A 115,343-nucleotide genomic window follows, 5' to 3' on the forward strand; every position below is an offset into this window, starting at 1 on the left:
GGCGCCGAGGTCGGCGAGTTCGACAAGGGCGGCGAGCCGGGCGTCGAGGGCTTCGGCGTATTCGCGGGCGCGCTGGACGGCTTCGTGTACGGCCTGCCGGCGCGCGGAGGCGTGGGCGGGCGAGTTGGGGCGCAGGGACCACCAGGGGCCTTCGACGGCGGTGAGTTCGAGGTCGGCGAGGCGGGTGGTGAGTTCGCCGAGGATGGTGAAGTCCGTGAGTTCGACGGTGAGATGGACCCGGCCGTGGTACGCGCGGACGCGTTCGCCCCGGCCGTGCCGGGTGAGTTCGGGGGTGATGGAGAAGGCGCCCGTTTCGAGTTTTTCGATGGTGTCACCGTAGGTCTTGATGAGGGTGATGACATGGGTGTTGCGGCGGGTGAGGTCGTCGAGGGCGGCGCGGCGGTCGGTGCCGCGGGCGCCGACGGTCACGGAGATACGGGCGAGTTCGGGGTCGACTTCGAGTTCCGCCTCGCCCCGGACGGCGACGCGCGGGGTTTCGGGTGTGCCGTAGGGGGCGGCGGGGGCCGGGGTGGTGTCGGTGAGGGGGTCGGTGGTCATGAGCGGCGACTCCTGGGTGTGGACGCTGTGTAGGGACACTGTCGCACTTGGGTACGACAACGGGTCGTGATGGTTGGCGGTCATCTGATCGAAACCCTGTGGGGGTGTTGCCATGGGGGCGGTCTGGGCCAGAATCTACGCGCGTTGTGCGATGGATCGGTCGCGCGATGGTCTTGCGATGGATCACTAGGGAGAAGAAATGCCGCTGAATCGAAGGACGTTCCTGGGGACCTCGGCCGCCGCCGGGGCCGGGGTGGCGCTGGTGGGAGGTGTGACGCCCGCCCAGGCGGCCGGCGGCGGCAAGGGTGGCGCGGGAGCCGGTCATGGGGGTCCGGGGAAGCGGTACTCGTTCACGGTGATGGGGACGACCGATCTGCACGGCAACGTCTTCAACTGGGACTACTTCACGGACAAGGAGTTCGACGACGCGGCCCACAACGACATCGGTCTGGCGAAGATCTCCACGCTGGTCAATCAGGTCCGTAAGGAGAAGGGCCGGCAGAACACGCTGCTGATCGACGCGGGCGACACGATCCAGGGTACGCAGCTGTCGTACTACTACGCCAAGGTGGACCCGATCACGGCGAAGCGTGGTCCGGTGCATCCGATGGCGCAGGCGATGAACGCGATCGGTTATGACGCGGCGGCGCTGGGAAATCATGAGTTCAATTACGGTATTCCGGTGCTGCGGAAGTTCGAGGAGCAGTGCCGTTTTCCGCTGCTCGGCGCGAACGCGCTGGACGCGAAGACGCTGAAGCCGGCTTTCGCGCCGTATGTGATCAAGAAGGTGCGGGCGCCGTTCGGCCGCGAGGTGAAGGTGGCGATCCTGGGTCTGACCAATCCGGGGATCGCGATCTGGGACAAGGCGCATGTCCAGGGGAAGATGACATTCCCGGGGCTGGAGGAGCAGGCGGCGAAGTGGGTGCCGAAGCTGCGTTCCATGGGCGCCGATGTGGTGATCATTTCGGCGCACTCGGGGTCGGACGGTTCCTCGTCGTACGGTGACCAGCTGCCGTACGTGGAGAACGCGGCGGGGCTGGTGGCGGAGCAGGTGCCGGGGATCGACGCGATCCTGGTGGGCCATGCGCATGTGGAGATTCCCGAGCGCCGGGTGGTCAACAAGAAGACCGGCAAGGACGTGGTGCTGTCCGAGCCGCTGAAGTGGGGTCAGCGGCTGACGCTGTTCGACTTCGAGCTGGTGTGGGAGCGGGGTGGCTGGACGGTTGAGCGGGTCACGTCGAAGGTTCTGAACTCGAACACGGTCGCCGAGGACAAGAAGATCACGGGGCTGCTCGGTGATGAGCACCGCAAGGTCGTGGCGTACGTCAATCAGGTGATCGGTACGTCGACGGCGGTGATGTCCACGGTGGACGCGCCGTGGAAGGACGAGCCGATCATCGATCTCATCAATCATGTGCAGGCGGAGACGGTACGGGCGGCGCTGGCGGGCGGCGAGTGGGCGGCGCTGCCGGTGCTGTCGCAGGCGTCGTGCTTCTCGCGTACGGCGCGGATCCCGGCCGGCGAGGTGACGATCAAGGACGCGGCGGGGCTGTATCCGTTCGAGAACACCCTTGAGGCGCGGTTGATGACGGGGGCGCAGCTCAAGGCGTATCTGGAGTATTCGGCGAAGTATTACGTGCGGACGGCCGCGGGTGCGGCGGTGGACACGGCGAAGCTGACGAACGCGGACGGGACGCCGGACTACAACTATGACGTGGTGTCGGGGCTGACGTATGAGATCGATATCGCGCAGCCGGTGGGGTCGCGGATCGTGAATCTGCGGTTCGAGGGGAAGAATCTGGATCCGGCGGCGCAGTTTGTGCTGGCGGTGAACAACTACCGGGCGAGTGGCGGCGGGAATTTCCCGGGGATCGCGGCGGCGCGGCAGTTGTGGGCGAATTCGGATGAGATCCGGAACACGATCATCGGTTGGGTGAAGGCCGCGGGGACGGTGGATCCGTCGGTGTTCGCGTCGGTGGACTGGAAGCTGACGCGGGACGGTACGCCGGTCTTCTGAGACCGGTGCGGTCGTCGGCCTGAGGGCCGGTGGCCGTTCAGCGGACTTCGGTGAGTGGGACCAGGCCCCTCGGTGCGGGTACCGGGCGGGCCTGGTGCTGTGTGGTGAGGCCGAAGGTGGTGAAGGCGGTGCGCCGGGGCAGGGGGTAGGGCTCGGTGCCGGTGAGGTGGTTGAGGATGGTGGCGCTGCGCCAGGCGGCGAGACCGAGATCGGGGGCGCCGACGCCGTGGGTGTGGCGCTCGGCGTTCTGTACGTAGACGGAGCCGGTGACGCTGGGGTCGAGCAGAAGCCGGTGGTGGGCGTCGATGCGGGGACGGGTGGAGCTGTCGCGGCGCATATAGGGGTCGAGTCCGGCGAGGATGCGGTCGAGCGGGCGTTCGCGGTAGCCGGTGGCGAGGATGACGGCGTCGGTGGTGAGGCGGCTGCGGGTGGCTTGTCTGCGGTGTTCCAGATGGAGTTCGATCTTGGTGGTGGCGATACGGCCGGCGGTGCGGACGGAGACGCCGGGGGTGAGGACGGCGTCGGGCCAGCCGCCGTGGAGGGTGCGTCGGTACAGCTCGTCGTGGATGGCGGCGATGGTTTCGGGGCCGATGCCTTTGTGGAGCTGCCATTGGCGGGGGACGAGGTCGTCGCGTTCGGGTTCGGACAGGGCGTGGAAGTAGCGGGTGTAGTCGGGGGTGAACTGTTCCAGGCCGAGCTTGGAGTACTCCATGGGGGCGAAGGCTTCGGTGCGGGCGAGCCAGTGGAGCTTCTCGGCGCCGGCGGGGCGGGCGCGGAGCAGGTCGAGGAAGATCTCGGCGCCGGACTGTCCTGAGCCGATGACGGTGATGTGGCCGGCGGTGAGCAGCCGTTCGCGGTGGTGGAGGTAGTCGGCGGAGTGGATGACGGGGACGGTGGGGGCTTCCGTGAGGGGTTTGAGGGGGTCGGGTACATAGGGTTCGGTGCCGATACCGAGGGCGATGTTGCGGGTGTGGGTACGGCCGAGGGCTTCGGCTTCGCCGTCCGGGTCAAGCTGGGTGAAGTCGACCTCGAACAGGTCGCGTTCGGGGTTCCAGCGGACGGCGTCGACCTGGTGGCCGAAGTGGAGGGTGGGGAGTTGCCGGCTGACCCAGCGGCAGTAGGCGTCGTACTCGGCGCGCTGGATGTGGAAGCGCTCGGCGAAGTAGAAGGGGAAGAGCCGGTCGCGGGTCTTGAGGTAGCTGAGGAAGGTCCAGGGGCTGGCGGGGTCGGCGAGGGTGACCAGGTCGGCGAGGAAGGGTACTTGGAGGGTGGCGCCGTCGAGGAGGAGTCCGGGGTGCCAGTGGAAGGCGGGGTTCTGGTCGTAGAAGGTGGCGGCGAGCGGTTGGCCGCCGGTGCGGGTGATGCCGTCGGCGAGGGCGGCGAGGGAGAGGTTGAACGGGCCGATGCCGATGCCGACCAGGTCGTGCGGGCGGTCGAGGTGGCGGGGCTGGGCGGTCATCGGCGGTTGCTGCCTTCCACGAGTCGGGCGCCCGGGGTGCCCGGGGTCGGTGGTGGTGCCGATGAGCACAACGAGCCACACCCGAACGGGGTAATGGGGTGGCGGGGCGGGCGGTGAGGTCGGCCGGATTGCGCCGGTACCGGGCGCTGGACGTGGGTGTGGATGTGGGTGTCGGGGGGGCGTGGCGGTGTGTGGCGGTGGTGCGCGCGGCGGTGGTGCCGCCGCGCGCACGTTTCTCCCGTTCGTGGGCCGGGGTGTCGGGCCGGCTCACGAACGGGCTGTCGTCGGTGTGCTGTCCGGCCGGTTCAGCCCCGTACGCGCGACACCCGGCGCAGATCGTCCAGCTGGTCGACGAGCTTGCGGCGGAGCGCCGGGATCATCTCCGCGGTGTCGAGGCACTCCTGGCCGAGGCGCAGTGCTTCCTCGTCGACGGCGTGCCGGGGGAAGGCGTAGCGTCCGGCTGCGTCGGCGATGGCGGGGCCGCGGCGGGCGGCGAGGGCGACGGCTTCGGGGTAGTAGCGGGGGACGTAGGCGCTGACGAGGTCGGTCTGTTCTGGCTGCCAGAAGCCTTGGGCGGTGGCGGCGAAGAGGTAGTTGGAGAGGTCGTCGGTGTGGAAGAGCCGTGCCCATGCCTGCGCCTTGGCGTCGGCGTCGGGCAGGGCGGCGCGGCAGCGGGCGGCGCCTTCCTGGCCGGTGGCGCTGGGGTCGCGGTCGAGTTCGGCGTCGATGGCGGCGGTGTCGGTGGCGCCGAGGACGGCGAGCCGGGTGAGGACGCGCCAGCGCAGCTCGGGGTCGAGTTCGGGGCCGCCGGGGACGCTGCCGGAGTCGAGCCAGTCGTGGAGGGGGCCGGGGCGGGTGGCCGCGTCGATGGTGTGGCGTACGGCGGTGAGGCGGAGTCCGGGGTTGTCGCCGTCCTCGGTGCGGCGCAGGAGGTCACGGGTGAGGTCGCTGAGGGTGGTGAGCGCGGCGGGCCGGTCCTCGGGGGTGAGATAGCGGTCCGCGATCTGGGTCGCGGCGAAGGCGAGGACGCCTTGGACGACGGCGAGGTCGGTTTCGTACGGCAGATGGGCGCGGGCGGCGTCGAGGTAGGCGGTGGGGGCGAGTTCGGCGTCGCGCACCATGTCGCGGGCGGAGTTCCAGATGACGGCGCGGGTGAGCGGTTCGGGGATGCCGGAGAGGCTGTGGAGTGCGGTGTCCCAGGACTGGGTGTCGAGCCGGACCTTGGCGTACGTGAGGTCGCCGTCGTTGACGACGACGAGCGCGGGGCGGCTGCCGGGGTGGGTACGGGGCCCGTCGGAGGCCGGCAGATCGAGGGCGAGCTGGTCGCGGGCGACGAGCCGGCCGGGGTCGGCGGGGTCGGTGTCGTAGGTACCGACGGTGAGGTGGTGCGGGCGGCTGCCGTCCCGGACGACGTCGAGGGTCCAGGCGGGTCCGGTGTCGGTGTCGGCCGGGGTTTCGGTGATACGGGGGGTGAGGGTGTCGACGCCGGTGGTACGGAGCCACTGGGCGGCCCAGGCGTGTACGTCGCGGTCGGTGGCGCGGGCGAGGGAGTCGATGAAGTCGGCGAGGGTGGCGTTGGCGAACTTGTGCCGGGCGAAGTGGTTGTTGATACCGGCGAGGAAGTCCTTCTCGCCGAGCCAGGCGACGAGCTGGCGCAGTGCGGAGGCGCCCTTGGCGTAGGAGATGCCGTCGAAGTTGAGCAGCGCGGAGGCGGTGTCGGGCACGGCGTCGGGGTCGGGGGCGACGGGGTGGGTGGAGGGGCGCTGGTCGGCGTCGTACCCCCAGGATTTACGTCCGATGGCGAAGTCGACCCAGGTGTCGGTGAAGCGGGTGGCTTCGGTGAGGGTCTGGTAGCCCATGTACTCGGCGAAGGACTCGTTGAGCCAGATGTCGTCCCACCAGGTGAGGGTGACGAGGTCGCCGAACCACATATGGGCCATCTCGTGGGCGATGACCATGGCGCGGGTCTGGCGTTCGGTGTCGGTGACGGCGGAGCGGTAGACGAATTCGTCGCGGAAGGTGACGAGTCCGGGGTTCTCCATGGCACCGGCGTTGAACTCGGGGACGAACGCCTGGTCGTAGGAGTCGAAGGGGTAGGGCTCCTCGAACTTCTCGTGGTAGCGGTCGTAACAGGAGCGGGTGATGTCGAGGATCTCGTCGGCGTCGGCGTCGAGGTGGGGGGCGAGGGAGCGGCGGCAGTGGATACCGAAGGGGAGCCCGGCGTGTTCGGTGCGGAGGGAGTGCCAGGGGCCGGCGGCGACGGCGACGAGGTAGGTGGAGATGAGCGGGGTGGGGGCGATGGTCCAGCGCGTGCCGGCCATACCGCTCCCGGCCGCCCCGCTGTCGACTGTCGCGCCCTCGGCTGTCGCGCTGTCGGCCGTCGCGCCGGTGGTCCGTTCCGCGATTCCGTTGCCGAGGACGGTCCACTCCTCGGGGGCGGTGACGGTCAGCTCGAAGACGGATTTGAGGTCGGGCTGGTCGAATGCGGCGAAGACGCGCTGGACGTCGTCCATGAAGAGCTGGGTGTAGACGTATGTCTCGCCGTCGGCGGGGTCGGTGAAGCGGTGCATGCCCTCGCCGGTACGGGAGTAGGCCATGCTCGCGTCGACGCGCAGTTCGTGTTCGCCCGCGGCGAGTCCGGTCAGCGCGATACGGTTCTCGACGAGTCCCGCGGGGTCCAGAGGCTGTCCGTCGAGGGTGACGGAGCGCAGCGCGGCGGGCTTCAGCTCGACGAAGGTGTCCCCGGCCGCGCGCGCGGTGAAGCGGATGGCGGTGCGGGAGTCGAAGGTGTCCTCGCCGGTGGTGAGGTCGAGGCTGATCGTGTAGCGGTGGACATCGAGGAACTTGGCTCGGGCCTGCGCTTCGTCGCGCGTCAGTACGGACATGTGCCCCATGCTGCCCGATCGGCGACGGGGGCCGCATCGGGGATCTCTTCGCTCTGAGCGGAGCGAAGTCAGGGGCGCGCAGGCGCTTGGACGGAAACGGCCGGTGTACGTTGCGCCGATCACGGAGCGTGCCGCCCGAGCCCCGTCCCGCGTACCGCCCAAACACCACCTGTGCCCGGCCGGGCGGCCTACCCGTACGGTCAGCCCTCTTCGGCCCGTGCTCCGTCCGCGATCGTCTCGTGGTGGCGGATGACCTCGGCGATGATGAAGTTGAGGAGCTTCTCGGCGAAGGCGGGGTCCAGGCGGGCGTTCTCGGCCAGTTCGCGCAGGCGGGTGATCTGGCGGGCCTCGCGGGACGGGTCGGCCGGGGGGAGCTGGTGCTCGGCCTTGAGGATGCCGACCTGCTGAGTGCATTTGAAGCGCTCGGCGAGCATGTGGACGACGGCCGCGTCGATGTTGTCGATGGATCCGCGCAGACGGTTCAGCTCGGCCTGTACGGAGTCGTCGATGCCGGGGCGGTCGTCACTGGCTGCGGGGCTGGGGCCGGGGCCGGGGTCACTCGTGGTCATGGTCCGGCAGCTTAGACGGAGCGTGGACGGGCCGTGGGTGGGTGATCAGGATGCGGGATCCCGCCGTGGTGGTGCCGGGGCCGAGCGGCTCTCCTGTTCCCGGAAGCGTACGGGCGCGAGGCCGACGCGCCGGGTGAACAGCCGGGAGAAGTAGGCGGGGTCGTCGTAGCCGACGCGGCGGGCGACGGCGGCGACGGGGAGTTCGGTGGCGGCGAGGAGTTCTTTGGCGCGGCCGAGGCGGATGCCGAGGAGGTAGTCCTTCGGCGTGCATCCGGCGGCGCTCCGTACGGCCGTGCGCAGGGCGGCGGGTGTCATGCCCTGGCGGGCCGCGTGGTCGGCGACGGTGAGCGGCGCGCAGGCGTCGCGGGCCAGCGCCTGGAGTACGGGGTCGGTCGCGGCGCCCGTACCGGTGCGGGCCCGGCGCAGGGCGACGAGCAGTTCGTGTACGGCGGCGCCCGTCTCGACCTCCAGCAGCGGGTTGCCCCGGCGGGCCGCGCGGGCGATGCGGGCGACGACGGCCCGGGCGTCGGCCGGGTCGTCGAGGGGGACGACGGGCCGGTCGGGTTCGATGTAGCCGAGTTCGGTGTAGGTGGCGGTGGCCGGTCCGGTGAACGCGACGAAGCTCTCGTCCCAGCCGTGGTGCCGGTCGGGGCCGTAGTGGTGGGTGACGCCGGGGGTGAGCCAGAGCAGCGCGGGCGCGGTGACGGCGACGCGCCGCCCGTCGGCGGCGCGGAACCATCCGTTGCCGCTGCTGATGACGACGGCCACATGGTGGTCGAGGGTGCGGGGTTCGACCGTCGGCAGGGCACCGTGCTGGAGGCCCACGCCGAGGCAGACGAGGCCCAGCCGGTGGTGGACCGGGCTCGGTGTGAAGTACCGCATCCAGATGTGCCGCATCCGCCCCACCCCGCCCGCCCGCCCGTCGTCCGTCCGCCCGGCCGTCTGGCCGTCTGGCCGTCTGGCCGTCTGTTGCGTCCAATCAGAGGCGATCTTTGTCCATGGACCCGGCGTTCGCCAACGGGAAAGGTGGCCATTAAGGCGAAGCCGAGTACGGCGAGAACGACGAGCGCGACAGGCGAAGCAAGCGCGGCAAGCACGACAAGCGCGGCGACGAAGAGGTCGCCGAGGAGAGGGAGTGGGCGATCATGCCCGAGTTCAGCGTTGGTGAAGAGGAGTTCCTGGTGGACGGCCGGCCCGTACGGCTGCTGTCGGGGGCTCTGCACTACTTCCGGGTCCATGAGGAGCAGTGGGGTCACCGGCTCGCGATGCTGCGCGCCCTGGGCCTGAACTGTGTGGAGACCTATGTCCCGTGGAATCTGCACGAACCCGCGCCCGGCCGCCTCCACGAAGTGGAGGCACTGGGCCGCTTCCTGGACGCCGCGCACGCGGCCGGGCTGTGGGCGATCGTACGGCCGGGCCCGTACATCTGCGCGGAGTGGGAGAACGGCGGGCTGCCGCACTGGCTGACCGGGCCGCTCGGCGCACGGGTGCGGACCCGGGATCCGGAGTTCCTGGGGGCGTTGGAGCGCTGGTACCACCGGCTGCTGCCCCAGGTCGCGGAGCGCCAGATCGACCGCGGCGGACCGGTCGTCATGGTGCAGGTCGAGAACGAGTACGGAAGTTACGGCTCCGACGAGGTTTATCTCGCGCGGCTGACAGAGCTGACTCGGGAGTGCGGCATCACGGTGCCGTTGTTCACCTCGGACGGTCCCGAGGACCAGATGCTCAGCGGTGGCCTGATTCCGGGGCTGCTCGCGACGGTCAACTTCGGCTCGGACGCGCGCACCGCCTTCGAAACGCTGCGCCGGCACCGCTCCGGCGGGCCGCTGATGTGCATGGAGTTCTGGTGCGGCTGGTTCGACCGCTGGGGCGGGAAGCATGTCGTACGGGATCCGGCGGACGCGGCGGCGGCGCTGCGCGAGGTCCTGGAGTCGGCGCCCGGCGCCTCGGTCAATGTGTACATGGCGCACGGCGGGACGAACTTCGCGGGCTGGGCGGGCGCCAATCGGAGCGGCGAGCTGAACGGGGGCGAGCTGGAGCCGGACGTCACCTCGTACGACTACGACGCGCCGATCGACGAGGCGGGCCGGCCGACGGAGAAGTTCTGGCGGATGCGCGAGGTGTTCGCGGAGTTCCAGGAGGGTCCGCTGCCGGCCGTACCGGCGCCGTGGCCCGTCCTGGCGGCTCCCGTACGGGCGGAGTGCGCCGGGTGGGTGCCGCTGGACGAGGTCGTGACGGCCCTCGGCGGGCCCGAGTCGGTGACGGCCCTCCCGCCGACCTTCGAGGAGCTGGACGTCGATCGCGGGCTCGTCCGCCACCGCGTGGACATCCCGGGCCCGCGGCGCCCCCTGCGGCTGTCGCTGTCCGGGGTGCGGGATCTGGCCGCGGTGTACGTGGACGGTGCGCGGGCCGCGATCCGCGGCGGCGCCTCGGGCATCGAGAGCGCCCACGCGGATCTCGTCCTGGCGGAACCGGTGGCCGGTCCGGCGAGCGTCGAGGTGTGGGTCGAGTCGCTCGGCCGCGTCAACTACGGGCCGCGGCTGGGTGAGTCGAAGGGGATCACGGGCGGGATCCTGCACGAACTCCAGTTTGTGCACGGCGTACGGTCCCAGGGGCTGCGCCTCGACGCGTTCGACGACGCGGGGGCGGTGGCCGCGCTCCCGTACCGCGCCCTCACCGAAGCCACCGCGCCCGAGACCACCGACGAAGCGGAGGGCTCACCGTCCCCCGCCGACACCCGCGGCCTCTACCGCGCGGCCTTCGAGGTGCGCGGCCCGGGCGACGCCCAGCTCTCGCTGCCCTCCTGGGCCCGGGGCTTCGTCTGGGTGAACGGTTTCTGCCTCGGCCGCTACTGGCCGGCCGAAGGCCCGCAGGAGTCGCTGTACGTCCCAGGTCCCGTGCTCCGCGAGGGCGCCAACGAGGTGTGGGTCCTGGAGCTGGAGGGCCGGGGCGCGACCGCTCACGTAGAACTCGCCGGACAGACGGAGGACAGCCCGTCCGGCGAGTAGCCCGCTCGGCGAGCAGGCGGGCAGCCCGCTCGGCTTAGCCGATGGCCGTGATCGCGGACGCGGTCACGGCCATCGGCCCCGGCAAACAGCCCCGGTCGAGCAGCCGCCGCGCCGCTACAACGTGGCCGCGGCCGCCGCGATCGCCGACGCGAAGGTCGAGACCTTGGTGTAGACGCCCGGCGAGCGCGGCTGGGCGCAGCCGTCGCCCCAGCTCACGATGCCGACCTGGATGAAGTTGCCCGAGTTGTCCGTACGGAACATCGGGCCGCCCGAGTCGCCCTGGCAGGTGTCCGTGCCGCCCGCCGCGTAGCCCGCGCATATCTCGTCGGTGGTGATCACCGCGCCGTTGTACCAGGACGCCGAGTTGCAGGTGGCGTCCGAGACGTACGGGACGGACGCCTTGAGGAGGTAGCGCTGCTGGGCGCCGCCCTCGACGGCCGCGCCCCAGCCGGCGACGGTGAAGGTGCCGGTGTTGTACGCGGTGGTGGTGGCGATGTTCAGGGTGGGCAGGTTGATCGGCGTGGCGAGCTTGATCAGCGCCCAGTCCTTGCCGTACCCGTTGTAGCCGGGTGCCCGGTAGATCTTGGTGGACCGGGAAGTGACGGCGCTGCTGCTCTGGAGGTCCACGACGCCGGCGGTGGCGGTGATGCTGGTGTTGTTGCCGGTCGCGCCCACACAGTGCGCGGCCGTCAGGACGACCGTGGAGGAGTACAGCGAGCCGCCACAGCCCATCGACAGCCGGACCATGAAGGGGAATTCACCCTGCGCGGCGCGGGTGCCGCCGACAACGGGGGCGGGGGCCGCGGAGGCGGTGGTGGTGGGCTGGAGGCTGACGGCGGCGAGGACGACGGCGCCGACGGCCGCCAGTCTCTTGATGGCACCCAGGATGCTCAAAGGACTGCCTTTCAGGGATGTGGGGGTATGGGGGGTTGAGGGGGGTTCACGCCAAAAGAGGGGCTCACGCCATAAGCCCGGTCAACGCGCGTTGCGTCACCGCCGGATCTGACATGGGCCCGACAAGAAAGCGTGATCCGGATTATGCGGATCGGATCAGCCGTGCCACAAGAGCCGTCATCCAGCCACACAGCGGGGTCACAGAAAAGCCACCGTCCGCTCATCGGACGCCCATCGAAAGACGCCCGGGACGGCGCCCGAGACGGCCATCAGACGGGCCTTCGCCCCGTACCCCGCCGTACAGTGAGCGCGGGGACCGGAGCGGTCGCCCGCCCGGAGGGGTACGGACGTGACAGGGGTACGGACGTGACAGGGGTACGGACGTGACAGGGGTACGGACGTGACAGGGGTACGGACGTGACGAACGGCGCCGACGGCATCGCGCACGGCTATCCGCATCTGGAAACCGCGCGCGCCGCGATCACCGCGCTCTACCGCCGCCTCTCGGCCGACGGGATCCGCTCGTACGCCCCCGCCGTGGCCCCCGCCGAGGTCGCCTTCTCCGATCTGGACGATCTCCATCTCGGCACCCAGCGCGTGGCCCGCGCCCTCGTCCAGCAGCTCCGGCTGCCGGACGCGCGCGTGATCGTGAGTTTCCGGGAGATGACACACGCAGCGAACGTCGAACTGACCGCGGGCCCCGAGTACTTCATCGAACTCAACAACCGCTTCCGCACCCACCGCAGGGACATCGGCGCCGCACTCGCCCATGAGATCACCCATGTTCTGCTGCACCGGCTCGGGCTCACCTTCCCCGGCACCCGCGACAACGAGATCCTGACCGACACGGCCACCACCTACCTGGGCGCGGGCTGGCTGCTGCTCGACGCGTACCGCGAGGACCGCGACTCCAGCCAGAAGCTCGGCTATCTGACACCGGAGGAGTTCGGCTACGTCCTGGCCAAGCGCGCGCTCGTGTTCGACGAGGATCCGAGGATCTGGTTCACCAGCCCGCAGGGCTACACGTCGTATACGAAGGGACGGGAGCTGGCGCTCCAGGACGAGCGGCGGCCACCGCTGACCACCGCCGGCTGGTCGGGCCGCCGCCGGTACGCCAAGGACCGCGGCCTCGCGCTCGCAACCCCGCCCGAGCCCCCCTCCGCAGCCCCCTCCCCCTCCTCCCCCTATACCTTCGAGCGGCTGTCCGACGGACCGCGTGTCTCCTTCCCCTGTCCCACCTGCTTCCAGCGGATCCGGATCCCGGTCCGCGGCCGGATCCGCGCGCGGTGCGGGCTCTGCGGCACGGTTCTGGACTGCGATACGTGAGCGACGCCGCCCGTGACCGAACGTAAGGTCGAAGCATGACGAAAGACCCGACAGCGGGCGCCCGGGACGGCACACGGAAACTGTTCGAAGCGGTCTACGAGGGCGCGGACGATGCCGTCGTACGGCTGCTCCGGGCCGGTGTGCCCGCCGAGGCGACCGACGCGGACGGCCAGACCGCTCTCTATCTGGCCTCGGTCAGTGATGAACCGGGGCTGGTACGGCTGCTGCTCACCGCCGGCGCCGACCCGGACCGGCCGAGCGGCCCCGCCGACGGCCCGGCGGGCGGCGATCTGCCGCTCTGCGCGGCGGCCTGCGGCGGCCACACCGAGGTCGTCCGGGCGCTGCTCGCCGCCGGAGCCCGGCCCGACCGCCGGGAGTCCTTCGAGCTGACGGCGATGGTCTGGGCGGTCCGCCAGGGCTTCGCCGACACGGCGGAGGCGCTGCTGGAGTACGGCGCCGACCCCGACCTGCCGGGCCCGGGCGGCGAACCCCCGCTGCTGCTGGCGTCCCGGCGCGGCTCGACCGCGACCGTACGGGTGCTGCTGCGGTACGGCGCCACCGGCCGGCACGCGGCGCTCGCGGAGGCGCGGCGCTGGATGGGGCTCGATGTGGCGGCGGAGCTGCGGAGTTCACTGCTGGCCGGGTTCGGCGACGGGTACGAGACGATGGTGCGCCGCATCGACAGGACCGGCGCAGACGGGAACGGGGACGAGTACGGCGACAGGTACGGATACGGAGCCGAAGCCGGGGCCCGGGCCCGGGCCGGAGACCGGTACGAGGACGGTTCGGTGACCGTCGTCGTCGAGCTGCTGCGCGACGGTGAACCGGTCGCCGGGCAGGAGCAGCAGACCGGGCACGCGGCCGTAGCGACGCTGCTCGAAGCCGAGTTGGGCCTGCGCACCCCGTACGAGGAGCTGGCGGCACGGGCCCTGCGCTGCGGGAATCCCCGCCGGGACGACTGGATCGAGGCGGTCGGGGCGCTGGCCCGCCGCGGCGACGAGGAGACGTTCCGGAAGGCCGCGGAGTGGTGCGCGGGCGACGAGCCCGAGCGGCAGACGTTCGGCGCGGAGGTGCTGGCCCGGCTGGGTACAGAGGGGGGAACGGAAGGAACAGCCGGCGACGGTTCGGCGGCGGGTTCGGGCTTCACCGCCCGCGCGGTGCCCCTGCTGCGGGCGCTGTCCCGGGAGGCCGCGGAGCCGGAGCTGGTCCGCGCGGTGCTGGACGGTCTGGGCCGGCACGGCGATCCGGCCGCGCTGCCGGAGGTGCTGCGCCACACCGGCCATCCGGACGCGCGGGTACGCCGCCGGGTCGCGCTCGCGCTGCCCGCGCTCGTACCGCCGGCCGGCCCGCACCGCTCCACGCCCGCGGGCCACCTCGAATCCCGGAACCTCCCGGAGTACGTGGGCCGCGCGGTCCGCGCCGGTGTGCTGCTCAGCCGGGACGCGGACGGCCCGGTCCGGGACCGGGCGGTGATCGCGCTGGCCGGGATGGCGGTGGACACGTACGAGATCCGCGAGGCGCTGGCGGCCCGGCTCAACGACCCGGACCCGGACACGGCGGCGACGGCCGCGCACGGTCTGGCGGTACGGCACGATCCGCGCGCCCTGGACGCGCTGGCCCGGCTGCTGACGGACGAGGACCCGGAGGGCTCGGCGCGCCGGACGGCGGTCGACGCCGTCCGTCACGTACCGGAGGGCCCGGAGCGCCGGCGGCTGGAACGTACGCTGCCGAGACCCCGCTGACCCCGGCCGACTGCAAGCCCAAGACCCAGCCGTGACGGAGCCTCAGTCGAGCCGGAGCACCCCGGGCGCCGACTCCTCGATGACCTGCACCAGTTCGTCGAAGACGGTGGGCCCGCGCCCCGCCCGCGCCGCGGCGAGCCGCTCCCGCAGAGCCGGCCGGTTGCTGAGGTGCGCACGCTCCAGCCGCCGCTGGAGCGTGCGCACGGTCTCCTCGTGTCCGAGCGCCCGGCGCGACAGCTCGTGCCGGCGCCACTCGATGACGAAGTCACCGTCGTCCGGCGTGCCGTAACCGCCGCTCAGACAGTCCGCGAGCGCGTCGAGATTGCTCCCGAAGTACCCGCCGGGCCCGTTCACGGCCGCGCCGATCACCGGCCAGAAGCGGTCGAGCCCGGTGACCTCCGCCCCGTCGATCACATACGTCACCGTCATGGGACGGAGGCTACCTTCCCGGTGAGCCGGTGGGTGGGGCTCAGCAGTTGTGGTTGACGAGCGAGAACGACGCGTAGTGATCGGCGGTGTAGTAGTCCTCCTTGGACTTCTGACCGGTCACGATGCGGCGCGCGCCACGGGTCGAGGAGCCGGGGGTGACCACGGTGTACTCGTGGTAGTAGCTGCTCGACTGGCTCGGCAGGATGCCCTCCCGGTTCTGGAAGACACCACCGTCCTGCGCGTACGGGAACGGTCCGCCGGCCGCGATGAGCCGGAGGGTCGTGTACGCCTGGGCCGGCAGCTTCGAGTAGCAGATGCTGCCGACGGCGGTGACCGCGGTGGGGGCGGCGGTCGCGGAAGCGGTGACTCCACCGACGAGGAGAGTCGAGACGAGTGCGGCGAGGCCGCCGAGGGCGGCAATTCGTGGGGGAATTCGCATGGGTCCATGATGACGCGCGTAGACGTGGACACGTCAATCCCAACGCCCCCGAATTTCCCCGAAGTTAACCACCGGTCCCGAGCCGGTCGCGTGCCGTCCGCATACCCGTCGCATCCCGTCCGCGCCCCGGTCACGCACGTCCTTGTCCCGGACACACACGTCCGCGCCCCGGACAGCACGAAGCCCCGCGGCAACCGCCGCGGGGCTTCGACACGTTCGTACGACAGGGTTACGCGGCCGTACGACGACCGCCCTGGCCACCGCCCTGACCGCCGCCCTGCGAGCCGCGGCCCGCGCCGCCGCGCCGCCCCCGGCTGCCACGGCCGGCGCCACCGCCGCCGCCCGTACCGGCGCCACCCGAACCCGAGCCCGAGCCCGCACCGGAGCCGGTGCCCCGGCGGCCGGAGGGACGCGACGCACGGGGCTTCTGCTGCTTCTGCTGGACGGGCGGCTGCGGCACCTCGATGGTGACGGCGACCCCGGAGGGCTCCCGCGCGCCGGTGATCTGCGTCAGTTCCTCGTCCGTCGACTTGACGCGCGCCGACCGGGGGTCGATCCCCGCGTCGGCCATCAGCCGCGTCATCTCCCGCCGCTGCTCGGGCAGGACCAGCGTCACGACACTGCCGGACTCCCCCGCGCGGGCGGTGCGCCCGCCGCGGTGCAGATAGTCCTTGTGGTCGACGGGCGGGTCGACGTTGACGACCAGGTCGAGATCGTCGACGTGAATGCCGCGGGCCGCGACGTTCGTGGCGACGAGGCAGGTGACCAGACCGGTCTTGAACTGCTCAAGCGTCCGGTTGCGCTGCGGCTGCGAGCGTCCGCCGTGCAGCCCGGAGGCCCGTACACCGCTCGCCAGCAGCCGCTTGACCAGCCGGTCGACCGAGCGCTTGGTGTCCAGGAAGAGCAGCACCCGGCCGTCGCGCGCGGCGATCCGCGTCGTGACTTCCTTCTTGTCCGTCTCGTCGAGGACGTACAGCACATGGTGTTCCATCGTGGTGACCGCGCCCTGCGAGGGGTCCACGGAGTGCACGACGGGGTCCGTCAGGTACTGGCGTACGAGCCGGTCGATGTTCTTGTCCAGCGTCGCCGAGAAGAGCATCCGCTGCCCGTCCGGCTCGACCTGCTCCAGCAACGCCGTGACCTGCGGCATAAAGCCCATGTCGGCCATCTGGTCGGCCTCGTCGAGCACGGTGATGGACACCTCGTCGAGCCGGCAGTCGCCCCGCTCGATGAGGTCCTTCAGCCGGCCGGGGGTCGCGACGAGCACCTCGGCGCCGCGCCGGAGCGCGTTCGCCTGCTTGGTGATCGAGAGCCCGCCGACCACCGTGGTCAGCTTGAGGTTGACGGCGGTCGCGTACGGCGTGAGCGCGTCGGTGACCTGCTGCGCCAGCTCACGCGTGGGAACGAGCACCAGCGCGAGCGGGGCGCGCGGCTCGGCGCGGCGGCCGGCGATACGGGCCAGCAGCGCCAGGCCGAAGGCGAGGGTCTTGCCGGAGCCGGTCCGGCCACGGCCGAGGATGTCGCGGCCCGCGAGCGAGTTGGGCAGGGTGGCGCCCTGGATCGGGAACGGGTCGGTCACCCCCTGCGCGGTGAGGGTCTTGAGCAGACCGGCGGGCATGTCCAGCTCGTCGAACGACTCGACGGCGGGCAGCGCGGGGGTGAGGGTCTCCGGCAGGGTGAATTCCTGCGGACGCGCGGGAGCGCGGCGGGGCGACGGTTTGGCCGTGCCCTTCGCGGGTCCCTTGGCGCGGGAGTTCGCCGGGCGCCTGCCGGCGGGGCGGGCAGCGCGGTCCTGCCGTTCGGATCGAGTCATTCGGAGAAAAGCCTTCCTGGGCCTGAGAACTGCGGCCGGAGAACAGCGCGAGCCGGGGCCCGCACCTGCACGGTGCGGGCCCCGGCTGCGAGGTACACGTCCGGGGACTAGGCCGGGACGATGTTCTCCGCCTGCGGGCCCTTCTGGCCCTGCGTGACGTCGAACGTGACCTTCTGGCCCTCCTGGAGCTCACGGAAGCCCTGGGTGGCGATGTTGGAGTAGTGGGCGAAGACGTCGGGGCCGCCACCCTCCTGCTCGATGAAGCCGAAGCCCTTTTCCGAGTTGAACCACTTCACGGTGCCGCTGGCCATGTCATTCTCCTAAAACAGGTGCAGAGCCGGAAATTCGCACTTTACGAATTCCTCGTCGCCGCATTGAGCCCCATCCGGAGAAGCCGGCAAAAACAATAATGCGCCTGAGGAACATTCCCGTCAGGCGCACATAAAGTTCATGGGTACCAAAACTGCAACGCAGTCAGCCTAGCACGCCCTCGCGGCGAGATCGAGTGGCACACGCCACAAGATCGGGAGACCCGTCGGAGCGGGCCCCCGATGCCCCGGGCGAGGCCCCCGGCGCACACCCCGGGAGCCCGCGGACGGCCCGCCGGACCGCTCAGCCCGCCGCCCGCGCTTCCGTCACACGCGGCGGCGCGTCGCCCGTGCCGCGCCGTATCGTGCGCAGCGGCCGGTCCGGCCGCCAGGAGCGCAGTACCAGGTCATCGCCCTCGATCTCGGTCTGTACGATCTCGCCGACATCCACCCGGAAGAGCTGGAACGGCAGCGGGGGCCGGATCTCGGAGATGAAGCGGGCGCGCACCCGGCGGTCGGTGACCTCCCGCGCCCGGCCGCCGACCCGGACGTCCCCGTCCGCCATCGCGTCCCCGGCCCCGGGATTCGCCTGTACGGCGAAACGCGGATCTCGCCGGAGATCGCGCGCCTTAAGGGAATTGGGCATCATCCCGAGCCACAACTCCCCGAACAGGAAGGTGACTTCGAGTCCCGTCACCCGGGGGGAGCCGTCCTTGCGAAGGGTGGCGAGGACGTGGTGCGGATACATCTCGAATCGCCGCTGAACGGCCTCGGCGAAGCGGGGCTCCGCCGAGACGACATCGGCCCAGGTAATTGTCATGGATACACCCAACAGCCAGTACCCGACATCTCCTGTCGGCCTTTCGCGACGAGAAGGAGCGCGGGTGGACTTCTCCCGCCATCGAAGCATGGAGGCATGCACGCATCAATTCCGTTCGCACCCGGGTTTGGCCGGTTCCCCCCTTGCCCGCCCGGAAACTCGCGTGCGGGAGGGCGTACGGCGCCGGTAGCGTCCTCGGCCATGCCGATTCCCCGTGTACGCCCGCCCTTCGACGCCGACGAGCGGACCCAGCTCGTCGGCTGGCTCGACACCCAGCGCGCGATCGTCCAGTGGAAGTGCGAGGGGCTCTCGGAGGAGGACGCCCACCGCTCCGTGCTCCCCGGCTCCCCCCTGATGACGATGGCCGGCATCGTCTCGCATCTGCGCTGGACCGAGCAGACCTGGTTCGAGGTGCTCTTCCTGGGGCGCCCGGCCACCGGCCCGCAGTTCGACGAGGAGCACGAGGACGCCGACATGCGGGTCGAGGGCGTGCCGCTGGAGCGGCTGCTCGCCGAGTACGACCAGCAGTGCGCCCTGTCCAACGAGATCATCGCGGCCCACCCGCTGGAGACCGTGGGCCGCCACCCGGACTTCCGGTCCGCGCAGGCGAGTCTGCGGTGGATGCTGATCCACATGGTCGAGGAGACCGCCCGGCACGCCGGTCATATGGACGCCGTACGGGAGCTGCTGGACGGCGACAAGGGCTACTACTGACCTGCCCGTCGGGACCTGCGGCTCAGTCGGCCAGGGGGAGCTGGTCGCCGGTCGCGCCGACCTCCAGGGTCGCGTAGTCGGGGTGGCCGAAGTGGTGGTGCACATAGATCTGGTCCGCCCAGGGCGGGTCGAACGGGATGAAGGGACGCAGCCCGAGAACACGGCTGATGGCCCGGTCGTCGTGCTCCGCGTTGAACTCGGCCATCGCCGCCGCCTCGCCGATCTGCTCGATCGTGCCCGGCAGATCGTCCAGGTAGCAGGTCACCCGGGGCAGCAGCCGGCTGTGGTCACCGCCCCGGAAGAGGTTCAGCGCGGACATGGTGGACGAGTAGTAGTCCAGGTCGAACGAGACGAATCCGACGGGGTGCGTACGGAGTGTGTCGGCGTTCGTCTCCAGATAGCCCGGTACGGTTTCGGCCACGTCGCCGATCACCACCTCCGCCATGCCTCCGAGCCGGGCGAGCAGCCTGGCCCGGTCCATCGTGTAGAAGCCCGCGCCGAAGAGGTACGGCAGATCCCGTACGTCCTTGCCGGGCGGCAGCCCGTCGCTCGCGTCGAAGCCGACGACCCTGACCTCGACGCCGGTGGCCCGGGCGTAGTAGCGGGCGTGCTCCACCAGCGCGAGCAGTCCGTTGCCGCCCGCGACCCCGAACTCCACGAGGGTCACACCCGGCAGGCCGAGCCGGGCGGCGGACTCGGTGGCCCGGCGCACCCCGTAGGCGTAGTGCGGCCGTTCGACGAGGCCGAAGCGGTAGGCGGCGTCCGGGGTGAGGCCGGGCAGCCGGCGCAGCAGCCGGGTCACGGCCGCCGTGCGCGTGCCGGACTTGGACAGGTCCCAGAGGGTGTCCGCCCATCCGCCGCTCGGGGTTCTCCCGTACGGATGGCCCTTCTGCGCGGAACTCCGTGTCCTGTTCCGGGCGGCTCTGTCGTTCCGGCCGCTCCGGCCGTTCGGGCTGTTCCGGCCGTTCCTCGCCGTACCGCGTGCCGTACCGCCTGATTCTCCGTACACCTTCTGCACCCTGTCCCCCTGGAGCGCCCTGACGCGCCTCGGCGCGCCCGCTCAACTCGGCCTGCCGACCCGTGCGTCGACAAGTGCGAGGCATACCCGGCCGGTCGCCCGCTATTCGATTGCCGCGCGTGAAGGGGCGTGAAAGCCTCCGTTCGGGGGGTGTCCATGAGTGGGGCGACCGTGCGGACACGGAGCGGTGTAGTGCGGGGGACGGCCGGCGGCGGGACGGCGGTGTTCCTGGGAATCCCTTACGCGGCACCGCCGTTCGGCGCGCGGCGCTTCCGGGAGCCCGGTCCGGTGGCGGGCTGGGGCGGGGTGCGGGAGTGCGTACGGTACGGGCCGGTCGCGCCGCAGTCTGCGGAGCTGCCCGGGGCGCCGGTGTGGGAGCCGGGGCGGGAGGACGTCCTCAGCCTCAACGTCTGGTCCCCGGCGGACCCGTTGACCGGGGCCGCGCGCCCGCTGCCCGTGCTGTTCTGGATCCACGGCGGCGGCTACGCCTACGGCTCGTCGGCGCAGCCCGACTACGACGGCGCGGCCCTGGCCCGGGCCGGGCTGGTGGTCGTGAGCTGCAACTACCGGCTGGGTTTCGAGGGGTTCGGCCAGGTCCCGGGCTTTCCGGCCAACCGCGGGCTGCTCGACCAGATCGCCGCGCTGCGCTGGGTACGGGAGAACATCGCGGCGTTCGGCGGTGATCCGGCGAACGTCACGGTGGCCGGGCAGTCGGCGGGGGCGGGGTCCGCCGTCGCCCTGATGGCCATGGCGGGGGCGGCCGGACTGTTCCGCCGCGCCATCGCGCACAGCGTGCCCGACGCGTGCTTCACGCGGGAACTCGCCGCCGGGCTGGCCGGCCGGGTGGCCCGGGAGGCGGGGGTCCCGGCCACGGCGGAGGGGCTGCTGTCGGCGTCGCCGGAGGCACTGGTGGCGGCGTCGGACCGGGTGGTCGCCGGGTATCGGGCCGATCCCGGCGCGGGAGCGCTCCACTACGACCCGCACCTCTACGCTCCCGTGGTCGACGGGACGGTGCTCCCGGTGGATCCGCTCACCGCGCCGGCCGCCGGTCCGGCGAGCGGGAGCGCGGTCGACCTACTGGTGTGCCACACCACGGAGGAGCACTGGCTGATGCACGAGACCGGCGGGATGCCGCCGGTCACCACGGCGGAGGGGCTCGCCCGCTTCGCCGAGGACTACGGCCTCCCGCCGGGACTGGCCGCCGGGCACGGCGCCCTCATGCCGGGCGCGCCGATCCTGGACGTGTATCTCGCGCTGGCGGGCGCGGCGCTCTTCACCACCCACAGCACCCGGCTGGCCCGGGCCCACGCCGACGCGGGCGGGCGCGCGTATCTCTCCCGGTTCGACCGCCGCCGTACGCGGGCGGACGGGACCCTCGTCCGGGCGTGGCACACCGCCGATGTGCCGTTCGCCTTCGGCGGTCCCGATGCCGAGAGCGCCGCATTCCTGACCGGCGGCCCGGTCGACGACACGGACCGGGCGCTCTCCCGGCGGATGGTCCGCGCGTGGACCGCCTTCGCGTCGACGGGCGACCCGGGGTGGGCACCGCTGGAGCCCGGCGGCGGGGGTACGGCGCACATCTGGGCCGTACCGGAGGACCGTACGGAGAGCGCGGAGACGGCGGTGGACACACTGTGGCGGGGCGTGCGCCTGCCGCCGAAGCGGTGGTAGCGCCGCCGTAACCGGTCATATTGGCCCCGGAGGAGCGCCCGCCGCGGCCCCTCACCCCGCCCGGGCTCGCCCGCTCACCCGCCCACCTCCTGATACGGGCCGAGGAAGCACGGCGTGCAGTGTTCCACGCGCCGGACAGACCCGGCCCATGCCGCCCGCGCCGAGCCGGCGCAGCAGCCGGTGGCCGCCGACGAAGACCGGATCGGCCGGTCTCAGCTGTTCCATGGGCGTCGTCTCCGCCGCGTCCTGTGCCGCGTCCTGTGCCGCCCGCGGTCAGGCGCGCGGCTACGCGGTGTCGAAGGGCGCGCGTCCCAGGAAGCGGAACGCGCCGTTCTCGACCTGGTGGAGGAAGACCGCGGTGTTGTCGGCGAAGCCGCCGTCCGCCGGGTCGAAGGAGAAGGTCTTGCTGACGCCCTGGTACGAGGCGGCGCGCAGCCGTCCGGTCAGGGCCTTGCGGGTGGGCCGCGACCGGGTCGCGGTCAGCTCCTGGATGACGAGGTTGACCACGTCGTAGGACTCGGCGGCGAAGGGGCCCGGCGGGGCCGCGTACCGCACCCGGTACGCGTCGCGGAACGGCTGCGCGCCGGGTACGGCGGTGGCGTCGATGAAGGAGGCGCTGACCACCCAGCCCTCGGCCGCCGCGCCCGCTTCGGTGAGGAACGTGTCGTCGAGCACGGCCTGTGGCGCGAGCCGGGGCCCGGTGAAGCCGGCGGCGGCCAGCGCGCGGGCCGTACGGGCGGCGCCCCGGGCGTAACCGCCGAAGATGACGGAGTCGACGCCGGCCCGGAGCATGTCGGCGACGACCGGGCCGAAGTCCTCGGTGCCGGCCGGGACGACCCGGGGATAGGGCCGCCGGCCCTTCGCCCGGACCACCATGTCGCTGATGCCGATGGACTGCCAGCCGTAGTCCTCGGAGGTACGGTCCTGGAGCAGCCCCGGCCGCCGGGCCTTGGTCCGGGTGGCGAGATAGACGCCGAGCGGAAGGGAGACGGCGGTGTTCACGGGGCGGGCGTGCAGGAACGAGCGGCTCTGCGCCAGGCCGAGCGCGAGCGATCCGGGTGATACGGCGATCAGTGGCAGGGTCGCCCGGTCGTAGGCGGCGAGGACGGCCAGGGCCGTGGCGTCGGTGGTCGGTCCGAGGACGGCGAGGACGGCGGGGTCCTCGATGAGCTTCTTCGCGGCGGCGGGTGCCCGGCCGGGGCTGCCGCCGTCGTCGGCCGTGCGCAGGACGAGGGAGAAGGGCTTGTCGGGACGGGCGTTGAACTGCTCGACGGCGAGCCGGGCGCCGCGCTCCTGGGCGGTGCCGTACGCGCGCTGACCACCCGTCAGATCCGCCTGGAGTCCGATGGCGACGGTCCCGGGGCCGGTCTCGGCCCCCGAGGGCCCACCGCCGCCGTTTCCGTCACCGTCACCGCTGTCACCGCCGTCGCCGCCGCTGTCGCGCAGGAGGGCCACGGCCGCGCCGGCGCCGCCCGCCACGAGCAGCGCTCCCCCGGAGGCGAGCAGCAGGAACCGGCGCCGGCCCGCGGTCGGCGCCGGTCCGGTTCCGCTGCCGGTCACGGTGTCGGCGTCGGCCACGGCTCCGGCTTCGGCGTCCCCGCCCCCGGCTGCGTCGATCTCCGTACCGTCGATGCCCGGCAGTGCCAGTATCCGGTCGGACCGTTCCGCGATCAGACGGACGACGGGGCCGGGCAGCCAGGCGCTCCCCGGCACCTCACCCGTGTCCCCGGCGAGCAGCGCGCCCAGTTCGGCCGCCGTGGGCCGGTCCGCCGGGTCCTTGGCAAGGCAGGAGAGCAGCGCGGCGGTCAGCTCCCGGCCGGCCGGGTCGAGGCCGTCGGCCGGGAGGTCGGGCGGGTCGTTCAGCGCCCGGTCGAGGACGGCGTCCGCCGGTCCGGTGCCGAAGGGGGGCCGGCCGGTCAGCGCGTACGCGAGCAGGCAGCCGAGCGAGAAGAGGTCGCTCGGCGGGCCGACCCGGTCGCCGTCGGCGCGTATCTGCTCGGGCGAGACAAAGCCGGGGGTGCCGACGATCAGCCCGGTCGAGGTCAGCTCGTGGCGGTACGAGGTCCGGGCGATCCCGAAGTCGATGAAACGCGGCCCGTCCGGCGCGAGCAGTACGTTGGCGGGCTGCACATCCCGGTGGACCAGCCCGGCCGCGTGCACCTCGCCGAGCGCCGCGCAGAGCATCCGGCCGAGGGTACGGACGGCCGGGGCGGGCAGGGGACCGTATGTGCCGACGGCTTCGGCGAGGGACGGTCCGGCGACGAACTCGGTGGCCAGCCACGGCGGTTCGGCCTCCGGGTCGGCGCCGGTGACCGGCACCACCCAGGGGCTGGAGATCCGGCGGGCGGTCTCCACCTCGCGCCGGAAGCGGGCCAGGAACGCGGACTCCTCGGCGTATTCGGCCCGGACGACCTTGACGGCGGCCAGCGCGCCGGACTCCGTACGGCCGAGGTAGACCACGCCCATGCCGCCCTCGCCGAGACGGGCGAGCAGCCGGTATCCGCCCGTCCGGGAGGGGTCCTCGGGGCGGAGGGGGCTCGGCGGGCCGGTCATCGCGCGGCCTCCAGCTCGTTGCGCAGCCGGATGACCATGGAGCTGAGTCCCTGCCGGATCACCTCGTCGATCTCCTTCTCCGTACGGCCCCGGGCGCCCCGGGCGGTGGCCGCCACCGTGACCTGGCCGACCCGGGCCTGTGACCAGACGTAGGAGTGGGGGCCGCCGAGCGTGTCGCTGTGGTACTGGCCGCTCTCGTGGACGGAGTCCTCGGCGTATCCGTTGCCCTGGGCGCCGTAGCCGGAGCCGAGGGAGATCAGTCCGGTGATCCGTTCGCCGTCGCGGAGCCGCTGCTCGGGGCAGCGCAGCGCGTCCTCCAGCGTGCCGGCCATCTCCCAGTCCGCGCCGCTCACTTCACGGTGGACGGTGACGACGGCGTTGACGCGGATCGGGCCGCGCCTGCCACTGGCGGGCAGTTCGCTGTAGCGGGTGAGACCGGCGAGGAAGCCGTCGGGAAGGGCGCCGCGCTGCCAGACGCAGTCGGCGCCGAGGTCGGCCGGCCGCGTCGGATCGCTCTCGTACGGGGTGCGTCGCACATATCCGGGGCCCCACTGCTCGGGCCCGGCGGCGACGGCGCGGGCGATCCGGAGCGCCGCGGCGGCGGTCCTGGGGGCGCGGGCCGGGTCGGGAACGAAGTCGAACGCGGCGGGATCGGAGTCCGCGGATTCAGAACCGGAGGAAGCGGAGGAAGTGGAGGAAGTGGAGGAGCCGGAGGAACTGGCAGAACTTTCGGAACCGGAGGAGCCGGCGGATCCGGAGGAACCGCTACCGCCGACCGTCGGCTCCGGCTTCTTCTCGCCGCTCGAACACCCGGTCAGCAGAAGCACCCCGAGGGCGCTCAAGGCCGTGACACTCCGGATCCCGCGCGCTGTTCCGTGTCTCACGAGGCCCCCCACGCGTACGGATGCACTCTCCGGGGGAAGTCTGGGGCACCCGTGCCCATGGCCGCAATGCCACGGCGCCTGCCATCGTCCGGTCGGGGACTGGGGGCAGGCGCCGCGTCTTGCGGGAGGTCCGGGAGACGCTCCCCGGACCGACACCGCCCGTACGCCGTTGTACGGGAGTCTCTGTGGGCCGGACCGCAGGCTACCGGGCCCTTACGGACGCCGGCCCGGCGGCCCGTCGGGCCCGTACGGCCGTCAGGCCATCAGCGCCCGGTCGGTCGGCCGGATCGGGGCCGGCAGATCGCTCGCGCCCGTCAGGAAGCGGTCGACACCCGCCGCCGCCGAGCGGCCCTCGGCGATGGCCCAGACGATCAGGGACTGGCCGCGGCCCGCGTCCCCGGCGACGTACACCCCGGGGACATTGGTCGCGAAGTCCGCGTCGCGCGCGATATTGCCGCGCTCGTCCAGCTCCAGGGCGAACTGCTCGACCAGCCCGTTGGCCTGGTCGGTGCCGGTGAAGCCCATGGCGAGGGTGACCAGCTGAGCGGGGATCTTCCGCTCGGTGCCGGGCTTCTGCTCCAGCTTGCCGGCCTTGAACTCGACCTCGACAAGGTGCAGGAACTGGACGTTGCCGTCCTCGTCGCCCTCGAAGTGGGTGGTGGAGACGGAGTAGACCCGCTCGCCGCCCTCCTCGTGCGCGGAGGTGACCTTGTAGAGCATGGGGAAGGTCGGCCACGGCTGGTGCGCGGCGCGCTCCGCGCCGGGCTTCGGCATGATCTCCAGCTGGGTGACGGAGGCGGCGCCCTGGCGGTGGGCCGTACCGACACAGTCCGCGCCGGTGTCGCCGCCGCCGATGACCACGACGTGCTTGCCCTCGGCGGTGATCGGGGAGACCGTCAGGTCGCCCTCCTGCACCTTGTTGGAGAGCGGCAGATACTCCATGGCGAAGTGGATGCCGTTCAGCTCGCGGCCCGGGACGGGCAGATCGCGGGAGACGGTGGCACCGGCCGCGATGACGACCGCGTCGTATCTGCGGCGCAGCTTGGCCGCGGTGATGTCGCGGCCGATCTCGGTCTCGGTACGGAACTTGGTCCCTTCCGCGCGCATCTGCTCGATACGGCGGTTGATGTGGGACTTCTCCATCTTGAACTCGGGGATGCCGTACCGCAGCAGACCGCCGATGCGGTCGGCGCGCTCGTACACCGCGACGGTGTGGCCGGCGCGGGTGAGCTGCTGGGCGGCGGCGAGGCCGGCCGGTCCGGAGCCGATGACGGCGACGGTCTTGCCGGAGAGGCGCTCGGGCGGCTGCGGGGTGACATCACCGTTGCCCCACGCCTTGTCGATGATCGAGACCTCGACGTTCTTGATGGTGACGGCGGGCTGGTTGATGCCGAGGACACAGGCGGACTCGCAGGGCGCCGGGCAGAGGCGGCCGGTGAACTCCGGGAAGTTGTTGGTGGCGTGCAGGCGCTCGCTCGCAGCCGACCAGTCCTCGCGGTAGGCGTAGTCGTTCCACTCGGGGATCAGATTGCCGAGCGGACAGCCCTGGTGGCAGAACGGGATACCGCAGTCCATGCAGCGCCCGGCCTGCTTGCTGATGATCGGCAGCAGCGAGCCGGGAACGTAGACCTCGTTCCAGTCCTTGACGCGCTCCTCGGGAGGACGGGTCGTGGCGACTTCGCGCGGGGTGGTGAGGAAGCCCTTCGGGTCAGCCATTGGTCGCCGCCTCCATCATCTTCTCGGTGGTCTCGGTCTCCGAGAGACCGGCAAGCTCGGCGGCGTTCTTGGCGGCGAGCACGGCCTTGTAGGTGGCCGGAATGATCTTGCTGAAGCGGTCCGCGGCGGTGTCCCACTCGGCGAGCAGCTTGCCCGCGACGGTGGAGCCGGTCTCCTCCTGGTGGCGGCGCACGACCTCGTGCAGCCACTGCTTGTCGGTGTCGTCGAGGGGCTCGACGGCCGCGAGGTTGCCCGCGTTGACGTGGTCGGGGTTGAGGTCGATCACGTACGCGACACCGCCGGACATACCGGCCGCGAAGTTGCGGCCGGTCTCGCCGAGGACGACGGCGTGGCCGCCGGTCATGTACTCGCAGCCGTGGTCGCCCACGCCCTCGGAGACGACGGTGGCGCCGGAGTTGCGGACGCAGAAGCGCTCGCCGGTACGGCCGCGGAGGTACAGCTCGCCCGCGGTGGCTCCGTAGCCGATGGTGTTGCCGGCGATGGTGGAGTACTCGGCGAGGTGGTCGGCGCCGCGGTCGGGCCGTACGACGATCCGGCCGCCGGAGAGGCCCTTGCCGACGTAGTCGTTGGCGTCGCCCTCCAGCCGCAGGGTGACACCGCGCGGCAGGAAGGCGCCGAAGGACTGGCCCGCGGAGCCGGTGAAGGTGACGTCGATGGTGTTGTCGGGCAGACCGGCGCCGCCGAACTTCTTGGTCACCCGGTGGCCGAGCATGGTGCCGACGGTCCGGTTGACGTTACGGATGGCGAGCTGGGCGCGGACGGGCTGGGCGGACTCGGCGCTGTCGGCGCCGAGCGCGTCGGCGGCGAGCTTGATCAGCTCGTTGTCGAGGGCCTTCTCCAGCCCGTGGTCCTGCTCGACGGCCTGGTGGCGCAGGGCGCCCTCGGGCAGTTCGGGGACGTAGAAGAGGGGGGCCAGGTCGAGGCCCTGGGCCTTCCAGTGGTTCACGGCCCGCTCGGTGTCGAGGAGTTCGGCGTGGCCGACGGCCTCCTCGATGGAGCGGAAGCCCAGTTCGGCGAGGAGTTCGCGGACTTCTTCGGCGATGAAGTTGAAGAAGTTGACGATGTACTCGGCCTTGCCGGAGAAGCGCTCGCGCAGCACCGGGTTCTGGGTGGCGATACCGACCGGGCAGGTGTCCAGGTGGCAGACGCGCATCATGACGCAGCCGGAGACGACGAGCGGCGCGGTCGCGAAACCGAACTCCTCGGCGCCCAGCAGCGCGGCGATGACGACATCGCGGCCGGTCTTGAGCTGGCCGTCGGTCTGGACGACGATCCGGTCGCGCAGGCCGTTGAGCAGCAGGGTCTGCTGGGTCTCGGCGAGGCCCAGCTCCCAGGGGCCGCCCGCGTGCTTGAGCGAGGTGAGCGGGGAGGCGCCCGTACCGCCGTCGTGTCCGGAGATCAGCACGACATCGGCGTGGGCCTTGGAGACGCCCGTGGCGACCGTGCCGACGCCGACCTCGGAGACCAGCTTCACATGGATGCGGGCCTGCGGGTTGGCGTTCTTGAGGTCGTGGATCAGCTGGGCGAGATCCTCGATGGAGTAGATGTCGTGGTGCGGCGGCGGGGAGATGAGTCCGACGCCGGGGGTGGAGTGCCGGGTCCTGGCGACCCAGGGGTAGACCTTGTGGCCGGGCAACTGGCCGCCCTCGCCGGGCTTGGCGCCCTGGGCCATCTTGATCTGGATGTCGTCGGCGTTGACCAGGTACTCGCTGGTGACGCCGAAGCGGCCGGAGGCGACCTGCTTGATGGAGGAGCGGCGCGCCGGGTCGTAGAGCCGGTCCGGGTCCTCGCCGCCCTCGCCGGTGTTGGACTTGCCGCCGAGCTGGTTCATGGCGATGGCCATGGTCTCGTGGGCTTCCTGCGAGATCGAGCCGTACGACATGGCGCCGGTGGAGAAGCGCCGGACGATCTCGGAGGCGGGCTCGACCTCGTCCAGCGGTACGGGGGTGCGTCCCTCGGCGAAGCCGAAGAGGCCGCGCAGGGTCATCAGCCGCTCGGACTGCTCGTTCACCCGGCCGGTGTACTGCTTGAAGATGTCGTAGCGGCGCGAGCGCGTGGCGTGCTGGAGGCGGAAGACCGTCTCCGGGTCGAACAGGTGCGGCTCGCCCTCGCGGCGCCACTGGTACTCGCCGCCGATCTCCAGCTTGCGGTGGCTGGCGGCGATACCGGAGGCGGGGTAGCCCTTGGCGTGCCGGGCGGCGACCTCCTGGGCGACGATGTCGAGTCCGGCGCCGCCGATCTTGGTGGCGGTGCCGTTGAAGTACTTCTCCACGAACGCCTCGTCGAGACCGACGGCCTCGAAGACCTGCGCGCCGCGGTAGGAGGCGACGGTGGAGATGCCCATCTTGGACATGACCTTGAGGACGCCCTTGCCGAGGGCGTAGATCAGGTTGCGGATGGCCTGCTCGGGCGCGAGGCCCTCGATGAACGTACCGGCGCGGACGAGGTCCTCGACGGACTCCATGGCGAGGTACGGGTTGACGGCGGCGGCGCCGTAGCCGATCAGCAGCGCGACATGGTGGACCTCGCGGACGTCCCCGGCCTCGACCAGCAGCCCGACCTGGGTGCGCTGCTTGGTGCGGATGAGGTGGTGGTGGACGGCGGCGGTGAGCAGCAGGGAGGGGATCGGGGCGTGCTCGGCGTCGGAGTGCCGGTCGGAGAGCACGATGATGCGCGCGCCGCTCTCGATGGCCTCGTCCGTCTCGGCGCAGATCTCCTCGATACGGGCGGCCAGGGTCTCGCCGCCGCCGCTGACCCGGTAGAGACCGGAGAGGGTGGCGGACTCCATGCCAGGCATGTCGCCGTCGGCGTTGATGTGGACGAGCTTGGCCAGCTCGTCGTTGTCGATCACGGGGAAGGGCAGGGTGACGCTGCGACAGGACGCGGCGGTCGGCTCCAGCAGATTGCCCTGCGGGCCGAGCGAGGAGCGCAGGGAGGTGACCAGCTCCTCGCGGATGGCGTCCAGCGGCGGGTTGGTGACCTGCGCGAAGAGCTGGGTGAAGTAGTCGAAGAGCAGCCGGGGCCGGGCGGAGAGCGCGGCGATCGGCGAGTCGGTGCCCATGGAGCCGATCGGCTCGGCGCCGGCGCGGGCCATCGGCGCGAGCAGGACGCGCAGCTCCTCCTCGGTGTAGCCGAAGGTCTGCTGGCGGCGGGTGACCGAGGCGTGGGTGTGCACGATGTGCTCGCGCTCGGGGAGGTCCGACAGCTCGATCTCGCCGGTCTCCAGCCACTCCTTGTAGGGGTGCTCGGCGGCGAGGGACGCCTTGATCTCGTCGTCCTCGATGATGCGGTGCTCGGCGGTGTCGACGAGGAACATCTTGCCGGGCTGGAGGCGGCCCTTGCGGACGACCTTCGCGGGGTCGATGTCGAGGACGCCGACCTCGGAGGAGAGCACGACGAGGCCCTCGTCGGTGACCCAGTAGCGGCCGGGGCGCAGACCGTTGCGGTCGAGGACGGCGCCGACCTGGGTTCCGTCGGTGAAGGTGACGCAGGCGGGGCCGTCCCAGGGCTCCATCATCGTCGCGTGGAACTGGTAGAACGCGCGCCGGTCCGGCTCCATGGAGTCGTGGTTCTCCCACGCCTCGGGGACCATCATCAGCACGGAGTGCGGCAGCGACCGGCCGCCGAGGTGGATCAGCTCCAGGACCTCGTCGAAGGAGGCGGAGTCGGAGGCGTCGGGCGTACAGACGGGGAAGATCCGCTCCAGCTTCTCCGTACCGCCGAAGAGGCCGGAGGCGATCTGGGACTCGCGGGCGCGCATCCAGTTGCGGTTGCCCTTGACCGTGTTGATCTCGCCGTTGTGCGCGACGAAGCGGTATGGGTGCGCCAGCGGCCAGCTCGGGAAGGTGTTGGTGGAGAAGCGCGAGTGGACCAGCGCCACGGCGGTCGCGAAGCGGCGGTCGGAGAGGTCCGGGAAGAAGGGCTCCAGCTGGCCGGTGGTCAGCATGCCCTTGTAGACGATCGTGCGCGCGGAGAGCGAGGGGAAGTACACCCCGGCCTCGCGCTCGGTGCGCTTGCGCAGCAGGAACGCCTTGCGGTCCAGCGCGATGCCCGTGCTCGTACCGTCGGCCACGAAGAGCTGGCGGAAGGCGGGCATGGTGGCGCGCGCGGAGGCGCCCAGCAGCTCGGGGGCGACGGGGACCTCGCGCCAGCCGAGGACGTTCAGGCCCTCTTCGGCGGCGATCGTCTCGATACGTGAGACGGCGTCCGTGGCGTCGTCGGCGGGGAGGAAGCCGATGCCGACGGCGTACGCGCCGGCCTCGGGCAGCTCGAACCCGGCGGTCTCGCGCAGGAAGGCGTCCGGCACCTGGAGGAGGATTCCGGCGCCGTCGCCCGAGTCGGGCTCGGAACCGGTGGCGCCGCGGTGTTCGAGATTGCGCAGTACGGTCAGCGCCTGCTCCACCAGCTCATGGCTGGCAACACCGGTGAGGGTGGCCACGAACCCGACGCCACAGGCGTCGTGCTCGTTACGGGGGTCGTACATCCCCTGCGGGGCGGGGCGACCGTCCATGGGCGACCAGGCGTCGGAACGCATCGGCTCTCCCGTCGTCGTAGTTCGGCATTGGCATATGCGATTACCGAGGGACGACGCTGGCCCTCCAGAAATTTCGTGCAGGTTACATGATGGAAAGCTTCTCGGGAAGTGGATAGCCCATTCCAGCATGTGGACACCGCTCGTAGCGGTGGATGAGGGGCGCAGGCGGACAGATCGTCGTCCGTACGGCTGTGGCGGAGCAGGCTTCGTTGCCCACGGCGCCTCCAGCTCATGCCCGGTCATTAACGACTCGAAACCGCTGGGTAACGGTCACATATGGAGCGCCTGGCACAGTGTCGCATCCCCGGCGCGGGAACGCTCGGGGATGTTCGTCACAGGAGGGCGGATATCGACCGTCCCCTTCTCGCCACCGGTCGCGCCCGCGCAGGTCAGAACGGTTTCCTCGGGTCCAGGGGGTTGCCCCGGAGCGGTCTTCCGGGTCAGACTGCCGCTCCGAACAGCGCGCCCAGTCCGTACGTGAGCGCGGCGGCGACCCCGCCGAGCACCAGCTGCCGCAGCCCGCTGTACCACCAGCTGCGCGCCGTCACCCGGGCGACCAGCGCGCCACAGGCGAACAGCCCGGTCAGCGCGAGCAGCACGGCGGGCCACAGCGTGGTGGCACCGAGCAGATACGGCAGGACGGGCAGCAGGGCGCCGAGGGCGAAGGAACCGAACGACGACACGGCCGCGACCAGCGGCGACGGCAGATCGTCCGGGTCGATGCCCAGCTCCTCGCGGGCGTGGATCTCCAGCGCCTGCTCGGGATCCCGCGACAGCTGTACGGCGACCTGGCGGGCCAGGCCGGGATCGACCCCGCGCGAGACATAGAGCGCGGCCAGCTCCTCCATCTCGTCCACCGGGTGCTTGCGCAGCTCGCGCCGTTCGACATCGAGTTCGGCCTCGACCAGCTCCCGCTGGGAGGCCACGGAGGTGTACTCACCTGCGGCCATCGAGAAGGCACCGGCCGCGAGCCCCGCGAGACCGGTGATCACCAGGGTCTGCTGCGAGACGGCGCCCCCGGCGACCCCGGTCATCAGCGCGAGATTGGAGACCAGCCCGTCCATCGCCCCGAACACGGCCGGCCGCAGCCAGCCGCCGTTCACATCGCGGTGGGTGTGATTGTCGCGGTGCGCCTCATGGAGCGCCGCCTCGGTCTCAATGAGCGTCATGCACTCGAAAATACGCACGAAAAATCGCTCCCGCCAGCAAGGAAGGCCGTACTTACCTGGGCGGGAAGGGGTGCTGGAGGGGCATCGGAAGGGGCTGGAGGCCGAGTTTCGCGCCCGCCCACCCGGAGGGACAATTCCGGCATGACGCCCATGGACGCCCCGCCCGACGCTCCACCGCACGCTCCGCCCGATGCCCTGCGTGACGCCCCACCGCCGGATCCAGCCGCGCCGGCCGCCCCGCCCCTCACCCTCGCCGACCGCATCACCGGCGCCCTGCTGGGCGCCGCCGTCGGCGACGCCCTCGGCGGCGCGGTCGCGGGGCACTCCCCCGAGCGGATCGTGGCGCGCCACGGCGGCCGGGTCGGCGGAGTCGTCGGACCGTGGGACGACGACTGGCGCTCCGCCGGCTCCCTCGCCCCGTTCCACCAGGGCGACGGCCGGATCACCGACCACACCCTGATGACCCACGCGCTGGTCCGGGTGTACGCGACGGTCCGCGACCATCTGGACGCGTACGCCGTCGCGGACCATCTGGTGCCCGACCTGATCACCACCCCGCGCTGGATCCCCGGCCTGGAGACCGAGGCACTGCCCCTCGCCCGGCTCTCCCCCGCCGGGAAGTGGCTGGTCACACGGGTGCACTTCGCGCACGCCGATCCGCGCGAGGCCGGCACCGGCAATGTCGTCGACTGCGGCGCGGCGATGTACATGGCGCCGGTCGGGCTGGTCAACGCCGCCGATCCGGCCGCCGCGTACGCCGAGGCGATCGATCTCGCGGGCGCGCACCAGTCGTCGTACGGACGTGAGGCGGCCGGGGTGTTCGCGGCGGCCGTCGCCGCCGCCTGTCTCCCCGGCGCCACACCCGCCTCCGTCGTGGCCGCCTGTCTCGCGCTCGCGAAGGACGGCACCCGCGCGGCGATCGACGCGGTGTGCGCGGTCGCGGCCCGGCACCGCTGTACGGAGTCGGCGCTGCGCGGACTGCGCACGGCCGTCGCGCCCTTCGACACGGTCGGCCCGCGCTACCGCTCCCCCTCGCTGGGCGCCCGCCGCCCCTCCCGGCTGCACGCGGTAGAGGAACTCCCCATCGCGCTGGGCATGTTGCTGATCGGCGCGGGCGACTACCGCCGTACGGTGCTCGGTTGTGTCAACTACGGCCGTGACTGCGGCTCGATCGCCGCCATGAGCGGTGCGCTGGCAGGGGCGTTGGGCGGTGAGCGCGCCGTCCCGGACGAGTGGTCGCGCCGGGTGGCCGAGGCCAGCCGTCTCGATCTGCGCGCGCCCGCACGGGAGTTGACGCGGGTCGCGAGGGAGATCCTCGACCGCGACACCCAGCGGCGCCGCGCGCGCGAGACCGCCCTCGTCCAGCTGACGGACCCTCAACTCGCCACTGTCCGATGACCGTTACCCGCCAGGAGGCTCCGCTCCCATGACCGCCATCGTGGTGCTCGGCAGCGCGAACATGGATCTCGTCACCTACGTCGACCGTGTCCCCCGCCTCGGTGAGACCGTCACCGGCCGCGAGCTGCGCATGGTCCCCGGCGGCAAGGGCGCCAACCAGGCCGTCGCCGCCGCCCGCGCCGGGGGCGAGGTCGCGATGATCGGCGCGGTCGGTGACGACGCGTACGGGGAACGGCTCCGGCACACCCTCGAAGCCTCCGGTGTGGACACCGATCTGCTGCGTACGGCGGCGGGCCCCTCGGGCACCGCCCATGTCGCGGTGGACGGCACCGGCGCGCACACGATCATCGTCATCCCCGGCGCGAACGGCACCGTCACCCATCTCGCGCCCGGCGAGGAGAGCCTCATCGCCGGCGCCTCCGCGCTCCTGCTCCAGCTGGAGATCCCCCTGAACGCCGTACTGGCCGGCGCGCTCGCCGCCCGCCGCCACGCCGTACGGACCGTCCTCACCCCGTCCCCCGCCCAGCCCCTGCCGCCCGAGCTGCTCGACGCCGTCGATCTGCTCGTCCCCAGCGAGGACGCGGCGGCCACGCTCACCGGGATCGCGGACGCCCGGCTCTCCGCCGAGGCCCTGCTGCGCCGGGTCCCGGAGGTCGTGATCAGGATGGGCGCGGCGGGCAGTCTGTACGCGGCGCGCGGCCGGGAGCCGGTGACCGTGCCCGCGCCCCGGGTCAGGGCCGTGGACACCACCGGGGCCGGGGACACCTTCGTGGGCGCGCTCGCCGTCGCGCTCGGGGAGGGCCGCCCGATGACGGAGGCGCTGGGCTGGGCCTCGGCCGCCGCCGCGCTCTGCGTCCAGCGCCCGGGGGCGTCCACGTCGATGCCGTACCGCTCCGAGATCGGGGCGTGAAAAAAGGCCGTCGGACCGGGGTCGGTCCGACGGCCTTCGAGGTGCGTACGGGTCAGCTCTTGTCGGCCTTCTCAGCCTTCGCGGCCTTCTCGGCGGGCTCCGCCTTCGCGTCGTCCGAGCCGGCATCCGCATCAGCGTCAGCAGCGGCGTCGGTGTCAGTGTCGGACTTCGGCTTCGCGTCCTCACCGTCCGCAGTCGCCGCAGCGGCAGCCGCCACCTCCGCCTCGGTGTCCGGCTCCACGATCTCCTCGCGGCCCGGACGCATCCGCGCCGAGAGGACGATGTAGGTGACGGCCAGCAGGAAGATGATCCCGGCGGTCCAGACGTTCAGCCGGACGCCCAGGATGTGGTGGGCCTCGTCGACCCGCAGATACTCGATCCAGGCGCGCCCCACGCAGTAGGACGCGACATACAGCGCGAAGACCCGGCCGTGTCCGAGGGTGAAGCGGCGGTCGGCCCAGACGATGAAGGCCGCCACCGCCACGCACCACAGCGACTCGTACAGGAACGTCGGGTGGTAGAGCCCGGCCTCGCGGTTCGGGCCCGCGCTGATCTCCAGCGCCCACGGCAGGGTGGTCTCCTTGCCGTACAGCTCCTGGTTGAACCAGTTGCCCCAGCGGCCGATGGCCTGGGCGAGCACGATGCCGGGCGCGATGGCGTCCGCGTACGCCGGCAGGGCGATGCCCCGGCGGCGGCAGCCGATCCAGGCGCCGACCGCGCCCAGCGCGATCGCGCCCCAGATCCCGAGGCCGCCCTCCCAGACCTTGAAGGCGTTGACCCAGTTCTCACCGTCGCTGAAGTACAGCTGATAGTCGGTGATCACGTGATAGAGGCGTCCGCCGACGAGGCCGAAGGGCACCGCCCAGACCGCGATATCGGCCACGGTGCCCACTTTGCCGCCCCTGGCGACCCAGCGTTTGCCGCCGTACCAGACGCCGACGAAGACACCGATGATGATGCAGAAGGCATAGCCACGCAGCGGGAGCGGTCCGAGATGGAGCACTCCGGTCGACGGGCTGGGAATGTAGGCAAGAAGGTCCATGGCAGGACCGACGCTACAGTGCCGGGCGGGGCTTACGGCAACCCGCCCGGCAACTTCTGCGTAACGGACGTCACACGCCGGGGGTGCCCGCCGATACCGTACCGGCCGGTTCGGAAGCGGGTCCCGAGGCCGCTCCGGAGGCCGGTGCGGACTCCGGCCCCGACTCCGGTGCGGCCTCCGGGGCGGCCTCCGGTCCGGAGCCGGGGGCCGAGCCCGTGTCCGAGGCGGGCGCCGAGCCCCCGGCCGACGGCGTTTCCGTGCCCGCCTTCTTGCCCTTGTTGGCCTCCGTGACCCACTTCTTCAGATTGTCGGGCGTGATGTCCTCGTCGCCCTTCTTCGGGAAGACGACCTCCCCGTTGAGCAGCACGGTCGGGGTCCCGGAGAAGCCGCCCGTACGGAACGCCTCGGCGGACTTCTCCACCCACTTGTCATGCGCTCCCCCTTCCACACACGCGCGGAAGCCGGGCGCCGACGCCAGCCCGTCCACCTGGCCGGCCAGCTCCAGCAGCCGGCCGTTCTTGGCGAAGGCGTCGTCCGGCTCCGGCGGCTGGTTCGCGAAGAGCAGATCGTGGTACGGCGCGAACTTGCCCACGTCCTGGGCGCACGCGGCGGCGTTCGCGGCGCGCAGCGAACCCGTACCGCCCATGTTGCCGTCGATGATCGTCGCGAGGTGGTACTCGGCCTTGAGCGCGCCCGCCTTCTCCAGCTCGTGGATCACCGGCCGGAACGCGTTCTCGAACTGGGCGCAGGCCGGGCAGCGGAAGTCCTCCCACACCGTGAGCGTGGACGGCGCGTCCGTGGCGCCCACCGGGATCGCCAGCTCGTCCTTGCCGCTCACCCCCGAGGGCGCGCTCACGGGCCCCGCCGCGCTCCCCTTGTGCTTGCCCATGTTCGCGGCGAGCAGCCCGACCGCGCCGGCCAGACCGAGCACACCGACGGCCGTCGCCACCACGATCAGGGCGCGCCTGCGCCGCTCGCGCGCGTCGTGCGCCTGACGTTCCTGCTGGAGCCGCTCTCTCGCGGTCCTTTTTCCCTCACGGTTCTTCTCGCTCACGCCCTCAGCAACGAACCGGGGAGGCGCGTACGCACCTCCCCGGTCCCAGGTCCACCCATACGGATGACGGGCGGCCCGTCCCGCCCGTCAGCGCTTGCGAACGCCCACGGCCAGCTCGCCCGCCAGCGCGCGCACCGCGGCCAGCCCGGCGGCCTCGTCGGGCGCGTCCAGCATCCGCTTCACGAACGCCGATCCGACGATCACCCCGTCGGCGAAGGCGGCGACCTCGGCAGCCTGCTCCGCGTTGGAGACGCCGAGTCCGACACAGACCGGCAGCTCGGTGGTGGCGCGGGTCCGCTCCACCAGCGTCCGCGCCTCCAGGCCGACCGAGGCACGGGTCCCGGTGACGCCCATCAGCGACGCCGCGTAGACAAAGCCGCTGCCGGCCGCCGTGATCTTCGCGAGCCGTTCTTCCTTGCTGCTCGGCGCCACCACGAAGACGGTCGCCAGACCGTTCTTCTCGGCGTGCTCACGCCACTGGGCGGACTCCTGGACGGGCAGGTCGGGCAGGATGCACCCGGCGCCGCCCGCCTCGGCCAGCTCGGCGGTGAACCGCGCCACGCCGTACCGGTCGATCGGATTCCAGTACGTCATGACCAGCACCGGCTTGCCGGTCGCCGTGTACGCCTCGCGGACCGTGCGCATGACATCGGCGATCTTGACGCCGCCGCGCAGCGCGATGTCGTCGGCGGTCTGGATGACAGGGCCGTCGAGGACCGGGTCGCTGTGCGGCAGCCCGACCTCGACGATGTCCGCGCCGCCGTCGAAGACGGCCTTGATCGCGGCGATGCCGCCGTCCACGGTCGGGAAGCCGGCCGGGAGGTAGGCGATCAGCGCGGCCCGGTCCGCCGCCTTCGCGGCGGCGAGGGTGTCGCTCAGCAGCCGGATGTTTCCCGTGCTCCCGCTGTTCTCGCTGCTCCCGCTCACTTCGTGCCCTCCCCGTCGTACAGCCCGAAGTAGCGGGCCGCCGTGTCCATGTCCTTGTCGCCGCGCCCGGAGAGATTGACGACGATCAGGCCGTCCTCGCCCAGCTCGCGCCCCACCTCCAGCGCCCCGGCCAGCGCGTGCGCGCTCTCGATCGCCGGAATGATGCCCTCCGTGCGCGACAGCAGCAGCAGCGCCTGCATCGCGTCGTCGTCGGTCACCGCCCGGTACTCGCCGCGCCCGCTGTCCTTGAGGTACGCGTGCTCCGGGCCGATGCCCGGGTAGTCGAGACCGGCCGAGATCGAGTACGGCTCGGTGATCTGGCCCTCCTCGTCCTGGAGGACGTACGAGCGCGAGCCGTGCAGGATCCCCGGCTCGCCCGCGCTGAGCGTGGCGGCGTGCTCGCCGGTCCCGATGCCGTGCCCGGCCGGCTCGCAGCCCACCAGCCGTACGTCCGCGTCGGACAGGAACGCGTGGAACAGCCCGATCGCGTTCGAGCCGCCGCCCACACACGCCACGGCGGCGTCGGGCAGCCGTCCGGCGCGCTCCAGGATCTGCCGCCTGGCTTCCACACCGATGACCCGGTGGAAGTCCCGCACCATCGCCGGGAAGGGGTGCGGTCCGGCGACCGTGCCGAAGAGGTAGTGCGTACGGTCGACATTGGCGACCCAGTCGCGGAACGCCTCGTTGATGGCGTCCTTCAGGGTCCGGCTGCCGGAGGTCACGGGGACGACCTCGGCGCCGAGCATCCGCATCCGGGCCACGTTGAGGGCCTGGCGCTGGGTGTCGATCTCGCCCATGTAGATGGTGCAGTCGAGCCCGAACAGCGCGCAGGCGGTCGCGGTGGCGACACCGTGCTGACCGGCGCCGGTCTCGGCGATGACGCGGGTCTTGCCCATGCGCTTGGTGAGCAGCGCCTGGCCCAGCACGTTGTTGATCTTGTGCGAGCCGGTGTGGTTCAGGTCCTCGCGCTTGAGGAAGATCCGGGCGCCCCCGGCCTGCTCGGCGAAGCGCGCCACCTCGGTCAGCGGGGACGGCCGGCCGGTGTAGTGGACCATCAGGTCGTTCAGCTCGGCGGCGAAGGCGGGGTCGCCCTTCGCCTTCTCGTACTCGACGGCCACCTCGTCCACGGCGGCGACAAGCGCCTCCGGGATGAACTTGCCGCCGTAGGCGCCGAAATACCCCTCGGCGCTGGGGACCCGGCCATCGGGGTCGGGAAGGAAGAACTCGGAAGACACGCGGGACTCCTCGGGAAAGCGACGGACGGTGAGCACCGTATGCGTCCCCGACCCGGGCACGGGCAGCGCGGTCCCGGGTGGCTACGGCCACCCGGAAACAACAGCGTCTTACGCCTGCGCGGGCCCATCGGATCGGAACGCGGCGGGCCCACGCCATCGCATCCCGTTGACCTGGCCCGGCTCGTCACCGATCACGTACCGCACCCGCCGTCCCCGCACCCGGCGCGCCGGGGCCCGGCAGCCGCGCGGGCGGCAGCCGCGCGCCAGGGCGGCGTGCGACGCCACGCGCGAGGCGTGCGCGGTACGGATGACGGCGGCGGTTCCCATGGCGGTGGTCAGTCCCTCCCGTGCCGCAGCGCCGGGTGGGCGCCCGCGGCGACGAGATCGGCGACGGCGGTCCTCGGGTCGCGGCCGGTGACCAGCGACTCGCCGACCAGCACCGCATCGGCGCCGGCGTTGGCGTACGCGATCAGGTCGTGCGGCCCGCGCACCCCGGACTCGGCGATCTTGACCAGGTGGTCGGGGATCTCGGGGGCGACGCGCTCGAACGTGGAGCGGTCGACCTTGAGGGTCTTGAGGTCGCGCGCGTTGACCCCGATGACCTTGGCCCCGGCGTCCACCGCCCGCTCCGCCTCCTCCTCGTCGTGCACCTCGACGATCGGGGTGAGCCCGATGGACTCGGCCCGCTCGATCAGCGAGACCAGCGCCTGCTGGTCGAGCGCGGCGACGATCAGCAGCGCGAGGTCCGCGCCGTGGGCCCGGGCCTCCCACAGCTGGTACGAGGTGACGATGAAGTCCTTGCGCAGGACGGGGATGTCGACCCGGGCCCGGACGGCGTCCAGATCGGCCAGCGAGCCGCCGAAGCGGCGCTCCTCGGTCAGTACGGAGATGACGGCGGCGCCGCCCGCCTCGTAGTCGGCGGCCAGGGCCGCGGGGTCGGCGATCGCGGCGAGCGCGCCCTTGGACGGGCTGGAGCGCTTGACCTCGCAGATCACCTGGACGCCCTCGCCGCGCAGCGCGGCGGCGCCGTCCTTGGCCTGGGGCGCCCTGGCGGCGAGTTCCTTCAGCTCGTCAAGGCCCACCCGCGCCTGCCGCTCTGCGAGGTCGGCGCGTACGCCGTCGATGATCTCGTCGAGCACACTCACGCGAGCGGCCCCCTTTCGGTTGCACTTCGGGATGCGGGAAGAGGATCGGTATCAAGCCATCCCGATACGGGACCCTGCCGGTAAACCCTAGCCGGAACAGCCGCGATGAGCCGCATCCGGATGGCCGGGCATGTCCCCGCGGGCGGCCTCACGGGGCGAGCCAGGAGCCGAGCGGCAGGTTCCTGACCACGGTGAAGACCAGGACCACCGCGCCGAGCGACCACCAGTACACCGGCTGCCGGGGAATCCCCGCGGGCAGCCCCCGGCGGGCCCGTAGGACCCAGACGACCCAGCCGACGGCGAAGACCGCGTAGCCGATGACGGCCAGCGCGTTGTCCCCGAGCGCGGCGGCGAGATCGCCGTGGGCGACGGCGTGCGCGCTGCGCAGCCCGCCGCAGGCGGGGCAGTAGAGACCGGTCAGGGCGAAGAGCGGGCAGACCGGATAGTGGCCGGATTCATTGGGGTCGACCAGTCCGACGTAGGTGAAGGCGGCGCCGATCCCGGCGAGGGTGGCCAGCGGCGCCAGAAGCCGGCGCGCGGTCCCCGGGGACGCGGGTTCGGTCATGACTTCGTTCACCCGGTGATTGTCGCCTGTGGAACGGAAAGACGCAGCCCGGTCTCACCGGACTGCGTCATCGCTGCCGCTGGACGAGTCATTCCGAAGTAGCGTCGTCCGCCCCTGGGCGCCGCCGGGCAGACGGGACTTCGGAATGACTCGTCCAGGCCCTTCCGGACCCGGTCAGACGGTCTGCGGCTGGGCCTCGCTCGTGACGCCGTGCGCGGCGGGCGCGGTGTGCGTACCGGCCAGCAGCTGGGCCTTGATGTCCTCGGAGCGCATGTTGACCTGCTTGTTGGCCGCCGCGTTCCGGGCCCGTACCAGCTCGGGCGACTCCTTCGGCATGCCCATGCCGGCCGCCTTCATGGCGAGGCCGACACCGCCGCCGAGCAGTATCACGACGAATCCGCCCACGACGCCGGGCACGTTGGCCGCCACCATGAAGACCCCCGAGATGCAGAAGCCGATGAAGGCGATGGTGACGCCGGTCCAGGCCGCCGGGGTGTGTCCGTGGCTGCTGCCCGCCATGAGTTGCTCCTCGTTGCTCTCGCGGTCGCTGTCGCGCTGGGTGAGTCGTGGGCTCACACGCTCACCGCTCATTCTCCCGCATGGCCCCCGGCGGACGGGCCGGGGGGTGGGTGTGAGAACGCTCTCCCGGCGACGGGACCCCGCGACCGGGCACGCGTGTCTTCCCGCCGATCACGTTCTGCCAGGGCAGAACGTGATCTCCCCCGGCCCGGCGGACCCCGGCGATCCTCGTCGGGCGGCCTTCGCCTCCGAAGCCGCGCTCCCGCCGACGCCGGCCGGCGTCGGCCCGCAGAGAGGATCGAACGTGACCCACACCACCGTCAGTACCCGTACCCGCAAGCGCCGTGTGGCCTCAGCGATCGGCGTGCTCGTGGCAGTGATCGGGATGACCGCGGGGACGGCGGGGATCGCGTCGGCCGCCGAAGCGCCGACGAGGACGTGCATCATCTCGGTCGGGTACGAGGGAAAGTGGATCAGTATCTCGTACAAGTGCTGAGCTGACGGGCCGAGCCAACGGGCGGGACCCCCCGGGTCAGTGCTCCCGGGTCGGGTCCTCGCCGCGGTCCAGGGCCTTCCACAGGTCCTCGGGCCGGTCCGGGTCCACGGTGGGTGTCTTGCGGTTCGCACCCCCCCGAGCCGCGGCGCCCGTTCCCTGGGCGGGGCGCTCGTAGCGGCCGGACATGCCGGGCCAGCGCTTGCCGTAGACCAGGGCCAGCAGGCCGGCGAGCAGGATCAGCACACTGCCCGCCGCCGTCACGTACGGCCAGGCCGTGTGGGAGAGCGCCTGGACGGTGGCGGCGGTGTCGCCGGTGGTCTTCGCCGCCATCTCGTTGAGCGCCGAGCGGTCCGACGCGCCGAGGAACGCGCTCAGCGCCGCGCCCGCGCCGCTCAGCGCGAGCAGCGCGGAGACCAGCAGCCGGCCCGCGCGGCGTACGGCGAAGACGGCGACCAGCGCGGCGAGCCCGACGACCGCGAGGGCCGCCGGGACCCCGGTGATGTCCCGGCCGTTGGCGTCCAGCGGTACGGAACCGCCGCCGACGGCGGCCGTCCCGCCGGCCCAGGTCTGGCCGGAGGCGATCAGCACCACGGCGGCGCCGGCCGCGCCGAGGAGCAGCGCGGCGGCCAGGCTGCGGCGGCCACCGCTCCCGCCGTCACGGTCGCCGTCACGATCGCGGTCGCGGTCACGGCCCGCCCGCGAGCGGGAGGAGGCGGAGGAGGTGGCCGCCGGACCGGCGGCACGGGGCTGGGGTACGGGAACGGCAGTCACGTACCCACTATCCCCTACCGCCTCACCCGGTGTGGAGGCGGTTCGCGGTATGCACCGCCCGCAGCACCGCCGCCGCCTTGTTCCGGCACTCGGTGTCCTCGGAGACCGGATCGGAGTCCGCGACGACCCCGGCACCCGCCTGCACATACGCCGTCCCGTCCCGCAGCAGCGCGGTCCGGATGGCGATCGCCGTGTCCGAGTCCCCGGCGAAGTCGAGATAGCCGACACAGCCGCCGTACAGCCCGCGCCGGGTCGGCTCCAGCTCGTCGATGATCTGGAGGGCGCGCGGCTTGGGCGCCCCGGAGAGCGTGCCCGCCGGGAAGCAGGCGGTCAGCACGTCGAAGGCGGTACGGCCCTCCGCCACCTTGCCCGTCACCGTCGACACGATGTGCATGACATGCGAGTACCGCTCGACGGACATGAAGTCCACGACCTCGACACTGCCCGGTTCGCAGACCCGCCCCAGGTCGTTGCGGCCGAGATCGACCAGCATCAGGTGCTCGGCGCGCTCCTTCGGGTCCGCGAGGAGTTCGTCGGCGAGCGCCTGGTCCTCCTGCGGTGTGGCGCCCCGGTGCCGGGTGCCGGCGATCGGGTGCACCATCGCGCGCCCGTCCTCGACCTTGACGAGCGCCTCCGGGCTGGAGCCCACGACATCGAAGCCGTCGAAGCGGAAGAGGTACATGTACGGGGACGGGTTGGTGGCCCGCAGCACCCGGTAGACATCCAGCGCGCTCGCCTTGACGGGAGTCTCGAAGCGCTGCGAGGGGACGACCTGGAACGCCTCGCCCGCCCTGATCCGCTCCTTGATGTCCTCGACGGCGTCCTGGTACGCGGCGCCGCCCCACAGCGCGGTGTACGCGGGCAGCTCGGACTCGGGCAGCGCGGCGGGCGAGGAGTGCACCGGCCGGTCGAGGTCGGCGGCCATGGCGTCGAGCCGGGCGACGGCGTCGGCGTACGCCTCGTCCACACCGGTGGCGAGATCGTTGTGGTTGATCGCGTTGGCGATCAGCAGGACCGAGCCGTCCCAGTGGTCGAGCACGGCGAGGTCCGAGGTGAGCAGCATGGTCAGCTCGGGGATGCCCAGGTCGTCCCGGGCGTGGTCGCCGACCTTCTCCAGGCGCCGCACGATGTCGTACCCGAGGTAGCCGACCATGCCGCCGGTGAAGGGCGGCAGGCCCTCGGCGCCGGCCAGGTCGTGCGGGGTGTGCAGGGCCTCCACGGTGGCGCGCAGGGCGGCCAGCGGGTCGCCGTCAAGGGGGACGCCGACGGGCGGGGTGCCCAGCCAGTGGGCCCGGCCGTCGCGCTCGGTCAGGGTGGCGGCGGACCGTACCCCGACGAAGGAGTAGCGGGACCAGGAGCGGCCGTTCTCGGCGGACTCCAGCAGAAAGGTGCCGGGGCGTTCGGCGGCGAGTTTGCGGTACAGGCCGACCGGGGTGTCCCCGTCCGCGAGGAGTCGGCGGCCGACGGGGATGACACGGCGGTCGGCCGCCAGCCGGCGGAAGGTCTCAAGATCCATGGCGGCTGACCCTACTGCGCGATCGGGAGGACGTCGGCGTCGAAGCAGGTACGGGCGCCGGTGTGGCAGGCCGCGCCGACCTGGTCGACCCGGACGAGGACCGTGTCGGCGTCGCAGTCCAGCGCGACGGACTTGACGTGCTGGACATGGCCGGAGGTGTCGCCCTTGACCCAGTACTCCCGGCGGCTGCGCGACCAGTAGGTGCAGCGGCCGGTGGTCAGGGTGCGGTGCAGCGCCTCGTCGTCCATCCAGCCGAGCATCAGTACCTCGCCCGTGTCGTACTGCTGGGCGATGGCGGGGATCAGCCCGTCGGCGCTGCGCTTGAGCCGGGCGGCGATGGCGGGGTCGAGCCCACCGGTCATGCTGGTCATACGGACATTGTGCCGCGCCCGGGGTGCCTCCCGGGCCGGGGTCCACTGGGCGGACGCGGTGCGGGCGCCGTACGCTGGAGCACATGTCGACCCATGCGAAGCGTGAACGGCTCCTGCTCGCCGATCTGTTGGAGGCGGTGGGTCCCGATGCGCCGACGCTCTGCGACGGCTGGCTGGCGCGGGATCTCGCGGCCCATGTGGTGGTGCGCGAGCGCCGCCCCGACGCGGCGGGCGGCACCCTGGTGCCCGCGCTGCGGAGCAGGCTGGAACGGGTGCAGGCCGAGTTCGTGGCGAAGCCGTACGACGAACTGCTCCAGCTGATCCGTACGGGCCCGCCGAAGATGTCCCCGTTCAGCATCAAGCAGCTGGACGAGGCGGCCAACACGGTCGAGTTCTACATCCACGCCGAGGACGTCCGGCGGGCGCAGCCCGACTGGACGCCGCGCGAGCTGGACCGGGTCTTCGCGGACACCCTGTGGGCGCGGCTGGAGAAGGGCGGCCGGGTGATGGGCCGCAAGGCCCCGGTGGGGCTGGTGCTGCGCCGTCCGGACGGCCAGACGGCGGTCGCCCACCGCGGCACCCCGGTGGTGACGGTGACCGGCGAGCCGAGCGAGCTGCTGCTCTTCGCGTTCGGCCGGCAGGCGGTGGCGGATGTGCGGCTGGAGGGCGACGAGGCCGCGGTCACGGCCGTACGGGAAGCGAAGCTGGGCCTCACATAAGGGGCTGAGGGACGGATACGTCGTACGTCGCCGGTGGCGGAGGGTCCGCCACCGGCGACGCGCGTTCAGCGGGTCACGAAGGTGTCCAGGGGGGCGGTCAGGAGGTGTGCGGGCAGTTGCCCCGGTACTCCGCGATCACGGTGCTCGGCTGGGGCAGCGGGCAGAGGAACTGCTCGTAGCGGGTGTCCCCGTCGATGAACCGCTTCAGCCAGGAGACGCTGTACTTCGCGATGGTGGTGTTCGCGCTGGTCGGTGTGTTGTGGACAGCGCCCTTCAGCTCCAGATACGCCTTGTCGAGGGTGCCGGGCAGGGACTCGTAGAACGGTTCGGAGTGTGAGGCGACGGGCGCGGTGGTGTCACCGTCGGCCCCGACCACCAGGGTGGGGGTACGGACCGCGGACCAGTTCTTGGTGAGGTTCCAGCCGGTCAGCGGGATGGCCGCCTTCAGCGAGGTGCGGCTCCTGGCGGCCTCCAGGCTGCCGCCGCCGCCCATCGAGTGGCCCATGACCCCGAGCCGCGCGCTGTCGATCCGGCCGCGCACGGCCGAACTCCCCGTCAGATAGTCGAGCGCGGCGAGGAGTTGACGCCCCCGGCTGTCGGGCGCGTCGAGAATGGTGGTGGTGTCGATGGTGATGACGACAAAGCCCTGGGAGGCGAGGCGCGGCCCGTACCAGGCGACGCTGGACTGGCTGGCGGTGAAGCCCGGGGAGATGGCCACGGCGCCGAAGGTGCCGTCGGCGGTGCTGGTCGGGTAGTAGATGGTGCCGCCGCCGAACCCGCTGACGCTCGCGCGCGCCACCGTGAGCTGGGAGACGGCGTACGGTCCGGTGGCCGCCTCGATACTGGCGACGGTCGGCGCGGGCCCGCGCTCGTACGGGTTGTCGGCGGCCTGGGCGGCCGGCGCGGTGGGGATCAGCGCGGCGAAGAGAGCGCCGGTGGTGAGGGCGGCGGCCCAGAATCCGCGGACCATGGGGGTACGGAGGGGGGCCGGGGTGCCGGCCGGCGAGGAGTGCCGTTGCACGATGGGGGGATCCTCTCGGTCGTGACGGAGCCACGCCGGAGGCCGTACGGGTGCACCGGGGTGGCGACCGCCAGATGACTGGCAGTCTCCATATCCCCGGTACGGCCGGTGCGGAAGCGTCCCAGGGCGCACCGGAGTTGACGGCGCGCGGACAACTTTCAGCGCACCGGATGCCCCGTCACTTCGAGCACGCCCTTGACGTCCGAGATCCGCAGCTTCCCGAAGTGGAAGACGGACGCGGCCAGTACGGCGTCGGCGCCCGCGTCGATCGCCTGGGGGAAGTGCTCCAGGGTGCCCGCGCCGCCGGAGGCGATCAGCGGTACGGAGACATGCTTGCGCACGATCTCGATCATCACGGTGTCGTAGCCGTACTCCGTGCCGTCGGCGTCCATCGAGTTGAGCAGGATCTCGCCCGCGCCCAGCTCCGCCGCCTCGTGCGCCCACTCGACGGCGTCGATGCCGGTGCCCCGCCGGCCGCCGTGCGTGGTGACCTCGAAGGAGCCGTCCGGCCTGCGCCGCGCGTCGACGGAGAGCACCAGCACCTGCCGTCCGAACCGCTCGGCGATCTCCCGGATCAGCTCGGGCCGGGCGATGGCGGCGGTGTTGACACCGACCTTGTCCGCACCGGCCCGCAGCAGCTTGTCCACGTCGTCGGCGGTACGGACCCCGCCGCCGACGGTCAGCGGGATGAAGACCTGCTCGGCGGTGCGCCGCACCACGTCGTACGTGGTCTCGCGGTTGCCGGAGGAGGCGGTGATGTCGAGGAACGTCAGCTCGTCGGCGCCCTCCGCGTCGTACAGCTTGGCCATCTCGACGGGGTCACCGGCGTCCCGCAGATTCTGGAAGTTGACGCCCTTCACGACGCGGCCGTTGTCCACGTCCAGGCACGGGATGACCCGTACGGCCAGCGTCATACGGAGCCTCCCCGGTATGCCTCGACCTCGACCTCGACCACCAGGCTGGGGTCGATGAAGCCGGAGACGACGATCATCGAGGCGGCCGGCCGGGCCTCGTCGAACAGTTCCTTGTGGGCGCGGCCCACGTCGTCCGCGTCGCGGACATGCGTGATGTACATGCGCGTACGGACCACGTCCGCCGCGCCGAGCCCCAGCTCGCCGAGCGCCTTGAGGGCGACACCGAACGCGGTGACGGCCTGTTCGTACGGTCCGCCCTCGGCGATCCGGCCGTCGACAACCGAGGTGCAGCCGGCCACCAGGACCAGGCCGTTGGGCAGTTCCACCGCGCGGGAGTAGCCGATGGCCTCTTCCCAGGGGCCGCCGGACGAGATCCGCCGTACCACCGCGTCACTCACCGGCCACCGCCGCCAGCGCCTCTTCGAGCGTGAACGCCTTCGCGTACAGCGCCTTGCCGACGATGGCGCCCTCGACGCCCTCGGGCACCAGGGCGGAGATCGCGCGCAGGTCGTCCAGCGAGGAGACCCCGCCGGAGGCGACGACGGGCTTGTCGGTGGCGGCGCAGACGTTGCGGAGGAGTTCCAGGTTGGGGCCCTGGAGGGTGCCGTCCTTGGCGATGTCCGTGACGACGTAGCGCGCGCAGCCCTCGGAGTCGAGCCGGGCCAGCGTCTCGTAGAGGTCGCCGCCGTCGCGGGTCCAGCCGCGCCCGCGCAGGGTCGTGCCGCGGACGTCGAGACCGACGGCGATCTTGTCGCCGTGCTCCGCGATGATCTTGGCGACCCACTCGGGGGTCTCCAGCGCGGCCGTACCGAGGTTGACGCGGGTGCAGCCGGTGGCGAGGGCGGCGGCGAGCGTGTCGTCGTCGCGGATACCGCCGGACAGCTCGACCTTGATGTCCATCGCGGCGGCGACCTCGGCGATCAGCCGCCGGTTGTCGCCGGTGCCGAAGGCGGCGTCGAGGTCGACGAGGTGCAGCCACTCGGCGCCGGAGCGCTGCCAGGCGAGCGCGGCTTCGAGGGGGGAGCCGTACGACGTCTCCGAACCGGACTCGCCGTGCACGAGCCGTACGGCCTGGCCGTCCCGGACGTCGACGGCGGGCAGCAGTTCAAGCTTCATCAGAGGGTTCCGATCCAGTTGGTCAGCAGCTGGGCGCCGGCGTCGCCGGACTTCTCGGGGTGGAACTGGGTGGCCCACAGCGCGCCGTTCTCCACGGCGGCCACGAACGGCTCGCCGTGGGTGGCCCAGGTGACCCTGGGGGCGCGGATCTTGGGGTTGGTGACCTCCAGGTCCCACTTCCGCACGGCGTAGGAGTGCACGAAGTAGAAGCGGGCGCCGGCGTCGAGTCCGGCGAACAGCTCGCTGTTCCCGGGCGCCTCGACGGTGTTCCAGCCCATGTGGGGAATGATCGGGGCGTCGAGCGGCTCGACCGTACCGGGCCACTCGTCGAGCCCTTCCGTCTCCACCCCGTGCTCGATGCCGCGCTCGAAGAGGATCTGCATGCCGACGCAGATTCCCATCACCGGCCGGCCGCCGGCCAGTCGGCGCCCGATGATCCACTCACCGCGCGCGTCCTTCAGCCCCTTCATACAGGCGGCGAAGGCACCGACGCCGGGCACGAGCAGCCCGTCGGCGTTCATCGCCCGGTCGAAGTCGCGGGTGATCTCCACCTCGGCACCGGCCCGGGCGAGGGCGCGCTCGGCCGAGCGGACGTTGCCGAAGCCGTAGTCGAAGACAACAACGCTCTTGGCGCTCATTCCCAGATCCCTTGAACGCGCAGCACACCGGCGACCAGGCAGAGCGCGGAGCAGAGACCCAGCAGCACGATCACCCCCGTGGGCAGCTTCTGCTTGTGGAAGGAGTACACACCGCCAGCGAGGAAGAGCCCCACCACGATCAGAACGGTGGAAAGCCCGGTCACTGTGTCTCCTCGTTCGCTTCTCCGCCCACGCGGCGCAGAGGCTCGGGCATCAGATCGATCCGCGGCCCGGCGGCCGCGCGTGCGACGCTCACAGAGCGCCCTTCGTAGAGGGAAGAATCCCTACCGCCCGCGGGTCCCGCTCGGAGGCGTAGCGCAGCGCCCGCGCCAGCGCCTTGAACTGGCACTCCACGATGTGGTGCGCGTTGCGCCCGTACGGCACGTGGACGTGCAGGGCGATCTGGGCCTGGGCGACGAAGGACTCCAGGATGTGCCGGGTCATCGTCGTGTCGTACTCGCCGATCATCGGCGCCATGTTCTCGGGCTCGGTGTGCACGAGGTACGGGCGTCCCGACAGGTCCACCGTGACCTGGGCGAGCGACTCGTCCAGCGGGACGGTGCAGTTGCCGAAGCGGTAGATGCCCACCTTGTCGCCGAGGGCCTGCTTGAAGGCGGCGCCGAGGGCGAGGGCGGTGTCCTCGATGGTGTGGTGCGAGTCGATGTGGAGGTCGCCCTCGGTCTTCACCGTGAGGTCGAACAGCCCGTGCCGGCCGAGCTGGTCGAGCATGTGGTCGTAGAAGCCGACCCCGGTCGACACGTCGACCTTCCCCGTGCCGTCGAGATCGATCTCGACGACGACGGACGTTTCCTTCGTACTGCGTTCCACACGGCCGATCCGGCTCATGCGCCGCTCTCCTTCTTCAGTTCGCGTACCGCGTCGAGGAACGTGTCGTTCTCGGCGGGGGTGCCCGCGGTGACCCGCAGCCATCCCGGTACGCCGTTGTCACGGATGAGGACACCCCGGTCGAGGATCCGCCGCCATGCCGCGTGGGAGTCCTCGAAGCGGCCGAACTGCACGAAGTTGGCGTCCGAGTCGGTGACCTCGAAGTCCAGGGCGCGCAGCTCGGTCACCAGCCGGTCCCGCTCGGCCTTGAGGGTCTCGACATACCCGAGCAGCGTATCGGTGTGCTCCAGCGCGGCGAGCGCGGTGGCCTGGGTGACGGCGGACAGGTGGTACGGCAGCCGTACGAGCTGGACGGCGTCGACCACGGCGGGGTGGGCGGCGAGATAGCCGAGGCGCAGCCCGGCGGCGCCGAACGCCTTGGACATGGTGCGGGAGACGACCAGGTGGGGCCGGCCCTCGATGAGCGGCAGCAGCGATTCCCGGTGGCTGAACTCGACATACGCCTCGTCCACGACGACCAGCGAGGGCTTCGCGGCCTGCGCGGCCTCGTACAGGGCGAGGACGGCCTCGGCGCCGACGGCGGTGCCGGTGGGGTTGTTGGGCGAGGTGATGAAGACGACGTCGGGCCGGTGTTCGGCGATGGCGGCGACAGCGGCGGGGACGTCGATGGTGAAGTCGGCGTTGCGCGGGCCGGAGAGCCAGCCGGTGCCGGTGCCGCGCGCGATGAGGCCGTGCATCGAGTACGACGGCTCGAAGCCGATGGCGGTACGGCCGGGGCCGCCGAAGGTCTGGAGCAGCTGCTGGATGACCTCGTTGGACCCGTTGGCGGCCCAGACGTGGGACGCGGTGACCGGGTGGTGACCGGTCTTCGTCAGATACGCGGCCAGCTCCGTGCGCAGCTCCACGGCGTCCCGGTCGGGGTACCGGTTGAGCCCGCGGGCGGCCTCGCGGACGCGCTCGGCGATGCGCTCGACCAGCGCCTCGGGCAGCGGGTAGGGGTTCTCGTTGGTGTTGAGCTGCACGGGGACGTCCAGCTGGGGGGCGCCGTACGGGGTCTTGCCGCGCAGCTCGTCCCGTACGGGCAGATCGTCGATTCCGAACGTCACTTTCCGGGCACCTTCCATGCAAACCTTGCCTTGATCGCCGCGCCGTGCGCGGGCAGGTCCTCCGCCTCCGCGAGCGTCACCACATGGTGGGCGACCTCCGCGAGCGCTTCCTCGCTGTAGTCGACGATGTGGATGCCGCGCAGGAAGGACTGGACGGAGAGCCCCGAGGAGTGGCAGGCGCAACCGCCGGTCGGCAGGACGTGGTTGGAACCGGCGCAATAGTCACCGAGCGAGACGGGGGCGTACGGGCCGACGAAGACGGCGCCCGCGTTGCGTACGCGGGTGGCGAGCGCGGCGGCGTCGGCGGTCTGGATCTCCAGGTGTTCGGCGCCGTAGGCGTTGACGACCCGCAGGCCGTCCTCGACGGAGTCGACCAGCACGACGGCGGACTGCCGGCCGCCGAGGGCGGGGAGCACCCGGTCCTCGATGTGCTTGGTGGCCGCGACCTGGGGCTCCAGCTCCTTGTCGACGGCGTCGGCCAGCTCCACCGAGTCGGTGACGAGGACGGCGGCGGCGAGCGGGTCGTGCTCGGCCTGGCTGATCAGGTCGGCGGCGACATGCACCGGGTCGGCGGTGGCGTCGGCGAGGACGGCGATCTCGGTGGGGCCGGCCTCGGCGTCGATGCCGATGCGGCCGGTGAAGTAGCGCTTGGCGGCGGCGACCCAGATGTTGCCGGGGCCGGTGACCATGTTCACCGGCGGGCACTCCTCCGTGCCGTACGCGAACATCGCGACGGCGGAGGCGCCGCCCGCCGCGTACACCTCGTCGATCCCGAGCAGCGCGCAGGCGGCCAGGATCGTGGGGTGCGGCAGTCCGTCGAACTCCCGCTGCGCGGGCGAGGCCAGGGCGATCGACTCGACGCCCGCCTCCTGCGCCGGCACCACGTTCATGATCACGGAGGACGGGTAGACGGACCGGCCGCCGGGCGCGTACAGCCCCACCCGCTCGACCGGCACCCACTTCTCGGTGACCGTGCCGCCGGGCACGACCCGGGTGGTGTGCTCGCTCCGGCGCTGGGCGCGGTGCACGAGCCGGGCGCGCCGGATCGACTCCTCCAGCGCGGCCCGTACGTCGGGGTCGAGCGCGTCCAGGGCCGCCGCGAGGGCGGGTACCGGGACGCGGATCCGCTCCAGGGTCACACCGTCGAACTTCTCGGCCGACTCGATCAGCGCCGCCGTACCCCGATGATGGACGTCCTCGCAGAGCGGCCGGACCTTCTCCAGGGCGGCTTCGACGTCGAACTCGGCTCGGGGCAGCAGGTCACGCAGGGCGCGGCCCTCGGGGAGGGCCTCGCCGCGCAGATCGATTCGTGAGATCACGGGGTCAATTCTCGCAGACCGGGCCGGGCGGCCGGACGGCGTATCACTGGCTGATACACACGAACGCGCGCGAACACCCGTCACTCCACGCGTTCAGGGCGTCACTCAGCGGGCACAACGTGTGTACGGAACAACTGCCCTCAGTTGTACGGACCGGCTGTCATCAGTTGTTCGGACCATCTGTACGCACACGGGGAAGCGGAGGCGCGGCAGTGACCGAGCCGCAGTACGACGAATCTCCCGACTGGCTCAGCGCGGCGGAACTCGGCATGTGGCAGTCGTTCCGCAACGGCAGTACGTACGACCTGAGCACGTCGGACCCCCTGCTCGACGATCCCTTCGCGCCGCGCTCCTGGGGCACGGACCGCAGCGTGCGCGCGCGGGTGGCCGCCCTGCTGCTGCTGAGCGGCCCCGCCGCGCTGCCCGGCCGGGTCGCGGCGCTCAAGCTGCGCGGCGTCCAGATCACCGGCACGCTCAACCTCGCGGGCGGCACGGTCGCGCCGTATGTGGAGCTGATCAACTGCCGGTTCGAGAACGAGGTGGTGCTGCCCGAGTCACACTTCACCACCCTGCGCATGGTGCGCTGCGCGATCCCCCGGCTGGAGGCGGCCCGGCTGCACACCGAGGGCGATCTGCATCTGCCCCGCTGCCGGGTCGAGCGGGGCATCCGGCTGACCGACGCGCGGATCGGCACGGATCTGCTGATCAGCGAGATCAACGTACGGCCCGACCGGCTCGGCCGGGCGATCACCGCCGACGGGATGGTCGTCGGGCAGGATCTCCAGGCCGACCGGATCGAGACGTACGGCGAGGTCAGCCTGCGTGGCGCAAAGGTCGGTGTCTCGTTCAGCCTGCGCGGCAGCCGGCTGCGCGCGGCGGAGGAGAAGCGCGCGCTGAACGCCCCGCAGCTCACGGTGGAGCGCTCGCTCCATCTGACGGGCGTGTGGGTGAACGACGAGACCGGCGGCCCCGGCATCACACCCCCGCACGGCATCGGCGCCGGCCCGCTGCTCGGCGACCGGCTCCAGCGCTTCGAGTGCCGGGGCGGGGTCCGGCTGGACGACGGCCGGTTCGGGGACGCGGTCGACGTGGACCAGGCGCGGTTCTTCATGACGCCCTCGGAGGAGCTGTCGCTGCGCCGGATCACCACCCCCGAACTCCGGTTCACCTGCGACCACATCGAGGAGGGCCGGGTCGTGCTGAGCGGTGCGCGGATCGTCACCCTGGTGGACATGTCGACGAGCTGGCCGGGCCCCGGCGGGCTGGGCATGAGCGGATTCGCGTACGAGAACCTGGTCCCGTTCGGCCACTTCCCGCTGATCCGCCGGCTGGAGTGGCTGGCGGCGGCGACCCCCGAGTACTCCCCCGAGCCGTACGAGCGCCTCGCGCAGGTGCTGCGCCACACCGGCGAGGACGCGGACGCCCGCGAGGTGCTGCTCGCCAAGCACCGCAGACGCCGGGAGACACTGCCGCTGGCCGGGAAGCTCTGGGGCTTCCTCCAGGACTGGACGGTGGCGTACGGCTACCGGCCGGGCCGGGCCGCGCTGTGGATGGCCGTCCTGTGGGGCGCCAGCACACTGACCTTCGCCCACAACGCGCCCCCGGCCCTGCGGCCGGACGAACACCCGGCGTGGAATCCCGCGCTGTACTCGCTGGATCTGCTGATCCCGGTGATCGACTTCGGCCAGGACGGCTACTGGCTGGTGTCGGGCGGCTGGCAGTGGACGGCGGCGGCGCTGACGGTGCTGGGCTGGATCCTGGCGACGACGGTGGCGACGGGAGCGACACGGCTGCTGCGCCGGGGCTGAGAAGCGCCGAGGAGCGGCCCCGGCACCCCGCCCCGGCGCCTCACCCCAATCCACCCGCTTTCGATACGAAAGCTTCACTTCCCCTCCCTGGCGCCGCCTTCCGGCCCCGCCTTCAATGGTCCACACCATGTCATTTCTCCGCACACTGATCAGCAGCGCGTGCATGGTCCGGCACACCCCGCCGCCGCCCGCCGGGCTGCCGCCGGACCGCGAGGTCCTGCTCGACGTGCCCGACGACCTTCTCGCGCCCGTGCTCGTCTCCGCCGCGCACGGCGAGTACGAGCACGCCGCGAAGCTGCTGGCGGCCACCCGGGACGCGGCGGAGTGGGAGAACCGCGACCGCTATGTCATCCGGCTGGCCGTGTTCGCCAAGAACCGGGACGACTGGCTGGCCGCCTGGCTGCGGGCCGCGCCGCGCGATCCGGACGCGCGGCTCGTCCGCGCGGAGCTGGCCGTACGCCGCGCCTGGGAGTCACCGGCCCGCGCCGAGCTGCTGCGCGAGACGGCCCCGCTGATCGACGCCGCGGCGGCCGGCGACCCGCGCGACCCGGTGCCGTGGCGGGTGGCGCTCGACCACGCGCGGGGCACCCACGCCCCGCACACCGCGTTCGAGACGCTGTGGGAGCAGGCGGTGGCGCGCTCCTCGCACCACTACGGCTGCCATGTCTCGGCGCTCCAGTACCTGTCGGCCCACTGGTACGGCTCGCACCGCGAGTGCTTCGACTTCGCGGAGCGCGCGGCGGCGGACTCGCCGCCGGGCTCGCTGATCCGGGCGCTGCCGGTGCGCGCCGCGTTCACGCTGCTGATGAGCGAGGAGAACCGGACCGGCGGCCCGACCCCGCTCCAGGGCGACCGGATCGACGCGGCGGCCGATCTGGCGATCGAACTGTCGGCCGGATACGCGGCGGGGGTGCCGTGCCCGGCCGAGGTGCGGAACCTGCTGGCGTACGTCCTGGCGGAGCGGGGGCGGTGGACGGCGGCGCTGGACCAGTTCCGGCTGACCGGGCCGTACGCGACCTCGTTCCCGTGGATCTGTCTGACCGATGACCCCCTGGGACGTTTCCTCGAAACGCGGGACGGGGTACGGATCCAGGTGGCCTCGGCGGGTCCCGCGCGCGGCCGGACCGACCGCGCCGAACGCGGAGCGTCCCGCGGCCATTACGCTTGACCGTTGTGACCACCGCTCGCCTCCCTCTGTTCCCGCTGAACGCGGTGCTCTTCCCGGGCCTCGTGCTGCCCCTGAACGTCTATGAGGAGCGTTATCGCGCGATCATGCGCGAGCTGCTCAAGACGGACGAGTCCGAGCCGCGCCGCTTCGCCGTGGTCGCCATCCGCGACGGACACGAAGTCGCCGTGACCGCGCCCGGCATGCCGGACGGCAACGCCCGGCCCGAACGCGGCCCCGCGGCAGGCTTCGGCCCCGACCCGCTCGCCGCCCTCCACCCCGTCGGATGCGTCGCGGACGCGGCGACGATCCGCGAGCGGCCCGACGGCAGCTTCGAGGTGATCGCCACGGGCACCACCCGGGTCCGGCTGCGATCGGTCGACGCGAGCGGCCCGTATCTGACGGGCGAGCTGGAGGAGCTGCCCGAGGAGACGGGCGAGGGCGCGGGGACGCTCGCCGAGGGGGTGCTGCGGGCCTTCCAGAGCTACCAGAAGCGGCTGGCCGGGGCCCGGGAGCGCTCGCTGTCCCGGAGCGACGACCTGCCGCACGAACCGTCGGTGGTGTCGTACCTGGTCGCGGCGGCGGCGGTGCTGGACATCCCGACCCGCCAGCGGCTGCTGGAGGCACCGGACGTCGCGGAGCGGCTGCGGGCGGAGCTGACGCTGCTGCGGTCCGAGACGGCGGTGGTACGGCACCTCCCGTCGCTGCCGGCGGTGGATCTGACACACGCGCCGCTCTGCCAGAACTGAAGCGACGGCGAGAGGGACGGAGCCAGGGCCTTGGCGAAGAAATCCAGGAAGCAGCAGACGGGCGGCACCCCGGCGACGGTGGCGCTGACCGCGGCCGGTACGGCGTTCACCCTGCACGCGTACGAACACGACCCGGCCTCGCCCTCGTACGGCGAGGAGGCGGCGCGGGCGCTGGGGGTGTCCCCGGAGCGGGTGTTCAAGACGCTGGTCGCGGAGGTCGACGGCGAGCTGACGGTGGCGGTCGTACCGGTCGCGGGCTCGCTCGACCTCAAGGCGCTGGCGGCGGCGGTCGGCGGCAAGCGCGCGGCGATGGCCGACCCCGCGGCGGCCGAGCGGACGACGGGCTATGTACGCGGCGGTATCTCACCGCTGGGCCAGCGCAAGCGGCTGCGTACGGTCGTGGACGCGTCGGCCGGGGACCACGCCACGGTCTGTGTCTCGGCGGGCCGCCGGGGCCTTGAGGTGGAGCTGTCCCCGGCGGACCTGGCGACGCTGACGGGCGCGGTGCTGGCGCCGATCGGCAGATAGACGGGCGGGGCCGCGAGCGACGGCCCCGCGCCTCACCGGCGGCGCCGCAGCAGCCCGCGCGCGGGCTTGGAGCCGTCCTCGCCCTGAGCGTCCGAAGGTGTCTGAACCGGTGGCTGGGACACCTGCGATCCCTGCGACGCCTGAGGTGTCTGAGGTGCCTGCGCCACCTGCGGGTCGTACGGCTGCGCGGGCTGCGGCCCCCACTCCCACTGCGGGCTCGGGTCGCGCGGCCCGAACAGGGCCGTCAGCGCGAGATGCACCACCATCGCGGCGACGGACCAGGCCAGCAGCGCGCCCTTCGCCTGGAGTTCGAGCGGCGCGTCGAAGGTGACGCCCTTGCCGACGGCCCTGGCGTGCGCGACCACGTCCGTCGTCGGGCCGAGCCGGACACCGAACTTCCAGGCGAGGACGGAGGCGAGCACACCGCCCACCGCGAGCCCGGCGACGGTCGCGATACCGCCGCGCCGGTGGAAGAGGAAGACGAGCACGGCGCTGAGGGCGCCGAAGCCGAGCGCCAGCAGAAGAAACGTACCGTCGGCGGCGATCGCCTCCTCGCTCTCCGTGTCCTTGAGGAAGACGGCCGACTCGTCGGAGATCAGCGGCACGCGCGGCGCCAGCCACACCCACAGCAGCCCGAGCAGCAGCCCCACCACGGTCACCGCGACCAGCACCACGACGCCCTGCCGCAGCTCGGTCTTCAGGTCGAAGTCGCTGTCGGCCCCCTTGTCCGCCTCGGCCACGGGGTACGGCGTCGCCCCGTCCGGCGGCGTCTGCCAGGGATCGTCGCGCGGCGATTCGTGCGGCGGCTCGTGCGGCGGCGGTTGGTGGGGCGGCGTCAGGGGTGCTGTCACTGTGCCATCGTGCCAGGCCCGGCGGCAGGTCGCCGCATCGGTCGCCGCGCCGGTGGGGTCAGCGGACCGCGGCCCGCCGGTAGGCCCAGGTCGCCACGGCGAGCGAGCAGACGCCGACGGCCGCGCAGACCCCGAGGTCGAAGGCGACGGCCGACCAGTCGGGGTGCGCGTCGAACGTACGGGCGAGCGCCTCGACGCCGTACGTGGAGGGCAGCAGATCCCGCGCGTAACCGACCGGGCCGGGCAGCCGGTCGGCGGGCAGCACGCCCAGCAGCAGCGCCGCCGACATCCCCAGCTGGCCGAGGAGCGTGGCCAGTTCCGGGCGCGGCGCCAGCAGCCCGCAGGCCGCGCCGAGGCCGGCGAGGGCCGCGCCCGACAGCGGGATGACCGCGACGAGGATCCACAGATGGGTCAGCGGCAGCTGGAAGAGCACACTGCCGGTGACGGCCGTGACCGCCGTGCCGGGCACCGTGAAGGAGGCGTACGCGCCCGCCGCGCCGAGGACGACCGCCGCGGGCCGCACGGGCAGCGTCGCGTAGTGGTCGAGCCCGCCGCCGGCGCGCAGCTGGCCGAAGTACTGGGCGAGGAGGTTGAGCGCCACGAACGCGACGACGAGCACGCTCGACCCGGCGACGACCGCCCGCGCCTCACCGCCCCCGTCGACGACCCCGCGCATCAGGATCATGATCCCGACGGACTGGAAGGTCGCCACGAAGAGCAGCGGGATCCGGGCGACCCGCGCCCGCGACAGCTGTGCGCGGTAGACGGCGGCGAGCGAGGGCAGCAGCCGGGCCCGGGGAGCCAGCGGAGCGGGCCCCCCGTCCTCCGCCGCCCGTCCGTCGCTCGCGCCGGCACTCTCGCCGACGCGCCGGACTCTCCCGGACACGGCCTCCGCGGGCACGATGCTCACCTGACGCTGCTCCTGTTCGGTACGGACGTACGAGTGATGGCCGGGCTACGGTACCGACCACACCCCGGGCCCGGACACCACCGCCCCCCGGAACGAGAACCTCCGCCGACCGACAACCCGGCACGGCCCACCCGGCGGACGAAAACAGGCCACACCGACGCGAGGCAACCACGCTCCGAGCGTGCGAGCCGGGCAGCACGCAGAGCGCACACGCGTACGAGGCCAGGCCCAACAACCCAGCACGCGCGCGAATCACGCAGAACACGCCACCGCTGGAGGCGTACGCGGGCAAGCCCAGCGGCACGACACGCACGCGTACCGTCCAGAACACGCCGCCACTCCGGACGTACGCGGTCAAGCCCAGCAGCGCGGCACACGCGCGACCCGTCCAGGACACGCCCCAGCTCCGGGCGTACAGGCCCCTGCCCGGCAGCACAGCACGCGCCTGACCCGCGCGGAACACACCACCGCTCCGAGCACACCCAAGCAAGCCCGCCAACGCGGCACGCGCGCGACCCGCGCAGAACACGACCCCGCTCCGGACGCACACGGGCAAGCCCAGCAGCACGACACGCACGCGTACCGCTCAGAACACGCCGCCACTCCGGACGTACGCGGGCAAGCCCGGCAGCTCGGCACACGCGCGACCCGTCCAGGACACGCCCCAACTCCGGGCGTACAGGCCCCTGCCCGGCAGCACAGCACGCGCCTGACCCGCGCGGAACACACCACCGCTCCGGGCACACCCAAGCAAGCCCGCCAACGCGGCACGCGCGCGACCCGCGCAGAACACGACCCCGCTCCGGACGTACGCGGTCAAGCCCGGCAGCGCGGCACGCGCGCGTGCCGAGCAGGTCATGCCCCGGCCGAGCGCCCTCACCGGCGCCGCGGTGCCGCGCACCGGCAGCGCGGTGGCCCTGGCTCGCCGCGCGGGCCGGGCCGTGGGGCCGTGGGGACCGTGCCCCGGCCCGCAAGGCCGTGCCGGCCCGCCCCGTCGTGCAGCCGACTCCAGCCGGCCCCGCGCTCACGCTTTCACCAGGCCCTTTCTCGTCTGTCCGCCGAGCGCCAGGTACACGTCCTCCAGGCTCGGTGTCGCCAGTGTGAAGTCGTCCAGGGCCGCGAAGGCCCGGCCGCCCGTCACCGCCGCGACCGCCGCGCGTGCCTCGTCCGGGGCGAGGCGGAGCACCCAGCGGCGCCCGGACTCCTGCGCCGAGCCGCGGAGCGCCGCGACCTCGGGGACGTCGAGGGGGGCGCGCTCGCGCCAGACAAGCTCGACCCGTACCTCGCCCGCGACCTGCTCCTTCAGCCCCGACGGGGTGTCGCAGGCGATGACCCGGCCGCGGTCCAGCACGGCGACCCGGTCGAGGACGGTCTCGGCCTCGATGACGTTGTGGGTGACGAGCACAACCGTCGCGCCGTGGTCGGCCCGCCGCCGGTCCACCGCCGTCCACACGGCGCGCCGTGCGACGGGGTCCATGCCGGTGGTGGGCTCGTCGAGGACGAGGACGGGCCGCTCTCCCACCAGCGTGGCCGCGAAGCAGGCCAGCCGCCGCTGGCCGCCGGAGAGCTTCTTCAGCGGACGGCTGGCGATCTCGGTCAGTCCCAGCTCGTCGAGCACCTCGTCCCGCTCGGCACGCGCCGCCTTGAGCGTGAGCCCGCGCAGCCGGCCGGTGGTCTCGGCGGCGAGGGAGACGGTCAGTTCGTCGAGCGCGGCCGACTCCTGGCCGAGGTAGCCGACCAGCCGGGAGGCGCGTTCGGGGTGGCGTACGAGATCGTGCCCGAGGAGTTCGACAGCGCCGGAGTCGGGCCGCATAAGGCCGGTGAGCTGGCGTACGAGCGTGGACTTGCCCGCGCCGTTGGGCCCGAGGAGACCGAAGATCTCGCCGCGCCGCACATCGAGGGAGATCCCGTCGGTGGCCCGCACCGCCGGTGTCCCCGGACGCCCTCTGCCGCCCCGCGCGGCGGGGTACGTCTTGACCAGATCGCGCACCACACACACCGTACTCACGAGCAACGACCTTACGGGTCCCGGCCCTCACGCCGGGCGGCGGGGCGGAAATCCCGGAAAACCCGCAGCCCGCCCGGCACCCGGCGCACGGCCGCGCCGCCGCGCCGACTACGCTCCCGGCGCCGCGTTCACGTTCTCCGCCGCCGCCCGTACGTCGATCTCGCGCCAGAAACCGGCCCGGATCGCGTACCGGTCGTGCTCGTCGATCTGATCGTCCTTGTGGGCCAGCAGCCCGAAGCGCGCCGCGTAGCGCAGGAGTTCGCCGTCGATGCGGTGCGGGACCCGGGGGTACATGACGGAGAGCTTCTGGACATGGCCGCTCTCCGGCAGCCGCTCCATCCAGCGGCGGGCGAAGACCTGGCCGACCTCGAACGGATCGCCGCCGACCGTCGTGATGTCCTCCTCGCGGTCGGCCCACCGCTGCTCCGCGCTGGTGAGCTGGGCCAGCGTCGGCAGCGACGCCGACTCGGCCGGCTCGCCCGCCGTACCGGCGCCGGGGCGTTCGATCCAGCCCCGGTCGGAGGACCAGCGGAGCGTGGCGCTCGCCGGGGGCCGGTCGGCGCGGCCGTCGGCCGGCGAGGGCCCGCCCGCCGGGGCCCGGTCGGTGGCGGGGGCGCGCAGGCCCGCCAGGTCCTTGGGCGTGGGGACCCCGCGCGTACCGGCACCGGCACCCGCGCCCGTACCGTTTTCGGCCACCGCCCCGGCCGCCGCACCCGGCCGCGCCCCCGTGTCAGCCGCGTCGGCCGCGCCGGACCGGGGCCCGGTGTCGCGGGCGGCGGGCCGCGCGTCCGGCCCTTCTCGCCCCTCCCCCGCCGGCGCGTGCGCGGCGCGCTCCGCCGACGCGGCGAGCGCCGATTCGGGCAGCGGCGCGGAGAGGATCGCGGCGATCTCGGGACGGGGCGCCGGAGGCGGCGCGCAAACGCCGCCGAAGTCCTTGGCGCGTACGGCCTTGGTGATCCACGCCCGGTCGAGCACCCGCCGCTCGTCGGCCTCGGCCACCAGGTCCTCGGACTGGTTGTAGTCGCCGTCGGCGGCCTGGACGGCCCACAGATGGACGGCGACGCCGTGCTCCTTGGCCGACATCAGGCCGGGCAGCAGATCGCCGTCCCCGGTCACGAGGACCACGTCCGAGCAGGCCCGGTTCCTGGCCAGTTCGGTCAGCTCCGCGTGCATCGCGGCGTCCACGCCCTTCTGCGCCCAGCGCCCGTCGCTGCGGGTCAGCGCGCCGAGCCGGACGGTGACGCGCGGCATGACGCGCAGCCGCCGGTGCTCGGGCTGCGGCACCCGGTCGGGGGCGCCGTCGAACCAGTAGATACGGAGCAGCGGCTGTTCCGTATCGGCCTCGGCGCGCTCGCGCAGGCCCTGGATGAGGGCGGCGTGGTCGACGGTGATGCGGGAACGGGCCGGTTCTCCGGCGAGGAGACTCGCGGCGGCGCCCAGCAGATAGCCGGCGTCCACCAGGACGACGCAGCGGTCCACGTGTTCCACCTTCTCTCGGGAACCTCGGGTTTCCTTCGAGTCTGCCCGACGGTCAGCACCTTGACGTCCGGAACTCGATCATCGGCGTGGCGCAGGACCGACCGGCTTGTTGACGAGGGAACCACTACATACCGCAATGATCCAAAATGCGGCATTCCATTGGCTATGTGAGTCTGGGTGCGGCCCCAGGCCCTCGGAAATCCCCCGAGCATCCCGCAGGAGGCATCGCCATGGCCAAGCACAAGAATCGCGATCGCGGTCATAAGCAGCAACCCCGTTCGGAGTCGGAGCGCGGAGCCGAGGAGTCGAGGTCCTCGTCCATGGAGGACCGCAGCGATCAGCGGCTGTCGCAGATAACGCCTTCTGACGTGGCGCGCAAGGGCCGTCAGAAGCGTTTCGGCCACAACTGACGCGGCGGCGCGAACGGATGAGGGGCGCACCCGGCAGCGGAAAATCCGCCGGGCGCGCCCCTCGTCCCACGTCCAGGCCGTACGGGCCGAATCCCCGCCCGTCCCGCCTGTCTTACCTCTCCCGCCTGTCCCGGTTATCCCGCCAGGCAGGCCGGCCCCAGCAGCACCTTCAGGTCCCCGAAGAGCGCCGGATCAGGCCGTACCCGGTGCCGGTCCAGCCGCAGGACCGTGGTCTTGCGGGCGCCCTGGAGCTTGATCCGTACCTCCGAGTTGCCCCGGTGGTGGCTGAGGATCTCGCCCAGCCTGCTGACCATCGGCGGGGTGAGCTTCACCGTCGGGATGGTGATCGTGACCGGCGCGTCCGTCCCCGCGTTCGACACGTCGGGGACCTGCATCTCCATCGCGACGAGCCGGGGGATGTCCTCGCGCTTGTCGAGACGGCCCTTGACGAAGACGACGGTGTCCTCGACGAGCTGGGTGGAGACCAGCTGGTAGGTCGCGGGGAAGAACATGCACTCGATGGAGCCGGCCAGATCCTCGACCGTGGCGATGGCCCAGGCGTTGCCCTGCTTGGTCATCTTGCGCTGGAGGCCGGAGATGATGCCGCCCACGGTGACGACGGCGCCGTCCGCGTGCTCACCGCCGGTGAGCTGGGAGATCGACGCGTCGGACTTGTCGGACAGGACGTGTTCCAGACCGAAGAGCGGGTGGTCGGAGACGTACAGGCCGAGCATCTCGCGCTCCTGCGCGAGGAGGTACGACTTGTCCCACTCGACATCGGAGAATTCGACGTCGAGTCCGAAACCGGGCTCGCTGGACTCCTCGTCGCCGCCGCCGAAGAGATCGAACTGCCCCTCGGCCTCCTTGCGCTTGACGGCCACCACATTGTCGATCATGGGTTCGTGGTGGGCGACCAGCCCCTTGCGGGTGTGGCCCATCTCGTCGAACGCGCCCGCCTTGATCAGCGATTCGACGGTCCGCTTGTTGCAGACGACCGCCTCGACCTTGTCGAGGAAGTCGGGGAAGGTGGCGTACTTCCCCTTCGCCTTGCGGCAGCGGATGATCGAGTCCACCACGTTCTGGCCCACGTTCCTGATCGCCGTCAGACCGAAGAGGATCACATCGCTGCCCTGGGCGGCGAAGTTGGACTGCGACTCGTTGACGTTCGGCGGCAGCACCTTGATGCCCATGCGCCGGCACTCGTTGAGGTAGACCGCCGACTTGTCCTTGTCGTCCTTGACCGAGGTCAGCAGCGCCGCCATGTACTCGGCGGGGTAGTTCGCCTTGAGGTACGCGGTCCAGTAGGTGACCAGGCCGTACGCGGAGGAGTGGGCCTTGTTGAACGCGTATCCGGCGAACGGCACCAGCACGTCCCACAGCGCCTTGATCGCCGCGTCCGAGAAGCCGTTCTTCTTGGCGCCGGCCTCGAAGAGGACGAAGTTCTTCGCCAGTTCGTCGGCCTTCTTCTTGCCCATCACCCGGCGCAGGATGTCGGCCTCGCCGAGCGAGTAGCCCGCGACGATCTGGGCGGCCTTCTGTACCTGCTCCTGGTAGACGATCAGACCGTAGGTGAGCCCGAGGACCTCCCTGAGAGGCTCCTCCAGCTCCGGGTGGATCGGGGTGATCTCCTGGCGGGCGTTCTTGCGCTCCGCGTAGTTCGTGTGCGAGTTCATGCCCATCGGGCCCGGCCGGTAGAGGGCCGAGACGGCGGAGATGTCCTCGAAGTTGTCGGGCTGCATCTGGCGCAGCAGCGAGCGCATGGGGCCGCCGTCGAACTGGAAGACGCCGAGCGTGTCACCGCGGCAGAGCAGTTCGTAGGTCTTCGGGTCGTTCAGCGGCAGGCCGAGCAGGTCGAGTTCGACGCCCTTGTTGGCCTTCACCATCTTGACGGCGTCGTCCATGATCGTCAGGTTGCGCAGCCCGAGGAAGTCCATCTTCAGCAGGCCGAGCGACTCGCACTGCGGATAGTCCCACTGCGTGATCGTCACCCCGTCGGTGTGCCGCACCCAGACCGGCACATGGTCGGTGATCGTCTCGCTGGACATGATCACGCCGGCCGCGTGCACACCCATCTGCCGGACCAGGCCCTCCACACCCTTCGCGGTGTCGATGACCTTCTTGACGTCCGCCTCGTTCTCGTACATCCCCCGGATCTCGCCCGCCTCGCTGTAGCGCGGGTGCTTGGGGTCGGTGATGCCGTTGAGGTCGATGCCCTTGCCGAGGACGTCGGCGGGCATGGCCTTGGTGAGCCGGTCGCCCATGGCGTACGGGTAGCCCAGGACGCGCGCGGAGTCCTTGATCGCGTTCTTGGCCTTGATCTTGCCGTAGGTCCCGATCATGGCGACCTTGTCCTCGCCGTACTTCTCGGTGACGTACCGGATGACCTCGCCGCGCCGGCGTTCGTCGAAGTCGATGTCGACATCGGGCATCGAGATGCGCTCGGGGTTGAGGAACCGCTCGAAGATCAGTCCGTGCTCGATCGGGTCGAGGTCGGTGATCCCCATGGCGTACGAGACGATCGAGCCGGCCGCCGAGCCACGGCCGGGGCCGACCGCGATGCCGTTGTTCTTGGCCCACATGATGAAGTCGGCGACCACGAGGAAGTACCCCGGGAAGCCCATGTCGATGATGATGCCCATCTCGTACTCGACCTGGCGCATCCGGTCTTCCGGAATGCCGTTCGGGAAGCGGCGGGCCATGCCGCGCATGGTCTCCTCGCGGAACCAGGAGACCTCGGTGAATCCCTCGGGCACCTCGAACCTCGGCATCAGGTTCCGCTCCTGGAACCAGCCCTCGGTGTTGATCTGCTCCGCGACCAGCAGGGTGTTGGCGCACCCCTCCTGCCAGGCGTCGGAGGAGTCGACGGCGTACATCTCGTCGGTGGTCTTGAGGTAGTAGCCGGTGCCGTCGAAGCGGAAGCGGTCGGGGTCGGAGAGGTTCTTGCCGGTCTGGATGCACAGCAGCGCGTCGTGGGCGGTGGCCTCCGACGCGTAGGTGTAGTGCGAGTCGTTGGTGACCAGCGGCGGGATGCCGAGCTTCTTGCCGACCTCCAGCAGCCCGTCACGGACCCGGCGTTCGATCTCGATGCCGTGGTCCATCAGCTCCAGGAAGTACCGGTCCTTGCCGAAGATGTCCTGGTAGTCGGAGGCGGCCTGGACCGCCTCGTCGAACTGGCCGAGCCGCAGCCGGGTCTGGAGTTCACCGGAGGGGCAGCCGGTCGAGGCGATCAGGCCCTCGGACCACTTCGCGATGGTCTCCCGGTCCATCCGCGGCCACTTCTGGAGCCAGCCCTCCTTGTACGCGTCCGAGGAGAGCCGGAAGAGGTTGTGCAGCCCGGTCCGGTCCGCCGCCCAGATCGTCTTGTGGGTGTAACCGCCGGAACCGGAGACATCGTCCCGCTTCTGGTGCGGCTGGCCCCACTGCACCTTCCGCTTCAACCGCCGCGACTCGGGCGCCACATACGCCTCGATACCGATGATCGGCGTCACGCCCGCCTTCTTCGCCTGGTGGAAGAAGTCGTAGGCGCCGTGCAGATTGCCGTGGTCGGTCATCGCGATGTGCGTCATGCCCATCTCGTTGCACGCCTTGAACATGTCCCCCAACCGTGCGGCACCGTCCAGCAGCGAGTACTGGGTGTGCACATGCAGATGGGTGAAAGGCGGCTTGGTCACGGCGGGGGCCTCCAACGAGCGGACGACACGGGGGTGCCCCGAAAGCGGCCTCCGGGGCCGGTGGGCCGGCGGCGGCCGGGTGGGACAGCTGGGAAGTCTACGTCGCGAAAGCCGCCGCCGACGGGCACTCGCGGCGAGCGCCGGGCGTTGCCTCTCCGGGTGCGGCGTGCCGCTCCCGGCCGCTCCGCTCACGGCTTGTTTTCCGTACTCCGTACCCATATGCACCTGTACGTCCATCCGATTTGTCAGGCACCAGGAGGCACCCAGCGATGTCGGTCCCGCGACCCGTGGACGCAGCTGACGAGCAGCGCGGCGAAGAGATCCTCGACGTTTTCGAGACGGCGTTCGGGGAGTTGTCGACGGCTGATCCGGCTGCCTTCCGGGTGAAGTTCCGGAAGATGGCCGCCTCCGCCTTCGCCTTCTACCGGGGCACGGCCTGCCTCTTCTACCGCGATCTGGAGCAGACGCGGGCGGAGTCCCGGGCGGCGGGCCCGTATCTCGACGAGCGGACCGGCCGGGTGTGGATCCACGGCGATCTCCACGCCGAGAACTTCGGCACATACATGGACGCGACCGGGCGGCTGGTCTTCAACGTCAACGATTTCGACGAGGCGTACATCGGCCCGTTCACCTGGGACCTCAAGCGCTTCGCCGCCTCCCTCTCGCTGATCGGCCACACGAAGGCGCTCAGCGACGAGGTGATCACGGAGCTGGTGGAGATCTACGCGGGCTCCTACCGCGAGCGGATCCACGCGCTGGCGACCGGCGCCAAGGACGACGAGGTGCCGCCCTTCACCCTGGACACGGCGCAGGGCCCGCTGCTCGCCGCCCTGCGCTCGGCGCGCTCGCGCACCCGCTTCGCGCTGCTGGACTCGATGACCGAGATCCGCGACTACGAACGGCGCTTCGCGCCCGGCGCCGGCGCGATCGAGCTGGACGCGGCCACCCGGTACAAGATCCTCGCGGCGTTCGACGGCTATCTGGAGACCCTCCCCGAGTCCAGCCTGAACCGGCCGGACTCCTACCGGGTCAAGGACGTCATCGGCCGCCGCGGGGTCGGCATAGGTTCGGCGGGGCTGCCCTCGTACAACATCCTGCTGGAGGGCGGCAGCGACGCCCTGGAGAACGATGTCGTGATCTATCTGAAGCAGGCGCAGTCCCCGGCGGCGGCCCGGCACATCCCCGACCGCGCCGTACGCGAGTACTTCCAGCACGAGGGGCACCGCACGGTGATCTCGCAGCGGGCCCTCCAGGCGCACGCCGACCCGTGGCTGGGCTGGACGGAGCTGGGCGGCGCCGGGCAGCTGGTGGCGGAGGTCTCGCCGTACGCGGTGGATCTGGACTGGTCGGAGCTGGACGACCCGGAGGAGATCGCGGAGGTCGTCGCCGACCTCGGCAGGGCCACGGCCACGATGCACGCGGCGGCGGACGACGAGAGCGGCCACTCGCTGGTGCCGTTCTCCACGGAGCGGGCGATCGACGCGGCGATCGCGGCCGACGAGGACGGCTTCGGCGCGCTGCTGGTGGACTTCGCGCACTCCTACGGGGCGCGGGCCCGGGCGGACCACCAGATCTTCGTGGACCTGTTCCGCAACGGCCGCCTGGACCGCCGGGCGGCCCCGCTGGTCCTTTAGAGGAGCGGCCCCGCTTTGTCTCTAGAAGAGCGGCCCCGCTGGTCCTTTAGGGACCGTTTACCGGGACGCATGGCACACTCGGCGACGATGGACATATCCGGGACGCGGCTCAGAGCGGCGCGGGCAGCACTCTTCACGGCCCTGGTCGTGACGCTGTCCGCGGGCTCCCACGTGCTGCTCTCCCGCGTCCCGCTGCCGCTGTCCGTGGTGGCCGCGCTGAGCGGCGTGGTGTTCCTGGCCGCCTACGCGGCGGCGGGCCGCGAGCGGGGCTTCTGGCGGATCGCCTCCCTGGTCGTGCCCCTGGAGCTGGCCGCGGACACGGTCTTCACCAGCGGCCAGCGCGTCTGCTACGGCCCGGCGGGCGGTCCCGTGGCGGGCTCGCTGCGCGCGGTCGGCCTCGACGTCCTGTGCGGCGGCGCGCTCGGCGGCCCGGCCGCCGGTACGCCGCTGCCCGGCGTGGTCCCGGCGGACTCCACCGCGGCGGCCCTGCTGAACTCCCCGGACCCGGCGCTGCCCTGGCTGCTGCTCGCCGTCCATGTCTCGATCGGGCTGGCCGCCGCGCTCTGGCTGCGGCACGGCGAGCGGGCGCTGTGCCGGCTCGTCCGGGCGGCCGGGGCCGCCGCCTTCCGGCCGCTGCTGACCGCGGTCGCCGCGAGCGCCACCGGCGCCGTACGGACCGTACGGCGCGGTCCCCGCCCGGCGGACCGGCCGCGTCCCGCCGCCACCCGCTTCCTGGTGCACTCCGTACGACGGCGGGGGCCGCCGCGCCCCGCGCTCGGCACTGTCTGAGCCTCCCCGGCCGTCCCGTCGTACCACCACCACGTCATCACACGGAGTGAACCAGCATGAGCGCACGCAACAACCAGTCCAGCAAGGCCGCCGCCCGTGAGCGGCTGCGCCTGGAGCGCGAGCGGCAGGCCAAGAAGGACAAGGTCCGCCGCCAGGTCGTCGTCGGCGTCTCCGCCCTCGCCGTCCTCGCGATAGCCGGGGGCGTCGGCTACGCCGTCGTCCAGGGCAACAAGCCCTCCCACTGGGAGGCCATGAAGGACGAGAAGACCGTCGTCGCCCCGAAGAACACCGAGGGCACGAACGGCACGACCGTCGTCATCGGCAAGTCGACCGCCAAGAAGACCCTCGAACTGTACGAGGACTCCCGCTGCCCGGTCTGCGCCCAGTTCGAGCAGACGGTCGGCCCGACCGTCGAGAGCGGCATCGAGTCCGGCAAGTTCAAGATCAAGTACATCGGCGCGACCTTCATCGACAACTCCGACAACGGCACCGGCTCCAAGAAGGCCCTGTCGGCACTCGGCGCGGCCCTCAATGTGAGCCCCGAGGCGTTCCTGGAGTACAAGACCGCGCTCTACTCGACGAAGTACCACCCGGATGAGCGCGACGACAAGTTCGCCAAGGACAGCTATCTCATCGAGGTGGCCGACTCGGTGAAGGCGCTCAAGGACAACACCGCGTTCCAGGACGACATCAAGAACGGGACGTACGACGCCTGGGCCATGAAGATGTCCGCCACCTTCGACAAGAGCGGCGTCCAGGGCACCCCGACCCTGAAGATGGACGGCAAGAAGCTCACCGCCCCGGGCAGCGACAACCCGCCCATGACGGTCGCCGACTTCGACACGGCCCTCACCGCGGCCCTCAAGGGCTGACCCGGGCCGCCCACGGACCCCGCTCCCCCTTGGGGACGCGGGGTCCCGCCCGTCCGGGCCTTCCGGATGAGCGGGGACGGCTACAGCGAGTCGATGAAGGCGAGCCCCGTCCGCCAGGTCTCCTCCGCCGCCTGCTCGTCGTAGTCCGGCAGCTCCGGGTCCGTGTACAGATGCCCGGCCCCCGGATACCGGTAGATCTCCACATCCGCCCCCGCCTGCCGCATTTGCAGATACCAGGACGACAGCCAGTCGTGCGACTCGAACGGGTCCGGGTCCGCGACATGGAGCTGTACGGGCAGATCGTCGACCGACGCGCTCTCCGCGATGTCCGACGTGCCGTGCAGCAGGAGCAGCCCGCGCGCCTTCTCGTCGCCCAGCGCCAGATTCTGCGCGATCGAGCCGCCCAGCGAGAGACCGACGTAGACGAGGCCGCGCTCGGAGTAGGGCGCGGCGGCCAGGACCGCGCGGCGCAGCAGCTCGTCCTTGCCGATCCGGTCCTTCAGCTCCTTGCCCTCCTCCACGCTGGAGACGGTTTCCCCGTCGAAGAGGTCGGGCACGCGCACCTCGTGCCCGGCGGAGCGCAGCCGGTCGGCGGCTTCCCGCACCGCGGGGCGCAGACCGTAGACCGAGTGGAAGAGCATGATGTCCATCCGGACATCCTGCCAGCCCCGCCGCACCGCCCCGCAGCTCAGCCCCGCCGCTCAGCCCCCGCACCACCCCCCTCAGCCCCAGAGACCGGGAGAGACCCGAGAGCCATGGAACACCTGCTGCGCCCGCTGATCGTCTTCGGCGGCTCCGCCCTGCTCACCCTGGCGCTGGGCTGGGCCGTCGACCTCGTACTCCGCCGCGCGGACGGCCGCCACCCCGAGACCCCGCTGTGGGGGCTGCTGCGCCGCTGCCGGCTGCCGCTCCAGGTCCTGCTGCTGACCGCCGCGCTGCGCAGCACGTACCGCCAGACGCGGTGGACGGTCGTCGAGACGTACCAGGCCGCCATCGGCCAGGCGCTGACGCTCGTGCTGATCGCGGCCGGCGCGTGGCTGGTGGTACGGATCGCGTCGGCGGTGGTGGAGTCGGCGTACGCGCGCTACGCGTCCTCGACACGGGACCCGGCGCGGCTGCGCCGGGTCCGTACGCAGGTGACGCTGATCATGCGGATCGTCACGGCGATGGTCATCGTGGTGGCGGTGGCGGCGATCCTGATGACCTTCTCCGATCTGCGGTCGATCGGCGCCTCGCTGCTGGCCTCCGCGGGCATCATCGGCATCGTCGCGGGGGTGGCCGCGCAGTCGACGCTCGGCAATCTCTTCGCGGGGTTCCAGATCGCCTTCGGCGACATGGTGCGGATCGGGGACACGGTGGTGGTGGATGGCGAGGGGGGCGTCGTCGAGGAGGTCACTCTGACGTTCCTGGCGGTACGGACCTGGGACGAGCGGCGGATCACGATGCCGGTGTCGTACTTCACGGGCAAGCCGTTCGAGAACTGGTCGCGCGGCGGCACCCAGCTGACCGGCACGGTCCTGTTCCAGCTGGACCACCGGGCGCCGGTGCCGCTGCTGCGCGAGCGGCTGCACGAGATCCTGCTGGACTGCCCGGCCTGGGACGGCCGGTCCTGGAGCCTGTCCGTCACGGGCATGGACGCGTCGGCCATGGAGGTACGCGCGGTGGTGACGGCCAAGGACGCGGACGACCTGTGGACGGCGCGCTGCGCGGTACGGGAGCGGATGATCGCCTGGCTGGTGGAGCGGCACCCGTACGCCCTGCCGGGGGCCGGGGCGGACGCGGCGGCCCCCGAGCTGCCCGGCCCCCGCGACGAGCCGCCCCGTACGGAGCCCCACCCGGAGCCCCGCCGGGAGTCCAGCCCCGACCGGGGCTGATCCACCGTGCTCAGTGCATGCTGCGGACGTCCAGGTGCCGCAGCACCCGGTCCACGATCTCCGGGTCCGAGCCCGGCTCGTTGCGCGCCGACAGCACCTCGTGCCGGGCCGCCGACATCATCTCCCGCTGGATCCGCTGGACGGTCTTGATGCGGTCCACGCGCTTGGCGACCCACTCGCGCCGCTCGTCGTCGGCGAGGTCGGGGCTGATCCGCAGCCCGATGTCGGCGGCGGCGCGCATCAGCCGCTCGCTGATCTCCTCCGGCAGCTCCTCGACCCTCTCGATCTCCTTGAGCCGCCCCTTGGCCGCCTTCGCCGCGCGCACCGCCAAGGCGTGCTCCAGCTCGTGCTCGGCGTTCGTGTCGGCCCGTACGCCCAGCCGCTTCACCAGCCAGGGCAGCGTCAGCCCCTGGACGACCAGCGTGGCCATGATCACCGCGAAGGCGATGAAGATGATCTCCTCACGGCCGGGGAACGGCTCGCCGCTGTCGGTCTCCAGCGGAATGGCCAGCGCCAGCGCGACCGACGCCACCCCGCGCATCCCGGCCCACCACATGACGACGGTCTCGCGCCAGCTGGTCGGGATCTCCTCGTCGTAGTCGCGCAGCTTGTGCATGCGCTTGGCCAGCCAGGTGGCGGGCAGCAGCCAGAGCAGCCGGACGAACACGACGACGGCGACGACCGCCGCGCCCCAGCCGAGCATCTCCCAGCCCCGGCCGGTCGCCGCGCCGAACGCGTTGTGCAGTTCCAGCCCGATCAGCCCGAACGCCACCCCGGTCACCAGGGTGTCGATGACCTCCCAGAAGGAGTTGCCCGCGAGCCGCCCCATCACGTTGTCGGCGTCCGCCGTGTGGGTGGCGAGGAAGAGCGCGATGGTGAGGACGGCGAGCACCCCGGAGCCGTGCAGTTCCTCCGCCAGTACGTACGCGACGAACGGCACCAGGAGCGAGAGCCCGATCTGGAGGGTCGCGTCGCCGAGCAGCGACATCAGCTTGTTGGTGAGCCAGCCGAGGGCGAGCCCGACCACCACGGCCACCACGGCCGACAGTACGAGCGAGCCGACCGCGCTGGGCCAGGAGAAGGTGCCGGAGACGGCCGCGGCGATCGCCACGTGGTAGAGCACGATCGCGGTGACGTCGTTGAAGAGCCCCTCGCCCTCCAGGATCGAGACCAGCCGCCGGGGCAGGCCCAACGAGCCGGCCACCGCCGTGGCGGCCACCGGGTCCGGCGGGGCGACGAGCGCGCCGAGCGCGATCGCGGCGGCGATCGGCAGCCCGGGCACGATGGAGTTGGCGACGGCCGCCACGGCCGCGGTCGTCACGAAGACGAGCGCGACGGCCAGCAGGAAGATCGGTCTCAGGTTCGCCGTGAACTGCCGCCAGGACGTGCGTTGCACGGCGGCGTAGAGCAGGGGCGGCAGCAGCAGCGGAAGAATGAACTCCGGCGGCACCTGGACATTGGGGACGAAGGGCAGCAGCGCCAGTATGACGCCGACGATCGTCATGAGGACCGGCGAGGGGAGCCCCAGCCGGTCACCGAGCGGCACGGTCAGCACCGCCCCGAGCAGGAGCACGATCAGCAGTGCCAACTGGTCCACGGTGGGCCCTCCGGTGGTCTCAACCTCAAGCCCTGCGGTGGAGGGCGACGCGAGTGATCAAGACTCAAGCCTGCCATGGGCCGGGGCGGAAACCGGCCAGGGGGGTACCCGGAACCGGCCTCAGATGTCCCTGCGCATCGAGCGGTGCGCGATGCCCGCGTCCAGGAACTCCGGGCCGTACGCGGTGTATCCGAGCCGTTCGTAGAAGCCCAGCGCATGCGACTGCGCGTGCAGATCGACGGTGGTGAGACCTCGCTCACGCGCCGCGTCCTCGACGGCCCGGACGAGCGCGGCGCCGATCCCGAGACCGCGGGCCGCCCTGCCGACCGCCAGCCGGCCCAGCGCGCCGGTGGCCGGGTCCCCGCCCGTACGGTCGGCGGCCTCCGGCCCGTACAGCAGCCGCGCGGTGCCCAGCGGCAGTCCGTCGTCCCGTACGGCCAGCACCTGGAGCGCCGCCGTGTCACGGCCGTCGTACTCCAGCTCCTCGGCGACGCCCTGCTCGACGACGAAGACCTCCTTGCGGACCGCGAAGCACGCCTCGATGTCCGCGGGGTCCGTCGCGACCCGCAGGGTGTACGGGTACGGGGACGGTGCGCCGGGCGCGCTCACGCGTTGCTCTCCGCCCGGACCCTGTCCAGCGCGCCCTGGAGGTCGGCGGGGTAGGTGCTGGCGAACTCCACCCATTGGCCGTCCGACGGGTGCTCGAAGCCGAGCCGGACCGCGTGCAGCCACTGCCGGGTCAGCCCGAGCCGCTTGGCCAGCGTCGGGTCGGCGCCGTAGGTCAGATCGCCCACGCAGGGGTGCCGGTGGGCGGACATGTGCACACGGATCTGGTGCGTACGGCCGGTCTCCAGCTTGATGTCCAGCAGGGAGGCCGAGCGGAACGCCTCGATGAGGTCGTAGTGCGTGACGGAGGGCTTGCCCTCGGCCGTGACCGCCCACTTGTAGTCGTGGTTCGGGTGGCGGCCGATGGGCGCGTCGATGGTGCCGCTCATCGGGTCGGGGTGGCCCTGGACCAGCGCGTGGTAGCGCTTGTCGACCACGCGCTCCTTGAACTGCGCCTTGAGCAGGGTGTACGCGCGCTCCGACTTGGCGACGACCATCAGCCCCGAGGTGCCGACGTCCAGCCGGTGCACGATGCCCTGGCGCTCGGCCGCGCCCGAGGTGGAGATGCGGTAGCCGGCCGCGGCGAGGCCGCCGATGACGGTGGTGCCGGTCCAGCCGGGGCTGGGGTGCGCGGCCACGCCGACCGGCTTGACGATCACGACGATGTCGTCGTCGTCGTGCACGATCTCCATGCCCTCGACGGGCTCGGCCACGATCTGCACCGGCGCGGCGGCCGGCGGCATCTCGACTTCGAGCCAGGCGCCGCCGCTGACCCGCTCGGACTTCCCGACGACGGCGCCGTCGACCTGGACCTTCCCGGCGGCGGCGAGGTCCGCCGCCTTCGTCCGGGAGAACCCGAACATACGGGCGATGGCGGCGTCGACGCGCTCGCCCTCCAGTCCATCGGGCACGGGCAGCGTTCTGATCTCGGGAAAGCTCACCTGTCGAGTATGCCTTGTAGCTACACCCGGCCGGACCGGCAGCCTCAGTGGCCTCGGTCTTTGTGGAAGGTCTCAGTCCTTGTGGACGGTCCCGTCGGGGTCGAGCCCCCGGAACGACAGGATCACGATCAGGACCCCGCCGCAGCAGATCGCCGAGTCCGCGAGGTTGAAGACCGCGAAGTGCGCGGGGGCGATGAAGTCCACCACCGCGCCCTGGAAGATGCCCGGCGAGCGGAAGATCCGGTCGGTGAGATTGCCGAGCGCGCCGCCGAGGAGCAGCCCGAGCGCGATCGCCCAGGGCAGGCTGTAGAGCTTGCGCGCGAGCCGGACGATCACCACGATGACGGTCGCCGCGATGGTCGTGAAGATCACGGTGAACGCCTCGCCGATGCCGAACGCGGCGCCCGCGTTCCTGATCGCCTGGAACTTCAGGAGATCGCCGATCACCCGGATCGGCTCCTGGTGCTCCAGCTTGGCCACCACGAGCATCTTGCTGCCGAGGTCCAGCAGATACGCGAGGATGGCGACCGTGAGAAGCACAGCGATCCTGCGCTTCCCCCGGGGTTGCCCGGCCGGGGCCGCCGTCTCGTCATCCACTTCCGGCGTACCGATGACCCGCTCCGCCTCTGCCACGTGAGTCCCTCAAACCTAGGTGCCGACTGAGGACGAGGGTACGGCACGGGACCCGGCACACACGTTCGCCATCAGCCCCGGCGTTCCTGCTTCTGCTTGTCCTCCACACAGAGGGTGGCCCGCGGGAACGCCTGCATACGGGCCTTTCCGATCGGCTTGCCGCAGATCTCGCACAGCCCGTAGGTGCCCGCGTCGAGCCGGAGCAGGGCCCGCTCGGTCTGCTCCAGCATCTCGCGGGCGTTGGCCGCGAGGGACATCTCGTGCTCGCGCGTGATGTTCTTCGTGCCGGTGTCCGCGTCGTCGTCGCCCGCGCCGTCCCCGGAGTCGCGCATCAGCCCGGCCAGCGAGGTCTCGGACGTGGCGATCTCGGCCTGGAGGCGGACGATCTCGCCCGTCAGCTCGGCGCGCGCGTACGCGACCTCCTCCGGGGTCCACGGATCCTCGCCGGGCCGTACCGGCAGCTCGTCCGGGGAGGTCGCGGCACCGGCCGCCGCGACGGCGGTCGCCACCCCGGCCCCGCCCGCTCCCGCCGCCGTACGCCTGCCCGCGGTCTTCTTGGCTGCCACCTTTTTGGCTCCCGTCTGTTCAGCGGCCTCGGCCGCCCGGCCGGCCGCGGACGCGGCCTTCTTCGCAGTGGTGGTCTTCTTCGCCGTGGTCTTCCCGGCGGCCGCCTTCTTCGCTACCGCCTTCTTGGCCGCCGTTTTCCCGGCCGCCGTCTTCTTGGCCGCCGTCTTCTTGGCCGCTGCCTTCTTGGCCACCGGCTTCTCCGCTGCCGCCTTCTTGGCCGCCGTCTTCTTCGCCACCATGGCCGCGGCCCCTTCACATGTGGTGATATCGCACGCGAATCGTGCTGGGGACGATAAATCGACCCCAGCCCCGCGGCAACGGGGCACGCCGCCGCTCAGGCCCCTCTCCGCCGCGCGAAACGGGCCTCCATCCGTTGTGCCCAGCTCCCCGCCCGGTAATCCGCCGCCACGCGGGCCGCCCGCGTCCTGCCCGGCCGGTATAACCGTTCGGGTCATACGTTCGACCGGTCGGCCCCGCCCCGGCCCCGGAAATCCGGTCGGCCCCGCGCCGCCCCTCCCCGTACACTGGGCGCAGCGAAAGGCGTGGATGGGGACAAGCAGCGTCGTACGCGGCCATGAGCGACCCGGGGACGGTGCGAGCCCGGGGGCAGAGCGCGAGGTGGAGCATCACCCCTGAGCCGCCGGAAGAAAGCCACCGGACCCGCCCGCGCGGGCCCGGCAGCGAGTAGAACCGGCAGCGCTGCCCCAATGAGGGGGTCACGGACGGAGTCCCGTCCGCGGCCAAGGAGGGTGGTACCGCGGGAGCCTGGCTCTCGTCCCTCCGACGGAGTTGCCACAGTTCCGCCGGAGGAAGCGCCCGATGACATCAGTGAACCCGCCGCAGTACCGCCAGGTGCCCGCCCAGGTCGACCTGCCCGCGCTGGAGCACGCGGTGCTCGATTTCTGGCGTGACAACAAGGTCTTCGACAAGAGCCTCGAACAGTCCGAGGGCCGCCCCGAGTGGGTCTTCTACGAGGGCCCGCCCACCGCCAACGGCATGCCCGGCGCGCACCACATCGAGGCCCGTGTCTTCAAGGACGTCTTCCCCCGCTTCCGCACCATGCGCGGCTATCACGTCGCCCGCAAGGCGGGCTGGGACTGTCACGGGCTGCCCGTGGAGCTGGCCGTCGAGAAGGAGCTGGGCTTCACCGGCAAGAAGGACATCGAGGCGTACGGCATCGCCGCGTTCAACGCCAAGTGCCGCGAGTCCGTCACCCGCCACACGGACGCGTTCTCCGAGCTGACGACCCGCATGGGGTACTGGACGGACCTGGACAACGCGTACCGCACCATGAACCCGGAGTACGTCGACTCCGTCTGGTGGTCGCTGAAGGAGATCTTCAACAAGGGCCTGCTGGTCCAGGACCACCGGGTGGCCCCCTGGTGCCCGCGCGACGAGACCGGCCTCTCCGACCACGAGCTGGCGCAGGGGTACGAGACGATCGTCGACCCCTCCGTCTTCGTCCGCTTCCCGCTGACCTCGGGACCCCTCGCGGGCGAGGCCGCGCTGCTGGTGTGGACGACCACCCCGTGGACCCTCGTCTCGAACACCGCCGTGGCCGCGCACCCCGAGGTGCGGTACGTGGTCGCCACGGACGGCACGGAGCGGCTGGTCGTCGCCGAGCCGCTGGTCGGCAAGGCGCTCGGCGAGGGCTGGGAGACCACCGGCCAGTCCTTCACCGGCGCCGAGATGGAGCGCTGGACCTACGACCGTCCCTTCGCGCTCATCGACTTCCCGGCCGAGGCGCACTACGTCGTCAACGCCACGTATGTGACGACGGAGGACGGTACGGGTCTGGTCCACCAGTCCCCCGCCTTCGGCGAGGACGACCTCCTGGTCTGCCGCGCGTACGGCCTCCCGGTGGTGAACCCCATCCGCCCCAACGGCACCTTCGAGGAGGATGTCCCGCTGGTCGGCGGGGTCTTCTTCAAGAAGGCCGACGAGGCGCTCACGGAGGACCTGAAGGCGCGCGGCCGGCTCTTCCGCCATGTTCCGTACGAGCACAGCTACCCGCACTGCTGGCGCTGCCACACCGCCCTCCTCTACTACGCGCAGCCGTCCTGGTACATCCGTACGACGGCCGTCAAGGACAGGCTGCTGGCGGAGAACGAGCGGACCAACTGGTTCCCCGACTCCGTCAAGCACGGCCGGTACGGCGACTGGCTGAACAACAACGTCGACTGGGCGCTCTCCCGCAACCGCTACTGGGGCACCCCGCTGCCCATCTGGCGCTGCGAGGAGAACCATCTGACCTGTGTGGGCTCGCGCGCCGAGCTGACCGAGCTGACGGGCACCGACCAGAGCGGTCTCGACCCGCACCGCCCGTTCATCGACGAGGTCACCTTCGGCTGCCCCACCGAGGGCTGCGGACAGCTGTCGACCCGCGTCCCCGAGGTGATCGACGCCTGGTACGACTCGGGCTCGATGCCGTTCGCGCAGTGGGGCTATCCGTACCAGAACAAGGACCTGTTCGAGAAGCGCTACCCGGCGCAGTTCATCTCGGAGGCCATCGACCAGACGCGCGGCTGGTTCTACACGCTGATGGCGGTCGGCACACTGGTCTTCGACAAGTCGAGTTACGAGAACGTCGTCTGCCTGGGCCACATCCTGGCCGAGGACGGCAGGAAGATGTCGAAGAACCTGGGCAACATCCTCCAGCCGATCCCGCTGATGGACCAGCACGGCGCGGACGCGGTCCGCTGGTTCATGGCGGCCGGCGGCTCCCCGTGGTCGGCGCGCCGGGTCGGCCACGGCACGATCCAGGAAGTGGTCCGCAAGACGCTGCTGACCTACTGGAACACGGTGGCCTTCCAGGCGCTGTACGCCCGTACGTCCGGCTGGGCGCCCAGCGCGGCCGACCCGGCGCCGGCCGACCGCCCGATCCTGGACCGCTGGCTGCTGAGCGAGCTGCACGCGCTGGTCGACCAGACCACGAACGCCCTGGAGGCGTACGACACCCAGCGCACCGGCAAGCTGCTCTCGGCCTTCGTCGACGATCTCTCCAACTGGTACGTGCGCCGCTCGCGCCGCCGCTTCTGGCAGGGCGACAAGGCGGCGCTGCGCACGCTGCACGACGTGGTGGAGACGGTGACCCGGCTGATGGCGCCGCTGACCCCGTTCATCACGGAGCGGGTCTGGCAGGACATGGTCGTGCCCGTCACCGAGGACGCGCCCGAGTCCGTACATCTGGCGTCCTGGCCGGAGCCGGACCTGGCCGCGATCGATCCGGCGCTCTCCCAGCAGATGGCGCTGGTACGGCGGCTGGTCGAGCTGGGCCGCGCGACCCGCGCCGAGTCGGGGGTGAAGACCCGCCAGCCGCTCTCCCGCGCGCTGATCGCGGCGACCGGCTTCGAGGCGCTCTCCCCCGAGCTGCGCGCCCAGATCACCGAGGAGCTGAACGTCTCCTCGCTGGCGACGCTCTCCGAGGTCGGCGGCTCGCTGGTCGACACGACGGCGAAGGCGAACTTCCGCGCGCTGGGCAAGCGCTTCGGCAAGGGCGTCCAGGCCGTCGCCAAGGCCGTCGCGGAGGCGGACGCCGCCGCTCTCTCCGCCGCGCTGCGCGAGGGTACGGCGTCGGTGACGGTGGACGGCGAGCACGTCCCGCTCGCCCCGGACGAGGTGATCATCACGGAGACCCCGCGCGAGGGCTGGTCGGTGGCCTCCGACGCGGGCGCGACGGTCGCCCTCGATCTGGAGATCACCCCCGAACTCCGGCTGGCGGGGCTGGCCCGTGACGCGATCCGCCTCATCCAGGAGGCCCGTAAGAACAGCGGTCTCGATGTGGCGGACCGGATCGCGGTGCGCTGGACGGCGACGGCCCCGGACACCACCGAGGCCCTCACCGCGCACACCCCGCTGATCTCCGACGAGGTGCTGGCCACGGACTTCGCCGAGGGCGCCCCCGACGGCACCTACGGCGACCCGTTCACGGACGAGTCCCTGACCCTCACCTTCCACCTCCGCAAGGTGTAACCGCCGCGCCCGGCGCGGGGCGGACCGTGTCTACGGCCCGCCCCGCGCCGCGAGGGGGAGTTCCTCGTCCGGCCCCGCGTCGACGGTGTGGTCGAAGACGAACATGTGGCCCGGGTAGTGCGTGATCGTGTACGCGGCCCGGACCGCGGGCAGGGCCAGCTGCGGAGTGACCCCGCAGGCCCAGAAGACCGGCACATCGCCGGGTTCGACGACCGGCGGGGGCCCGAAGTCCGGCCGGGCGAGGTCGGTGATGCCGAGCACGGCCGGATCACCGATGTGCACGGGCGCGCCGTGTCCCGCCGGGTAGCGGGACGTGATCTCGACGGCGCGCGGGACCAGCCGTGCGGGGATCGCCCGCATGCTGACGACCAGCGGCCCGGCCAGCCGTCCGGCGGGCCGGGTCGGCAGCCGTGTGACGTACACGGGCGGCGCCGCGGACTCCTCGGCGTAACGGACGGGCACCCCCGCCGCGCGCAGCGGCCCCTCGAAGGTGTGGCTGCACCCGAGCAGGAACCCGACCGCGTCCTCGCGCCAGTACTCCGTGATGTCGGTGGGTTCCGCGACCTGTTCGCCGTGCCGCCAGACCCGGTAGCGGGGCAGCTCGGTACGGAGGTCCGCCACCGTTCCCCCGAGCCGTATCACCGGATCGCCCGGCTCGGTGACGGCGAGCACCGGACACGCGCGCGGGTTGCGGGTGCAGTACAGCAGGAAGTCGTACGCGAGGTCCTTCGGGACGATCACGAGATTCGCCTGCTGGTAGCCGTCCAGCAGCCCGGCCGTGGGCCCGGTCCACCGGCCGGCCGCGATCAGCCGCCGCAGCTCGGCCGGGGTGGCGGGGGCGGTCGCCGTCATGCCAGCTCCGCCCGGCTGGTCTCCTTGACGGTGCGCAGCGTCAGCAGGGCCATGACAGCGGCGCCCATCAGCAGATAGCCCGGCGAGAGCAGATTGCCGGTGGAGGCGATCAGCCAGGTGGCCAGGTACGGACTGAGCCCGCCGCCGATGATGGTGCCGATGTTGAAGCTGAACGAGAGCCCGGTGTAGCGCACCCGGGTCGGGAACATCTCCGCGTAGGTCGGGTACGTGACCGACTGCACGATGGGCATGGGAAGCGCGAGCACGACCATGGCGGCGACCGCGAGCGGGAAGCTGCCGAGGCCCATGACCAGCATGGCGGGAACGACCAGGACCGCGTAGCCCGTGAACCCGATGGTGATCAGCCGTTTACGTCCCCACCGGTCGGAGAGCCCACCGCAGATGGGCATGAGACAGGCCACGAAGAAGCTGATCCCGCCCATGATCCAGAAGGTGGAGGACTTGGAGTAGCCGAGATCGGTGGTGAGGTAGATGTTCATGAAGATCAGGCCGACCCAGTAGCCGCAGTTCGACCCGATGGCCAGCAGGGTCACCTTGAGCACCTGGGCGCGGTGCTGGGTGAGCACCTCGGTCAGCGGCGCCTTGGCCGTGGCCTTCTCCGACTTCTTCGCGAGGAAGGTCTCGGAGTCCTCCAGGCGGTTACGGGCGAGCAGCGCGACGGCGATCAGGGGCAGCGAGAGCAGGAAGGGGATGCGCCAGCCGAACGCGTCGAGCTGACGCTCGCTCAGTACGGTCGTGGTGATCCCGGCCACCAGAGCGGCGGTGCCACCGCCGAGGGCGACGCCGACCGGGGTGAACGCCCCGAAGAACCCGCGCTTGCCGCGCGGCGCGGACTCGGCCAGGTACGTGGCCGAGCCGGTCACCTCACCGCCCGCGAAGAATCCCTGCGCCAGCCGTACGAGCAGCAGCGCGATCGGCGCGCCGACCCCGATGGTGCCGGCGGTGGGCAGCAGTCCGACGGCGGCGGTGGCGGTGCCCATGCCCACGACGGTGAGGATCAGTACCGGTTTTCGGCCGACCCGGTCACCGAGCCGCCCGAGCACGATGCCGCCCAGTGGCCGCATGAGGAAGGCGCTGCCGAACACCGCCAGGGTGGCCAGGAGGGAGGCGGTGGGGTCGTCGCTGGGGAAGAAGTGCGGTCCGATGATCACCGCGAGATAGCTGTAGACACCGAACTCGTAGTACTCGATGGCGGTGCCGGCGGCAGCGGCGATCGCCGCCCGGCGCGGACGGCGGCGCGCCGCCTCGGCGTCGGCCGCCGGGCCCGCGCCGCCCGGGTTCGCGTTGGCCGGGAAGCTCTGTTCACTTCCCGTCCCTCCGTTGTCCTCGACCGTCGTTGGTAGGCTTTTCATGGGGTCCTCCGGATCTGACATGTCCTGTGGCCGGGATGTGCGTCAGTCGTGCGGGTGGTACGAAACGGTCCGCGCGGCGCGGGGTCCCCGCCGCGCGACGGCCATCAGCGGGACCAGTCCTCCTGCTGATGACCGTCGTCACGTCCGAACCGGGTCAGACGGCGAAGAGCTGGCTGATGTCGGCGAACGCCTTGAACTCCATCGCGTTGCCGGCCGGGTCGAGGAAGAACATCGTCCACTGCTCGCCCGGCTCGCCCTGGAAGCGGACGTAGGGCTCGATCACGAACTGGGTGTCGACGGCGGTGAGCCGCTCGGCCAGCTCCTGGAACTCCGGCACGGAGAGCACGAGGCCGAAGTGCGGCACCGGCACCTGGTGTCCGTCGACGGGGTTCGTCCCGGCGATCCCGTCGCGCGGGGCCCCGGACGGGCCGTCGCCGACCTGGTGGGTGACGACCTGGTGGCCGCCGAAGTTCCAGTCGATCCACTTCGTGTCGGAGCGGCCCTCGCTGAAGCCGAGCACCTTGCCGTAGAACTGCCGGGCGGCGTCGATGTCGTCGACCGGGATGGCCAGGTGGAACGGGGCGAGGGAAGCGGGTTGGTCGGTCATGGTTCTCTCCTTGTGGTCCTGCGGCAGCCGTGCGGCGTGGCATGGGGACGAATAAAACGAACGGTGTTGTACGGTCGCCCGGTCGCCCGGGCGGTTCTAGCTGCTAGCTGTGCTGCCCTCCTCTCGCGGAAGGGGCCCTCACTAACCGGGCTCTAGGTGCAGCGGCTCTCAGTACATGGGCGTGAGCCGCAGTTCGTCGCCGGGCACGGCCTGGCCGACGAGATCGATGTCGGCGTCGGTGACGACGCCGATGACGGGATAGCCGCCGGTGACCGGGTGGTCCGCGAGGAACACGATCGGCTCGCCCGAGGGCGGCACCTGAATGGCACCGCGCATGGTGCCCTCACTGGCCAGGTCGACCGAGCCGATCGAGAGCGCCGCGCCGGTCAGCCGGGCGCCCACCCGGTCGCACTGGGCGGAGACCCGCCAGGGCTCGCTGGTGAGCCGGTGCCGGTCGGCGGCGCCGAACAGCTCGTGGCGCGGCCCCCACCGGAACCGGACGGGGACCGGCCCTCCGCAGGGCACGACGCTGAACGCCAGCTCCAGCGGGACCCCGGGCACCGGCCGCGCCGGCCCGAGACCGTACCGCGACCCGGCGCCGACGGGGTCGGGGCCGAGCCCGGTGAGGGAGTCCCGCGAGGCCGACCCCAGCACCCGTACCGGCTCCATCCCGCCGGAGACGGTGAGATACGTACGGCAGCCGGCCCATGGACGCCCGATGGCCAGCACGGCCCCGGCGGGCAGCCGCACGAGCGGCGCGTCGTGCACCGGTACGCCGTCCACGGTCACCGGCACCGGCGCCCCGGTGATCGCCACGTACCGGGACTCCGACAGGGTCACGGCCAGTCCGCCGAGGGTCACTTCAAAGGCCGGGGTGTTCTCCGGATTGCCGGCCAGCCGGTTGGCGAGGCGGAAGCTGCGCCGGTCGGCGGGGCCGGAGGCGGGGACACCGAGATGGGCGAGCCCAGGCCGGCCGAGATCCTGGACGCTCGTAGCGACACCGGCTTCGACGACGGTCAGAACGGCGGCGCGGGCGGTCGCCGCGGGACCGAGCGCGTTGGCCGTAGCCATAGCGATGCTCATGACGCGACCGCCTCGAACACGACCCGGTCACCGATCGCCAGCCGGTTGGGCGGCTGCGCGTCCACGTCCCAGAGCCGCTCGGTGGTGACACCGATCTGGTGCCAGCCGCCGGGCGTGCCGCCGGGGTAGACGACCGTCTGATTCCCGGCGATCGCCACCACTCCGGGCGCCACCCGGGGGCGGGGGCTGGAGAGCCGGGGCAGCCGGAGGCCCTCCGGCACCCCGTCCAGATAGGCGAAGCCGGGCGCGAAGCCGAAGAATCCGACCGTGTACGTGCCCTCGGTGTGCAGTCGCGCGACCCGGTGCGGGTCCATGCCGACGCGCTCGGCGACCGCCGCGAGGTCCGCGCCGTCGTACCGGACCGGGATGACGACCGTACGCCCCGGGGCCGGCCGGGACTCCCGCCCGCCGACCTCGTCGAGCACGGCACGCAGTTCGGCGGCGAGCGGCTCCATCCCGGCGAGCGTCTCGGCCACCACCAGGACGGTCGTCGCAGCGGGCACGACGTCCCGCAGCTCCGACGCCCAGGGCCGGGCGCGGATCGCGGTCGCCACATCGGCGGGGCGCGGCCCGGCACAGTCGATGAGCCAGCCCCGGTCACCCGCCCGCCGCAGCACCGGCGCCGCGCCGTTCACAGCAGCACTCCCGCGCCCACGGTGACTCCGGCCGAGACCAGGGCCGTCCGTACGGCGGCGGTGAGGGCGACCGCGCCGGGCGTGTCGCTGTGCACACAGAGCGCCGCCAGTTCCCCGCCGTCCGGGGCGATCCGTACGGTCCGGCCGCTCACCGAGGTCACCGTGCCCGTCCGCGCCATCTCCAGCGCGCGGTCTGCCGCCTCGGCGGGGTCGGTGATCAGGGCGCCCGGCTCGGAGCGGGGCACCAGCAGGCCCTCGTCCGTGTAGCCGCGGTCGATGAACGCCTCGGCCAGCGGACGGCAGCCGGCCTCGATCGCCCGCTCCCACACGGCCGTCCGGGGCTGGCAGAGCAGCGGCAGCTCGCGGTCGTACAGCGTGACCGCCTCGACGATCGCCGCCGCGTGTCCCGGGTGGTGGGCCGCCGCGTTGTAGAGCGCGCCATGGGCCTTCAGATAGCTGACGCGGCTGCCCGCCAGCCGCGCGAAGACCTCCAACGCACCTATCTGATAGAGGAGTTCATTGACCAGCGTCGCCTTCGGCACCTCGATGAAGCGCCGTCCGAAGCCGGCCAGATCGCGGTAGGAGACCTGCGCGCCGATCGCCACGCCCCGGGCCGCGCTCGCCTCACAGGTGCGGCGCAGGATGTCGGGGTCACCGGCGTGGAACCCGCAGGCGACATTGGCGGCCGTGACGAGGTCGAGCAGCTCCCCCTCGTCGGCGGGCCCCCACACCCCGAAGCCCTCGCCCACATCCGTGTTGATCGCGAGCGCGGTCACCGGCCCGTCTCCGCCCAGTACGCCTCGATGGTGTTGCCGCTGTTCTCCCAGGCCGCGTGCAGACCGTGCTGCCCGCCGTCGATATGCAGGACGATCTGCCGGGCCAGCTCCTCCGCGTCACCGTCGGCCAGCGCCTGGACCATCGCCGCGTGCTCGCACTGCACGCGCTCGTACGCCGCTGTGCCGTGCACATAGAAGCGCGAGTACGGCTCAAGGCGGTGATACATCCCCGAGATGATCTCGTAGCGCAGCGGCAGCCGGGACAGCCGGTACATGTCGAGATGGAACGCGAGGTTCGTCCGCGACCAGGAGTCCGCGGCGGTCTCGGCGACCCGCTCCATCTCCTTGGCCATCGCGTCGAACCGACTGATGTCGCGCCGCGAGACCCGCTCGGTGACATGCTCGGCGAAGCTGGGCTCGACCAGCCGGCGCAGGTTGTAGATCTCGTCGATCTCCTCCAGATCCAGCACCGTCACAAACGTGCCCCGCCCCGGCGTCGTCCGGAGCAGCCCCTCACTGGCAAGCGTCCGCATGGCCTCCCGCAGCGGAATCCGGCTCACCCCGAACCGATCGGCCAACTCGTCCTGGACCAGCCGACAGCCGGGCGGATAGACACCCTCGACGATCAGCCGCCGCAGCTCGCCAGTGACATCACCGGCGCCGTTGGCGTCACCACGGGTACCTCTGACTTCTCGACTCATATCCCGTGTATACAGTGGATGCACAAGCGAGCGGAAGAGTCTCGACCAACAGTGATCCGGGTTTTACCGCAAGGAAACCCAGCACTCCATCCCCCAACCCCTGACCCCACCCCCACCACCCCAACCCACCCAACACGTGAGGCCCCCCGGCCCACCCTGGCCACCCCAGCCCCCCGGCGCTTGAGGCCACCCCCAGCCCACCCCGGCCACCCCAGCCCGCCCAACGCTTGAGGCCACCTTCCAACCCACCCCAGCCACCCCAACGCTTGAGGGCACCTTTCAGCCCACCCCAGCCACCGCAGCCCACCCGGCGCTTGAGGCCACCCCCGGCCCACCCCGCCACCCCCAGCCCGCCCGGCGCTTGAGGCCACCTTCCAGCCCACCCCAGCCACCCCAGCCCGCCCGGCGATTGAGGGCGCCTTTCAGCCCGCCCGGCGCTTGAGGGCATCTTTCGAGCCCGTCCGGCGATTGAGGACCGGGGCCCGGGGCAGCGCCCCGGTTCGGGAAGGGGCGGGTAGGGGACAACGCCCCGCGCAGCGGCAGCAAAAGGGCCGGGCCCAGGACATAAAGTCCCGGGCCCGGCCCCCTCAGCCTGCCGACGGCTACGCGCACTACACGCGCACCCCCGTCAGTTGTCGTCCTCGTCGATCAAAAACCCACGCATCGGCGACGGCGCCTGCTGCATCGGCTGCGGCGCCTGCGGCCGCACCGGCGCCATCGGCTGTGTCATCGCCGGCGACATCTGCTGCTGGCCACCGTACGAAGGCCCCGACGACGGCGCGCCCATCGAACCGCCCATGGACCCCCCGCCCATGGAGCCGCCCATCGAGGACCCGCCCATGGAAGGTCCCCCCATGGAACCGCCCATCGACGGCGCACCGCCCATGCCCATCGCGCCCGCACCCGCCTGCGCCATGGAAGGCGACGGCGGCAGCGAAGCGGTCGCGGGTGTCCGCGGCGGCGCCAGCGAGTCGTCCGCCTGGGTCTCCAGCTGACGCAGCTGGCTCTCCAGATAGGACTTCAGCCGAGTCCGGTACTCGCGCTCGAAGCCGCGCAGATCCTCGACCTTGCGCTCCAGCGTCGCGCGGGCGGACTCCAGGGAGCCCATCGCCACGCGGTGCTTCTCCTGCGCGTCCCGCTCCAGCGCGTCCGCCTTGGCGCGCGCGTCGCGCTCCAGACCCTCGGCACGGCTGCGCGCCTCACCGACGATCTTGTTGGCCTCGGAGCGCGCCTCGGCGATCGCCTGGTCGGCGGTCTGCTGCGCCAGCGAGAGCACACGCGCGGCACTGTCGCCGCCGGGGCCCTGGCCGGGCTGCTGCATCTGCGGGTTCTGACCCATGGGACCGCCCATCGGGCCACCCATCGGTCCGCCCATGGGGCCACCCTGCTGCTGCATCGGGCCGCCCATGGGACCGCCCTGCTGCTGCATGGGTCCACCCTGCATCGGCCCCCCCTGCATGGGTCCACCCTGCATCGGGCCCCCCTGCATGGGACCACCTTGCATGGGTCCGCCCTGCATGGGACCACCCTGCTGCTGCATGGGTCCGCCCTGCATGGGGTGCTGGCCGCGCGGGTCATGGCCCTGCGGACCGGGACCCTGGCCGTGACCGCTCGGTCCCGCGGGCAGCTGGGGCGCGCCACCGGGCAGTTGGGGGGGACCCATCTGCGGGGGCTGCTGCTGCTGCGGCGGTCCGGATATGGCGGCGGGCACGGGACCCCCGGGCCGGTCCTGCTGCTCCGGAGGCTTGCGCATGCCTTGCTGCTGCTGTTGCTGCTGGTTCTGCGCGGCGGCACGCGTCGCGGCGGCCAGCTTCGCGCGCAGATCCTCGTTCTCGCGGAGCAGGCGGGTCAGTTCGGCCTCGACCTCGTCGAGAAAGGCATCGACCTCGTCCTCGTCGTAGCCTTCTCGGAGGCGGACGGTCGTGAACTGCTTGTTCCGCACGTCCTCGGGGGTCAACGGCATCTCTACTTCACCTCTACGTAGTCGTCGGCAGTCGGCAAGACCGTATCGCTCACATTCCCCTCGCAAGATTGCTTACGAGCGAGATCAGGATCCAAACGATGATCATCAGAACGAAGAAGGACAGGTCGAGTGCCACGCCCCCGAGACGCAGCGGCGGGATGAACCGCCGCAGAAGCTTGAGCGGTGGATCGGTGACAGTGTAGGTGGCCTCCAGAACGACCACCATCACCTTGCCGGGCTGCCATGAGCGGGCGAACTGGAAGACGTAATCCATGACCAACCGGAAAATCAGCACGATGAGGAAGCACATCAGCGCGATGTAGACCACCTGTAGTGCGATGCCCATCCCGCTGCTTCCCTCTCCCCTGGTTCACTCTGCTTCGGTCGTCCGACGGGCCGTTCCCGTACGTCCGACCGGGTTGTTCCCGGTGCTGCGTTCTAGCTCTGGTTGAAGAACCCGCCCTCTGCGATGCGGGCCTTGTCCTCCGCCGTGACATCGACGTTAGCAGGAGACAGCAGGAACACCTTCTGCGTCACACGCTCAATGCTGCCATGGAGACCGAAGACGAGTCCTGCGGCAAAGTCGACAAGTCGCTTCGCGTCCGTATCGTCCATCTCCGTCAAGTTCATGATCACCGGGGTGCCTTCGCGGAAGTGTTCCCCGATGGTACGGGCCTCGTTGTAGGTCCTCGGGTGCAATGTGGTGATGCGGTAGGGCTCCCGCTCGGACACGACCTTGGGCATGATCACCGGTGCGTTCTTCTCCAGGCTCGGACGTTCAGGTGTGATGGACGCCACGGGGGCGATTCGCGCCGGACGTCCGCTTTCCGCGGCCAGCGCGACCGGCTCCCGCTCGCGCTGCGCGGGCGGTTGGACCATCCGCACCGGCTCCTCACGCTCCGGCTGGTGCGCGGGCTGATGCCGCCGGTGCTCGCGCTCCGGCTCCGGCTCGGGTTCGAAATCATCGTCGGGGTCGAAGCCCCGGCCGTCGTACCCATCGTCCTCCACGAGGCCGAGGTAGACCGCCATCTTGCGCATCGCGCCGGCCATGCTCTGAGTCCTCCGCTCTGTGGTGGATCGGCCTCGTCACCAAGTGCCCGCGATCCACTGGGTCTACCCACCTTTCGGCGGAAATGACCATATTTTCTGCTGTGGTCCGACTTGCTTCGCGACGTTACCCGAGCCGGGGTCGGACTCCGAGTACCGCCGTACCGACGCGTACATGTGTCGCACCGGCCGCTACGGCGTTCTCGAGGTCCGCGCTCATCCCCGCGGAGACCATGGTGGCAGCAGGATGGTCCGCGCGCAGGCGGGATGAGATTTCCCGCAGCCGCTCGAACGCCGCCTCCGGACGGCCGGCGAAAGCCCCGGCCAGCGGGGCCACCGTCATCAGTCCGCCCAGCCGCAGCCCCGGCGAACCGGCCACCGCAGCGGCCAACTCCTCGACTCCGTCGGGTGCCACGCCACCTCTCGCCCCGCGCTCGCCCGACTCGGCGTCCAGCGCGACCTGGATCAGACAGACCGGCTCGCGCTCCGCGCGGACCGCGGCCGCGGAGAGTGCGGAAACGAGCTTGATCCGATCGACAGACTGCACCACATCGGCGTAACTGGCTACGGAACGGACCTTGTTCGTCTGCAACTGACCCACAAAATGCCAGATCAGCGACAGATCTTTACAACTGGCGGCCTTGGGGGCGGCGTCCTGGTCCCGGTTCTCGGCCACCTGCCGGACACCGAGTTCATGGAGCAGCCACACATCGCTCGCGGGGTAGGTCTTGGTGACCACGATCAGCGTCACCTCCGACCGCTCGCGGCCGGCGGCGGCACAGGCGTCGGCGATCCGGCGCTCCACCGCGGCCAGGTTCGCCGCCAGTTCACTCCTGCGGTCCTTCATGTTCACCGGTCCAGCCAGACATAGCCGGCGAGCCGCCCCGTCGTGCGGTCGCGGCGGTACGAGTAGTGGTCGTGCGACTCCAGTGTGCAGACCGCCGATCTCTGCCGGTCGCTCACCCCGAGGGCTTCGAGCTGCGCGTGCACTCCGGCGACGACATCGACGGACGGGGTGCCCCAGCCGGTCTCGCATCCGGTCCCGGGCACCGCGGCGGCGACCTCGTCCCGCATCGCGGCGGGCACCTCGTAGCAGCGGCCGCAGACGGCGGGTCCGCTGCGGGCGGCGATCCGTCCCGGCTCGGCGCCCAGTGCGGTCATCGCCTCGACGGCGGCGGGCACGATTCCCGCGACGAGTCCGGGGCGGCCGGCATGGGCGGCGGCCACGACCCCGGCGACCGGGTCGGCCAGCAGCAGCGGTACGCAGTCCGCGGTGAGCACCGCGAGCGCGAGCCCCCGGCGCGTGGTGACGACCGCGTCGACGGCCGGGATGTCCTCACCGGTCCACGGTCCTTCGGCGACGGCCACCTCGCGGCCGTGCACCTGGTTCATCCAGACGACCCGCGCGGGGTCGAGCGCCAGGGTCTCCGCCGCGCGGGCCCGGTTGGCCAGGACGGCGGCGGAGTCGTCACCGACCGCGCCGCCGAGATTGAGCTGATCGTACGGAGCGGCGCTCACCCCGCCCCACCGGTCGGTGAAGGCGAAGTGCGCGCCGCTCAGCTGCGTGTGGCTTCCTATCACTTCAGGAAGTCCGGGACATCCAGCTCTTCCGCCTGGCTGTCCTGGTACGGACGGGCCGGCGGGACATGCGGCTGGCCCAGCGGCGGGAACTTCTCGCCCACCGGGGCGGGGTCGGCCTTGGCCGGGCTGTCGTCACGCGGCGGTACGGTGCCCAGACCGCTGCCGGAGCGGCCGGTGTCGGCCGTCCGGGAGGAGGTCCCCGGCTCGTCGCGCTTCGACGAACCCGCGCCGAGGACGTTCTCGCGCCGGGTCGGCGGCTGTCCGCCGTCGAAGCCGGCCGCGATGACCGTGACCCGTACCTCGTCGCCCAGGGCGTCGTCGATGACGGCGCCGAAGATGATGTTGGCCTCGGGGTGGGCCGCCTCGCTGACCAGCTGCGCCGCCTCGTTGATCTCGAAGAGACCGAGGTCGGAGCCGCCGGAGATGGAGAGCAGCACCCCGCGGGCGCCGTCGATGGACGCTTCGAGGAGCGGCGAGGAGATCGCCATCTCCGCCGCGGCCACCGCGCGGTCGTCGCCGCGGGCCGAGCCGATGCCCATCAGCGCCGAGCCGGCCTCGGACATCACGGACTTGACGTCGGCGAAGTCGAGGTTGATCAGACCGGGGGTGGTGATGAGATCGGTGATGCCCTGGACGCCCGAGAGCAGCACCTGGTCCGCGGACTTGAACGCGTCGAGCACGGAGACCTGGCGGTCCGAGATGGACAGCAGCCGGTCGTTGGGGATGACGATGAGGGTGTCGACCTCTTCGCGCAGCTCCGCGATTCCGTCCTCCGCCTGGTTCGCCCTGCGGCGGCCCTCGAAGGTGAACGGGCGGGTGACCACGCCGATCGTCAGGGCGCCCAGGGAGCGCGCGATGTTGGCGACGACGGGCGCGCCGCCGGTGCCGGTGCCGCCGCCCTCGCCGGCGGTCACGAAGACCATGTCGGCCCCCTTGAGGACCTCCTCGATCTCCTCGCGGTGGTCCTCGGCCGCCTTGCGGCCGACCGCCGGGTTGGCGCCGGCGCCGAGGCCACGGGTGAGTTCCCGGCCGACGTCGAGCTTGACGTCGGCGTCGCTCATCAACAGCGCTTGCGCGTCGGTGTTGATCGCGATGAACTCGACACCCTTGAGACCGACCTCGATCATTCGGTTGATGGCATTGACACCACCGCCGCCGACACCGATGACCTTGATGACTGCGAGGTAGTTCTGCGGTGCTGCCACGTCGAAGGCCTCTCGCCTCGAGTTACGTGTCGTCGCGGTGCCGGGATGGCGCTGCGACGACTGATGCCGAAGGGACGGTCCGAAACGCCGACCCAAACCCTCACGTTGAAGTTCAGGGTTACCAGTGTGTCCGCTTCTTGGACTCTTCCGAACAGGACACTAAGTCGACAAGTGGCGCACGTTCAACGAACACGCCGAACCTCCCGTTTTTCTTTTCACCCTATGTGATCACCCATAGCGCTGACCAACCAGGGTGCTGGCCAGCACATATGAGCGTCAACTACCCGATGCGGCAGGCGCGGTGGGTGCGCTCACATCGAAGTGCCCCGCTTTGGGGACCGCCTTCATGAGCGCGGTGAGCGCACGCGCCTTGGCCGCGCCGTCCTCACCGCTTCCCCACATCACCGTACGGCGGCCGGTCAGCTCCAGGGAGATGGAGTCGTACGAACGGACCCGGACGACCCGGGCGTCCGCGGCCACTTCCGGGGGCAGCTCCGCGCGTACCCGGACCGCTTCGAGGATGAGACGTTTCGCCGGGAAGCGCCCCGAACCGGCCTGTTGACCGACCGTCAGCGCGAGCAGCGGGACGCCCTTGGGCGCCTGATCGACCGTGGCGAACCGGACTCCCTTGGCGTCCATTTCGATAAACTTCCCGCCCTCTTCGACCAGCAGAGTGGGCTTACGTTCGGTCACTTTCAGGCCGATCCCGTTCGGCCATGACCGTTCGACCACGACCGCGTCGATACGCGGCAGCTCCCGGCGGAGCCGCGCCCCGATCGCGTCCGTGTCCACGGAGATCAGCGGCGACCCGAGCGGGACGGCCGCGGCCCGCTCCACCTCGGCGCGGGTGAGCACCTCGGTGCCGCGGACGGTCACCTTCCCGGCGCGCAGCCACGAGGAGCCGTACAGCACCCAGACGACCCCCGCGGCCAGCAGGACCGCGCCGGCCAGCAGGAGCAGCGGACGGGACCGGACGAGCCGGAACCGGCGCTCCTGCGGCTCCTCGTCGGGGTGGCCGGACGCCGACCCGGGTCGGGCGTCCCGTTCGGCGGTCGTCGGTCCGGCCACGCTCCTGCCTCCCTCGTTCTGCGGCTGCCGGTACTACTTCCGGCGTGCGGCGATCGCCTCGTACACCATGCCGACCAGCAGATCGTCGGCGTCCCTGCGGCCGAACTCGGCCGCGGCGCGGGACATCTCGTACAGCCGGTGCGGATCGGCGAGCACCGGAAGGACATTGCCCTGGATCCACTCGGGCGTCAGTTCGGCGTCGTCGACCAGCAGTCCGCCGCCGGCCTTGACCACCGGCTGGGCGTTGAGCCGCTGTTCACCGTTGCCGATGGGCAGCGGTACGTAGGCGGCGGGCAGTCCGACGGCGGAGAGTTCGGCGACGGTCATCGCGCCCGCGCGGCAGAGCATCATGTCGGCCGCCGCGTACGCGAGGTCCATCCGGTCGACATACGGTACCGGGATATAGGGGGGCATTCCCGGCATGTTGTCCACGCGCGGCATTTCGTTCTTCGGACCGACCGCGTGCAGGATCTGGATCCCGGAGCGCTGAAGCACCGGAGCGATCTGCTGCACCACCTCGTTGAGCCGGCGTGCGCCCTGCGAGCCACCGGAGACGAGCAGCGTCGGCAGGTTGAGGTCGAGCCCGAACGCCTCACGCGCCTCGGGGCGGGCACGGGCGCGGTCCAGGGTGGCGATGGTGCGGCGCAGCGGGATCCCGATGTAGCGGGCGCCGCGCAGCTTGCTGTCGGGGGTGGAGACGGCCACTCCGGCCGCGTACCGGGAGCCGATCTTGTTGGCCAGTCCCGGCCGCGCGTTGGCCTCGTGGACGATGATCGGCACCCCGAGCCGTTTGGCCGCGAGATAGCCGGGCAGCGCGACATAGCCGCCGAAGCCGACGACACAGTCCGCCTTGGTGCGCTCCAGGATCTGCTCGGCGGCCTTGATGGTGCCGCGCAGCCGCCCGGGGACGGTGATCAGCTCGGGCGTGGGCTTGCGCGGCAGCGGTACGGCGGGGATCAGCCCCAGTTCGTACCCCCGCTCGGGGACGAGCCTGGTCTCCAGGCCGCGTTCCGTACCGAGGGCCGTGATCCCCACGGTGGGGTCCTGCCTGCGCAGGGCGTCCGCGAGGGCGAGCGCGGGCTCGATGTGGCCGGCGGTCCCCCCACCGGCGAGTACGACATGCACCGAAATTCACCGCTCTCCGGACGGACGCTTCTTGACGCGCCGTCTCATCGTCTTCCATCTCACCCCGGCCCGCTTCCCACGGAAGGCGGGCTGCCGCATGGCCAGGGCCGCCTTCGCGGCGGGATCCTCCCGCGCGAACGCGATCAGAAGCCCGACGGCGAACATGGTCGGCAGCACTGCCGATCCTCCGTAGGAGAACAGCGGGAGCGGGACTCCGGCGATCGGCAGCAGGCCGAGCACCGCACCCATGTTGATCACGGCTTGCACCATGATCCAGGTGATCACACCTCCCGCGGCGTACCTCACGAAGGGGTCCTCCGTGCGTCCGGCCACGCGGATACTCGCATAGCCTAGAGCCGCGAAGAGCGCGAGCACCGACAGCGTCCCCGCCAGTCCCAGTTCCTCCCCGGTGATGGCGAAAATGAAGTCGGTGTGCGCTTCCGGCAGTTGACCCCACTTTTCCACACTCGCGCCGAGGCCGGAACCGAACCATCCGCCGGAGGCGAGGGCGTAGATTCCGTGGACGGCCTGCCAGCACTCCCCCTCGGGGCCGAGTTCGACGGCGCCGATGCAGGAGAACCGGGACAGTCTGTTCTCGCTGGTCTTGATGAGCATGAAGCCGATGAGCCCGGCGATCCCGAGCACTCCGGCGAAGAGCCGGGTGGGCGCGCCGGCCAGCCAGAGCAGTCCGAAGAGGATGGCCGCGAGAATGATCGCGGTGCCCATGTCGCCGCCGATCATGATCAGTCCGAGCAGGACGAAGGCGCCGGGCACCAGCGGCACCAGCAGGTGCTTCCACTGGGTCAGCAGCCGCTTGTCCTGTTTGCGGGCGAGCAGATCGGCGCCCCACAGGACCAGCGCGAGCTTGCCGAACTCGCTGGGCTGGAGCTGGAACGGGCCGCCGAGATAGATCCAGTTCTGGTTGCCGTGGATCGACCGCCCTATCCCGGGGACCTGCACCAGCACCATCAGGAAGACCGTGCCGACCAGCAACGGGTAGGCGAGCGCCCGGTGGAGCTTGACGGGCATCCGGACGGCGGCGAACAGCAGTCCGCCGCCGAGGGCGATCGCGAGGAGCTGCTTGCGGAAGAAGTAGCTGCCGGGCAGCGAGTTCTGGAGCGCGTAGATCATCGACGCGGAGTAGACCATCACCAGCCCGAGGACGGTGATCAGCAGCGCGCTGCCCAGGATCAGGTAGTACGCGGTGAGCGGCCGGTCCCAGGCGCGGCGCAGCCGCTCGTACAGCCGCCGGGGGGCGCCGCCGCGCGGTGGCCGGGACAGTCCGCCCGTGCCGCCCCCGCGGCCGGCCGCGGGGGGCCGCCGTACGGGGACGCCGGGCGCCCGGCCGCGCAGCGCGAGCCCGAACCGTCTGCCGTGGGACGGGCACGCGCCGACCTCGCGCGTGCTGTCGGTGGCGTGGGTGCCCGCGAGGGCGGGTGAGCCCGGGAGTACGCCCGCGTAGCCCCAGCGGCCCGCCGTGGGCCGCGGTCCGCGGTCCGCGATGTCGTCGGCCGGCATCGTCGCTGTCCCCTCCAGTCGTGCCTGGCGCGGCTGCCGGTGGGCGCGGGGCCCTCGGCCGGTGGCGCGGCCCCGGACAGCTCGGCGCGGCACGGGCCGCGGCCGGTCAGGCGTGCTCGGCGGCGAGGGCGTGGACGGCGTCCGCGAACGCCTCGCCCCGCTTGTTGTAGTTGACGAACATGTCCATGGAGGCGCACGCCGGGGCCATCAGGACCGTGTCCCCCGGTTCGGCGAGCCGTGCCGCTTCCCGGACCGCCGCGGACATCGCTCCAGTGTCGGTCCGGTCGAGGTCCACGACCGGTACTTCGGGGGCGTGTCGCGTCAGGGCTTCCGCGATGAGCGCCCGGTCGGCGCCCAGCAGGACGACCCCGCGCAGCCGGCCGGCCGCCGCGCCGACGAGTTCGTCGAAGGAGGCGCCCTTGGCGAGGCCGCCCGCGATCCAGACGATCGGCTCGTAGGCGGTGAGGGACGCCTGGGCGGCGTGGGTGTTGGTGGCCTTGGAGTCGTCGATGTAGGTGACGCCCGCGACCTCGGCGACCCGCTCGATACGGTGCGGGTCGGGCCGGAAGGCGCGCAGCCCGTCGCGGACGGCCGTGGCCGGCACGCCGAAGGCGCGGGCCAGGGCCGCCGCGGCGAGCGCGTTGGCGACGTTGTGCGGGGCGGGCGGGTCGACGTCGGAGACCTGGGCGAGTTCCTGGGCGCTGTCGCGCCGGTTCTCGACGAAGGCCCGGTCGACCAGGATGCCGTCCACGACGCCGAGTTGGGAGGGGCCGGGGGTGCCGAGGGTGAAGCCGATCGCCCGGCAGCCCTCCTCGACGTCGGCCGCGCGCACCAGTTCCTCGGTGGCGGGGTCGGCCGCGTTGTAGACGCAGGCGACGGTGTTGCCCTCGTAGATCCGGCCCTTGTCGGCGGTGTAGCCGGCCATGGAGCCGTGCCAGTCGAGGTGGTCGGGGGCGAGGTTGAGCACGGCGGCGGAGTGGGCGCGCACGCTCGGCGCCCAGTGCAGCTGGTAGCTGGAGAGTTCGACGGCGAGCACGTCGTACGGCTCGTCGCCGGTGACCGCGTCGAGCAGGGAGACACCGATGTTGCCGACGGCGGCCGTACGGAGCCCGGCGGCCTCCAGGATGGAGGCCAGCATCCGTACGGTGGTGGTCTTGCCGTTGGTACCGGTCACGGCGAGCCAGGGCGCGGAGCCGGGCTTCCGCAGCCGCCAGGCCAGCTCGACATCGCCCCAGATCTCCACGCCGGCCGCCTCGGCCGCCGCGAAGAGGGGCTTGTCGGGCCGCCAGCCGGGCGCGGTGACGACCAGCTCGGTCCCCTCGGGGAGCGTGGCGCCGTCCCCGAGGCGGACCGTCACACCGAGCTGTGCCAGCTCGGCGCCCTGGGCGCGGGCCCGCTCGTCGTCCACCTCGTTGACGACGGTGACCACCGCGCCGAGCCCGTGCAGGACCCGGGCCGCCGGGATCCCGGACACCCCGAGACCCGCGACGGTGACCCGCTTGCCGTGCCAGTTCACTTCTCTGCCGCCCAGCCCGCGTAGAAGATGCCCAGACCCACGATCACGCACATGCCCTGGATGATCCAGAAGCGGACCACCACCAGGACCTCCGACCACCCCTTGAGTTCGAAGTGGTGCTGGAGGGGAGCCATCCGGAAGACCCGCTTACGGGTCATCTTGAAGGATCCGACCTGGATGACCACGGACATCGTGATCATCACGAAGAGGCCGCCGAGGACGGCCATCAGGAACTCGGTACGGGAGAGGATCGCGAGGCCCGCGATACCGCCGCCGAGCGCCAGCGAACCGGTGTCCCCCATGAAGATCTTGGCCGGCGAGGTGTTCCACCACAGGAAGCCGAAGCAGGAGCCCATCAGCGCGGACGCCACGACGGCGAGATCGAGTGGATCCCGTACCTCGAAACAGGCGTTGGGGTTGGTCAGGGTTATTGCGCTGGCACAGGACTCCTGGAACTGCCACAGCCCGATGAAGGTGTAGGCGCCGAAGACCATCACCGAGGCGCCGGTGGCGAGCCCGTCCAGACCGTCCGTCAGGTTCACGCCGTTGGACATGGCGAGAATCATGAACAGCGCCCAGACGACGAAGAGCACCGGGCCGATCGACCAGCCGAAGTCCGTGACGAACGACAGCTTGGTGGACGCCGGGGTGTTGCCCCGGGAGTCGGCGAACTGGAGCGAGAGCACCGCGAAGGCGGTGCCGACGATCAGCTGGCCCGCCATCTTCGCCTTGGCCCGCAGCCCCAGCGACCGCTGCTTGACGATCTTGATGTAGTCGTCGAGGAATCCGACGACCCCCATCCCCGCCATCAGGAACAGCACCAGCAGACCCGAGAGCTTCGGGTCCTCGCCGGTGAGCACCTTCGCCAGGGCGTACGCGATCAGCGTGGCGAGGATGAAGGCGATGCCGCCCATGGTGGGCGTCCCCTTCTTGCTGCCGTGCGTACGCGGACCGTCGTCCCGGATGAACTGCCCGTATCCCTTGCGGGCCAGGAGCTTGATCAGCAGCGGAGTGCCGATCAGGGTCAGAAAGAGCCCGATGGCTCCCGCGAAGAGGATCTGCCTCATCGGCCGGCGACCTCGCCCTCGGTGGCGTTCTCCAGCAGTGCCTGGGCGACCCGCTCAAGACCGACCGACCTGGAAGCCTTCACCAGCACGACGTCTCCCGGACGCAGTTCACTGCGCAACAGGTCGACCGCCGCCTGCGCGTCGGACACGTGCACCGACTCCTCACCCCACGAACCCTCGTTGTAAGCGCCCAATCGCAGCCAGGACGCTTCCCTGCCCCCGACTGCCACGAGCTTGCTGACGTTGAGCCGGACGGCGAGCCGTCCGACCGCGTCGTGCTCGGCGAGCGATTCGTCCCCCAGCTCGGCCATCGGGCCGAGCACCGCCCAGGTACGGCTCCCCGCGGGCCGTGAGGCACCGCCCATGGCGACCAGCGCACGGAGCGCCGCCCTCATGGATTCGGGGTTCGCGTTGTAGGCGTCGTTGACGATCGTCACGCCGTCCGAGCGCTCGGTGACCTCCATACGCCAGCGGGAGAGGGTTCCCGCCTCGGAGAGCGCCACGGCGATCTCTTCGGCGGACATGCCCAACTCATGGGCGACGGCGGCCGAGGCGAGCGCGTTCGACACGTGGTGCTCACCGTACAGCCGCAGCGTCACGTCGCTGCACCCGGAGGGTGTTCGAAGGCGGAACGCGGGCTGTCCCGTGGCGGTGAGGCGGACGTTCTCTGCCCGTACGTCTGCTTCGCCCGACTCTCCGAACAGCACGACGCGCGCCTGTGTGCGCGACGCCATGGCGCGGACCAGCGGGTCGTCGGCGTTCAGTACGGCGATCCCGCCCTGTTCGGCGGAGGGCAGGGACTCCACCATCTCGCCCTTGGCCTGGGCGATCTGCTCCCGGCCGCCGAACTCGCCGATGTGCGCGGTGCCGACGTTCAGGACGAGGCCGATCCTGGGCGGTACGAGCCCGGTGAGGTAGCGGATGTCCCCGATGTACCGCGCGCCCATTTCGAGCACGAGGTAGCGGGTGTCCTCGACGGCCCGCAGGGCGGTGATGGGCAGACCGATCTCGTTGTTGAGGTTGCCTTCCGGCCACACCGTGGGACCCGCGCGCCGCAGCAGCTGGGCGATCAGGTCCTTGGTGCTGGTCTTGCCCGCCGACCCGGTGAGCGCGACGGGGGTGGCGCCGAGGCGCTCCACGACGGTACGGGCGAGGGCGCCGAGGGCCTGGACGACATCGTCCACGACGATGGCGGGCACGCCGACGGGGCGGGTGGCCAGCACGGCCACCGCGCCCGCCGCGACGGCGCCGCGCGCGTAGTCGTGGCCGTCGACGCGCTCACCGGCGAACGCGGCGAACAGGCCGCCGGGCTCGACCGCGCGGGAGTCGTAGACAACGGATCCGGTGACGAGAACGGCCTGATCCGGTATGTCGTGCGGCTGCCCGCCGACGATGGCGGCGATCTCGGCGAGGGAGAGGGCGATCACTGGGTCATCCCTGACTGTTGTTCTCGTGACGGTGCTCCCGCCGCGCGGCGGGAGCGCTCGATGGCCTCGCGCAGCACCAGCCGGTCGTCGAAGGGGCGCACCACCCCGGCGATGTCCTGGCCCTGCTCGTGGCCCTTGCCCGCGATCAGCACGGTGTCGTCCGGCCGGGCGCGGGCGACCGCGGCGGCGATGGCCGAGGCGCGGTCCGCGTCGACCAGGACGTCGCCGCGCTCGTGGGCCGGCACTCCGGCGGCGCCGGCGAGCATCGTGGCGAGGATCGCGAGCGGGTCCTCGCCGCGGGGGTTGTCCGAGGTCAGTACGGCGGTGTCGGCGAGCCGGGCGGCGGCGGCGCCCATAGGCCCGCGTTTGGTCTCGTCGCGTTCGCCGCCGCAGCCGAGGACGATATGCACCCGGCCGGGGGTGACCTCGCGCAGGGAGCGCAGCACGGACTCGACGGCGTCGGTCTTGTGGGCGTAGTCCACGACGGCGAGATACGGCTGGCCCGCCTCGACGCGCTCCAGCCGGCCCGGCACGCCCGGTACGGCGGCGACGCCGTCGGCGGCGGTCTGCGGGTCGATCCCGGCGGCGGCCAGGGTGACGATAGCCGCCAGGGTGTTCGCGACGTTGAACGGTCCGGGCAGCGGCGCGCGGGCGGCCACCCGCTCGCCCTTGGGGCCGACCGCGGTGAAGACCGAGCCGTGGGTGCCGGTCTCGACGTCCTCGGCGCGCCAGTCGGCGTCGGGACGGCCCTCGGCGGAGAACGTGGTGACGGGGACGCCGGACTCACCGGCGAGCCGGCGGCCGTACGCGTCGTCGATGTTCACCACGCCGGTCCTGCTGCGCTCGGTGGTGAACAGCCCGGCCTTCGCCCGGTAGTAGTCCTCCATGCCGGAGTGGAACTCCATGTGCTCCGGGCTGAGGTTGTTGAAGACGGCGACGTCGAAGACGCAGCCGTCGACCCGGCCGAGCACCAGGGCGTGGCTGGAGACCTCCATGGCGACCGAGTCGATGCCGCGCTCACGCATGACGGCGAAGAGCGCCTGGAGGTCGGTGGCCTCGGGGGTGGTGCGCTCCGACTTGATGCGTTCGTCGCCGATCCGCATCTCGACGGTGCCGATCAGGCCGGTGCGGTGGCCCGCCCCGCGCAGTCCGCCCTCGATCAGATAGGCGGTGGTGGTCTTGCCGGAGGTGCCGGTGATGCCGATCTGGAGGAGTCCGGCGCCGGGGCGTCCGTAGATCTGGGCGGCGAGTTCCCCCATGCCGCCGCGCGGGTCGGCGACGACCAGGAGCGGCAGCCCGGTGGCGGCGGAGCGCTCCGCGCCGGCCGGGTCGGTGAGGATCGCGACGGCACCGAGGGCGGCGGCCTGGCCGGCGAAGCCGGCGCCGTGGAGCCGGGCGCCGGGCAGCGCCGCGTACACATCACCGGGTCGTACGGCCCGTGAGTCGTGGGTGATGCCGGTCGCCTCCCCCGGGCCCCTCACCTCCTCCGGGCGGGGGGGCTCCGTGCCCAGCAGAGCGGCCAGCTCCGCGAGGGGGATCGGGCGGACCCGTTCCGGACGGGGTGTCCCCGGCGGCCTCGGCGGGGTTTCGTCAGGGGTGGCGGGGGTCGTTCGGGACTGATCAGCTTGTGGCACGGCGGTGAGCGTACCGGGCTCGAAGGCGGCCGGGCCACGCGAGGTGGCCGGGTGCGCGGGGGGTTCCTGGTGGTTCCCGGAATCGGGGGTGATCGTTGTCACTGGCGCTTTCCCTGGGGGTCACTCGCCGGGTTTGAAGGTGACCGGCAGCCGGGCGGGTGTACTGCCGGTCGGTGCGACCCGCAGTGTCTTGAGAGCGAACTCCATGACCTTCTTGTAGATGGGTCCGCAGGTCTGGCCGCCGAAGTAACTGCCCTTGGTGGGGTTCTGGATGGCGCAGTAGACGGTGACCTGCGGGTCGTCGGCGGGCGCGAAGCCCGCGAAGGAGGCGGTGTATCCCTTGTAGATGCCGAGCTTCGGATCGACCCTGTTGGCCGTACCGGTCTTGCCGGCGACGCGGTAGCCGGGGATACGGGCCCTGGTGCCGGTCCCCTCCTCGTCGTCGACGACGGACTCCAGCATGGTGGCGACCGTCTTCGCGGTCTCCTCGCTGACGACACGGGTCTTCTTGGGCGCGGCGGCGGGGGTGAAGCGGCCGTCGGGGTCGTGGGTGCCGCGGATGAGGGTGGGCTCGATCCGTACCCCGCCGTTGGCGATGGTGGAGTAGACGGAGGCGGCCTGCATGGCGTTGAGGGAGAGTCCCTGGCCGAAGGGGATCGTGTACTGCTGCGAGGTGGACCAGTCCTGCGGTTTGGCCAGCAGGCCCTGGGTCTCGCCGGGGTAGCCGAGGCCGGTGGGCCGGCCGATGCCGAACCGGGTGAGATACGAGTGGAGGACCTTGTTGGCCTCGGGCTGGGTCTTGCCGAGCTGTCCGGTGGCCAGGATGGTGCCGATGTTGCTGGACTTGGCGAGGACGCCGTTGAGCGTCAGGTACCAGGTGGGGTGGTCGATGTCGTCGTGGAAGAGCCGGTCGCCGCGGTGCAGGGTGTTGGGGACGACGACATGGGTGCCGGGGTCGGCGGCCTTCTCCTCCAGTACGGCGGCGATGGACATGACCTTGCTGGTGGAGCCCGGTTCGTAGGCGTCCTGGAGCGCGGCGTTGCCCAGGGTGGCAGCGTTGGCGCGGGAGAGGTCGTTGGGGTCAAAGCCGGGGGCGTTGGCCATGGCGAGGACCTCACCGGTCTTCGTGTTCTGGACTATCACGTACCCGCGGTCGGCCTTGGACTCCTTGACCTGGTCGGTGATGGCCTTCTGGGCGGCCCACTGGATGTCCCGGTCGATGGTCAGCTCGATGCCGGAGCCGGGGACGGCGGGCTTCTCGTGGGAGCTGGCGGTGGGCACGCGCCGGCCGCCGGACTGGGCGTAGGTGGCCTTGCCGTCCTCGCCCGCGAGCTGCTTGTCGAGCATGGACTCGATACCGCCGCCGCCGTGGCCCTCGGCGTTGACGTAACCCAGTATCCCGGCGGCGAGGTCGCCGTTGGGGTACACCCGCTTGCTGCTGGGCTCCTGGAAGATGCCCGAGAGCACGCTGACCCCGGATCCGCCGCCGGCCTTCTCCTTGGCGGCCTGTTCGGCGAGCACGCGCTTGAGGTCCTTGATCTGGTTCCAGACCTGCGGGGTCTGGCGCCGGGCCAGCACCGCGTACCGGGAGGTGAGGGTGAGCTGCTTGACGATGTCGGCGCTCTCCACGCCGAGGATCGGCGCGAGCAGTTCGGCGGCCTGCTGGGGGGCGTCGGGGATCTTGCTGAAGTCGGGGGCGAACATCGACGGGTCGGCCGTGATGTCGTACGCGTCGACGCTGGTGGCGAGGGCGACGCCGGAGCGGTCGGTGATCTCGCCGCGCTCGGCCGCGATCGTATGGCTGAGGTAGCGGCTCTTCTCGGCCTTGGCCGCGTACGCGCTGGCGTCGACGGCCTGCACCTGGAGCAGCCGGACGACGAACACCAGCAGGACGAGGGTGAGTCCGAGGCCGACCAGCCGCAGCCGGGGCCGGGGGCTGCCCAGCTGGATCCGGTGCGGGGCGGCGGATCCGGTACGCGGCCGGCCGGGCGCCGGGCGGGCGCCGGGCCGTGGCCGTGGCCGGCCGGCGTTGACGGGGCGCGGGGCCGCGGGACGTGCGGGGCCGGGTACCCGGCGGCGCGGTGGTTCCTCGGGGGGCACTGTGTCACCTGCCGGAGGTGGTCGGGGCCGGTGTTTCGGACGCGCCGGCCGAGGGCGAGGGGACGGGAGCGGGCGGGGCGGACGGGGTCACGGAGAGGGCGGGTGAGGGGGACGGCGCCGGGTCGGGCGCGGGCACCGGCGCCGACTCCTCCATGGTGGAGGGCTGTCCGGCGGCCGTCGTAGCGGCGGACGCGGGATCCGCGGACCGCGGCGCGGCCGGCTCCGGTACGCCCCGGACCGTGCCGTCGGCGTTCAGGAAGGCGGGGCTGCCGCCGGGCACCATGCCCAGCTCCCTGGCCCGGCGCTCCAGGGCGTACGGCGCGGAGTAGTCGTCCACGTCGCGTTGCAGGGCCTGCTCTTCGTCGGTGAGGTCGGTGGTGCGCTTCTTGAGGGCGCTCAGCTGGAACGAGCCCTCGTTGAGCGCGGAGTTCAGCAGCAGCAGGGTGATCAGACCGCCGCCGAGGATCAGGACGACCAGCAGGACGAAGGGGGTGCGGGCGGCCGAGCTGTTCCCGGCCGGCATCAGCCGGGCGAGCCGCGCGGCCCGCCCCCTCAGCTGCTTGGCCGGTCCCTTCACCGCACGTCCTCCCGGATCCGCTGCGCCCCCCGGAGCCGGGCCGGAGCCGCGCGCCGGTTCTCGGCGATCTCCTCCTCGGTGGGCAGTTCGGCGCCGCGGGTGAGGAGTTTCAGCCGGGGCTGGTAGCGCTCGGGGACCACGGGCAGGCCGGGCGGCGCGGTGTTGGCGGCGCCGGCCGCGAAGACCTGCTTGACGAGCCGGTCCTCCAGTGACTGGTACGAGAGGACGGCGATCCGGCCGCCGACGGCGAGGCGCTCCACGGCGGCCGGGACCGCCCGCTCCAGCACGGTCAGTTCGCCGTTGACCTCGATGCGCAGCGCCTGGAAGGTGCGCTTGGCGGGGTTGCCGCCGGTGCGCTTGGCGGCCTGCGGGAGGGCGTCGCGGATCAGCTCGACGAGCCGGGCGCTGCGGGTGAAGGGGGCGCGCTCGCGCTCCCTGACGACCGCGGACACGATCCGCTTGGCCTGCTTCTCCTCGCCGTACGCGCGCAGGATCCGCACGAGTTCGCCGGGCGGGTAGGTGTTGAGGACCTCGGCGGCGCTGACGCCCGTCGTCTGGTCCATCCGCATGTCGAGCGGGGCGTCCTGGGCGTACGCGAAGCCGCGGTCGGCCTCGTCCAGCTGCATGGAGGAGACACCGAGGTCGAACAGGACGCCCTGGACGCGGGGGATGCCGAGCCGGTCGAGGACCTCGGGCAGCTCGTCGTAGACGGCGTGGACCAGGGTGGCGCGGTCGCCGTACGGGGCGAGCCGCTCGCCGGAGAGGCGCAGCGCCTCCTGGTCGCGGTCGAGCGCCACCAGCCGTGCGGCGGGGAAGGCGGTGAGCAGGGCCTCGCTGTGTCCGCCGAGGCCGAGGGTGCAGTCGACGACGACGGCCCCGGGTTCGGTGAGCGCGGGGGCCAGCAGGTCGAGGCACCGCCGGAGCAGCACGGGGACGTGCCGGGCCTGCTTGCCGAGTGTCTCCGTGGCCGGCTCGCCGCTCTCGCTCATACGCCCTCTCAGGTCCGGCGCGGCCGTACGTACTGCCGGGTCCCCGCCCGCTCAAGAAGGGGAGGTGGTCCGCCGGCGCCGGGAAGGGCGTCGGCCGACCGCCGAGCGGGAGGGGGCCGAGCCGCACGTTTCGCCGCGCACGCGGGGAAATTCGGGATGTGATTCGGGGGGTGTCCGTGGACTTCGCGCCACTTTAGTCCACTGGTCCTTCGGGTCAATCAACCGGCCAGCGCGCCGCGCGGGTCACTCGCCACAGGACCGCAAAAGCCGTAATTCACCCATTCGGCCGCCTGCCGCTCAGCCTTGTGGGTTAGCTCACACAACGCCCCGTTGAGGTTCTTTGTCCCCTCCCACAGAGGGCTTCACCTGCTGGTGCCGACTAACGTCTTGGGTATGTCGACTTCCGCGCATCTTCCCGCAGGCACCCCCGGGGCCTCCGCCGGTGCGGCCCGCACCGGCGGAACGGTCACCGACCGGCTCGTGGGCGCCAATCATCAGTACGCGTCCGGGTTCGAGGACCCGGGCATGGACGCCCGTCCGGTGCTCCAGGTCGCCGTGGTGGCCTGTATGGACGCCCGGCTCGACCTGCACGACGCGCTCGGCCTCGCGCTGGGCGACTGCCACACCATCCGGAACGCGGGCGGTGTGGTCACCGACGACGTCATCCGCTCCCTCACCATCAGCCAGCGGGCGCTGGGCACGCGCAGTGTCGTGCTGATCCACCACACCAACTGCGGCTTGGAGAGCCTGACGGAGGAGTTCCGGCACGAGCTGGAGATGGAGGTCGGCCAGCGGCCCGCCTGGGCGGTGGAGGCGTTCCGCGATGTCGACCAGGATGTGCGGCAGTCCATGCAGCGCATCCGCACCTCCCCCTTCCTGCCGCACCGGGACGACATACGGGGCTTTGTCTTCGATGTGAAGACGGGGCTGCTGCGGGAGATCGACCCCGCGGGCTGAGCATCGGCGGGTCACCGCACGTACTCCGGGACGTGCCCGCCATGACACCTTCCGGAGCCGTTCCGGAACAGATAACCAGCAAAGCTGACATATCCCACCGACTTATCCACAGGCGGATGACACGAGACGGTAACGGCGACAAGAATGCGTGTGGTGGCGGCGTCCCGGACCTTCCGCGGACGGCGCCAGTGTTTCGGGGAGGGCCGGGCCGTCTGATGACCATCGGCCCGAGGAAAGGGCCGAGGAGGGCCGGGTGACGACCTATGACGATCGAGCGAGCCTCACGGATCTGACCACCACAGCGGAGCGAGTCCGCGCGTCGGTGGAGGGTGTGATCGAGGGCAAGCCAGAGGTCGTACGGCTTTCGCTGACCGTGCTGCTCGCCGAGGGACATCTTCTGATCGAGGATGTCCCCGGCGTGGGCAAGACCATGCTGGCCAAAGCGCTCGCACGCTCCATCGACTGTTCGGTGCGGCGAATCCAGTTCACCCCCGACCTGCTGCCGTCGGACATCACCGGCGTGTCGATCTACGACCAGCAGCAGCGGGAGTTCGAGTTCAAACCGGGCGCGATCTTCGCGCAGATCGTGATCGGCGACGAGATCAACCGCGCGTCGCCCAAGACCCAGTCCGCGCTGCTGGAGTCCATGGAGGAGCGCCAGGTCTCCATCGACGGGCACACCTATGAACTGCCCGACCCGTTCATGGTGGTCGCCACCCAGAACCCGGTGGAGATGGAAGGCACCTATCCGCTCCCGGAGGCGCAGCGCGACCGCTTCATGGCCCGGGTGTCGATGGGATATCCCAGCGCCGAGGCCGAGTTGCAGATGCTCGACGTGCACGGCGGTATCTCCCCGCTCGACGACCTCCAGCCGGTGGCCCACGCGCACGACATCGTGAAGCTGATCGACGCGGTGCGCACGGTCCATGTCGCCGAGTCCGTCCGGCGGTACGCGGTGGAGCTGGTCTCCGCGACCCGTACGCACCCGGACCTCAGACTCGGCGCCTCACCGCGCGCCACGCTCCATCTCGTGCGGGCCGCGAAGGCGGCGGCGGCGCTGGCCGGCCGGGAGTACGCGCTCCCGGACGATGTGCAGTCGCTGGCGGTCGCCGTGCTCGCGCACCGGCTGCTGCCCACGGCGCAGGCCCAGTTGAACCGCCGTACCGCCGAGCAGGTCGTGCAGGACATCCTCCAGCGGACGGCGGTGCCCACGGCCGACGGCGGCCGGGCCCCGGGCCGCACGACCGCGGCCGGCGGCGCGCTCTTCGGACAGCAGTCCGGCGCCCGGCGGCTGTGATGGCCTCCGGGGGGCCGGCCGGCCCGGACGGCGGCGACGGCGGGGAGCACGGCGGGCTGCGGGCCGCGCTCTCCGGACTGACCACGCGCGGCCGTTCGTTTCTCGCCGCCGGGGTCGCCGCGGCCATCTGCGCCTATGTGCTGGGCCAGTCGGATCTCCTGCGGGTGGGGCTGCTGCTCGCGGTGCTCCCGCTGATCTGCGTCGCCGTCCTGTACCGCACCCGCTACCGGGTCGCGGGCAGCCGGCGGCTGACGCCCTCCCGGGTGCCGGCGGGCGCCGAGGCGCGCGTCCATCTGCGGATGGACAACGTGACCCGGCTGCCTACCGGGCTGCTGATGCTCCAGGACCATGTGCCGTACGTCCTCGGGCCGCGCCCCCGGTTCGTGCTGGACCGGGTGGAGCCGGGCGGCCGCCGCGAGGTGTCGTACCGGGTCCGGTCGGATCTGCGCGGACGCTATCCGCTGGGCCCGCTCCAGCTGCGGCTGAGCGACCCCTTCGGGATGTGCGAGCTGACCCGCTCCTTCAGCGCGTACGACACCCTGACCGTCATCCCCCGCACCGAACCGCTGCCGCCGGTGCCGCTCGCCGGGGACTCCTCCGGCTTCGGCGACGGCCGCCAGCGCTCGCTGGCGCTGGCCGGCGAGGACGATGTGATCCCGCGCGGTTACCGGCACGGCGACGACCTGCGCCGGGTCCACTGGCGCTCCACCGCGCGCTACGGCGAGCTGATGGTGCGCCGCGAGGAGCAGCCGCAGCGCGCGGGGTGCACGGTGCTGCTGGACACCCGGCGGGCCGGCTATCAGGGCTCGGGCCCGGACTCGGCCTTCGAATGGGCGGTGTCCGCCGCGGCCTCCGCCCTGGTGCACATGCTGGAACGCGGCTTCGCGGTACGGCTGCTGACGGACACCGGCGGTACGGTCCCGGGCGAGGGCGGCGACGGCTTCGCCGGCGCGACCCAGGAGACCGCCGAGGCGGCCGGTCTGATGCTGGACACCCTCGCCGTCGTCGACCACTCCGACGACACGGACCTCTCCCGCTCGTACGAGGTACTGCGCGGCAGCTCCGGCGGGCTGCTGGTGGCGTTCTTCGGTGATCTCGACGCCGAACAGGCCGCGGTGGCCGCCCGGATGCGGCAGCGCAGCGGCGCCGCCGTCGCCTTCGTGCTCGACAGCGGCGGCTGGACGGCGGCCGGCGGCCCGGCCGGCCGGGCCGAGGAGCGGCTGCGGCAGCTGCGCGAGGCGGGCTGGACCGCGCTGGCCGTGACCTCGGGCGCGGAGCTGCCCGAGCTGTGGCGGCAGGCCGCGCGGCAGCACTCGGAATCGGCCGTCACCGGCGGCTCCACAGGCTTCTCCGGAGGATGGTCATGAGCGGTCGCGGAAGGCTGGCGCTCTGCGCGCTGGCCGCCACGCTGATGTCGGCGGGCGCCCTGGTCCCGCTGGTGGAGCCGGTTCTCTGGCTGCTCCAGGCCGGGCTCATGGTCGCGGTCATGAGCGCGGTGGGCGCGCTGGCCAGACGGGTGCCGCTGGCGCGGGCCCTGACGGTCGTGCTCCAGACGGTCGCCGCGCTGGTGATGCTCACGGTGGCCTTCACCAAGGAGGAGGCGCTGTTCGGCTTCGTGCCGACGCCGGAGGTCTTCACCGCCTTCGCCGATCTGCTCACCTCGGGCGCCGACGACGTCGGCCGGTACGCGATACCGGCCCCGGCGACGGACGGCATCCGGCTGATGCTGATCGGCGGGGTGCTGCTCATCGGGCTCGCGGTGGACGCGATCGCGGTGACCTTCCGCAGCGCCGCCGCGGCCGGACTGCCGCTGCTCGCCCTGTACTCGGTGGCCGCGGGGCTTTCGGGCGGGGCCGGCGGCTGGATGTGGTTCCTGCTCGCGGCCGTCGGCTATCTGCTGCTTCTGCTGGCCGAGAGCCGGGACCGGCTGTCCCAGTGGGGCCGGGTGTTCAGCGGCGCGCCGAGCGCTCCCGCCCGCTTCCCGGCCGGGCCGAACGCGTCCGGCCGCGCCCCGGTGCGCACCGGCCGCAGGATCGGTGTGGTGGCGCTGGGCGTCGCCCTGGCGGTGCCGGCCGTGCTCCCCGCGCTGGACGGCGGGCTGCTCGCCGACGCGGGCCGCGGCACCGGCGCCGGGTCCGGCGGTGGCGGGACGATCTCCGCGGTGAATCCGCTGGTCTCGCTCCAGGACAATCTGAACCAGCCCGAGGACCGCGAGGCCCTGCGCTACAAGACGAACGCGAAGAACACCCAGGACCTGTATCTGCGGATCATGGCGCTGGACCGGTTCGACGGCACGTCCTGGCGCTTCTCGCAGCGCGCCGTGGAGGACGTGCCCGACCGGCTGCCCGGCCCGCCCGGGCTGCGCTCCGACGTCGGCACCACCGAGGTGACGACCAATGTGTCGGCCGCGGGCTGGTACCGGCAGAACTATCTGCCGATGCCCTACCCGGCGACCAAGGTGAAGATCTCGGGCCGCTGGCGCTTCGAGCCCACGGGCCGGACGCTGGTCGGCGACCGCGGCCAGTCCACGCGCGGCGCCCAGTACGAGGTGGCCAGCCTGCTGGTCAATCCCACCAGGGAGCAGCTCGCCTCGGCGCCCGAGGCGCCGTCCGCGCTGCGCCGCGAGTACACCCAGGTGCCGGCCATCCTGCCGGACGAGGTGAAGCAGACCGCGCTCCGTGTCACCAAGGGCGCCAAGAACGACTATGAGCGGGCCGTCCGGCTCCAGGACTGGTTCGCGCTGGACGGCGGGTTCACGTACAACACCGAGGTCGACTCGGGCACCGGGGTCACGGCGATCACCCGCTTCCTCCAGAACAAGGAAGGCTTCTGCGTCCACTTCTCGTTCGCGATGGCCGCGATGGCCCGCACGCTGGGCATTCCGGCGCGGGTCGCGGTGGGCTTCACCCCGGGCACCCCGCAGTCCGACGGCAGCATGTCGGTCGGGCTGCGCGACGCGCACGCCTGGCCTGAGCTGTACTTCGAGGGCGTCGGCTGGACCCGCTTCGAGCCGACCCCGAGCCGGGGCAGCACCCCGGACTACACCCGCCCGGAGGCCCCGGCCGACGGACCGACCGACCCGAGCAGCCCCGACGCGAGCACCTCGGCCGAGCCGACGGTGGCACCGACCGCCTCGGAGACCGGCTGCCCGGCCGAGGCACGGCGGCTGAACGAGTGCGACGTGGCGGCGGCCGACGCGGCCACCCCGCCGACCGACTCGGGCATCCCGGTGGGCACGGTGATCTCCGTCGTCCTGGGCTCGCTGGCCGTCCTGCTGCTGCTTCTGCTGCCCCTGCTGTGGCGGACCAGGGTCCGGGCCCGGCGGCTCGGCTCCGGGGGACGCACCCCGCAGGACGCCGCGTCCCGGACACTGGCGGCGTGGCGGGAGATCACCGACACGGCGTGGGACCACGGCATCCCGCCGGACGATTCGCAGACCCCGCGGAAGGCCGCGGCCAGGATCGTACGGCTCGGCGGTCTGGAGGGTCCCCCGGCCGAGGCCGTGCACCGGGCGGCCGGTGCGGTGGAGCGGGTGCTGTACGCGCCGGATCCCCAGCCGGAGGCGGGCCTCGCCGAGGACGCCCGGCTGGCCGGGGCGGGACTGCGCGACGCGGCGGGCCGCTGGACCCGGCTGCGCGCACTGCTCGTGCCGCGCTCATCCGTTCGGGTGGTCTGGGCCGTCTCCGGGCACTGGTCGGCGCTGACCGACCGCTGGGAAGCACGGCGTGCGGGCCTGGCCGCCGGCTGGTCGGCCACCACGGCGCGGCTGCGCCTCTCCCGGCAGCGGGGCTGACCGGGCGGGGAGCGGGACGCGCGGGACGGAACCGTCACCACCGGCCCATGACTGAGGGGCGAACGCTCAATGCGTTCGCCCCTCGGTCATGGGTCCTGTTGTGGTGCCTCGCTCGCTCACTGACCCTGTTCGTCGCGGCGGCGCTGCCACCGCTGCTCGATCCGGTTCATCATCGAGCGACGCTGTCTGGATGGTCGCCGGTCGGCCGTGGCGCCGCCCGAAGCGCCGCCCGCCGTCTGTTGTTCACCTGGTTTGGGCGCTTTGCGCCAGCCAGTGACCGCCAGGACCGCACAGCCCAGCATGACGAGGAACCCCACCACACTGATCCAGATCTGCTGGGCGACCATTCCGGCCATGAGGAGCGCGATACCCACCAGGAAGCCTGCGACTGCCTGGTAGACCCGTCGCCGGGTGTACGTACGCAGCCCGCTTCCCTCAAGCACTGTCGCGAACTTGGGATCTTCGGCGTACAGCGCTCGCTCCATTTGCTCGAGCATTCGCTGCTCGTGCTCCGAGAGCGGCACGGAGTCCTCCTAGTCGTCGGTCGCGGGGGGCGACCGGTATGCGGCTCCTTCAAGGATAGGCAGGGAATCGCCCCCGTGAAACCCGCCCTCAACGCCAATTCGCCATTCCGGGCCGCCATGTCGGCTCGCTTGTTGAGGCGTTGATTCCCCAACCATCGACCCGTCATGCCGGATGGTGTACCCCGATCATACGGCGCCGGACGCCCCACCGGGGGGCCTGTGGCGCACTCCATGCGCGGCTGCGTCGCTGATCAGCTGCGCGATCGGTACTCCCGGCCCCCGCCGGTGCCCTCCGGACGCTCCCCGGGGTGCCTTCACGGGCCCTCCACGGACCCTCCGCAACCGCTCCGGGAGTCCTCCGGGCCCCTCACAGCGCGTCGCGGGGAGGGCCGCCGGGCATCGGGCCGCGCCTCAGGCCCGTTTTTCGCCCAGGACGTGCAGCTGGCCGGCCACGGACTGGAAGGCGGGCAGCTCGGCCGCCGCCGCCTCCAGTTTCAGCAGGGCGTCCAGGGCGCCCGGCTGGGTGTCGACCAGACCACCGGGGACCAGGTCCGCGAAGACCCGCACGCCGTGCACGGCACCGACCGCGAGACCGGCCCCGCCGACCAGCTCCGTGAGCTGCTCGGCGGTGAAGCGCCGGGGCACCGGGTCGGCCGCGCCCCAGCGTCCCGCCGGGTCGGTCAGGGCCTGCCGGGCCTCGTTGAAGTGCCCGGCGAGCGCACGGGCGAGCACGGCTCCGCCCAGGCCGGCGGCAAGCAGGCTGAGCGTCCCGGCGGACCGCAGCGCCGCCACCGCGTTCCGGATGCCGTCGGCCGGGTCGTCCACGTACTCCAGCACGCCGTGGCAGAGCACGGCGTCGAAGCCGCCGCGCCCGACCACGTCGAAGAGGCCGTGGATGTCGCCCTGCACCCCGCGGACACGCTCGGCCACCCCGGCCTCCGCCGCCCGGCGCTCCAGCGCGAAGAGCGCGTTCGGGCTGGGGTCGACGACCGTCACCCGGTGCCCCAGCCGGGCGACGGGCACCGCGAAGTTGCCGGTGCCCCCTCCGGTGTCCAGCACATCGAGGACTTCCGTCCCCGCCGCCTTGGCCCGGTGGTCGAGTGCGTCCTTGAGGACCTCCCACACCACGGCGGTACGGAGGGAACCACGGGGGCGGGATGGCGTCTCCCCGCCGAAGACTGCGGAAGGCTCCGACACGGCAGTTGACTCCTAGGGCGGCGCCGCCCCGGACGGCGGGGCGTGGAACAGTGCGGATTCGCCTCCCACCCTATTGCCTGCCGCCGCTCCTCCCCGTCACCCGGGCGGCCGGGGCCGGGGCGCCGCCGGTATGAGGAGCCGCTCCACCAGACGCAGGAACATCGCCGCGTCCCGCAGCAGGTCGTCCGCGTCCCGTCGGCCGGCCGCGTCCCGTATCCCCGCCTCGGCGCGGGCCCTGCGGGTGGCACCGGCGGCGAACAGGCCGCTCCACTCGGTCAGCTCGGGCGCGATCTCGGGGAGCACCTCCCAGGCGCTCCTGATCCGGCGGCGGCGCTGGGGCGTGGTCTCGGGGCGTCCCCGGACCGCGAGCACCGCGGCGGCGGCGCGCAGCGCGGCGAGATGGGCGGTGGCGTAGCGCTCGTTCGGAGAGTCCAGCGCGGCGGCCTCGGCGAGACCCGAACGCGCCTGGGCGAGCAGGTCCCTGGCGGCGGGCGGGGCGGAGGTGAGCCGGGCGACGGGGTGGATGTCGGCGGGCGGTCCGGTCGGAGAGGGCGAGGGCACGGGGCCGTCCGTACGGCGCCGGTGCGCGGCGCCCGTGGAAGAGCGGGCCATGACGAGCCTCCTGTCGTCGTGTGACGGCGCTGTGGCCGTATGTGCCCATCCTGAGGGGCACCACTGACAATCGGCTCCGACCTGCGGTTTTCCCCGCGCGCGGCCCTGTTCCGCGGCCCCCGCGCACGAAAGCACACGGAAACGCCGGCCCGGTGCGACTCCATCCCCCAGAGCCACGCCGGACCGGCGCCTTCCCCCGTTCCCCCGTTCCCCCGTTCCCGTTGTCCCCCGTTCCACGTTCCCCGTTGTCCCCCGTGTCCCACGTTCCCCCGTGGTCCCGCGTTCCCCTCGCTTCGGGGGTGCCGCGCCGTTCCGCCGCCCCGTGTCGGCGGTGCGGCGCCGCGCCCCCTCCGCGGCCTCCACTCTCCCGTCTCCACGGGTGACGGCCCATCCGCTCACCTACTCATCCTGGGGTCTGGGTACACCTACTCACCCCGTCCGTTTAAAGTCCCTGGCATGGCACGGATTGTGGTGATCGGCGCCGGCATGGGCGCCATGGCGGCGGCTGCCCGGCTGGCGGTGGCGGGGCACCGGGTGACGGTGTGCGAGCGCGCGGAGACCTACGGCGGGGCGGTCGGCCGCTTCGAGCGCGACGGTTTCGTCTTCGACACCGGGCCGACGCTGCTGCGGCTCCCCGCCGTTCAGCGCGATCTCTTCGTCAAGACCGGCAAGGAGTCCCTGGAGCAGAGCGTGCGGCTCGACCAGGTGGACCCGGCGAGCCGCCATGTCTTCGCCGACGGTACGGACGTACGGCTGCCGAACAGCTCCCGCGCGGGCGTGGTCGCCGTCCTGGACACGGCGCTCGGCGCGGGCGCGGGCGTCCGCTGGGGCGAGTTCCTCGGGCGGGGCAGGGACGCCTGGGACCGGTCCCGCAGACCGCTGCTCGAAGAGCCGCTGTGGCCCGACTGGCCGGTGCTGGGCCGCGATCCCTACCCGGCGCTCCGGCAGCGCCGGCTGCTGCGGGGTGCCCGGCAGGCCACCACGCTCGCGGAGATCGGCGCCTGGGAGCTGGCCGACCCCCGGCTGGCCGCCCTGCTCGACGGCTGCGCCCTGTCGTACGGTCTCGACCCGCGCACCGCGCCCGCGAGCGCCGCGCTGCTCCCGTACCTGGAGCAGACCTTCGGCAGCTGGTATGTGCGCGGCGGGATGCGGGAGTTGGCGCGCGCGGTGTACGAACGGTGCCTGGCGCGGCGGGTGGAGTTCCGCTTCGGCGCCGAGGTGGTGCGGATCGTGGAGAAGGACGGCGCCGCCACCGGGGTGGAGCTGGCGGACGGTACGGCCGTGCCCGCCGACCGGGTCGTGGCGGGTGTCGCGCCCGGCGGGCTCGTCGCGGCGGCGCTGGACGGGGAGGGCGACGTACCCCCGCGGGCGGCGGACGGGAGCGTGGTGCCCGGCCGGTTCACGGTGCTGCTGGCGCTGCGCGGCGCGCGCGACGCGGACGCGGCGCACCGTACGGTGCTGCACTCCCCCGACGGCCCCGCCGAGGCGGCCGAGGTCTTCGCCGGGCGGACGGCCGCGCGCCCCACGGTCACGGTGGTACGCCCCGACGATCCGGCGACCCGGCCCGACGAAGGCCACGAGGCGGTCACCCTCACCGCGACGGTCGCCCCGCACGGCACGCACGGCCGGTCGGTCGACTGGTCGGCCGCCGGTGCGCGCGAGCGGTATGCCGACGCGCTGGTGGCGGCGGCCGGCGCGGTCGTGCCCGGACTGGCGGAACGGCTGCTCTGGCGCGAGATCCGCACCCCCGCCGACACGGCGGCCGAGACCGGTGCCCCCGGCGGCTCGGTGCCGCCGCCCGCGCTGGCCGGGACGGCGGGCCGACTGCTGTATCCGGCGAACGCCACCCGGCTGGCCGGGCTGTACCGGGCGGGCGGCTGGGCGCACCCCGGCGGCGGGCTCGCCCATGCCGGCATGTCGGGCGCGCTGGTGGCCGGGCTGATCGTGGAGGGGGCGGACTTCCGCGGCTCGCAGTGAGCCAGGAGCCGCACGCTGCGAGCAGCAAGCTGTGAGCCGGCGGTGCGTCAACGCCCCGCCGGCCGCGGTCAGTAGCGGTACTGCTGGTCGTTGTAGTGCGGCTGGGTCCCGGAGTCGGTGCCGTACCCCTGCTGGTACGGCGGCTCCCCCGGCACCGGCGGGAACGGCTGGTCCCCGTCGTTCTCGCGCTGCTGCGGCATCCAGACCCCGCCGGGCGGTGTGTCGCCCGCGTACTGCTGGCCGGTGTAGGGGTCGGTGTACTGCTGCTGATTGCCGAAGCCGTCATAGGAGGTGTACGACCCGGCGTCGCCGGGCGGGGAGGCGTGGGACGAGCCGATGTACGGGTCGGAGTACGCGGCGTACTGCTGCCCGCTCGCCCCGACGTCGCCGCCGGTCCCGCCGCCGATGCCCGTCCCGTAGTCGTACTGCTGCGCGTAGCCGTCCTGGCCCTGGTAGCCGTAGCCGCCGCCGTACGAGGACGAGGTGTCCTGCGCGCGGACGGCGAAGACGTCCTGGTCGGACTGGTCCGGCTGACCCGACTGGTCGGACAGGCCCGTCCGGTAGGCGTCGAAGTCGGCCGTCCAGTCGTTCACCCGCTGCCCGTCCGCGTCCTGGCCGCCCGCGCCCTGGGCCGCGGCCCCGGTCTTGTCGTCGTACATGCCGTACTGCGCGGTCTCGTCGGGCAGCGGCTCCGTCGCGTACACGAACGCGGGATCGGCGGCCGGGGCCACCGGTTCGTACTCCAAGTCCGAGACTTCGAGGGCCGGTTCGCGGTCGGCGGCCTTGCGGCGGCGGCTGCTGCCGGCGCTCGGCCTGCCGCCGATCGACCAGCCGGTCGCGAAGCCGCTGCGGAAGGAGAGCGTCACATATGTCTGGCCGACCGCGAAGCCGGCCGTGCCGATC

Annotated in this window: 99 protein-coding genes and 2 pseudogenes (2 of these 101 only partly in view); 25 read left to right on the forward strand and 76 right to left on the reverse strand. The window is 71.9% G+C overall.

Annotated features, from left to right (window positions below; all coding sequences use genetic code 11):
* Window positions 1-558: the 5' portion of an SIMPL domain-containing protein gene (locus DVK44_RS05955; protein WP_114658676.1), read on the reverse strand. 177 nt of this gene lie to the left of the window's left edge; only the first 558 of its 735 coding nucleotides appear in the window; the start codon lies at window positions 556-558; the stop codon falls past the left edge of the window.
* 199 nt (window positions 559-757) lie between these two features.
* Between DVK44_RS05955 and DVK44_RS05960 the strand changes: the two genes are divergently transcribed.
* A complete protein-coding gene (locus DVK44_RS05960; protein WP_114658677.1) occupies window positions 758-2,575 on the forward strand; it encodes a bifunctional metallophosphatase/5'-nucleotidase in 1,818 nt (605 codons plus the stop codon).
* A 37-nt stretch (window positions 2,576-2,612) separates the two neighbouring features.
* Here DVK44_RS05960 and DVK44_RS05965 read toward each other — a convergent pair whose 3' ends face one another.
* The 4 genes and pseudogenes from DVK44_RS05965 to DVK44_RS05980 all read right to left on the reverse strand — a co-directional run bounded on the left by DVK44_RS05965 (window position 2,613) and on the right by DVK44_RS05980 (window position 8,385).
* Window positions 2,613-4,034: a lysine N(6)-hydroxylase/L-ornithine N(5)-oxygenase family protein gene (locus DVK44_RS05965; RefSeq protein ID WP_114658678.1), complete on the reverse strand. Its 1,422-nt coding sequence runs from the start codon at window positions 4,032-4,034 to the stop codon at window positions 2,613-2,615.
* Between the two features lie 305 nt (window positions 4,035-4,339).
* Window positions 4,340-6,919 carry an aminopeptidase N gene (pepN, locus tag DVK44_RS05970; RefSeq protein ID WP_114664930.1) on the reverse strand — a complete coding sequence of 860 codons (2,580 nt, stop codon included), beginning with the start codon at window positions 6,917-6,919 and terminating at the stop codon, window positions 4,340-4,342.
* Between the two features lie 200 nt (window positions 6,920-7,119).
* Window positions 7,120-7,488 (reverse strand): chorismate mutase, encoded by a 369-nt coding sequence (locus tag DVK44_RS05975; RefSeq protein WP_114658679.1) that lies wholly within the window; start codon window positions 7,486-7,488, stop codon window positions 7,120-7,122.
* An 11-nt stretch (window positions 7,489-7,499) separates the two neighbouring features.
* Window positions 7,500-8,385, reverse strand: a pseudogene (locus tag DVK44_RS05980) (AraC family transcriptional regulator).
* Window positions 8,386-8,633: 248 nt separating this feature from the next.
* Between DVK44_RS05980 and DVK44_RS05990 the strand changes: the two are divergent.
* Window positions 8,634-10,496 carry a glycoside hydrolase family 35 protein gene (locus DVK44_RS05990; protein ID WP_114658682.1) on the forward strand — a complete coding sequence of 621 codons (1,863 nt, stop codon included), beginning with the start codon at window positions 8,634-8,636 and terminating at the stop codon, window positions 10,494-10,496.
* 114 nt (window positions 10,497-10,610) lie between these two features.
* Here DVK44_RS05990 and DVK44_RS05995 read toward each other — a convergent pair whose 3' ends face one another.
* Entirely contained in the window at window positions 10,611-11,390 is a 780-nt protein-coding gene (locus DVK44_RS05995) for a serine protease (protein ID WP_114658683.1), read from the reverse strand.
* 417 nt (window positions 11,391-11,807) lie between these two features.
* On the opposite strand from DVK44_RS05995, the gene DVK44_RS06000 reads away from it, so the two are divergent.
* Both DVK44_RS06000 and DVK44_RS06005 read left to right on the forward strand, forming a co-directional pair.
* Complete coding sequence (locus DVK44_RS06000; RefSeq protein ID WP_114658684.1) at window positions 11,808-12,716, forward strand: hypothetical protein; 909 nt, start codon at window positions 11,808-11,810, stop codon at window positions 12,714-12,716.
* Window positions 12,717-12,751: 35 nt separating this feature from the next.
* Complete coding sequence (locus DVK44_RS06005) at window positions 12,752-14,458, forward strand: ankyrin repeat domain-containing protein (protein WP_114658685.1); 1,707 nt, start codon at window positions 12,752-12,754, stop codon at window positions 14,456-14,458.
* A gap of 42 nt (window positions 14,459-14,500) precedes the next feature.
* Here the strand turns inward: DVK44_RS06005 and DVK44_RS06010 are convergent, their stop codons facing one another.
* The 5 genes from DVK44_RS06010 to DVK44_RS06030 form a co-directional block, all read right to left on the reverse strand.
* Window positions 14,501-14,887: a barstar family protein gene (locus DVK44_RS06010; RefSeq protein WP_114658686.1), complete on the reverse strand. Its 387-nt coding sequence runs from the start codon at window positions 14,885-14,887 to the stop codon at window positions 14,501-14,503.
* A 40-nt stretch (window positions 14,888-14,927) separates the two neighbouring features.
* A complete protein-coding gene (locus DVK44_RS06015) occupies window positions 14,928-15,326 on the reverse strand; it encodes a ribonuclease domain-containing protein (protein WP_114658687.1) in 399 nt (132 codons plus the stop codon).
* Between the two features lie 229 nt (window positions 15,327-15,555).
* Window positions 15,556-17,139: a DEAD/DEAH box helicase gene (locus DVK44_RS06020; RefSeq protein ID WP_114658688.1), complete on the reverse strand. Its 1,584-nt coding sequence runs from the start codon at window positions 17,137-17,139 to the stop codon at window positions 15,556-15,558.
* A 107-nt stretch (window positions 17,140-17,246) separates the two neighbouring features.
* Complete coding sequence (locus DVK44_RS06025; protein WP_114658689.1) at window positions 17,247-17,450, reverse strand: cold-shock protein; 204 nt, start codon at window positions 17,448-17,450, stop codon at window positions 17,247-17,249.
* 301 nt (window positions 17,451-17,751) lie between these two features.
* Complete coding sequence (locus DVK44_RS06030) at window positions 17,752-18,267, reverse strand: pyridoxamine 5'-phosphate oxidase family protein (protein WP_114658690.1); 516 nt, start codon at window positions 18,265-18,267, stop codon at window positions 17,752-17,754.
* Between the two features lie 201 nt (window positions 18,268-18,468).
* Here DVK44_RS06030 and DVK44_RS06035 point away from each other — a divergent pair, with 201 nt between their 5' ends.
* The gene (locus DVK44_RS06035) at window positions 18,469-18,981 is read left to right on the forward strand and encodes a DinB family protein (RefSeq protein ID WP_114658691.1); all 513 of its coding nucleotides are present in this window, start codon (window positions 18,469-18,471) and stop codon (window positions 18,979-18,981) included.
* 22 nt (window positions 18,982-19,003) lie between these two features.
* Here the strand turns inward: DVK44_RS06035 and DVK44_RS06040 are convergent, their stop codons facing one another.
* Entirely contained in the window at window positions 19,004-19,990 is a 987-nt protein-coding gene (locus DVK44_RS06040) for a hypothetical protein (RefSeq protein ID WP_228447007.1), read from the reverse strand.
* Window positions 19,991-20,155: 165 nt separating this feature from the next.
* Between DVK44_RS06040 and DVK44_RS06045 the strand changes: the two genes are divergently transcribed.
* On the forward strand, window positions 20,156-21,670 hold the full coding sequence (locus DVK44_RS06045; RefSeq protein WP_114658692.1) for a carboxylesterase/lipase family protein: 1,515 nt from the start codon (window positions 20,156-20,158) through the stop codon (window positions 21,668-21,670).
* A gap of 51 nt (window positions 21,671-21,721) precedes the next feature.
* Here DVK44_RS06045 and DVK44_RS36260 read toward each other — a convergent pair whose 3' ends face one another.
* From DVK44_RS36260 to DVK44_RS06070, 6 genes are all read right to left on the reverse strand, one after another.
* Window positions 21,722-21,895 carry a hypothetical protein gene (locus tag DVK44_RS36260; RefSeq protein ID WP_162793675.1) on the reverse strand — a complete coding sequence of 58 codons (174 nt, stop codon included), beginning with the start codon at window positions 21,893-21,895 and terminating at the stop codon, window positions 21,722-21,724.
* A 60-nt stretch (window positions 21,896-21,955) separates the two neighbouring features.
* On the reverse strand, window positions 21,956-24,223 hold the full coding sequence (locus DVK44_RS06050; RefSeq protein WP_114658693.1) for a bifunctional serine/threonine-protein kinase/ABC transporter substrate-binding protein: 2,268 nt from the start codon (window positions 24,221-24,223) through the stop codon (window positions 21,956-21,958).
* Window positions 24,220-25,065, reverse strand: coding sequence for a hypothetical protein (locus tag DVK44_RS06055; RefSeq protein WP_162793677.1), 846 nt, complete (start codon window positions 25,063-25,065; stop codon window positions 24,220-24,222). The genes DVK44_RS06050 and DVK44_RS06055 overlap by 4 nt, the downstream gene beginning before the upstream one ends.
* Before the next feature lie 297 nt (window positions 25,066-25,362).
* Complete coding sequence (locus DVK44_RS06060) at window positions 25,363-26,823, reverse strand: glutamate synthase subunit beta (RefSeq protein WP_114658694.1); 1,461 nt, start codon at window positions 26,821-26,823, stop codon at window positions 25,363-25,365.
* Complete coding sequence (gene gltB, locus DVK44_RS06065) at window positions 26,816-31,378, reverse strand: glutamate synthase large subunit (RefSeq protein WP_114658695.1); 4,563 nt, start codon at window positions 31,376-31,378, stop codon at window positions 26,816-26,818. The genes DVK44_RS06060 and gltB overlap by 8 nt, the downstream gene beginning before the upstream one ends.
* A 440-nt stretch (window positions 31,379-31,818) precedes the next feature.
* Window positions 31,819-32,547, reverse strand: coding sequence for a VIT1/CCC1 transporter family protein (locus DVK44_RS06070; protein ID WP_114658696.1), 729 nt, complete (start codon window positions 32,545-32,547; stop codon window positions 31,819-31,821).
* A gap of 141 nt (window positions 32,548-32,688) precedes the next feature.
* On the opposite strand from DVK44_RS06070, the gene DVK44_RS06075 reads away from it, so the two are divergent.
* Both DVK44_RS06075 and DVK44_RS06080 read left to right on the forward strand, forming a co-directional pair.
* Entirely contained in the window at window positions 32,689-33,945 is a 1,257-nt protein-coding gene (locus DVK44_RS06075; RefSeq protein WP_408055292.1) for an ADP-ribosylglycohydrolase family protein, read from the forward strand.
* 28 nt (window positions 33,946-33,973) lie between these two features.
* Complete coding sequence (locus tag DVK44_RS06080; protein WP_114658697.1) at window positions 33,974-34,855, forward strand: ribokinase; 882 nt, start codon at window positions 33,974-33,976, stop codon at window positions 34,853-34,855.
* A gap of 52 nt (window positions 34,856-34,907) precedes the next feature.
* Here the strand turns inward: DVK44_RS06080 and lgt are convergent, their stop codons facing one another.
* The 8 genes and pseudogenes from lgt to DVK44_RS06120 form a co-directional block, all read right to left on the reverse strand.
* Complete coding sequence (lgt, locus tag DVK44_RS06085; protein WP_114658698.1) at window positions 34,908-35,897, reverse strand: prolipoprotein diacylglyceryl transferase; 990 nt, start codon at window positions 35,895-35,897, stop codon at window positions 34,908-34,910.
* 70 nt (window positions 35,898-35,967) lie between these two features.
* Window positions 35,968-36,951, reverse strand: a complete 984-nt coding sequence (locus DVK44_RS06090; protein WP_114658699.1) for a DsbA family protein — start codon at window positions 36,949-36,951, stop codon at window positions 35,968-35,970.
* A gap of 87 nt (window positions 36,952-37,038) precedes the next feature.
* Entirely contained in the window at window positions 37,039-37,878 is an 840-nt protein-coding gene (trpA, locus tag DVK44_RS06095; protein ID WP_114658700.1) for a tryptophan synthase subunit alpha, read from the reverse strand.
* Window positions 37,875-39,113 (reverse strand): tryptophan synthase subunit beta, encoded by a 1,239-nt coding sequence (trpB, locus tag DVK44_RS06100; protein ID WP_114658701.1) that lies wholly within the window; start codon window positions 39,111-39,113, stop codon window positions 37,875-37,877. Before trpB ends, trpA begins: the two co-directional genes overlap by 4 nt.
* Before the next feature lie 108 nt (window positions 39,114-39,221).
* Window positions 39,222-39,440 (reverse strand): tryptophan biosynthesis modulator TrpM, encoded by a 219-nt coding sequence (gene trpM, locus DVK44_RS06105; RefSeq protein ID WP_114658702.1) that lies wholly within the window; start codon window positions 39,438-39,440, stop codon window positions 39,222-39,224.
* A gap of 8 nt (window positions 39,441-39,448) precedes the next feature.
* Window positions 39,449-40,258 carry an indole-3-glycerol phosphate synthase TrpC gene (gene trpC, locus DVK44_RS06110; RefSeq protein ID WP_114658703.1) on the reverse strand — a complete coding sequence of 270 codons (810 nt, stop codon included), beginning with the start codon at window positions 40,256-40,258 and terminating at the stop codon, window positions 39,449-39,451.
* A gap of 148 nt (window positions 40,259-40,406) precedes the next feature.
* Window positions 40,407-40,823, reverse strand: a complete 417-nt coding sequence (locus DVK44_RS06115) for a DUF2752 domain-containing protein (RefSeq protein ID WP_114658704.1) — start codon at window positions 40,821-40,823, stop codon at window positions 40,407-40,409.
* A 279-nt stretch (window positions 40,824-41,102) separates the two neighbouring features.
* Window positions 41,103-41,342, reverse strand: a pseudogene (locus DVK44_RS06120) (HGxxPAAW family protein); the annotation flags it as partial.
* Window positions 41,343-41,646: 304 nt separating this feature from the next.
* On the opposite strand from DVK44_RS06120, the gene DVK44_RS06125 reads away from it, so the two are divergent.
* Window positions 41,647-41,838, forward strand: a complete 192-nt coding sequence (locus tag DVK44_RS06125; RefSeq protein WP_114658705.1) for a hypothetical protein — start codon at window positions 41,647-41,649, stop codon at window positions 41,836-41,838.
* Between the two features lie 36 nt (window positions 41,839-41,874).
* On the opposite strand, the gene DVK44_RS06130 is transcribed toward DVK44_RS06125, so the two are convergent.
* Genes DVK44_RS06130 through hisI form a run of 3 tightly spaced genes read right to left on the reverse strand, consistent with a single transcriptional unit; the run spans window position 41,875 to window position 44,496 of the window.
* Window positions 41,875-42,609 carry a TIGR02234 family membrane protein gene (locus DVK44_RS06130; protein ID WP_114658706.1) on the reverse strand — a complete coding sequence of 245 codons (735 nt, stop codon included), beginning with the start codon at window positions 42,607-42,609 and terminating at the stop codon, window positions 41,875-41,877.
* A 22-nt stretch (window positions 42,610-42,631) separates the two neighbouring features.
* On the reverse strand, window positions 42,632-44,125 hold the full coding sequence (locus DVK44_RS06135) for an anthranilate synthase component I (protein WP_114658707.1): 1,494 nt from the start codon (window positions 44,123-44,125) through the stop codon (window positions 42,632-42,634).
* Between the two features lie 11 nt (window positions 44,126-44,136).
* On the reverse strand, window positions 44,137-44,496 hold the full coding sequence (gene hisI / locus DVK44_RS06140; RefSeq protein ID WP_114658708.1) for a phosphoribosyl-AMP cyclohydrolase: 360 nt from the start codon (window positions 44,494-44,496) through the stop codon (window positions 44,137-44,139).
* Between the two features lie 83 nt (window positions 44,497-44,579).
* Between hisI and DVK44_RS06145 the strand changes: the two genes are divergently transcribed.
* Window positions 44,580-45,215 (forward strand): TIGR03085 family metal-binding protein, encoded by a 636-nt coding sequence (locus tag DVK44_RS06145; protein WP_114658709.1) that lies wholly within the window; start codon window positions 44,580-44,582, stop codon window positions 45,213-45,215.
* A gap of 97 nt (window positions 45,216-45,312) precedes the next feature.
* On the opposite strand, the gene bdeA is transcribed toward DVK44_RS06145, so the two are convergent.
* From bdeA to hisD, 9 genes are all read right to left on the reverse strand, one after another.
* Complete coding sequence (bdeA, locus tag DVK44_RS06150; protein WP_114664934.1) at window positions 45,313-46,185, reverse strand: bis(hydroxyethyl) terephthalate hydrolase; 873 nt, start codon at window positions 46,183-46,185, stop codon at window positions 45,313-45,315.
* 209 nt (window positions 46,186-46,394) lie between these two features.
* Entirely contained in the window at window positions 46,395-47,150 is a 756-nt protein-coding gene (hisF, locus tag DVK44_RS06155) for an imidazole glycerol phosphate synthase subunit HisF (RefSeq protein WP_114658710.1), read from the reverse strand.
* Window positions 47,147-47,548, reverse strand: a complete 402-nt coding sequence (locus DVK44_RS06160; protein WP_114658711.1) for a RidA family protein — start codon at window positions 47,546-47,548, stop codon at window positions 47,147-47,149. The genes hisF and DVK44_RS06160 overlap by 4 nt, the downstream gene beginning before the upstream one ends.
* Window positions 47,541-48,269, reverse strand: a complete 729-nt coding sequence (gene priA, locus DVK44_RS06165) for a bifunctional 1-(5-phosphoribosyl)-5-((5-phosphoribosylamino)methylideneamino)imidazole-4-carboxamide isomerase/phosphoribosylanthranilate isomerase PriA (RefSeq protein ID WP_114664935.1) — start codon at window positions 48,267-48,269, stop codon at window positions 47,541-47,543. Before priA ends, DVK44_RS06160 begins: the two co-directional genes overlap by 8 nt.
* A complete protein-coding gene (gene hisH / locus DVK44_RS06170) occupies window positions 48,266-48,904 on the reverse strand; it encodes an imidazole glycerol phosphate synthase subunit HisH (protein ID WP_114658712.1) in 639 nt (212 codons plus the stop codon). The genes priA and hisH overlap by 4 nt, the downstream gene beginning before the upstream one ends.
* On the reverse strand, window positions 48,901-49,068 hold the full coding sequence (locus tag DVK44_RS36675) for a hypothetical protein (RefSeq protein ID WP_181957409.1): 168 nt from the start codon (window positions 49,066-49,068) through the stop codon (window positions 48,901-48,903). The genes hisH and DVK44_RS36675 overlap by 4 nt, the downstream gene beginning before the upstream one ends.
* A gap of 88 nt (window positions 49,069-49,156) precedes the next feature.
* The gene (hisB, locus tag DVK44_RS06175; RefSeq protein ID WP_114658713.1) at window positions 49,157-49,750 is read right to left on the reverse strand and encodes an imidazoleglycerol-phosphate dehydratase HisB; all 594 of its coding nucleotides are present in this window, start codon (window positions 49,748-49,750) and stop codon (window positions 49,157-49,159) included.
* Entirely contained in the window at window positions 49,747-50,856 is a 1,110-nt protein-coding gene (locus tag DVK44_RS06180) for a histidinol-phosphate transaminase (protein ID WP_114658714.1), read from the reverse strand. The genes hisB and DVK44_RS06180 overlap by 4 nt, the downstream gene beginning before the upstream one ends.
* Entirely contained in the window at window positions 50,853-52,175 is a 1,323-nt protein-coding gene (gene hisD, locus DVK44_RS06185; protein ID WP_114658715.1) for a histidinol dehydrogenase, read from the reverse strand. The genes DVK44_RS06180 and hisD overlap by 4 nt, the downstream gene beginning before the upstream one ends.
* 212 nt (window positions 52,176-52,387) lie before the next feature.
* Here hisD and DVK44_RS06190 point away from each other — a divergent pair, with 212 nt between their 5' ends.
* The 4 genes from DVK44_RS06190 (at window position 52,388) to ybaK (ending at window position 56,425) form a co-directional block, all read left to right on the forward strand.
* Window positions 52,388-53,983 carry an oxidoreductase gene (locus tag DVK44_RS06190; RefSeq protein WP_114658716.1) on the forward strand — a complete coding sequence of 532 codons (1,596 nt, stop codon included), beginning with the start codon at window positions 52,388-52,390 and terminating at the stop codon, window positions 53,981-53,983.
* Between the two features lie 115 nt (window positions 53,984-54,098).
* Entirely contained in the window at window positions 54,099-55,151 is a 1,053-nt protein-coding gene (locus DVK44_RS06195) for a hypothetical protein (RefSeq protein ID WP_181957410.1), read from the forward strand.
* Window positions 55,152-55,156: 5 nt separating this feature from the next.
* Complete coding sequence (locus DVK44_RS06200; RefSeq protein ID WP_114658718.1) at window positions 55,157-55,897, forward strand: LON peptidase substrate-binding domain-containing protein; 741 nt, start codon at window positions 55,157-55,159, stop codon at window positions 55,895-55,897.
* A 30-nt stretch (window positions 55,898-55,927) separates the two neighbouring features.
* Window positions 55,928-56,425, forward strand: a complete 498-nt coding sequence (gene ybaK, locus DVK44_RS06205; RefSeq protein ID WP_114658719.1) for a Cys-tRNA(Pro) deacylase — start codon at window positions 55,928-55,930, stop codon at window positions 56,423-56,425.
* A 32-nt stretch (window positions 56,426-56,457) separates the two neighbouring features.
* Here the strand turns inward: ybaK and DVK44_RS06210 are convergent, their stop codons facing one another.
* The 4 genes from DVK44_RS06210 to DVK44_RS06225 form a co-directional block, all read right to left on the reverse strand.
* Window positions 56,458-57,276, reverse strand: coding sequence for an ABC transporter permease (locus DVK44_RS06210; protein ID WP_228447008.1), 819 nt, complete (start codon window positions 57,274-57,276; stop codon window positions 56,458-56,460).
* Window positions 57,277-57,334: 58 nt separating this feature from the next.
* Window positions 57,335-58,186, reverse strand: coding sequence for an ABC transporter permease (locus DVK44_RS06215; RefSeq protein WP_114658720.1), 852 nt, complete (start codon window positions 58,184-58,186; stop codon window positions 57,335-57,337).
* Between the two features lie 1,024 nt (window positions 58,187-59,210).
* Complete coding sequence (locus tag DVK44_RS06220; protein WP_181957610.1) at window positions 59,211-60,185, reverse strand: ABC transporter ATP-binding protein; 975 nt, start codon at window positions 60,183-60,185, stop codon at window positions 59,211-59,213.
* Between the two features lie 117 nt (window positions 60,186-60,302).
* Window positions 60,303-61,682: an NYN domain-containing protein gene (locus tag DVK44_RS06225; protein WP_114658721.1), complete on the reverse strand. Its 1,380-nt coding sequence runs from the start codon at window positions 61,680-61,682 to the stop codon at window positions 60,303-60,305.
* Between the two features lie 221 nt (window positions 61,683-61,903).
* Here DVK44_RS06225 and DVK44_RS06230 point away from each other — a divergent pair, with 221 nt between their 5' ends.
* Window positions 61,904-62,083 (forward strand): hypothetical protein, encoded by a 180-nt coding sequence (locus DVK44_RS06230; RefSeq protein ID WP_114658722.1) that lies wholly within the window; start codon window positions 61,904-61,906, stop codon window positions 62,081-62,083.
* 134 nt (window positions 62,084-62,217) lie between these two features.
* Here the strand turns inward: DVK44_RS06230 and dnaE are convergent, their stop codons facing one another.
* Window positions 62,218-65,754 carry a DNA polymerase III subunit alpha gene (dnaE, locus tag DVK44_RS06235; protein WP_114664937.1) on the reverse strand — a complete coding sequence of 1,179 codons (3,537 nt, stop codon included), beginning with the start codon at window positions 65,752-65,754 and terminating at the stop codon, window positions 62,218-62,220.
* Between the two features lie 269 nt (window positions 65,755-66,023).
* Here dnaE and DVK44_RS06240 point away from each other — a divergent pair, with 269 nt between their 5' ends.
* The 3 genes from DVK44_RS06240 (at window position 66,024) to DVK44_RS06250 (ending at window position 69,049) form a co-directional block, all read left to right on the forward strand.
* Window positions 66,024-67,388, forward strand: a complete 1,365-nt coding sequence (locus tag DVK44_RS06240) for a DUF2252 domain-containing protein (protein WP_114658723.1) — start codon at window positions 66,024-66,026, stop codon at window positions 67,386-67,388.
* 87 nt (window positions 67,389-67,475) lie between these two features.
* The gene (locus tag DVK44_RS06245; protein WP_114664938.1) at window positions 67,476-68,177 is read left to right on the forward strand and encodes a hypothetical protein; all 702 of its coding nucleotides are present in this window, start codon (window positions 67,476-67,478) and stop codon (window positions 68,175-68,177) included.
* Window positions 68,178-68,233: 56 nt separating this feature from the next.
* Complete coding sequence (locus DVK44_RS06250; protein ID WP_114658724.1) at window positions 68,234-69,049, forward strand: DsbA family protein; 816 nt, start codon at window positions 68,234-68,236, stop codon at window positions 69,047-69,049.
* A gap of 80 nt (window positions 69,050-69,129) precedes the next feature.
* On the opposite strand, the gene DVK44_RS06255 is transcribed toward DVK44_RS06250, so the two are convergent.
* Window positions 69,130-69,699, reverse strand: coding sequence for a dienelactone hydrolase family protein (locus DVK44_RS06255; RefSeq protein WP_114658725.1), 570 nt, complete (start codon window positions 69,697-69,699; stop codon window positions 69,130-69,132).
* 105 nt (window positions 69,700-69,804) lie between these two features.
* Between DVK44_RS06255 and DVK44_RS06260 the strand changes: the two genes are divergently transcribed.
* Window positions 69,805-70,923, forward strand: coding sequence for a mechanosensitive ion channel family protein (locus DVK44_RS06260; RefSeq protein WP_114658726.1), 1,119 nt, complete (start codon window positions 69,805-69,807; stop codon window positions 70,921-70,923).
* Between the two features lie 10 nt (window positions 70,924-70,933).
* Here the strand turns inward: DVK44_RS06260 and DVK44_RS06265 are convergent, their stop codons facing one another.
* The 5 genes from DVK44_RS06265 to DVK44_RS06285 all read right to left on the reverse strand — a co-directional run bounded on the left by DVK44_RS06265 (window position 70,934) and on the right by DVK44_RS06285 (window position 75,506).
* The gene (locus tag DVK44_RS06265; RefSeq protein ID WP_114658727.1) at window positions 70,934-72,520 is read right to left on the reverse strand and encodes a Na+/H+ antiporter; all 1,587 of its coding nucleotides are present in this window, start codon (window positions 72,518-72,520) and stop codon (window positions 70,934-70,936) included.
* Between the two features lie 120 nt (window positions 72,521-72,640).
* On the reverse strand, window positions 72,641-73,129 hold the full coding sequence (locus tag DVK44_RS06270) for a GNAT family N-acetyltransferase (RefSeq protein ID WP_228447009.1): 489 nt from the start codon (window positions 73,127-73,129) through the stop codon (window positions 72,641-72,643).
* Complete coding sequence (locus DVK44_RS06275) at window positions 73,126-74,067, reverse strand: RluA family pseudouridine synthase (protein WP_114658729.1); 942 nt, start codon at window positions 74,065-74,067, stop codon at window positions 73,126-73,128. Before DVK44_RS06275 ends, DVK44_RS06270 begins: the two co-directional genes overlap by 4 nt.
* 72 nt (window positions 74,068-74,139) lie before the next feature.
* The gene (gene lspA / locus DVK44_RS06280) at window positions 74,140-74,700 is read right to left on the reverse strand and encodes a signal peptidase II (RefSeq protein ID WP_114658730.1); all 561 of its coding nucleotides are present in this window, start codon (window positions 74,698-74,700) and stop codon (window positions 74,140-74,142) included.
* Between the two features lie 71 nt (window positions 74,701-74,771).
* Window positions 74,772-75,506 (reverse strand): TraR/DksA family transcriptional regulator, encoded by a 735-nt coding sequence (locus tag DVK44_RS06285; protein ID WP_114658731.1) that lies wholly within the window; start codon window positions 75,504-75,506, stop codon window positions 74,772-74,774.
* 589 nt (window positions 75,507-76,095) lie between these two features.
* Here DVK44_RS06285 and ileS point away from each other — a divergent pair.
* Window positions 76,096-79,239 (forward strand): isoleucine--tRNA ligase, encoded by a 3,144-nt coding sequence (gene ileS / locus DVK44_RS06290; protein ID WP_408055388.1) that lies wholly within the window; start codon window positions 76,096-76,098, stop codon window positions 79,237-79,239.
* Between the two features lie 30 nt (window positions 79,240-79,269).
* Here the strand turns inward: ileS and DVK44_RS06295 are convergent, their stop codons facing one another.
* The 23 genes from DVK44_RS06295 to rsmH all read right to left on the reverse strand — a co-directional run bounded on the left by DVK44_RS06295 (window position 79,270) and on the right by rsmH (window position 104,083).
* Entirely contained in the window at window positions 79,270-80,091 is an 822-nt protein-coding gene (locus DVK44_RS06295) for a putative hydro-lyase (protein WP_114658733.1), read from the reverse strand.
* A complete protein-coding gene (locus DVK44_RS06300; RefSeq protein WP_114658734.1) occupies window positions 80,088-81,464 on the reverse strand; it encodes an MFS transporter in 1,377 nt (458 codons plus the stop codon). Before DVK44_RS06300 ends, DVK44_RS06295 begins: the two co-directional genes overlap by 4 nt.
* Window positions 81,465-81,618: 154 nt before the next feature.
* Window positions 81,619-82,071 carry a VOC family protein gene (locus DVK44_RS06305; RefSeq protein WP_114658735.1) on the reverse strand — a complete coding sequence of 151 codons (453 nt, stop codon included), beginning with the start codon at window positions 82,069-82,071 and terminating at the stop codon, window positions 81,619-81,621.
* A 168-nt stretch (window positions 82,072-82,239) separates the two neighbouring features.
* Window positions 82,240-83,154, reverse strand: a complete 915-nt coding sequence (locus tag DVK44_RS06310; protein ID WP_228447010.1) for a 5-oxoprolinase subunit C family protein — start codon at window positions 83,152-83,154, stop codon at window positions 82,240-82,242.
* Window positions 83,151-83,789, reverse strand: coding sequence for a 5-oxoprolinase subunit B family protein (locus DVK44_RS06315; protein ID WP_162793679.1), 639 nt, complete (start codon window positions 83,787-83,789; stop codon window positions 83,151-83,153). Before DVK44_RS06315 ends, DVK44_RS06310 begins: the two co-directional genes overlap by 4 nt.
* On the reverse strand, window positions 83,786-84,565 hold the full coding sequence (locus DVK44_RS06320) for a LamB/YcsF family protein (protein ID WP_114658738.1): 780 nt from the start codon (window positions 84,563-84,565) through the stop codon (window positions 83,786-83,788). Before DVK44_RS06320 ends, DVK44_RS06315 begins: the two co-directional genes overlap by 4 nt.
* Complete coding sequence (locus DVK44_RS06325; RefSeq protein WP_114658739.1) at window positions 84,562-85,266, reverse strand: GntR family transcriptional regulator; 705 nt, start codon at window positions 85,264-85,266, stop codon at window positions 84,562-84,564. Before DVK44_RS06325 ends, DVK44_RS06320 begins: the two co-directional genes overlap by 4 nt.
* A gap of 628 nt (window positions 85,267-85,894) precedes the next feature.
* Window positions 85,895-87,229, reverse strand: a complete 1,335-nt coding sequence (locus tag DVK44_RS06335; RefSeq protein WP_114658740.1) for a DivIVA domain-containing protein — start codon at window positions 87,227-87,229, stop codon at window positions 85,895-85,897.
* 49 nt (window positions 87,230-87,278) lie between these two features.
* A complete protein-coding gene (locus DVK44_RS06340; protein ID WP_114658741.1) occupies window positions 87,279-87,575 on the reverse strand; it encodes a YggT family protein in 297 nt (98 codons plus the stop codon).
* Window positions 87,576-87,667: 92 nt separating this feature from the next.
* On the reverse strand, window positions 87,668-88,279 hold the full coding sequence (locus DVK44_RS06345) for a cell division protein SepF (protein WP_114658742.1): 612 nt from the start codon (window positions 88,277-88,279) through the stop codon (window positions 87,668-87,670).
* Between the two features lie 124 nt (window positions 88,280-88,403).
* Window positions 88,404-89,123 (reverse strand): YggS family pyridoxal phosphate-dependent enzyme, encoded by a 720-nt coding sequence (locus DVK44_RS06350; protein WP_114658743.1) that lies wholly within the window; start codon window positions 89,121-89,123, stop codon window positions 88,404-88,406.
* Window positions 89,124-89,125: 2 nt separating this feature from the next.
* Complete coding sequence (gene pgeF, locus DVK44_RS06355; protein ID WP_114664939.1) at window positions 89,126-89,836, reverse strand: peptidoglycan editing factor PgeF; 711 nt, start codon at window positions 89,834-89,836, stop codon at window positions 89,126-89,128.
* A gap of 17 nt (window positions 89,837-89,853) precedes the next feature.
* A complete protein-coding gene (ftsZ, locus tag DVK44_RS06360; protein ID WP_114658744.1) occupies window positions 89,854-91,062 on the reverse strand; it encodes a cell division protein FtsZ in 1,209 nt (402 codons plus the stop codon).
* Window positions 91,063-91,338: 276 nt separating this feature from the next.
* Window positions 91,339-92,130: a cell division protein FtsQ/DivIB gene (locus DVK44_RS06365; RefSeq protein ID WP_114658745.1), complete on the reverse strand. Its 792-nt coding sequence runs from the start codon at window positions 92,128-92,130 to the stop codon at window positions 91,339-91,341.
* A 33-nt stretch (window positions 92,131-92,163) separates the two neighbouring features.
* Window positions 92,164-93,255, reverse strand: coding sequence for an undecaprenyldiphospho-muramoylpentapeptide beta-N-acetylglucosaminyltransferase (gene murG, locus DVK44_RS06370; RefSeq protein WP_114658746.1), 1,092 nt, complete (start codon window positions 93,253-93,255; stop codon window positions 92,164-92,166).
* A gap of 6 nt (window positions 93,256-93,261) precedes the next feature.
* Window positions 93,262-94,773 (reverse strand): putative lipid II flippase FtsW, encoded by a 1,512-nt coding sequence (gene ftsW / locus DVK44_RS06375; protein ID WP_228447011.1) that lies wholly within the window; start codon window positions 94,771-94,773, stop codon window positions 93,262-93,264.
* Between the two features lie 106 nt (window positions 94,774-94,879).
* The gene (gene murD / locus DVK44_RS06380) at window positions 94,880-96,289 is read right to left on the reverse strand and encodes a UDP-N-acetylmuramoyl-L-alanine--D-glutamate ligase (RefSeq protein WP_228447012.1); all 1,410 of its coding nucleotides are present in this window, start codon (window positions 96,287-96,289) and stop codon (window positions 94,880-94,882) included.
* On the reverse strand, window positions 96,286-97,356 hold the full coding sequence (gene mraY, locus DVK44_RS06385; protein WP_114658747.1) for a phospho-N-acetylmuramoyl-pentapeptide-transferase: 1,071 nt from the start codon (window positions 97,354-97,356) through the stop codon (window positions 96,286-96,288). The genes murD and mraY overlap by 4 nt, the downstream gene beginning before the upstream one ends.
* Window positions 97,353-98,783 (reverse strand): UDP-N-acetylmuramoyl-tripeptide--D-alanyl-D-alanine ligase, encoded by a 1,431-nt coding sequence (locus tag DVK44_RS06390; RefSeq protein WP_114658748.1) that lies wholly within the window; start codon window positions 98,781-98,783, stop codon window positions 97,353-97,355. Before DVK44_RS06390 ends, mraY begins: the two co-directional genes overlap by 4 nt.
* Window positions 98,780-100,519: a UDP-N-acetylmuramoyl-L-alanyl-D-glutamate--2,6-diaminopimelate ligase gene (locus tag DVK44_RS06395; protein WP_114658749.1), complete on the reverse strand. Its 1,740-nt coding sequence runs from the start codon at window positions 100,517-100,519 to the stop codon at window positions 98,780-98,782. Before DVK44_RS06395 ends, DVK44_RS06390 begins: the two co-directional genes overlap by 4 nt.
* 18 nt (window positions 100,520-100,537) lie before the next feature.
* Window positions 100,538-102,517 (reverse strand): peptidoglycan D,D-transpeptidase FtsI family protein, encoded by a 1,980-nt coding sequence (locus DVK44_RS06400; protein ID WP_114658750.1) that lies wholly within the window; start codon window positions 102,515-102,517, stop codon window positions 100,538-100,540.
* A gap of 4 nt (window positions 102,518-102,521) precedes the next feature.
* Window positions 102,522-103,094 carry a cell division protein FtsL gene (locus DVK44_RS06405; RefSeq protein ID WP_228447013.1) on the reverse strand — a complete coding sequence of 191 codons (573 nt, stop codon included), beginning with the start codon at window positions 103,092-103,094 and terminating at the stop codon, window positions 102,522-102,524.
* Complete coding sequence (gene rsmH / locus DVK44_RS06410; RefSeq protein WP_114658751.1) at window positions 103,091-104,083, reverse strand: 16S rRNA (cytosine(1402)-N(4))-methyltransferase RsmH; 993 nt, start codon at window positions 104,081-104,083, stop codon at window positions 103,091-103,093. The genes DVK44_RS06405 and rsmH overlap by 4 nt, the downstream gene beginning before the upstream one ends.
* Before the next feature lie 330 nt (window positions 104,084-104,413).
* Here rsmH and DVK44_RS06415 point away from each other — a divergent pair, with 330 nt between their 5' ends.
* The 4 genes from DVK44_RS06415 (at window position 104,414) to DVK44_RS06430 (ending at window position 110,130) form a co-directional block, all read left to right on the forward strand.
* On the forward strand, window positions 104,414-105,040 hold the full coding sequence (locus tag DVK44_RS06415; protein ID WP_114658752.1) for a beta-class carbonic anhydrase: 627 nt from the start codon (window positions 104,414-104,416) through the stop codon (window positions 105,038-105,040).
* A 253-nt stretch (window positions 105,041-105,293) separates the two neighbouring features.
* A complete protein-coding gene (locus DVK44_RS06420; RefSeq protein WP_114658753.1) occupies window positions 105,294-106,337 on the forward strand; it encodes an AAA family ATPase in 1,044 nt (347 codons plus the stop codon).
* Window positions 106,337-107,704: a DUF58 domain-containing protein gene (locus DVK44_RS06425; RefSeq protein ID WP_114658754.1), complete on the forward strand. Its 1,368-nt coding sequence runs from the start codon at window positions 106,337-106,339 to the stop codon at window positions 107,702-107,704. The genes DVK44_RS06420 and DVK44_RS06425 overlap by 1 nt, the downstream gene beginning before the upstream one ends.
* Complete coding sequence (locus DVK44_RS06430; protein ID WP_114658755.1) at window positions 107,701-110,130, forward strand: transglutaminase TgpA family protein; 2,430 nt, start codon at window positions 107,701-107,703, stop codon at window positions 110,128-110,130. Before DVK44_RS06425 ends, DVK44_RS06430 begins: the two co-directional genes overlap by 4 nt.
* Before the next feature lie 116 nt (window positions 110,131-110,246).
* Here DVK44_RS06430 and DVK44_RS06435 read toward each other — a convergent pair whose 3' ends face one another.
* From DVK44_RS06435 to DVK44_RS06445, 3 genes are all read right to left on the reverse strand, one after another.
* Window positions 110,247-110,654, reverse strand: coding sequence for a DUF3040 domain-containing protein (locus DVK44_RS06435; protein ID WP_114658756.1), 408 nt, complete (start codon window positions 110,652-110,654; stop codon window positions 110,247-110,249).
* A 411-nt stretch (window positions 110,655-111,065) separates the two neighbouring features.
* On the reverse strand, window positions 111,066-111,851 hold the full coding sequence (locus tag DVK44_RS06440) for a class I SAM-dependent methyltransferase (RefSeq protein WP_114658757.1): 786 nt from the start codon (window positions 111,849-111,851) through the stop codon (window positions 111,066-111,068).
* A gap of 96 nt (window positions 111,852-111,947) precedes the next feature.
* Complete coding sequence (locus DVK44_RS06445) at window positions 111,948-112,463, reverse strand: SAV_6107 family HEPN domain-containing protein (protein ID WP_114658758.1); 516 nt, start codon at window positions 112,461-112,463, stop codon at window positions 111,948-111,950.
* A gap of 456 nt (window positions 112,464-112,919) precedes the next feature.
* On the opposite strand from DVK44_RS06445, the gene DVK44_RS06450 reads away from it, so the two are divergent.
* A complete protein-coding gene (locus DVK44_RS06450; RefSeq protein ID WP_114658759.1) occupies window positions 112,920-114,440 on the forward strand; it encodes a phytoene desaturase family protein in 1,521 nt (506 codons plus the stop codon).
* A 68-nt stretch (window positions 114,441-114,508) separates the two neighbouring features.
* On the opposite strand, the gene DVK44_RS06455 is transcribed toward DVK44_RS06450, so the two are convergent.
* On the reverse strand, window positions 114,509-115,343 hold the 3' portion of the coding sequence (locus DVK44_RS06455) for a hypothetical protein (protein WP_114658760.1). 164 nt of this gene lie beyond the right edge of the window; only the last 835 of its 999 coding nucleotides appear in the window; its start codon lies off the right edge, out of view; it ends in the stop codon at window positions 114,509-114,511.

This window comes from Streptomyces paludis, from assembly GCF_003344965.1.
Lineage (GTDB): Bacteria > Actinomycetota > Actinomycetes > Streptomycetales > Streptomycetaceae > Streptomyces > Streptomyces paludis.

What these genes read in the sequence shown, in the direction of transcription:
- DVK44_RS06445 (WP_114658758.1), bottom strand. Translation starts at nt 112,463, where the DNA reads ATGGCCCGCTCTTCCACGGGCGCCGCGCACCGGCGCCGTACGGACGGC.
- DVK44_RS06010 (WP_114658686.1), bottom strand. Translation starts at nt 14,887, where the DNA reads ATGACGGTGACGTATGTGATCGACGGGGCGGAGGTCACCGGGCTCGAC.
- hisF (WP_114658710.1), bottom strand. Translation starts at nt 47,150, where the DNA reads ATGACGCTGGCCGTACGGGTCATCCCGTGCCTGGACGTGGACAACGGC.
- DVK44_RS06260 (WP_114658726.1), top strand. Translation starts at nt 69,805, where the DNA reads ATGGAACACCTGCTGCGCCCGCTGATCGTCTTCGGCGGCTCCGCCCTG.
- DVK44_RS06035 (WP_114658691.1), top strand. Translation starts at nt 18,469, where the DNA reads ATGCCGATTCCCCGTGTACGCCCGCCCTTCGACGCCGACGAGCGGACC.
- DVK44_RS06070 (WP_114658696.1), bottom strand. Translation starts at nt 32,547, where the DNA reads ATGACGCTCATTGAGACCGAGGCGGCGCTCCATGAGGCGCACCGCGAC.
- DVK44_RS06340 (WP_114658741.1), bottom strand. Translation starts at nt 87,575, where the DNA reads ATGGGCATCGCACTACAGGTGGTCTACATCGCGCTGATGTGCTTCCTC.
- DVK44_RS06015 (WP_114658687.1), bottom strand. Translation starts at nt 15,326, where the DNA reads ATGCGAATTCCCCCACGAATTGCCGCCCTCGGCGGCCTCGCCGCACTC.
- DVK44_RS06020 (WP_114658688.1), bottom strand. Translation starts at nt 17,139, where the DNA reads ATGACTCGATCCGAACGGCAGGACCGCGCTGCCCGCCCCGCCGGCAGG.
- DVK44_RS06005 (WP_114658685.1), top strand. Translation starts at nt 12,752, where the DNA reads ATGACGAAAGACCCGACAGCGGGCGCCCGGGACGGCACACGGAAACTG.
- DVK44_RS05975 (WP_114658679.1), bottom strand. Translation starts at nt 7,488, where the DNA reads ATGACCACGAGTGACCCCGGCCCCGGCCCCAGCCCCGCAGCCAGTGAC.
- DVK44_RS06240 (WP_114658723.1), top strand. Translation starts at nt 66,024, where the DNA reads ATGTCGGTCCCGCGACCCGTGGACGCAGCTGACGAGCAGCGCGGCGAA.
- ftsW (WP_228447011.1), bottom strand. Translation starts at nt 94,773, where the DNA reads ATGCCGGCCGACGACATCGCGGACCGCGGACCGCGGCCCACGGCGGGC.
- DVK44_RS06325 (WP_114658739.1), bottom strand. Translation starts at nt 85,266, where the DNA reads ATGAGTCGAGAAGTCAGAGGTACCCGTGGTGACGCCAACGGCGCCGGT.
- DVK44_RS06305 (WP_114658735.1), bottom strand. Translation starts at nt 82,071, where the DNA reads ATGACCGACCAACCCGCTTCCCTCGCCCCGTTCCACCTGGCCATCCCG.
- DVK44_RS06075 (WP_408055292.1), top strand. Translation starts at nt 32,689, where the DNA reads ATGACGCCCATGGACGCCCCGCCCGACGCTCCACCGCACGCTCCGCCC.
- DVK44_RS06195 (WP_181957410.1), top strand. Translation starts at nt 54,099, where the DNA reads ATGGTCCACACCATGTCATTTCTCCGCACACTGATCAGCAGCGCGTGC.
- pepN (WP_114664930.1), bottom strand. Translation starts at nt 6,919, where the DNA reads ATGTCCGTACTGACGCGCGACGAAGCGCAGGCCCGAGCCAAGTTCCTC.
- DVK44_RS06145 (WP_114658709.1), top strand. Translation starts at nt 44,580, where the DNA reads ATGTCGACCCATGCGAAGCGTGAACGGCTCCTGCTCGCCGATCTGTTG.
- DVK44_RS06295 (WP_114658733.1), bottom strand. Translation starts at nt 80,091, where the DNA reads ATGACGGCGACCGCCCCCGCCACCCCGGCCGAGCTGCGGCGGCTGATC.
- DVK44_RS06285 (WP_114658731.1), bottom strand. Translation starts at nt 75,506, where the DNA reads ATGGTGGCGAAGAAGACGGCGGCCAAGAAGGCGGCAGCGGAGAAGCCG.
- DVK44_RS06310 (WP_228447010.1), bottom strand. Translation starts at nt 83,154, where the DNA reads ATGAGCATCGCTATGGCTACGGCCAACGCGCTCGGTCCCGCGGCGACC.
- rsmH (WP_114658751.1), bottom strand. Translation starts at nt 104,083, where the DNA reads ATGAGCGAGAGCGGCGAGCCGGCCACGGAGACACTCGGCAAGCAGGCC.
- lgt (WP_114658698.1), bottom strand. Translation starts at nt 35,897, where the DNA reads ATGGACCTTCTTGCCTACATTCCCAGCCCGTCGACCGGAGTGCTCCAT.
- DVK44_RS06250 (WP_114658724.1), top strand. Translation starts at nt 68,234, where the DNA reads ATGAGCGCACGCAACAACCAGTCCAGCAAGGCCGCCGCCCGTGAGCGG.
- DVK44_RS06300 (WP_114658734.1), bottom strand. Translation starts at nt 81,464, where the DNA reads ATGAAAAGCCTACCAACGACGGTCGAGGACAACGGAGGGACGGGAAGT.
- hisI (WP_114658708.1), bottom strand. Translation starts at nt 44,496, where the DNA reads ATGACCAGCATGACCGGTGGGCTCGACCCCGCCATCGCCGCCCGGCTC.
- DVK44_RS06135 (WP_114658707.1), bottom strand. Translation starts at nt 44,125, where the DNA reads ATGGATCTTGAGACCTTCCGCCGGCTGGCGGCCGACCGCCGTGTCATC.
- DVK44_RS06425 (WP_114658754.1), top strand. Translation starts at nt 106,337, where the DNA reads ATGGCCTCCGGGGGGCCGGCCGGCCCGGACGGCGGCGACGGCGGGGAG.
- DVK44_RS06060 (WP_114658694.1), bottom strand. Translation starts at nt 26,823, where the DNA reads ATGGCTGACCCGAAGGGCTTCCTCACCACCCCGCGCGAAGTCGCCACG.
- DVK44_RS06350 (WP_114658743.1), bottom strand. Translation starts at nt 89,123, where the DNA reads ATGAAGGACCGCAGGAGTGAACTGGCGGCGAACCTGGCCGCGGTGGAG.
- DVK44_RS06030 (WP_114658690.1), bottom strand. Translation starts at nt 18,267, where the DNA reads ATGACAATTACCTGGGCCGATGTCGTCTCGGCGGAGCCCCGCTTCGCC.
- hisB (WP_114658713.1), bottom strand. Translation starts at nt 49,750, where the DNA reads ATGAGCCGGATCGGCCGTGTGGAACGCAGTACGAAGGAAACGTCCGTC.
- DVK44_RS05960 (WP_114658677.1), top strand. Translation starts at nt 758, where the DNA reads ATGCCGCTGAATCGAAGGACGTTCCTGGGGACCTCGGCCGCCGCCGGG.
- DVK44_RS06080 (WP_114658697.1), top strand. Translation starts at nt 33,974, where the DNA reads ATGACCGCCATCGTGGTGCTCGGCAGCGCGAACATGGATCTCGTCACC.
- DVK44_RS05990 (WP_114658682.1), top strand. Translation starts at nt 8,634, where the DNA reads ATGCCCGAGTTCAGCGTTGGTGAAGAGGAGTTCCTGGTGGACGGCCGG.
- DVK44_RS06255 (WP_114658725.1), bottom strand. Translation starts at nt 69,699, where the DNA reads ATGGACATCATGCTCTTCCACTCGGTCTACGGTCTGCGCCCCGCGGTG.
- hisH (WP_114658712.1), bottom strand. Translation starts at nt 48,904, where the DNA reads ATGAGCGCCAAGAGCGTTGTTGTCTTCGACTACGGCTTCGGCAACGTC.
- DVK44_RS06230 (WP_114658722.1), top strand. Translation starts at nt 61,904, where the DNA reads ATGGCCAAGCACAAGAATCGCGATCGCGGTCATAAGCAGCAACCCCGT.
- DVK44_RS06450 (WP_114658759.1), top strand. Translation starts at nt 112,920, where the DNA reads ATGGCACGGATTGTGGTGATCGGCGCCGGCATGGGCGCCATGGCGGCG.
- DVK44_RS05965 (WP_114658678.1), bottom strand. Translation starts at nt 4,034, where the DNA reads ATGACCGCCCAGCCCCGCCACCTCGACCGCCCGCACGACCTGGTCGGC.
- DVK44_RS06045 (WP_114658692.1), top strand. Translation starts at nt 20,156, where the DNA reads ATGAGTGGGGCGACCGTGCGGACACGGAGCGGTGTAGTGCGGGGGACG.
- DVK44_RS06430 (WP_114658755.1), top strand. Translation starts at nt 107,701, where the DNA reads ATGAGCGGTCGCGGAAGGCTGGCGCTCTGCGCGCTGGCCGCCACGCTG.
- trpM (WP_114658702.1), bottom strand. Translation starts at nt 39,440, where the DNA reads ATGGGAACCGCCGCCGTCATCCGTACCGCGCACGCCTCGCGCGTGGCG.
- gltB (WP_114658695.1), bottom strand. Translation starts at nt 31,378, where the DNA reads ATGCGTTCCGACGCCTGGTCGCCCATGGACGGTCGCCCCGCCCCGCAG.
- DVK44_RS06115 (WP_114658704.1), bottom strand. Translation starts at nt 40,823, where the DNA reads ATGACCGAACCCGCGTCCCCGGGGACCGCGCGCCGGCTTCTGGCGCCG.
- DVK44_RS06335 (WP_114658740.1), bottom strand. Translation starts at nt 87,229, where the DNA reads ATGCCGTTGACCCCCGAGGACGTGCGGAACAAGCAGTTCACGACCGTC.
- DVK44_RS36260 (WP_162793675.1), bottom strand. Translation starts at nt 21,895, where the DNA reads ATGGAACAGCTGAGACCGGCCGATCCGGTCTTCGTCGGCGGCCACCGG.
- mraY (WP_114658747.1), bottom strand. Translation starts at nt 97,356, where the DNA reads ATGAGGCAGATCCTCTTCGCGGGAGCCATCGGGCTCTTTCTGACCCTG.
- bdeA (WP_114664934.1), bottom strand. Translation starts at nt 46,185, where the DNA reads ATGGTCCGCGGATTCTGGGCCGCCGCCCTCACCACCGGCGCTCTCTTC.
- DVK44_RS06245 (WP_114664938.1), top strand. Translation starts at nt 67,476, where the DNA reads ATGGACATATCCGGGACGCGGCTCAGAGCGGCGCGGGCAGCACTCTTC.
- DVK44_RS06025 (WP_114658689.1), bottom strand. Translation starts at nt 17,450, where the DNA reads ATGGCCAGCGGCACCGTGAAGTGGTTCAACTCGGAAAAGGGCTTCGGC.
- DVK44_RS06345 (WP_114658742.1), bottom strand. Translation starts at nt 88,279, where the DNA reads ATGGCCGGCGCGATGCGCAAGATGGCGGTCTACCTCGGCCTCGTGGAG.
- DVK44_RS06050 (WP_114658693.1), bottom strand. Translation starts at nt 24,223, where the DNA reads ATGACCGGCCCGCCGAGCCCCCTCCGCCCCGAGGACCCCTCCCGGACG.